The 103,182-nt window shown below is 41.8% G+C and carries 107 protein-coding genes and 2 pseudogenes (1 of these 109 running past the window's edge); 59 read left to right on the forward strand and 50 right to left on the reverse strand.

Annotated features, from left to right (window positions below):
* From NBH15_RS05185 to NBH15_RS05310, 27 genes are all read right to left on the reverse strand, one after another.
* Window positions 1–605: the 5' portion of a Helicase associated domain protein gene (locus NBH15_RS05185; protein ID WP_005636894.1), read on the reverse strand. The gene continues 1,657 nt to the left of window position 1, outside the view; 605 of the gene's 2,262 nt are visible here — the first part of the coding sequence; it begins with the start codon at window positions 603–605; its stop codon lies beyond the left edge, outside the window.
* Between the two features lie 24 nt (window positions 606–629).
* Complete coding sequence (locus tag NBH15_RS05190) at window positions 630–938, reverse strand: Arm DNA-binding domain-containing protein (protein WP_007219054.1); 309 nt, start codon at window positions 936–938, stop codon at window positions 630–632.
* Between the two features lie 895 nt (window positions 939–1,833).
* The gene (gene wecB, locus NBH15_RS05195; protein WP_007219053.1) at window positions 1,834–2,994 is read right to left on the reverse strand and encodes a non-hydrolyzing UDP-N-acetylglucosamine 2-epimerase; all 1,161 of its coding nucleotides are present in this window, start codon (window positions 2,992–2,994) and stop codon (window positions 1,834–1,836) included.
* 11 nt (window positions 2,995–3,005) lie between these two features.
* A complete protein-coding gene (locus tag NBH15_RS05200; protein ID WP_005656920.1) occupies window positions 3,006–3,704 on the reverse strand; it encodes a WecB/TagA/CpsF family glycosyltransferase in 699 nt (232 codons plus the stop codon).
* A 12-nt stretch (window positions 3,705–3,716) separates the two neighbouring features.
* Complete coding sequence (locus NBH15_RS05205; RefSeq protein ID WP_005636881.1) at window positions 3,717–4,910, reverse strand: glycoside hydrolase family 88 protein; 1,194 nt, start codon at window positions 4,908–4,910, stop codon at window positions 3,717–3,719.
* A 6-nt stretch (window positions 4,911–4,916) separates the two neighbouring features.
* Window positions 4,917–5,039, reverse strand: coding sequence for an LbetaH domain-containing protein (locus NBH15_RS29330; protein ID WP_005840881.1), 123 nt, complete (start codon window positions 5,037–5,039; stop codon window positions 4,917–4,919).
* Window positions 5,040–5,385: 346 nt separating this feature from the next.
* The gene (locus NBH15_RS05210) at window positions 5,386–5,883 is read right to left on the reverse strand and encodes a serine O-acetyltransferase (RefSeq protein WP_007219052.1); all 498 of its coding nucleotides are present in this window, start codon (window positions 5,881–5,883) and stop codon (window positions 5,386–5,388) included.
* A 4-nt stretch (window positions 5,884–5,887) separates the two neighbouring features.
* On the reverse strand, window positions 5,888–6,316 hold the full coding sequence (locus tag NBH15_RS05215) for an acyltransferase (RefSeq protein WP_032558319.1): 429 nt from the start codon (window positions 6,314–6,316) through the stop codon (window positions 5,888–5,890).
* Complete coding sequence (locus NBH15_RS05220) at window positions 6,313–7,371, reverse strand: glycosyltransferase family 4 protein (RefSeq protein WP_007219051.1); 1,059 nt, start codon at window positions 7,369–7,371, stop codon at window positions 6,313–6,315. Before NBH15_RS05220 ends, NBH15_RS05215 begins: the two co-directional genes overlap by 4 nt.
* 19 nt (window positions 7,372–7,390) lie before the next feature.
* On the reverse strand, window positions 7,391–7,921 hold the full coding sequence (locus NBH15_RS05225; RefSeq protein WP_007219050.1) for a TIR domain-containing protein: 531 nt from the start codon (window positions 7,919–7,921) through the stop codon (window positions 7,391–7,393).
* A 3-nt stretch (window positions 7,922–7,924) separates the two neighbouring features.
* Window positions 7,925–8,797, reverse strand: coding sequence for a macro domain-containing protein (locus tag NBH15_RS05230; RefSeq protein WP_034754614.1), 873 nt, complete (start codon window positions 8,795–8,797; stop codon window positions 7,925–7,927).
* Window positions 8,790–9,320 (reverse strand): TIR domain-containing protein, encoded by a 531-nt coding sequence (locus NBH15_RS05235; RefSeq protein ID WP_057256641.1) that lies wholly within the window; start codon window positions 9,318–9,320, stop codon window positions 8,790–8,792. The genes NBH15_RS05230 and NBH15_RS05235 overlap by 8 nt, the downstream gene beginning before the upstream one ends.
* Window positions 9,321–9,502: 182 nt before the next feature.
* Window positions 9,503–10,294: a polysaccharide deacetylase family protein gene (locus NBH15_RS05240; RefSeq protein WP_057256640.1), complete on the reverse strand. Its 792-nt coding sequence runs from the start codon at window positions 10,292–10,294 to the stop codon at window positions 9,503–9,505.
* Between the two features lie 12 nt (window positions 10,295–10,306).
* Window positions 10,307–11,461, reverse strand: a complete 1,155-nt coding sequence (locus tag NBH15_RS05245) for a glycosyltransferase family protein (protein WP_034754611.1) — start codon at window positions 11,459–11,461, stop codon at window positions 10,307–10,309.
* A gap of 2 nt (window positions 11,462–11,463) precedes the next feature.
* A complete protein-coding gene (locus NBH15_RS05250; protein WP_007219045.1) occupies window positions 11,464–12,765 on the reverse strand; it encodes an O-antigen ligase family protein in 1,302 nt (433 codons plus the stop codon).
* Window positions 12,766–12,781: 16 nt separating this feature from the next.
* Window positions 12,782–13,963 carry an acyltransferase family protein gene (locus NBH15_RS05255; RefSeq protein WP_250822141.1) on the reverse strand — a complete coding sequence of 394 codons (1,182 nt, stop codon included), beginning with the start codon at window positions 13,961–13,963 and terminating at the stop codon, window positions 12,782–12,784.
* Between the two features lie 2 nt (window positions 13,964–13,965).
* Window positions 13,966–14,910, reverse strand: coding sequence for a glycosyltransferase family 8 protein (locus NBH15_RS05260; protein WP_007219043.1), 945 nt, complete (start codon window positions 14,908–14,910; stop codon window positions 13,966–13,968).
* Window positions 14,907–16,334 (reverse strand): lipopolysaccharide biosynthesis protein, encoded by a 1,428-nt coding sequence (locus NBH15_RS05265; RefSeq protein ID WP_007219042.1) that lies wholly within the window; start codon window positions 16,332–16,334, stop codon window positions 14,907–14,909. Before NBH15_RS05265 ends, NBH15_RS05260 begins: the two co-directional genes overlap by 4 nt.
* Window positions 16,318–17,322 (reverse strand): glycosyltransferase family 2 protein, encoded by a 1,005-nt coding sequence (locus NBH15_RS05270; RefSeq protein ID WP_007219041.1) that lies wholly within the window; start codon window positions 17,320–17,322, stop codon window positions 16,318–16,320. Before NBH15_RS05270 ends, NBH15_RS05265 begins: the two co-directional genes overlap by 17 nt.
* Complete coding sequence (locus tag NBH15_RS05275; RefSeq protein ID WP_007219040.1) at window positions 17,304–18,434, reverse strand: glycosyltransferase; 1,131 nt, start codon at window positions 18,432–18,434, stop codon at window positions 17,304–17,306. The genes NBH15_RS05270 and NBH15_RS05275 overlap by 19 nt, the downstream gene beginning before the upstream one ends.
* Window positions 18,435–18,486: 52 nt before the next feature.
* A complete protein-coding gene (wecC, locus tag NBH15_RS05280; protein ID WP_007219039.1) occupies window positions 18,487–19,695 on the reverse strand; it encodes a UDP-N-acetyl-D-mannosamine dehydrogenase in 1,209 nt (402 codons plus the stop codon).
* Between the two features lie 78 nt (window positions 19,696–19,773).
* Window positions 19,774–20,478 (reverse strand): tyrosine-protein phosphatase, encoded by a 705-nt coding sequence (locus NBH15_RS05285; protein WP_007219038.1) that lies wholly within the window; start codon window positions 20,476–20,478, stop codon window positions 19,774–19,776.
* Window positions 20,479–20,537: 59 nt separating this feature from the next.
* Entirely contained in the window at window positions 20,538–22,904 is a 2,367-nt protein-coding gene (locus tag NBH15_RS05290; protein ID WP_057256635.1) for a GumC family protein, read from the reverse strand.
* 41 nt (window positions 22,905–22,945) lie between these two features.
* Window positions 22,946–23,740 carry a polysaccharide biosynthesis/export family protein gene (locus NBH15_RS05295; protein ID WP_007219036.1) on the reverse strand — a complete coding sequence of 265 codons (795 nt, stop codon included), beginning with the start codon at window positions 23,738–23,740 and terminating at the stop codon, window positions 22,946–22,948.
* Window positions 23,741–23,764: 24 nt separating this feature from the next.
* Window positions 23,765–24,871, reverse strand: coding sequence for an MraY family glycosyltransferase (locus tag NBH15_RS05300; protein WP_250822142.1), 1,107 nt, complete (start codon window positions 24,869–24,871; stop codon window positions 23,765–23,767).
* Window positions 24,872–24,895: 24 nt separating this feature from the next.
* Window positions 24,896–25,444 (reverse strand): UpxY family transcription antiterminator, encoded by a 549-nt coding sequence (locus NBH15_RS05305; protein WP_034754716.1) that lies wholly within the window; start codon window positions 25,442–25,444, stop codon window positions 24,896–24,898.
* A 492-nt stretch (window positions 25,445–25,936) separates the two neighbouring features.
* Window positions 25,937–27,160, reverse strand: a complete 1,224-nt coding sequence (locus NBH15_RS05310; RefSeq protein WP_007219033.1) for a tyrosine-type recombinase/integrase — start codon at window positions 27,158–27,160, stop codon at window positions 25,937–25,939.
* 854 nt (window positions 27,161–28,014) lie between these two features.
* Here NBH15_RS05310 and NBH15_RS05315 point away from each other — a divergent pair.
* The 10 genes from NBH15_RS05315 (at window position 28,015) to NBH15_RS05360 (ending at window position 36,761) form a co-directional block, all read left to right on the forward strand.
* Window positions 28,015–29,850 carry a DUF3945 domain-containing protein gene (locus NBH15_RS05315; RefSeq protein WP_005656944.1) on the forward strand — a complete coding sequence of 612 codons (1,836 nt, stop codon included), beginning with the start codon at window positions 28,015–28,017 and terminating at the stop codon, window positions 29,848–29,850.
* Between the two features lie 54 nt (window positions 29,851–29,904).
* Window positions 29,905–30,180, forward strand: a complete 276-nt coding sequence (locus tag NBH15_RS05320; RefSeq protein WP_007219032.1) for a DUF4099 domain-containing protein — start codon at window positions 29,905–29,907, stop codon at window positions 30,178–30,180.
* Between the two features lie 74 nt (window positions 30,181–30,254).
* Window positions 30,255–32,027, forward strand: a complete 1,773-nt coding sequence (locus NBH15_RS05325; RefSeq protein WP_250822143.1) for a DNA topoisomerase — start codon at window positions 30,255–30,257, stop codon at window positions 32,025–32,027.
* Window positions 32,028–32,322: 295 nt separating this feature from the next.
* Window positions 32,323–32,535 (forward strand): hypothetical protein, encoded by a 213-nt coding sequence (locus NBH15_RS05330; RefSeq protein ID WP_005656948.1) that lies wholly within the window; start codon window positions 32,323–32,325, stop codon window positions 32,533–32,535.
* Between the two features lie 18 nt (window positions 32,536–32,553).
* Window positions 32,554–32,763 (forward strand): hypothetical protein, encoded by a 210-nt coding sequence (locus NBH15_RS05335; protein WP_032598763.1) that lies wholly within the window; start codon window positions 32,554–32,556, stop codon window positions 32,761–32,763.
* 19 nt (window positions 32,764–32,782) lie between these two features.
* Entirely contained in the window at window positions 32,783–33,871 is a 1,089-nt protein-coding gene (locus tag NBH15_RS05340; RefSeq protein WP_057256647.1) for a PRTRC system protein E, read from the forward strand.
* Between the two features lie 22 nt (window positions 33,872–33,893).
* On the forward strand, window positions 33,894–34,115 hold the full coding sequence (locus NBH15_RS05345; protein WP_005656951.1) for a PRTRC system protein C: 222 nt from the start codon (window positions 33,894–33,896) through the stop codon (window positions 34,113–34,115).
* Window positions 34,116–34,151: 36 nt separating this feature from the next.
* Window positions 34,152–35,261: a hypothetical protein gene (locus NBH15_RS05350; protein WP_057256634.1), complete on the forward strand. Its 1,110-nt coding sequence runs from the start codon at window positions 34,152–34,154 to the stop codon at window positions 35,259–35,261.
* 10 nt (window positions 35,262–35,271) lie between these two features.
* Entirely contained in the window at window positions 35,272–35,973 is a 702-nt protein-coding gene (locus tag NBH15_RS05355; RefSeq protein ID WP_033572556.1) for a prokaryotic E2 ligase family D protein, read from the forward strand.
* Window positions 35,970–36,761 (forward strand): PRTRC system ThiF family protein, encoded by a 792-nt coding sequence (locus NBH15_RS05360; RefSeq protein WP_033572551.1) that lies wholly within the window; start codon window positions 35,970–35,972, stop codon window positions 36,759–36,761. The genes NBH15_RS05355 and NBH15_RS05360 overlap by 4 nt, the downstream gene beginning before the upstream one ends.
* Before the next feature lie 83 nt (window positions 36,762–36,844).
* Here the strand turns inward: NBH15_RS05360 and NBH15_RS05365 are convergent, their stop codons facing one another.
* Complete coding sequence (locus NBH15_RS05365; RefSeq protein WP_005656955.1) at window positions 36,845–37,549, reverse strand: NYN domain-containing protein; 705 nt, start codon at window positions 37,547–37,549, stop codon at window positions 36,845–36,847.
* 56 nt (window positions 37,550–37,605) lie between these two features.
* Complete coding sequence (locus NBH15_RS05370) at window positions 37,606–37,899, reverse strand: helix-turn-helix domain-containing protein (protein WP_005636803.1); 294 nt, start codon at window positions 37,897–37,899, stop codon at window positions 37,606–37,608.
* A 470-nt stretch (window positions 37,900–38,369) separates the two neighbouring features.
* Here NBH15_RS05370 and NBH15_RS05375 point away from each other — a divergent pair, with 470 nt between their 5' ends.
* From NBH15_RS05375 to NBH15_RS05385, 3 genes are all read left to right on the forward strand, one after another.
* Window positions 38,370–38,654 (forward strand): helix-turn-helix domain-containing protein, encoded by a 285-nt coding sequence (locus NBH15_RS05375; protein WP_032598767.1) that lies wholly within the window; start codon window positions 38,370–38,372, stop codon window positions 38,652–38,654.
* 7 nt (window positions 38,655–38,661) lie between these two features.
* Window positions 38,662–38,964, forward strand: coding sequence for a helix-turn-helix domain-containing protein (locus tag NBH15_RS05380; protein WP_008675094.1), 303 nt, complete (start codon window positions 38,662–38,664; stop codon window positions 38,962–38,964).
* 384 nt (window positions 38,965–39,348) lie between these two features.
* Window positions 39,349–40,128: a DUF4121 family protein gene (locus NBH15_RS05385; RefSeq protein ID WP_057256645.1), complete on the forward strand. Its 780-nt coding sequence runs from the start codon at window positions 39,349–39,351 to the stop codon at window positions 40,126–40,128.
* 71 nt (window positions 40,129–40,199) lie between these two features.
* Here NBH15_RS05385 and NBH15_RS05390 read toward each other — a convergent pair whose 3' ends face one another.
* Complete coding sequence (locus tag NBH15_RS05390; RefSeq protein WP_005656963.1) at window positions 40,200–41,087, reverse strand: DUF8464 domain-containing protein; 888 nt, start codon at window positions 41,085–41,087, stop codon at window positions 40,200–40,202.
* Window positions 41,088–41,333: 246 nt separating this feature from the next.
* On the opposite strand from NBH15_RS05390, the gene NBH15_RS05395 reads away from it, so the two are divergent.
* The 8 genes and pseudogenes from NBH15_RS05395 to NBH15_RS05425 form a co-directional block, all read left to right on the forward strand.
* Window positions 41,334–41,915, forward strand: coding sequence for a type IV toxin-antitoxin system AbiEi family antitoxin domain-containing protein (locus NBH15_RS05395; RefSeq protein ID WP_057256633.1), 582 nt, complete (start codon window positions 41,334–41,336; stop codon window positions 41,913–41,915).
* 4 nt (window positions 41,916–41,919) lie between these two features.
* Window positions 41,920–42,795 (forward strand): nucleotidyl transferase AbiEii/AbiGii toxin family protein, encoded by an 876-nt coding sequence (locus NBH15_RS05400; RefSeq protein ID WP_250822144.1) that lies wholly within the window; start codon window positions 41,920–41,922, stop codon window positions 42,793–42,795.
* 528 nt (window positions 42,796–43,323) lie between these two features.
* Complete coding sequence (locus NBH15_RS05405; protein ID WP_233567600.1) at window positions 43,324–43,803, forward strand: Arm DNA-binding domain-containing protein; 480 nt, start codon at window positions 43,324–43,326, stop codon at window positions 43,801–43,803.
* Window positions 43,770–44,540: a site-specific integrase gene (locus NBH15_RS05410; protein ID WP_233567601.1), complete on the forward strand. Its 771-nt coding sequence runs from the start codon at window positions 43,770–43,772 to the stop codon at window positions 44,538–44,540. Before NBH15_RS05405 ends, NBH15_RS05410 begins: the two co-directional genes overlap by 34 nt.
* Before the next feature lie 250 nt (window positions 44,541–44,790).
* Window positions 44,791–44,922, forward strand: coding sequence for a hypothetical protein (locus NBH15_RS29205; RefSeq protein ID WP_255420006.1), 132 nt, complete (start codon window positions 44,791–44,793; stop codon window positions 44,920–44,922).
* Between the two features lie 454 nt (window positions 44,923–45,376).
* Complete coding sequence (locus NBH15_RS05415; protein ID WP_250822145.1) at window positions 45,377–47,083, forward strand: tetratricopeptide repeat protein; 1,707 nt, start codon at window positions 45,377–45,379, stop codon at window positions 47,081–47,083.
* 167 nt (window positions 47,084–47,250) lie between these two features.
* Window positions 47,251–47,619 (forward strand): DUF3244 domain-containing protein, encoded by a 369-nt coding sequence (locus tag NBH15_RS05420; protein ID WP_244050161.1) that lies wholly within the window; start codon window positions 47,251–47,253, stop codon window positions 47,617–47,619.
* Between the two features lie 118 nt (window positions 47,620–47,737).
* A pseudogene (locus tag NBH15_RS05425) lies at window positions 47,738–48,267 on the forward strand (transposase); the annotation flags it as partial.
* Between the two features lie 286 nt (window positions 48,268–48,553).
* Here the strand turns inward: NBH15_RS05425 and NBH15_RS05435 are convergent.
* Together NBH15_RS05435 and NBH15_RS05440 are read right to left on the reverse strand one after the other, a co-directional pair.
* Window positions 48,554–49,045 (reverse strand): hypothetical protein, encoded by a 492-nt coding sequence (locus NBH15_RS05435; RefSeq protein WP_244050160.1) that lies wholly within the window; start codon window positions 49,043–49,045, stop codon window positions 48,554–48,556.
* A gap of 144 nt (window positions 49,046–49,189) precedes the next feature.
* Window positions 49,190–49,801, reverse strand: coding sequence for a hypothetical protein (locus NBH15_RS05440; protein WP_128135841.1), 612 nt, complete (start codon window positions 49,799–49,801; stop codon window positions 49,190–49,192).
* A 337-nt stretch (window positions 49,802–50,138) separates the two neighbouring features.
* On the opposite strand from NBH15_RS05440, the pseudogene NBH15_RS05445 reads away from it, so the two are divergent.
* A pseudogene (locus NBH15_RS05445) lies at window positions 50,139–50,237 on the forward strand (Arm DNA-binding domain-containing protein); the annotation flags it as partial.
* Window positions 50,238–50,303: 66 nt separating this feature from the next.
* The gene (locus tag NBH15_RS05450) at window positions 50,304–51,266 is read left to right on the forward strand and encodes an alpha/beta hydrolase (RefSeq protein WP_128133631.1); all 963 of its coding nucleotides are present in this window, start codon (window positions 50,304–50,306) and stop codon (window positions 51,264–51,266) included.
* 201 nt (window positions 51,267–51,467) lie between these two features.
* Here the strand turns inward: NBH15_RS05450 and NBH15_RS05455 are convergent, their stop codons facing one another.
* From NBH15_RS05455 to NBH15_RS05475, 5 genes are all read right to left on the reverse strand, one after another.
* A complete protein-coding gene (locus NBH15_RS05455) occupies window positions 51,468–52,469 on the reverse strand; it encodes an aldo/keto reductase (RefSeq protein ID WP_128133632.1) in 1,002 nt (333 codons plus the stop codon).
* 80 nt (window positions 52,470–52,549) lie between these two features.
* On the reverse strand, window positions 52,550–53,455 hold the full coding sequence (locus NBH15_RS05460) for a helix-turn-helix domain-containing protein (RefSeq protein WP_250822147.1): 906 nt from the start codon (window positions 53,453–53,455) through the stop codon (window positions 52,550–52,552).
* Window positions 53,456–53,504: 49 nt separating this feature from the next.
* Window positions 53,505–53,906 (reverse strand): cupin domain-containing protein, encoded by a 402-nt coding sequence (locus NBH15_RS05465; RefSeq protein WP_233566966.1) that lies wholly within the window; start codon window positions 53,904–53,906, stop codon window positions 53,505–53,507.
* Window positions 53,907–53,951: 45 nt separating this feature from the next.
* A complete protein-coding gene (locus NBH15_RS05470) occupies window positions 53,952–54,521 on the reverse strand; it encodes a Crp/Fnr family transcriptional regulator (RefSeq protein WP_128133634.1) in 570 nt (189 codons plus the stop codon).
* A gap of 28 nt (window positions 54,522–54,549) precedes the next feature.
* On the reverse strand, window positions 54,550–55,059 hold the full coding sequence (locus NBH15_RS05475) for a nitroreductase family protein (protein WP_186958159.1): 510 nt from the start codon (window positions 55,057–55,059) through the stop codon (window positions 54,550–54,552).
* A 133-nt stretch (window positions 55,060–55,192) separates the two neighbouring features.
* Between NBH15_RS05475 and NBH15_RS05480 the strand changes: the two genes are divergently transcribed.
* Together NBH15_RS05480 and NBH15_RS05485 are read left to right on the forward strand one after the other, a co-directional pair.
* Window positions 55,193–55,687 (forward strand): cupin domain-containing protein, encoded by a 495-nt coding sequence (locus tag NBH15_RS05480; protein WP_250822148.1) that lies wholly within the window; start codon window positions 55,193–55,195, stop codon window positions 55,685–55,687.
* A complete protein-coding gene (locus NBH15_RS05485; protein ID WP_250822168.1) occupies window positions 55,684–56,481 on the forward strand; it encodes a LuxR C-terminal-related transcriptional regulator in 798 nt (265 codons plus the stop codon). The genes NBH15_RS05480 and NBH15_RS05485 overlap by 4 nt, the downstream gene beginning before the upstream one ends.
* Here the strand turns inward: NBH15_RS05485 and NBH15_RS05490 are convergent.
* Window positions 56,453–57,037: a phosphoglycerate mutase family protein gene (locus NBH15_RS05490; RefSeq protein ID WP_128133638.1), complete on the reverse strand. Its 585-nt coding sequence runs from the start codon at window positions 57,035–57,037 to the stop codon at window positions 56,453–56,455. The two genes, NBH15_RS05485 and NBH15_RS05490, sit on opposite strands and share 29 nt — an antisense overlap.
* A gap of 136 nt (window positions 57,038–57,173) precedes the next feature.
* Here NBH15_RS05490 and NBH15_RS05495 point away from each other — a divergent pair, with 136 nt between their 5' ends.
* Window positions 57,174–59,249: a HelD family protein gene (locus NBH15_RS05495; RefSeq protein ID WP_250822149.1), complete on the forward strand. Its 2,076-nt coding sequence runs from the start codon at window positions 57,174–57,176 to the stop codon at window positions 59,247–59,249.
* Here the strand turns inward: NBH15_RS05495 and NBH15_RS05500 are convergent.
* The 3 genes from NBH15_RS05500 to NBH15_RS05510 form a co-directional block, all read right to left on the reverse strand.
* A complete protein-coding gene (locus NBH15_RS05500; protein ID WP_250822150.1) occupies window positions 59,236–59,655 on the reverse strand; it encodes a pyridoxamine 5'-phosphate oxidase family protein in 420 nt (139 codons plus the stop codon). The genes NBH15_RS05495 and NBH15_RS05500 overlap by 14 nt on opposite strands.
* 90 nt (window positions 59,656–59,745) lie before the next feature.
* Entirely contained in the window at window positions 59,746–60,618 is an 873-nt protein-coding gene (locus tag NBH15_RS05505; RefSeq protein ID WP_199676258.1) for an AraC family transcriptional regulator, read from the reverse strand.
* Between the two features lie 10 nt (window positions 60,619–60,628).
* The gene (locus NBH15_RS05510; RefSeq protein ID WP_128133642.1) at window positions 60,629–61,150 is read right to left on the reverse strand and encodes a GNAT family N-acetyltransferase; all 522 of its coding nucleotides are present in this window, start codon (window positions 61,148–61,150) and stop codon (window positions 60,629–60,631) included.
* 191 nt (window positions 61,151–61,341) lie between these two features.
* Between NBH15_RS05510 and NBH15_RS05515 the strand changes: the two genes are divergently transcribed.
* Entirely contained in the window at window positions 61,342–62,355 is a 1,014-nt protein-coding gene (locus NBH15_RS05515) for a PDDEXK nuclease domain-containing protein (protein WP_128133643.1), read from the forward strand.
* A gap of 33 nt (window positions 62,356–62,388) precedes the next feature.
* Here NBH15_RS05515 and NBH15_RS05520 read toward each other — a convergent pair whose 3' ends face one another.
* Both NBH15_RS05520 and NBH15_RS05525 read right to left on the reverse strand, forming a co-directional pair.
* On the reverse strand, window positions 62,389–63,015 hold the full coding sequence (locus NBH15_RS05520; protein ID WP_250822151.1) for a YMGG-like glycine zipper-containing protein: 627 nt from the start codon (window positions 63,013–63,015) through the stop codon (window positions 62,389–62,391).
* 116 nt (window positions 63,016–63,131) lie between these two features.
* Window positions 63,132–64,961, reverse strand: a complete 1,830-nt coding sequence (locus NBH15_RS05525; protein ID WP_250822152.1) for a DNA polymerase III subunit gamma/tau — start codon at window positions 64,959–64,961, stop codon at window positions 63,132–63,134.
* 70 nt (window positions 64,962–65,031) lie between these two features.
* Between NBH15_RS05525 and NBH15_RS05530 the strand changes: the two genes are divergently transcribed.
* Complete coding sequence (locus NBH15_RS05530; RefSeq protein WP_007653878.1) at window positions 65,032–65,337, forward strand: FtsB family cell division protein; 306 nt, start codon at window positions 65,032–65,034, stop codon at window positions 65,335–65,337.
* Window positions 65,337–65,666 (forward strand): hypothetical protein, encoded by a 330-nt coding sequence (locus NBH15_RS05535; protein ID WP_128133645.1) that lies wholly within the window; start codon window positions 65,337–65,339, stop codon window positions 65,664–65,666. Before NBH15_RS05530 ends, NBH15_RS05535 begins: the two co-directional genes overlap by 1 nt.
* A gap of 221 nt (window positions 65,667–65,887) precedes the next feature.
* On the opposite strand, the gene NBH15_RS05540 is transcribed toward NBH15_RS05535, so the two are convergent.
* Window positions 65,888–66,493 carry an OmpH/Skp family outer membrane protein gene (locus NBH15_RS05540; protein ID WP_186958166.1) on the reverse strand — a complete coding sequence of 202 codons (606 nt, stop codon included), beginning with the start codon at window positions 66,491–66,493 and terminating at the stop codon, window positions 65,888–65,890.
* A gap of 23 nt (window positions 66,494–66,516) precedes the next feature.
* A complete protein-coding gene (locus NBH15_RS05545; RefSeq protein WP_010800383.1) occupies window positions 66,517–66,735 on the reverse strand; it encodes a hypothetical protein in 219 nt (72 codons plus the stop codon).
* Between the two features lie 147 nt (window positions 66,736–66,882).
* Between NBH15_RS05545 and NBH15_RS05550 the strand changes: the two genes are divergently transcribed.
* The 5 genes from NBH15_RS05550 to NBH15_RS05570 all read left to right on the forward strand — a co-directional run bounded on the left by NBH15_RS05550 (window position 66,883) and on the right by NBH15_RS05570 (window position 74,652).
* Entirely contained in the window at window positions 66,883–68,355 is a 1,473-nt protein-coding gene (locus NBH15_RS05550) for an aminoacyl-histidine dipeptidase (RefSeq protein ID WP_186958167.1), read from the forward strand.
* Between the two features lie 150 nt (window positions 68,356–68,505).
* Entirely contained in the window at window positions 68,506–70,029 is a 1,524-nt protein-coding gene (locus tag NBH15_RS05555) for a NosD domain-containing protein (protein ID WP_186958168.1), read from the forward strand.
* 12 nt (window positions 70,030–70,041) lie between these two features.
* A complete protein-coding gene (locus NBH15_RS05560) occupies window positions 70,042–71,082 on the forward strand; it encodes an endonuclease/exonuclease/phosphatase family protein (protein WP_250822153.1) in 1,041 nt (346 codons plus the stop codon).
* 12 nt (window positions 71,083–71,094) lie between these two features.
* Window positions 71,095–72,780, forward strand: coding sequence for a M23 family metallopeptidase (locus NBH15_RS05565; RefSeq protein WP_250822154.1), 1,686 nt, complete (start codon window positions 71,095–71,097; stop codon window positions 72,778–72,780).
* A gap of 123 nt (window positions 72,781–72,903) precedes the next feature.
* Window positions 72,904–74,652: a phospho-sugar mutase gene (locus NBH15_RS05570; RefSeq protein WP_250822155.1), complete on the forward strand. Its 1,749-nt coding sequence runs from the start codon at window positions 72,904–72,906 to the stop codon at window positions 74,650–74,652.
* An 85-nt stretch (window positions 74,653–74,737) separates the two neighbouring features.
* Here NBH15_RS05570 and NBH15_RS05575 read toward each other — a convergent pair whose 3' ends face one another.
* Window positions 74,738–75,220, reverse strand: a complete 483-nt coding sequence (locus tag NBH15_RS05575; protein WP_250822156.1) for a cytidine deaminase — start codon at window positions 75,218–75,220, stop codon at window positions 74,738–74,740.
* Between the two features lie 77 nt (window positions 75,221–75,297).
* Between NBH15_RS05575 and NBH15_RS05580 the strand changes: the two genes are divergently transcribed.
* From NBH15_RS05580 to miaA, 10 genes are all read left to right on the forward strand, one after another.
* A complete protein-coding gene (locus NBH15_RS05580; RefSeq protein WP_250822157.1) occupies window positions 75,298–76,029 on the forward strand; it encodes a class I SAM-dependent methyltransferase in 732 nt (243 codons plus the stop codon).
* 84 nt (window positions 76,030–76,113) lie between these two features.
* Complete coding sequence (locus NBH15_RS05585; protein ID WP_186958173.1) at window positions 76,114–77,019, forward strand: glucosaminidase domain-containing protein; 906 nt, start codon at window positions 76,114–76,116, stop codon at window positions 77,017–77,019.
* Window positions 77,020–77,063: 44 nt separating this feature from the next.
* A complete protein-coding gene (locus NBH15_RS05590; protein ID WP_250822158.1) occupies window positions 77,064–78,230 on the forward strand; it encodes an AIR synthase related protein in 1,167 nt (388 codons plus the stop codon).
* 8 nt (window positions 78,231–78,238) lie between these two features.
* Window positions 78,239–79,348, forward strand: coding sequence for a peptide chain release factor 1 (gene prfA, locus NBH15_RS05595; protein ID WP_007653895.1), 1,110 nt, complete (start codon window positions 78,239–78,241; stop codon window positions 79,346–79,348).
* Between the two features lie 27 nt (window positions 79,349–79,375).
* The gene (gene pyrF, locus NBH15_RS05600) at window positions 79,376–80,218 is read left to right on the forward strand and encodes an orotidine-5'-phosphate decarboxylase (protein ID WP_128133668.1); all 843 of its coding nucleotides are present in this window, start codon (window positions 79,376–79,378) and stop codon (window positions 80,216–80,218) included.
* 89 nt (window positions 80,219–80,307) lie between these two features.
* Window positions 80,308–81,348 carry a UDP-3-O-(3-hydroxymyristoyl)glucosamine N-acyltransferase gene (gene lpxD / locus NBH15_RS05605; protein WP_250822159.1) on the forward strand — a complete coding sequence of 347 codons (1,041 nt, stop codon included), beginning with the start codon at window positions 80,308–80,310 and terminating at the stop codon, window positions 81,346–81,348.
* An 11-nt stretch (window positions 81,349–81,359) separates the two neighbouring features.
* A complete protein-coding gene (locus NBH15_RS05610) occupies window positions 81,360–82,745 on the forward strand; it encodes a bifunctional UDP-3-O-[3-hydroxymyristoyl] N-acetylglucosamine deacetylase/3-hydroxyacyl-ACP dehydratase (protein WP_046147734.1) in 1,386 nt (461 codons plus the stop codon).
* 18 nt (window positions 82,746–82,763) lie between these two features.
* A complete protein-coding gene (gene lpxA, locus NBH15_RS05615; RefSeq protein WP_007653902.1) occupies window positions 82,764–83,549 on the forward strand; it encodes an acyl-ACP--UDP-N-acetylglucosamine O-acyltransferase in 786 nt (261 codons plus the stop codon).
* Window positions 83,550–83,690: 141 nt separating this feature from the next.
* On the forward strand, window positions 83,691–84,251 hold the full coding sequence (locus NBH15_RS05620; protein WP_128133654.1) for an IS1096 element passenger TnpR family protein: 561 nt from the start codon (window positions 83,691–83,693) through the stop codon (window positions 84,249–84,251).
* A gap of 3 nt (window positions 84,252–84,254) precedes the next feature.
* Complete coding sequence (gene miaA, locus NBH15_RS05625; RefSeq protein WP_250822160.1) at window positions 84,255–85,160, forward strand: tRNA (adenosine(37)-N6)-dimethylallyltransferase MiaA; 906 nt, start codon at window positions 84,255–84,257, stop codon at window positions 85,158–85,160.
* 513 nt (window positions 85,161–85,673) lie between these two features.
* On the opposite strand, the gene NBH15_RS05630 is transcribed toward miaA, so the two are convergent.
* Together NBH15_RS05630 and NBH15_RS05635 are read right to left on the reverse strand one after the other, a co-directional pair.
* Entirely contained in the window at window positions 85,674–86,045 is a 372-nt protein-coding gene (locus NBH15_RS05630; RefSeq protein WP_007653908.1) for a DMT family protein, read from the reverse strand.
* A 3-nt stretch (window positions 86,046–86,048) separates the two neighbouring features.
* Window positions 86,049–86,795, reverse strand: a complete 747-nt coding sequence (locus tag NBH15_RS05635; protein WP_128133656.1) for a tRNA 2-thiocytidine biosynthesis TtcA family protein — start codon at window positions 86,793–86,795, stop codon at window positions 86,049–86,051.
* Window positions 86,796–86,903: 108 nt separating this feature from the next.
* On the opposite strand from NBH15_RS05635, the gene NBH15_RS05640 reads away from it, so the two are divergent.
* Genes NBH15_RS05640 through rpiA form a run of 5 tightly spaced genes read left to right on the forward strand, consistent with a single transcriptional unit; the run spans window position 86,904 to window position 91,434 of the window.
* A complete protein-coding gene (locus NBH15_RS05640) occupies window positions 86,904–88,343 on the forward strand; it encodes a tetratricopeptide repeat protein (protein WP_250822161.1) in 1,440 nt (479 codons plus the stop codon).
* Between the two features lie 16 nt (window positions 88,344–88,359).
* A complete protein-coding gene (locus NBH15_RS05645; protein ID WP_007653913.1) occupies window positions 88,360–88,848 on the forward strand; it encodes an NfeD family protein in 489 nt (162 codons plus the stop codon).
* A gap of 10 nt (window positions 88,849–88,858) precedes the next feature.
* Complete coding sequence (gene floA, locus NBH15_RS05650) at window positions 88,859–89,854, forward strand: flotillin-like protein FloA (RefSeq protein WP_250822162.1); 996 nt, start codon at window positions 88,859–88,861, stop codon at window positions 89,852–89,854.
* Between the two features lie 4 nt (window positions 89,855–89,858).
* A complete protein-coding gene (locus NBH15_RS05655; RefSeq protein ID WP_250822163.1) occupies window positions 89,859–90,728 on the forward strand; it encodes a nucleoside phosphorylase in 870 nt (289 codons plus the stop codon).
* A gap of 10 nt (window positions 90,729–90,738) precedes the next feature.
* On the forward strand, window positions 90,739–91,434 hold the full coding sequence (rpiA, locus tag NBH15_RS05660; RefSeq protein WP_250822164.1) for a ribose 5-phosphate isomerase A: 696 nt from the start codon (window positions 90,739–90,741) through the stop codon (window positions 91,432–91,434).
* Here rpiA and NBH15_RS05665 read toward each other — a convergent pair.
* Both NBH15_RS05665 and NBH15_RS05670 read right to left on the reverse strand, forming a co-directional pair.
* Window positions 91,424–92,170 (reverse strand): nitroreductase family protein, encoded by a 747-nt coding sequence (locus tag NBH15_RS05665; protein ID WP_250822165.1) that lies wholly within the window; start codon window positions 92,168–92,170, stop codon window positions 91,424–91,426. The genes rpiA and NBH15_RS05665 overlap by 11 nt on opposite strands.
* A gap of 26 nt (window positions 92,171–92,196) precedes the next feature.
* The gene (locus NBH15_RS05670; RefSeq protein WP_128133662.1) at window positions 92,197–93,381 is read right to left on the reverse strand and encodes an AAA family ATPase; all 1,185 of its coding nucleotides are present in this window, start codon (window positions 93,379–93,381) and stop codon (window positions 92,197–92,199) included.
* Window positions 93,382–93,460: 79 nt separating this feature from the next.
* On the opposite strand from NBH15_RS05670, the gene NBH15_RS05675 reads away from it, so the two are divergent.
* From NBH15_RS05675 to NBH15_RS05720, 10 genes are all read left to right on the forward strand, one after another.
* Window positions 93,461–94,582 (forward strand): DUF362 domain-containing protein, encoded by a 1,122-nt coding sequence (locus NBH15_RS05675; RefSeq protein ID WP_007654032.1) that lies wholly within the window; start codon window positions 93,461–93,463, stop codon window positions 94,580–94,582.
* Window positions 94,583–94,656: 74 nt separating this feature from the next.
* On the forward strand, window positions 94,657–96,048 hold the full coding sequence (gene mnmE / locus NBH15_RS05680) for a tRNA uridine-5-carboxymethylaminomethyl(34) synthesis GTPase MnmE (protein ID WP_250822169.1): 1,392 nt from the start codon (window positions 94,657–94,659) through the stop codon (window positions 96,046–96,048).
* 270 nt (window positions 96,049–96,318) lie between these two features.
* The gene (locus NBH15_RS05685) at window positions 96,319–97,197 is read left to right on the forward strand and encodes a helix-turn-helix domain-containing protein (RefSeq protein ID WP_120137100.1); all 879 of its coding nucleotides are present in this window, start codon (window positions 96,319–96,321) and stop codon (window positions 97,195–97,197) included.
* A gap of 117 nt (window positions 97,198–97,314) precedes the next feature.
* Window positions 97,315–98,430 carry a tyrosine-type recombinase/integrase gene (locus NBH15_RS05690; protein ID WP_039848331.1) on the forward strand — a complete coding sequence of 372 codons (1,116 nt, stop codon included), beginning with the start codon at window positions 97,315–97,317 and terminating at the stop codon, window positions 98,428–98,430.
* 169 nt (window positions 98,431–98,599) lie between these two features.
* Window positions 98,600–99,445, forward strand: coding sequence for a hypothetical protein (locus NBH15_RS05695; RefSeq protein WP_250822166.1), 846 nt, complete (start codon window positions 98,600–98,602; stop codon window positions 99,443–99,445).
* A 99-nt stretch (window positions 99,446–99,544) separates the two neighbouring features.
* Window positions 99,545–99,919, forward strand: coding sequence for a helix-turn-helix domain-containing protein (locus tag NBH15_RS05700; protein WP_250822167.1), 375 nt, complete (start codon window positions 99,545–99,547; stop codon window positions 99,917–99,919).
* A 2-nt stretch (window positions 99,920–99,921) separates the two neighbouring features.
* Window positions 99,922–100,992, forward strand: a complete 1,071-nt coding sequence (locus tag NBH15_RS05705) for an AAA family ATPase (RefSeq protein ID WP_087375736.1) — start codon at window positions 99,922–99,924, stop codon at window positions 100,990–100,992.
* A gap of 313 nt (window positions 100,993–101,305) precedes the next feature.
* Complete coding sequence (locus NBH15_RS05710; protein ID WP_120137103.1) at window positions 101,306–101,725, forward strand: plasmid mobilization protein; 420 nt, start codon at window positions 101,306–101,308, stop codon at window positions 101,723–101,725.
* On the forward strand, window positions 101,722–102,933 hold the full coding sequence (locus NBH15_RS05715; protein ID WP_120137104.1) for a relaxase: 1,212 nt from the start codon (window positions 101,722–101,724) through the stop codon (window positions 102,931–102,933). Before NBH15_RS05710 ends, NBH15_RS05715 begins: the two co-directional genes overlap by 4 nt.
* A 4-nt stretch (window positions 102,934–102,937) precedes the next feature.
* Window positions 102,938–103,129: a hypothetical protein gene (locus NBH15_RS05720; protein ID WP_250822170.1), complete on the forward strand. Its 192-nt coding sequence runs from the start codon at window positions 102,938–102,940 to the stop codon at window positions 103,127–103,129.
* Window positions 103,130–103,182 lie beyond the last annotated feature (53 nt).

The raw sequence follows: 103,182 nt of genomic DNA on the forward strand, positions 1-103,182 counted from the left end.
ATATGATCTGCCCGTAACAACCCATTGTCCTCCCGGTTACGAATCAGTGACTGGAATGTCCGGTACGTCACTTGCGGAATGGAGAATCCGACGGCTTTCCGGATCTCATCCAGAATCGTGATGTTCGGAGCAAAGACCAATATATTTTCCTTTGCATGATCTGCGATATAGCGTGCCAGCAAATAGGATTTCCCTGTTCCGGTAGCCTGCACGACCGTACCGATACGGTGTTGTTTGAATCCCCGCATGATCGCCCTGTAAGCCGCTTCGTTATGCGGATAAAGCTCCACATGTCTTCCGGACAAGAGGCTTTCAATATAGCTTTCATCCGAAACGGTCAGCCCGTGCAGTTCAAAGTCCAATGCCTCCGGCAGGAATCCACCGTGCGCCACGATCCTGAAATAGAGATTTCGATATCCTTTGTTCAGTGAAGAAAGCTTTTCATAAAACCTTTCAACATCCGAACGGGTCAAAGGCTGCTCGTTCCAAATCTCCTTCACGATAGCATGTGCCATTCCCGGTTTGAAGCCTATCCGTAATCCATCTTCGGATTCTGTTACCTGAAAACCTAGACGGTGATAGCAATCTGTCAAAGACGGTACCATCCTATTGACTTACAAGTCAAAAGTTCATTTGATTATTGTCCTTTGATGTTTAAAGAGGGCTATCATATCGCCCATTGTCAGTCGACCGGTAACATCTTCCGTTATAATCCGGTTCAAAAGCCGAAGATCCGCTTCCATCTGAGCACGAAAGAGACAGGCTTTGGGATGCTCTCCCCGGATTGTCTTTGTGGTTTCATCCCAAGAAGAAGTTGGTAGGTGAAGGTGGGAAGAAAATTCCATACGTCGGTTATGTCCTTTGTAGATACGGTAATAAACCGTACCGTACCCTATGGCTTTCTTACAAGTCTCAAAACGGACAACGACTGTAGGCATCCTTATTATTTTCTTGATTAGTATTTTACAGTAGGTTGATGTAAAAGCATATACCTTCCGAAGAATATTTCCCGTTTTGCAAAGAGGACTGATAAGTCATACAGTCTGCCACTCCATTCCATTTAATTGTAATCACGTTTTCATTTTCGGTAGGTGACATAGAAACCTATGATATGTTTTTTTTCGTATATTTAGTGGCAGCAACATAATAGTTCCCCAATATGGTTCTTCTATTATCCGGCCAATCATCTCTTTTCACCTTGTCACTCGTCGTAATGTGATCATTACTTCCAATAGCAATACATGATCATCATTCGTTTTCTTTGATAGGCCTGATTCTTTTAGATAAATATCAATTCTTGTGATCAAAATCCATATTATCTATATTGCTGTCTTTTAATTTTTTCTGTATAGTACAAATAATTCCAGCTCAATCTATGAAAAAGGAATGATGCTCAAAAAATGATTGCCTGTATGATACATCCACTTTCCTAACGAATTCAAGCTGACATCGGGCAGGAACTCTTTTCTGAAAAAGTGACCACCTATGCGAGTTTTTCCTCCATCATCTATGTCCGTGCTCGGCACATAAATCAATCCACTCATTCTTGTATTTACTGCGTAAAAACAGGAAAAGTCACAAACAACAAAAGTCCTCCGAGGAATATCCACCGAAAAATTTCCTTTTTTCGTTTATCATTCTTCATTTTATACCCGATGTTAGTTTTTGCAACAATTCGTATATCTTACCATGAAACAAGTCCCGATAATGAAGTTCAACTCCAGAAAAAACTTTCACTTTAAGTTTATTAGCTCTTGGTAATGCAAACCATAAGTAATAACAAGTATTTCGATTTGTAAAAATATTTTTTCAGTATCAGCTTCATAGCTCAGCTTATATCCTATATAACAATGCATTTACAATACGTCCGCAGGCTAATCCGTCACCGTACGGATTTACAGCCTTACTCATTTTTTCATAAGCTGCTTTATCATCAATCAAAGATGATACTTCGTTTACAATCTTATTATAGTCCGTACCTACCAGTTTCACCGTTCCGGCATCTAATGCTTCTGGTCGCTCCGTGGTATCACGCATCACCAATACCGGTTTACCCAGTCCCGGAGCTTCCTCTTGAATGCCACCGCTATCTGTCAATACGATGCTGCTCTTCTCCATTAGATACACAAAACTCAAATACTCCAATGGTTCAATGAAGAACATATTTTTTAAGCCGGACAGATTCTCCCCGAACACCTCATGAATCGGCTTGCGTACATTAGGATTCAAGTGCATAGGATAAACAAAATCCAAATCTGGATATTTAACCGTCAAATCTTTAATAGCTGTACACATATTGATAAATCCGTCACCAAAATTCTCACGACGATGCCCCGTAATCAATACCAGCTTCTTGCCATTGTTCAAGCGGTTTACATCATAACCCGCTTTGCTCAATATATCTTCCAATTCATTATCTAGCTCCTTGTTGTTCTTGATTTTATCCACTACCCAATAAAGTGCATCAATCACTGTGTTACCAGTTATAATGATATTGCGGTCATCAACGCTCTCTTTAATCAGATTATTACGACTTAACGGAGTGGGAGAAAAATGATAGGTCGCCAGACGCCCCGTCAACAACCGATTCATCTCCTCCGGCCATGGGCTATAAATATTATGTGTACGCAAACCAGCTTCCACATGTCCCACCGGTATCTGTTGATAAAAAGCAGCCAAAGCTGCAGCTGTAGAAGTGGTAGTATCCCCATGTACCAATACCACATCGGGCTTTACCTCTTTCAGTACATCACGCATACCGGTCAGCACACGAGCGGTCACATCATACAGATCCTGTCCCTGCTTCATGATATTCAAATCATAATCCGGTTTGATGTCGAATATCTTCAACACCTGATCCAGCATTTCCCGATGCTGTCCGGTTACGCACACCACAGTCTCTACCCGTTTTGGCTGTTTCTGGAATTCTTTCACCAGCGGAGCCATCTTGATTGCCTCCGGACGGGTGCCGAAGACCAACATCACTTTCTTCATATATCCTCTGTTTATAATTTTTTCTTCATCAGCCACCAAGCATATTTCACCAAGTGGATCTGACGTTTAATTCTTTTGGGTTCTTTTATCAAGCGATAAGCAAATTCCAGGTTATGCTCCACCCACCATTTCGGTGCGCGCTGCACATGACCTGTATAGACATCGAAACTGCCACCCAAGCCTTGGAAGATAGCGCGATGCCGTTGCTGTATCTCCTCCATCAGCAATTCCTGCTTTGGCGACCCCATAGCCACGAATACCACATCCGGTTTCTTCTCCACAATATCGTCTATCAATCGTCGTTTCTCTTCATCCGTCTTGATATAGCCGTTACGATAACCCACTATTCGGATATCCTGATATTCAGAACACAGTTTCTCTACGGTCTCATTTACGATTTGCGGTTTTCCACCAACCAGATAGAATGTCTTTTCCTTGTAAAAGCGAGTAATAATCTTTAGCCATAGTTCACATCCGGGAATCTTACAGGCATCTTTATAACCTTTCTGCTTTAAAGCCATTTGTGCACCGGCTCCATCACAATACCCAATATTTCGATTGATAATGGCACGTGTCTGTTCCGTGGCATGCAATATCTTTTCTGCATTGATCGCTACCAATATGCCCTTATGCGTGTCCACATAATGCAATAGTTGCTGTTCGGAGTCGAAAGGGAATATTTCGACCCCGTTTAATGAAACTTTATCCATAAGATTAAAATATTATTCGGCAAGTAAATAATGGCTCATAGCATTAAATATAAACGCATTGCTCCAACGCATATATGATATTTTTGAACTTATCCCCGGCTTTAACTGGTAGTAGAAATAGCCTTTCCGGTCTTGCATATTGCGGATAGTCCAATCAATGACCTTTTCTGCAATTTCCTTGTATTCTTCGATCTTGTGCAACCTTGCGAGCGTTACGAGCAACTGCCCCGGGCAGTGAATGTCGATGGGATAAGTGCGGTTGTCGTAGTATTTTGGCATTCCGTTGGCTTCAAAGAAGTTTTGAATATAATATTCAAAGCCCTTCTCAATATATTTGCGATACTTATTGTCGCCTGTCAGCTCCTGATATGCAATAAGCGCATCAAGGTTATAGCCTGTATGAAAACTGTCAACCCAACTCTGAACGGGTAGCATGCCATATACCCATGCACCGTTTGGCTTTTGACCTGAGCAGCATGCCTTTATGCTTTGCTCTGCAAGTTCGCAGTATTCCTCGTTGCCTGTGTACTTGTAGCAAAAACTAAGCAGCCTTGAGCCGAGCAGTGAGGCGTTAAAGACAGTGTCGTTTCCCTGCAACGGGCTGTAAGAGAATAGGAATCCGTCCTTATATTCCGTGCGGTGAAGGTCGTTGATAACGAAATGTGCCGCACTGAGAGCGATTTCAAGAAACCTTTTCTCTCTGGTAATTTCGTATGCTTCCATAAGAGCGGTTGCACAGAAATTGCTCGCAACAACGGTTGGAGTAAACTTTGGGAAAAGGAAAAGTCTGCGAGCCTGCCAGTCAAAGTTATATCCCCAGCAAGCACCGCTGTAACCTTTTGATTGTAGAGAGATCAACAGTTCAGCCAGTTCGTTAATCCGTGATTTCAGGGAATCGGGAGAGCCGAGGCTTTCCGCAAGTTTGGGGTTTGCCTTAACTGCATTATATAGGTTGCAGTAACCGGAAAGGAAAAGCCCGATGCCCTTGGCATTATATTCCTTGGGGACAAGCGCAAGCCTGCGGAGATTGACTGGGCAGCGCTTAAATCCTTGGATAACAACCAGGCGGCAGATTGCCGACTTCTTCAGGAACGGCAACGCCTGAAAAACCTTCGAGTTAAGTCCGTCATAGGGATCCCAACCCTTGAACCCCTCATTCTCGCAATACTCCTTCAGCAAGCGAAAAGAGTTGATAACTTTATGCATATTATGTTATTCTTTAGTCCTTAGAATTTTGGTGGGTACGCCTGCAACGATAGCATTATCGGGAATTGGTTTGGTTACGACTGCGTTTGCTCCTATTGTAACATTGTTTCCGATTGTTATACCACCCATAACGATAGAACCTTTCGCAATATAAACATTATTACCTATCACTGGTACTTCTGGAAATCTTGAATTACCCCCCTATGGAAACTTGCTGACATATAGTGCAGTTTACCCCTATAATTGATTTAGAATGGATAACAACACCCATACCTCCGTATCCAAAAGTTGACCCTCTGCCAATCTTTGCCTGGTATGGAATCTTGCTGTTGTAAATTAGGAAAATAAGCAATGTTATCAATTTTGGCAGTACAGGAATGTGGTGCAAGTACAGCCACCTTGATACCCGATAAAAAGAGATTGCATTCAACATAGTTTTATCCTTTTAAAACTATATCCGATTGCAACTTTTGATTTACTCTTTTGGTTGCAGATATGGTGCTATTCCATCTAAATCTTTTTGATTTGAAGAAATATTATAGTTTAAGTCTTTAGTATATCCGATTATTTTAGCAGGAGAGCCTGCAACAATTACCCCCCCCCTTAATGATTTATCAACAAACGAATTAGCTGCAACAATACAGTTATCACCAATTTCTACTGGTCCACAGATTACAACGTTTGGACCGATAAAAACGTTATTGCCAATTTTAGGAACGTTTTTATATGGAAATTTTCTTACTGTTGAGAATCGTAAACCTAATACGCAGTTTTCTCCAATTTCCGTTCCTGGGATTAGTACAGTGCTAATTCCTTTACAAACAAAATAAGATCCTTTACCGATTTTTGAATCAGCAGTAATTTTAGTGTTGTAAATCAGAAAAATTAATAGTTGAATTAATTTAGGTAAAAATGGAATGTGGTGTAAGTATAACCACCTCTGTATTCTGTAAAAAAATATTGCGTTTGGCATAATTTTATCGTTTTCTGATAAAGCGGGCGGGGTTTCCTGCCCATACTTCGTTTGACGGTATATCTTTCGTCACTATTGCCCCGGCGCCTACGATTGCCCCTTCTCCGATTGTGACCGGCTTGACAACCATTGTTCCCATGCCAATGTAGGCTCCTTTGCCAACATGCACTTGACCGCGGTCATAACTGCCTGTCTTCGGGTTCATGAAATGCGTTACAATCCGGACGCCGACAGTCAGGCGCACGCCCTCTTCAATGACAATATCTTCGGGATAATTTGTGTCGAAAATAACGTCCTCTCCGATGAAGGTCTTTTTAGGGCATTTGATGTTTACCCCCCCCCATTTACAAAGCGTTGGTCTCCACCCCCTTGACTTCATTGGCAAATGCTGCAAATGAAGGAAGATAAGTTTCTTAATTCTTGACAGTTTCATAGTCTTATAGTTTCTTTTATTGTGTTTTCAATTTGCCTTGCAACGCTTGACGCCATAAAATGTTCTTTGGCGTATTGTGCATTATATGCGCCGACCTTTCGTGCCAACTCCTTGTCCTTTATGTACGGAACCATTGCATCGGCAAAATCTTTCGGTTCAAGGGAGTCCGTTATAAATCCCATTTTGTCGTTTTGGAAAAAGTCAACAAGACCGCCGACATTCCTTGTCAAGATCGGCAAGCCGAAAGCCATTGCTTCAAGAACTACCGTTGGCATTCCTTCTCCATGAGTCGTTAATAATAATAATAATGCGTTTTTATACTCATTCTTAAGGGCTTCACCAGCCAGTCTGCCCGTAAATATTACATCAGACAAATCTTTGTCAGCAACATATTTTTTCAGAGGTTTAAGTTCCGATCCATCACCAACGAAAGTCAGAGTCAAGTCGCTGTACTTTTGTTTTAAAATGGCAAAGGCATCTACAGCTTCATAAACTCCTTTTGCTTTTTCTATTCTTGACAAGAACAAGATGTTTTTGCTGCTGAAAGTCTTATCCTTCATAGGGTTGAAATTTTCGAGCAAGGCATCATCAACTTTAGTTGTTGTAAGACTTATTGGCGAAGTAACCCCCCATGACATCATTTCCTCTTTAAAGGCATTTGCCAACACAAAAATCAGTGAGGCTTTATTAAAATGACGTACCACCCATTTCTTATTGATAGTCTTCGCATAATCCCAATTAAAACCATGAATAAACACGACTACCTTAAAGCCAAGAGCATGAGCAACATTTAAGAAAAAAAAATCACGTTTTAATGCAGAAGTTCCTAAAGATGGATTAACTAATACGACATCCGGACGAAATGTCAACAACCGGAATATAAATTTCAAACAGTCCCAAAGTAACCAATATTTTCCACTGCCACATTTTGTTGCATTACGTTTTCCGATGGTATTATACATTACATTTTCCGTCCAAAAAGCACGCAATCCTTTGTAATGACTCGCAACTCCGCCCATTAATTTTAAGGAGGATGTATTTATTAGAATTTTCATGACAAACAGAATGTTTATATCAATATATCTCCATACTATTTATAGGCATCGTTGGAGTTACTACAGAATAGTAATTAATTGCTCCTCCAATCTTGAATTGTGTAAAGAGGGTATGTGCTACTTTTGCAGTGTTGCTATTAACGTACTCACGCAACTTAGAAGGTAACCAGTTATAGTAAAGGTTTAGACTAAAACTATTTAAAGACTGTAAACCTACATACGCCACGATAATCGGTAATTTATAAACTTCAACAGCTTGCTGTATCTCCCAATTCAACAACCCTCTGTTTTTATTTGTTTGAGAAGAAACTATAACCAACATATTCTTAGAATTAGCCATTCGTTCTTTCAATCTCGCTTTCAATGTTTCCAAACTACTTGAGTCTCTCACACTATAAGTTTTCTCATGACTATTTACAAAATTAAAACGAACATTGTCATTTGCTTGCCATGCTTTTAGCAATTCAAAATTATGCAAGTCGCTATTGACAGGATTTACTTCTCCCTGTCCATCAAAGGCCACGTATGTGCCATTTCTATAAGTTCCCATATTTTATGTTCCTAAATTGTTAAACTCATACTTTACCTTATTTAAGGATATAAATTTCGTATCACTTTTATGAACTACAATGGTAGTTCCACCCATAGTTACATAATGGTCCACCAAACTGAAACATTGCAAAATATGACATAATGTTTTTTGTTTGGAAAGATTTAGCCCGGTCTGTCCGGAACCAATAATAGGCATATAGATAGGATGACCGCTATTATAGGTGTTTATCTTCTCCATCATAGTAAGCAGCATATAAGTATATTTCTCTGGCTGATAAATCACATGGTTGTTTTCATCAAACTCTGTCGCCACCACAAGATAGTACTGTTTGTCTTCCTCAAACAAACGGACAACTGTTCCTAACGGATATTTATTAAGTTTGCCACTTACATTTCTACGAGACGCAACGCTTCCCGATGAGAGGATACCATCTCTTGATATTGCATTGGTTATTTCATCATCTAAATTCTTTCTCGGATATTTATCACGATAATGCTGTATAAACAGTCCATGAACAGTACGCGGACCTATCACATCATGTTGCAACTGAGTGTCTAAATAGTTATTCACCGGAATGACCACGATACTTCCACATTCTGTATCAAATAGATCACCCACCTTCACACGAATTCTACGTCTGCGAATAAAATCTATCCTGATTTCTTTTCCTGGTATTATTGAACTGAAGCCCCAAGCAATAGAAGCAAATAGGCAGCACCCCCACATACAACTACAATTAAATCGCGGCCATATACCGATAAAGATTGTCAGGATACAAGAAATGGTACCCATTGCCAACGCTACTTGCTTAAGAAAGAAATTGTAGTTACTCAGCATAAATATTTTTACATTATTAAGCATATCATTAATCATTGATTGCAGATTTCACAGTCTGATAATCCCACTCCACATTCCAAGTATTAAAGTTAAATTTCTTCATAGGCTTATAGATTCCTTTGTTCCGTAGCATTTCTGGACATTTGTTTCGGTCTACAATGATAGAATTATAAAGTATCACAATCTTAGCATTTTCTTTAATCGCCATATCGCACTCATAGTCCACATAACTACGATTATCTACAGAATGTCTCAACAAACAAGAATTTTCCCTATACCATTTACATAAATAACAAGCACCACTCCTCAGAGATTTAGTATGTTCACCAATAATAAGAACGAAAGTCTTTGAAATTCCCATTCTCATTCTCAGTGAAGTTTTTATATTGCAGTTGTTACTGTTATCTCTAGATTGTGTCAAGTTGTGTACATCAATGAAATGAAGACTCCAACGATTTCCCTCATTCCATTCGTGCAATTTATCAATGGCAGCCTTATCACCAGACCAGTCTCCGGCAAGATAAGTTTTAGTCTTGTTTTTTAAAGCCCGTATATTCATTAGTGTCCAATTTTGACGTATAGTTCAAAACCCGTCACTAGGCGGTTCCCTATAGTATTGTATATTACATTTTCCGTCCAAAAAGCACGCAATCCTTTGTAATGATTCGCAATTCCTCCCATTAATTTCAAACTGGGAGTATTGACTAAAATTTTCATTGCTTGGTATGTATATGTTATAATTTAAGCTTTGAAAGTTCTTGTGATTTTTTCACAACATCCCTTTATATATTTCCAGATGCCATACATCTTAAGCAAATCACGCATATAATCACCTGTCAGTGCATAGCGTGGTAAGGTATACAAATCTGCACTTGCCGAGATATTATTCGGCTTTGTTGAAAATGCAATTTTATAATATTTTTTTGCAGCGTTGATTTCTCTATGAGAAATGGACCCGTTGGGATAGCTAAAAGCGAAAATGCTCTTACCCGTGATTTTTTCTAATTGTTTTTGAGATTCACTAAGTTCAAAATCCAACAGATCATCTGGCAATTTGGTAAGAATCGGATGATTTATAGTATGTGACTGAATTGATATCAAAGGGTGTTTTGTAATCGTCTCAAGCTCATCAATCGTCATTGTTGATCGTTGTAAATCAGCAACTTCTGTTTTTATTTTTTTAAGTTGACTTTCAAACTCATCGTGGGGAAGATTTTTAAAATTTTGCATTTGTGTATAACCAACTTTTTTTGCAACGAATTCCCACCAAAAGTTGCCTGACATTATCGGATTAACGGCAATAAATATTGTTATATGAACATTGTACTTCTCTATAATTGGAATCAACTTTAAATTACCTTGCCAGCCATCATCGAATGATATATATGCCAATTTTCCTTTGGTATCATTCTTTTCCAATCGGCTATAAAGTTCTTCAATACTGATGAATTTATAGTTCTTTGAATGTAAATGTTTAATAATTGCCTCAAACCCTTCCTGATTTGGATTGTGAAAATATAATGGACGAATCATTATTCTTGATTTTTAAAAAGTTTTATAAAGGTTGATGTATGAGTTTCCTATAGCATTTACACCAAACATATTTTGCCCTGATATTGCATTTTTGATTCTGTTTTGCTGTTTGATCAGTTCTATTTGATTGGTATTTAAATTACTCATATCTTCTATAATCACCCCTGCGCCATATTTTTCAATATATTCTTCTGCAATATTGACACTGCCGTTATGGATTATAAATAATCCGGAAGCAGCGAATTCACTTAATTTAGATGGTGAGGCAGAATAATTTATAAATGTTCTATCTCTCCAAAGTATTCCTATGTCAGCTGCGGAAAGATATTTTGGAACGTCTTGGAATGGCACGAAAAGGCTAATGCACTTCTCATTGTCAAAAACCTTTTTAGATAAGGAGATAACCCTAATGCCTTTAGATATTAGGGTGTCGATGTTACTTTTATCTTGTTGCCAAAGCGAATCTCCTCCACTTAGGCAAATTGCAAGCAATTCATTATCTTTAATATCATATCTGTTCCTTATTTCATTTCTATAGGAAACAGAGAATTCCATCACTTTTCCTGCAATATTGGGGTGAACACATAATCTGTATTTACAATTTGAATAGTTTTTCCGGATATACTCATTGATTGGTGTTGAAACTGAAGAAATGACAATTTGGCTAACGATTCTACTGTCAAACAGTCTTTTGTAGAAAAATTGATAATAATTAGCTTGAACTTTCAGCAATAACTTGCGAATACCGGAACACCGCATATACTTAAATTCGATTTCCCGATAAACTACCCCCCTGATATCGATTAAAATTCGATTATTAAGTCTTTGATCTATAACCATTTTTTTTATAAGGTAGCCAAGATGCTCGCTTCTTACATGAAAAAATGAATTTTCCCAATCTTTTACTTTCTTTACAGCCGAAAAAATATTTCGGATAGTCAGAAATTCGAATATTTGATATGTAGGATATGATTTAAACCATACGACATCCAAAAATGAATAATTGGATAGTTTCTTTTCAATTTCCCCTTTTTCATTGGTATTACGATATCCCATTATCAATGCCAAAGGAATACCTTTGATGTGATAAAACTTAAGCAGTTCCAATACTTGGGACTCCAAAACAGAAACATTTCCACCTGCTATATAGATTAGCTTTTTCATCATAATTAGTTTGTTTGAGTTTTTGATATTACTATAATCGCTGTAATGAGAGTGATACTGTCAATTAGATCAGAACTCATCATCGACCTAATAAATATGGCTACTATTAAAGGAAGAGCATAAAAGTTGGATATAGTCAATAAACGAAATCGATCTGGTTTTACCACTAATGGCACAAATACAATCATAACAATCAAAAGAGTTCCAACCATACCCAATTCGCAAAATAATTCCAGAAACAGATTATGTGGATATGCTCTGGCTCCGTTTGTACTAAAGCCACCCAACCCTTTTCCTAAAATGAAGTCTGTCTCTAATATCTTGAAAGCATTATCATAGTCTCTATTAAGACTTTGGCTAAGCGTAGTTGCATTCATAGAACCCTCAATAGCTTTAGACTTTAGATTTGTAAGAATAAGTAAAGAAGCAAAAGCCAATATTACAGAAAACCAAATTTTTTTATCAAGTGATATTCTGGTATCTATAATCAAGCGGATAAACAAGATTATGAAAGTTCCAAATATTGCCTGCCGTGCTTGTGCTATCAATAATAAAATTATAAGAGGTAGCAATAGTGTTACAACATTCCTTTTTCGTAGTTTAGATAGTTCAAAAGAACTTAAAATCAAAGCAATCCCCATCATTGCAGGTATTCCAACAGAATGGTAAGTCAAAACCATATCTGTGCTTTTCTTTATAAAAGAAAATGAACTCCTAAAGAAATCCAAATCAAAAATATGTGCAGGATGTTTAAACGGATAAAAGTCAAAAGCAATATATATAAACAGTAAACTTATCAGGCATAAAAACTGAGCAAGTACTAAAGATTGTAGTTTTGGTGATTGGCAATAAACTTTCCAGTATATAATAGAACAAAATCCAATCGAAATGATATAAATCAGTTTAAAATTGCTGTAAGAATGCTGTGGTCCATATAGGTATGCAATTAGGAAAATAATCACTAGTAATCCAAAATAGATAAACTCTTCATTTATATTCAGGCTGGATTTTATATAATTCCTTAGAAATACCAATCCTAAGAATAAACATATAAAATAAGCCGTTAAAGGAATATGCAAAACAAAGAATAAAGCACCTAACACAGGGGCAGCAAAACACATAAGAGCAAAACCTCTAGTTTCATTATTCATTGAGTATAATGAAAGTATAAATAGCGTAAATGTAATAAGCGTACCAGGAACTGCAGGAATAGGTATATAAATTAGGGTTATCATTAACCATATACCGTATGTTATCCAGCGGTTGAGCGGATTACTTAATGTATTTGTTGTATTTAAATCTGTCATATTATTAGAGGAAATTTTATCTTCCACCTATAAGTGCTTCCATTGTTTTAGGTATAAAACGCTTCAATATATTATACATTATTATGCATACGAAAAGACATACAAACGGAGTTAAGAAGTAACTTATCCCCCCTGAGTGCTTATATAAATCACTAATATATAGAGTTTTATCAATTAATAAACTTGTAAAACCCCGAGGAGATGCGACAACTATGGGAATAGTATGTACAACGTAGATAAAAAAGGAAGCATTCGAGTGTTTAAAAATAAATTGATTTATATACTTGAGTTTTTTTATCATTGTATTGGCTAAAAGGAAAACAGCAATGATGCCAGTTACTTGATATATATGCCGTATACTCGTAGATATAGGCATGTTGTCGGCAGGGACAAGCATTATTAGTAATGCTATAGATAATGGAATAAGCCACTTGTAACTTTTGAAAGTATCCAGAATATCAAGTTTATTAACAGCCAGATAGCTTCCAAACACAAAAAAGAAAAGTCCTTTGACATGTATACCTGGTAGGGTTTCTATATTTAAGATAAAAGCAGCCAATAATATAGCAATACCCCATTTTTTTAAATATTTTATACCTTTATATAGCAACGGAGAAATTGCAGTTAAAATAATCAGGTCTCTTAAAAACCATAATGGGATATTGATAGGAGCTGCTAAATAAGATGAAAGCCCTAATGGATTTAAAGTATTATTTTCGTTGATTATGAAATAGTTCCAAAAAAAACTTAGAATGTTTGAAAGTGTTGTTATTTCATCTATTGTTAAACAATCAGATGGAAGTTCTGAAATAGATAGTTTAAGTACGTACATTTTGTACAGACCGTACAAGATGCGCAGAATGATTGTTATAATAATCCATAACACATAAGGAACTAATAGCGTTTTTATCCGTTTTTTTATTTTTGATTTATATGTATCTTTATCAAATTTTTCTGTGTTAAAGAAAAAGTAATATACTGCCGTAAAAAAGAAGAAAGGGACAGCAACAGTGCATAGATTATTGAAAAATATTCCGATAATTGAGTATATGTTATCTGGTGATAAAGATTGCCAGTCTATGCTATAAACAGGGGTGAAATGTGGATTTAAATGGGGTGTCATGTGAATAAAGATTACCAACAAAGCCATTGGTAATCTCAACCACTTAACAATCAAAGATGTATTTATATTGTCCATTTCTAATGTTGATAAAATTTATAAAATTCTTCTCTAAGCATAGTTGGTGGATTAAGTTTTCTTATTCCGCATTTGTTTAGAAACTCTTTAATGAGAATCTTCATATATCCCTTTTTAGAATATACCCTTAATTTATTCTTTCCCCATTCAGTTTTCTTATAGTATTCAAACCAGATATCTTTATAAGGGTGTATACACTCTCTATGCCAAGGTTTGATTTTATTTGTGTAATGTATGATTACCGGGTGTTCCGCTGCCTCGTACATATCTTGCCAGCGTGATTTGTCAATATATGGATTTTTGTATAGGAATGAGAATTGCGAATTATATTTCATAGGAAGATAATAGGTATCGTCATATAGAACCGCATTCAATGCATCCTGGTCATGGAATTGCAAATTGCCTTTATGCGAATCGATATATTCAAGTACCTTATTGGGTAATTCTTTTTCTCTCCATACTTCCAAATCCATTAAAAGCAGTCCAGAGTTAAAATAACCTTTTTCTCTACTATAACCCAATCTGTTAAAGTGTCTTATGTCATCACCGGATTGGTCAATTACAACTCCTACTGCCGCATTATCCATATTGACATTATATAAATCTCTTACATTTCTGGTTACAATCATATCTGCATCCAGATAAAGGCATCTTTTCATATCTGGGGGTAGAATGTTTGCTGCAAGAATCCTGTTGTATGCCGCTGCGCTTATATACGTGTTTGTGGGACAATCTTTAAAAACAACTTCATCAACAACTACAAACGAAAGCCTTTGGTTATAGTTGTCTGCAATCTTTTGCAAGCTGTTGGTACTTTCGTTTTTCAGTCCTGCCGTAATAACATGAAATTCAATTTGCTCATTCTTGTTATTTTCAAAAACGGAAGACATAAGAACTCCACATGGCATTACAAATTTGTCGTCAATTCCACATACTATATGAATCATAATTTTTTAGATATGTGTTTAAGTTCAGGACAATTAAATAGTCTACAAATAATGGCATACGTTACCAAGCCTACTAATAGACCGACAATAAATGATATATATACATTACTGATAAGACAAATTGTTAAATATATCAACAAACACATTAGGAGTCCCCCAATATAAAAAGGCTTTAATTGCCTAATTTCTTCCTTGTAGCTGATATCTGTTATTTGTCTCACAAAATATATAATGATAATTACATCACAAACCGAATATATCAATAAAGACAGTGCGACATAAATCGCATCAAATTGAATAGCTATTAGCAGAAGAGATATACTGATTATTTTTTTTACTACTTCAGACTTAAGAGACAAGTCAGAACGACCATGAACATTCAACAATTGCCAATTAAATTTCTGAACAGGTTCCAATATGTAAGCCAAACTTAGAACTTGTAGAAAAATTATCATTGCTTCCCATTTAGTACCTAACAGTATAATAACCAAAGGTCTTGCCAGGCAGCATAAAAGAATCATTATTGGGGTTATAATAAATGATGATAGGCGTAAATATTTAAAAAACATTGTTTTAAGTTGAACACTATCGTTTTGTAATCCGCATAATACAGGATATGAAACCTGATCGATAATGGTTGCAATTTGTAAAGAAGGTGTTTTACTTAAATTATTTGCCTTTGTGTAAAGCCCCAATGCTGCGCTATTGTATATTTTTCCGATTATAAGAGAATAAATGTTAGTATATACACTGTGCAACAATCCTCCTATCATAATTTTGGAACTGAATTTGAATAACGTTCTAAATGAACTTAAGGAGAATACCAGCATCGGTTTCCATGGTTTCATTATCCATATCCCAATCGTTGTAATAGCATTCATTATTATAATCTGCCAAACCAACGCATATGGTCCGAAATCATTATAAGCCATTATTATGCCGCATATTCCACTGATAATAACCGCAACAAGGGATATTTTAGCTTTATCTTTAAATCTAAGTTCTATTATCAATTGGGTCTGTTGTATGATAGATAATCCTTGAATTATAAGATTGAAAGCAAATAGTCTAAGAACCGGTATCAGTTCAGAAGAATCGTAGAATTTTGAAATTGGAATTGAACCAAAATATAAAACAATATAGAGAAATAATGATGCAAAATTATTAAAATGGAATATTGTTGAGAAGTCAACTTCCGTACGATTTTGTTTTTGTATAAGAGCATTCGAGAAACCACTATCTATCAGAGTTTGCGCTATTGCCATAAAAATTGACACCATAGCAACCAAGCCATAATCTGAAGGATTTAATAGACGTGCTATGATTATACTTAATATTAAATGAATAGCTTGAGTTGAAAATCTTTCAACTGCATTCCATATTAATGCGCTTTTTTGTTTTTTTGAACTAACGCTTGATGCCATGAATTATGCCTACACTTAATTTAAAGAATTGGAAACCAAATGAAAACATTATTTTTTTCATCAAAGGATAGCGTGCATTTAAGTCTATGTGATGAAAAGCCATCCTAAACATCTGATTTATTTCTTCCTGTTGAGTCTTATTAAATTGATGTTTTTCTTTCAAATATTTAATTCTTCTTGCAAACAGAGTTTGAAGAAAACGAGCATTTCCCAAACGAATAATTGAATTGTCAGTATATTCTCTTTTTATTAATTGGTTATATTTAATTTCCGTCAGTAACTTATCATAAGTTTTGACTCGGGGAGTATGGGTTACACTATTGTCATTTTTAAAATATGTATATTTTGCGTCACTGAACGCAACACGATTGGCTCTGAGTAATATAAAAAAAAAATCCACTTCATCTTGATATACATAGGAAGATGAGGTTACATCTTTTAGAAGTTCATCATACAATTCCTTTCTGCAAAGCATTCCATTGCATGCAATCATAGAACCAGAACCTTGTTTAAAGGTTAGAAAAGCAGCATCTTTTCCTGTCAGAACTTGATTGAAGTCAAACCCTTTATCTGGTACTTGGTTAAAGACTTCACCTTCAAAAGTTGTGTAATGCATGGTTGGAGAAACTATATCTGAATTTGTCTTCTTTGCCTGTATTACTAATTTTTCCAAATAAGTTGATTCAATAATGTCATCTGAATCAATGTTGCAGATCCATTCGCTATTACTCAAACTTGCTGCTTTTAATCTTGGAATCCTTGCCGATCCTGTATTTTTGATTGTAATATATTCAATGTTTTTATATTTGGAAGAATATTCATCTAATATATCCGCAGTTTTATCTGTGGAGCCGTCATTCACTACTATTAAATGCCAGTTTTTATAAGTTTGCAACAAAATGCTATCCAAAGTTGCAGGAAGCAATCTTTCAGCATTATATGCCGGCATTATAACAGTTATTTCATCTGTCACAAGATCTTTTCCCATTTTTCGTAAATGTTGTTTAGTAAAAATCTCCTACTGTCATTTAGAGCATTTAGAGAAAAATCTTTCCGCTTAGTTACCGATGACAAAAGCATTTTCAACTTGTTTGTAAAGTCTTCCTCGTCAAATCCATTGTTTGGCTTGGATATCATACCTGAATAGTTGTCAGATATAATGTCGTATGCGGCACTATAACTACCATAGACAATAGGAATAACACCAAAGTTCATACTCTCTGTTATCGTAAGTGGGAAACCTTCATAATCTGATGTCAGTAACAAAATTGAGGCTTTCTCATAAAAGCTTTTTGGGTTTTGAAAACCTACAAACTTAACAGACTGAATATTTTTATTTTCAGTAATATTTTTTAGTCTTAGTATGTCAGGACCATCTCCGACTATGGTTAATTCCCAGTCTTTATATTCAGATTGTATTTTGCCCCAGACATTTAAAATTCTTTCGATTCTTTTTTGTGTATACTCTAATCTTCCTACAAAAATTATCTGCTTTTCTTTTCGCTCGAAATTATATATAAAATCCTCATTGGCTATTGTAATAGGATTTGATATCAGTCTAATTTTTTTAAGATTCTTTAATCTAGATATCTTTTCGAATTCCGAGATAAAGGATTCTGATAAGAGAATATATAAATCGCTATTTTTATACACCTTCCGATAAGAGTATGCCAGTTTTAGAATATTCTTATAATACTTTAACTTGCCAGTAATATTATGTTTATATCTGAACTTCAATCCAAAACTTGGAGTATTGTGCAGTACTGATATAATCTTAATATTTAAATCTTTTGACGCATTTTTTATCAAAGCTGTTGTTCTGAATAAATGTCCACTTTGATTAATAATAACATCAACATTTTTGTCAATCAGAAAGTTCCTTAATTGAATTATCGCTTCTTTTGTACTTAATGTATGAGAATCTATTACTGAAACACCAATTCTGGAGTTTAATATAGGGTGTATTTCTTCTCCTTTTGATGGTGTAAGAGTTAAAACATTGCAATTATGTCCTTCTTGCACGAATTTATTTGACAATACATGAGTAACGGTTTGAACGCCACCTATTTTATAGTATTGTAATATAAATAGTATATTCATAATTGAGGAATAGTGCTGAATTAAAATTTTAATTCAGCACTTGATTAGGGCTTTAGTTATTTTTGAAAATTCCACAGAAATCCAATATCACCTTATCCTCCCGCCATTCCAGCTCTTTGAACGGTGTGTGTGCGGTCAAGAATACCACTATATCTGCTTTGTCGTAAGCCTCTTTATAATCAGTCAGTTTAAACACGTTATGCTCTTTTACATTCGGTTCTACAACCAAAATGTCGGCATTATTACAGCTCTGCATCACTTTCGTGGTAATATATTTCGCCGGACTTTCACGCAAATCGTCAATGTTTGGTTTGAATGCCAATCCCATCATAGCTACAACTGGCTTACGGTGATTCTTCAACTCAAACTCCAACATGGCGTTCTTCACTTTTTCGGCACACCAGAAACTCTTGTAGTTGTTTATATCACGAGCATCGCTGATTAACTTGCTTTCTGCCGGGAAATCAGCGGTGATAAAGTATGGATCTACCGCAATACAATGACCGCCTACACCGCAACCGGGTTGCAGGATATTTACACGCGGATGCTTGTTGGCAAGGTTGATAAGTTCCCAAACATTGATACCCGCCTTATCGCAAATCAAGGAAAGTTCATTAGCAAAGGCAATCTGTACATCACGACTGGAGTTCTCCGTCAGTTTACACATCTCCGCTGTGCGACAGTTGGTCTTGTGAAGTGTGCCCTGTACAAATTGCGAATAGAACCCAATGGCCTTGTCAGTAGATTCAGGATTCAAGCCACCGATAACACGATCGTTATGCACCAATTCATATATGACATTGCCTGGTAGTACACGTTCCGGACAATAGGCTATGAAAATCTTACCTTCCAATTCCGGACGTTCACCAAAAATGATGCGTGCCATAGCCTCTGTAGTTCCTACAGGTGAAGTGGATTCTATTACATAAAGATCCCCTTTTTTCAACAACGGCAATACGGCACGGGTAGCAGCTTCCACATAGCTCACATCCGGTTCATGGTTTCCCTTGAAAGGGGTAGGCACTACTATAAAATAAGCATCGCTTACCTCCGGTGTAACAGAAGCCTTCAACATACCAACTTTCACTACTTCCTGTAACATTTCCTCCATACCGGGTTCAATAATGTGCAGATGTCCCGCATTAGTCATTTCCACGACATGGGGATTGATATCAACTCCTGTTATTTGAATACCGTGCTTTGCGGCAATAATGGCTGTGGGTAGTCCGATGTAACCCAAGCCCATGAAACATGCTTTCATTTATCTTTGTATTAAATATTAAATCATTCATTTACATAAAAAACATATCAGGTCAAAGTCTTCCTGAATATAAATACGCTATATTTTACACACATTCTTCAAGAAAGACAGATTGTCTATTTTGTGCTTACAAGCTGTCACATAAAAAATAAGGGAGTGAACATCATTTCCTCCTAAATCATACATTCCTGCTTTTAATAATATTTTTGCTTTCTTTTCTATGTGCTTACCATACATTCCGACCAATGACGGTATATTTAGTTGAAAAGAAATTTGGTTATCTTTCAATATTTTATAATCCTTCATCCGCATATACTCATATCGTTCCGGATGGGCCAACAAAGGATAATAACCTTTCCTTTGGATGCGTTGCAAAATAGACAGTAACTCCATTGGTGGATTGAAATAAGAGGTTTCCACTAACAGATAATGTTTTCCTTCCTCAAAGGGTAACAAGTCATCCTTTTCCAACCGTTCCTCAAAAAGGTTATCCATCATATATTCCGCTGCCAAAGCCAATTCGATCTTTCCATGATACATTTGCTTTAATTCTTGGAACTTCTGTTGCAGATCCACTGTTTCATTGGGTATGTCTTCCATTATATGGGGGGTAAGCCAAACCTTACGAACGCCTAAACGTTCCATTTCTTCCAATATCGCCAACGACTCTTCCAACGTTTTCACCCCATCATCTACCCCGGGAAGAAGATGGCTGTGGCAATCAGTGAAACCACGGAAAAAACCGCTTTCCGCTAATACTTTTTTCTGTCGGAAAAAACACATTTCTGTTGACTGTTGGGAATAATAGCAAACAGTTTCCTTGTTTATTTTGGAATACCCCTCTATTTTGTGTTGCCGTAATAAGAGTCATACCCATTGTGGTAACCATAGCGGTAACCATAGCGTCCACCTGTACTTTCCGTACCATTCAATATCACCGAAAGGTTTTTGAACCGCTTTTCTTGATAAATACTTTCCAATTCAGGTAACAGTGAGCGGTCCAATAATCCCGCCCGTACCACAAAGAGTGTCCGGTCGGCATATTGCTCGATTATTTGTGTATCTGCCACAATATCAATCGGCGGGCAATCAATAAAGATATAGTCATACTCATCGCGTAAGTCTTGCATCAAGGTTGCCAGACTTCCATCCTCCAACAATTCCGTCGGATTAGGAGGAATGGTTCCTACTGGAATTATATGCAGATTAGGATACTTTTTGTCTATCACAAGCAACTCGTTCCAAACGACTTCCTTGTTTCCCAAGTAGTCACTTAAACCTTTCTTAGGCGACCCTACATAAGCCGAAACCGTTCCATGTCGCAAGTCCCCGTCTATCACCAATACTTTTTTTCCCTTAATGGCAAAACTCATGGCGATGTTCATGGACAGAAAACTTTTTCCACTACCCGGATTAAAAGAGGTTTCTATAAATACTTTCTGCTCGGTATTCTTGCTTTTCATAAAGTCCACGTTGGAGCGAAGCACACGAAAAGCTTCGTTGATAATATTCCGGTTACCCTCTTCCACCACAATTGCATATTCCGAAAATTTATTCTTCTTTTTTTTGTTTCGGAAATATAACGGTATTTCACCCAAATAGGGCACACTCAAATTCTCCAAATCTTTCTTACCCCGAACCTTGGTGTTCATGTTTTCTTGCATAAAGATAATAACTGCCGGTACTAAAAGCCCGAGAGCAAGAGCCACCAATAAAATGTTTTTCTTATTCGGTGCCGTTGGTAAAGCACTGCCACGTGGAGCTGTAATCATTCGCGTATTATAAGCGGTAAACGCTTGTGACAGTTCGTTCTCTTCACGCTTCTGGAGCAAATATAGGTATAACTCTTCCTTTACTTTTTGTTGACGTTCTACCGATAACAAGTATTTGGCCTGACTCGGATTAGAAGCCAACTGTTGAGTTGTTGTTGCTTCCTGTTGGCGAATACTGCGTATCTGAGTATTTAACGATACGATCAAATTATCAACCGATTGAAGAATCGTACGTTTCATACTCTGCATTGAGTTCCCTAAATCTTTCACCAACGGGTTTTTCTCGCTACTGTTGGCTATCAGCCGGTTGCGATCCAACACCATCTTGTTGTATTCTCCGATTTGACTTTCGATATTTACGTTGGCTATACCGGAGTTGGTTGGCAAAGGCTGGTTCATCTCTTTCCCCCCCAATTCGCGGCGAATAAATTGAGCCGTCGCAAGCTGGTTGGTGAGTGTCTGAATTTCTTTTTTATTCTCAGCAGACTGGCTCATATACAGACTGGAAGCGGCTTGTACGTCCGGCAACAGATGTTCACTCTTGTAGTTGGAGATATTCTCATCCACATGACCCAATTCGTTTTCAATCACGCCCAAACGTTCACCGATAAACCGTGAGGTACTTACTGCTATCTGGTTCTTGTCCTGGATCCATTTCTCGTTATAAACCTCAATCAGTGTATTCAAAATATCTTCTGCCTTTTGCACAGAAGCATCATCAATGCTCAAATTGATAATGGTGGCATCTTCGTTGCCTAATTCAGCCCGCAATTTCTGTGTATAGCTGTCAGCCATCATATCAGCCGATTCTTTACTATATCGAATAGTGCTGCCTGTAAAAGAATTCTCATATTGAGAAGTTAAGCTGATGGCCAATGTTCCTGCTGATGTTTGAATGGAATCTCCTATAATCCCTTCTAACCGTTCCTCTGTTTCTTCTCCGGCAACAATAAAGTTTGAAAGATAAAACTTGTTTTGTGCACCAACTTCTATATCAAAACTTACACTTTTTTTATCATCAAAAAGATAAGTCACCAATATCGGGCTTGATTTATACAACTCTATTCTTTTTAAGCCCCTACGAACAGTATATATCTCATTTAGCCCCAAACGCTTCACCACCTCTGTCATCAGCGTAGGAGATTTCAAAGTGAGCAGTTCGTTGTTGATATTGGTGTTTGATTTAAAAATACCCATATCTGCAAACTCATTCATTGCACTTGCCGAAGAATTGTTCTTGGAGTCATCTTTAACCAAAATGGCTGCTGTCCGGGTATAGACATTAGGAGTACTCAACAAATATAATGATGCCGTTGCCAATGCAACGAATAATGAAAGGGCAAACCAATACCATTTCTGGAAAAACATACCCCATAAATCTTGTAACCGTATAAAGTCTTCGGCAGATTTGCCTACACTCGTTCTATTTTCTATCATTTTGGCTCTCTTTTATAGCTTATGAAATAATATTAACGACATTACTTGAACAGTAAAACTCCCAACGAGGAAAGGAACGAACCGATACTGATCCACAACGATACCGATTTCACGCTGTTCTCATTAATGGTGCTTTGTCCGGCACGCACCTTGTTGGGCTGTACATACACCACATCATTCTGTTTCAGATAATATACCGGTGAATTAAACAGATCTTTCGAGCGGATATCCACCCAATGGGTTACACGCTCGCCGTTTTCTTCACGGATGACAAATATCGCATCCCGCTTTCCGTAGATGCTTAGGTCACCCGCCACGCTGATGGCTTCCAAAAGAGTAATCTGGTCTTTTGTTATGGCATATTTACCCGGAGTTTTCACCTCGCCCAACACAGAGAAATAAAGGTTCATAAACTCAACCGTGACCACCGGGTCGTTTACCAGATTCTCTTCCATCAGCCTTTTCTTTACCAGGGCGGCAATCTGGCTCTTGGTCATACCGGCAATATGCAGTGTCCCGATAACAGGAAAATCAATGTCTCCCTTATCATCCAACGTATAACCGGATATTTCACCACTGTTACTTCCGGTACGCAAATCGGTAGATCCGGCACGGTATTGTACCCGTGTAAGATTAAACAGGGCCGCCAATTGCGGATCCTTGCTGGACACCATAATGGAAATCTGGTCTTTGGGTTGCACGGTAATATCCCGTGCCCCGATAATCGCTTCGGGCTGATTAACTACGATATCTTGAAAATAGACAATTTCTTTGGAGGTATTGCAGGACACCAACAACACGCATAAGAAGCACAATTTAATTAAATGAAATTTCATACCTTATTTTTTCTGTACAGTTAATTATTCTACTTTATGTTTTCGGTTGATTTTCATAGTTATGTAACAATGAATCACCGTCCAAACAGCCACATCCAACAGAAACAAGTTTGTTACGGAAAGGCAATGAATCAAAAAACAATTTCCCAATGCAAAAAGAGCTGCCATAATAACAATGCTTACCATCGCTTTACGTTGGGACATTCCTAAGGCTATAAATTTATGGTGGATATGATTCTGGTCTGGAAGAAATGGATTTTTACCGTTACGCAACCGGTGAATAACCACACGTATCACATCAAGCATTGGTACAATCAAAAAAGAAAAAGCTATCACAATGCTACCGGGAAAGGCACTCTCTTTCACTGGATCGGACATACTCAGACGGATGACCATCACTGCCAGCAGCATCCCGATAGTGAGCGAACCGGTATCACCCATAAAGATCTTGCGTCCCCGATATATCTTACCGTATACGTTATAATAAAAGAACGGCAATAACACACTGAAAGCAGCTAGACTGATAAAGGCATACATCCACCATTGCAAATGGATGAACATGCAGCTGAAAGCGAGGAATGAGATAATACTCAACCCAGAGGCAAGTCCGTCAATGCCGTCTATCAAATTGATGGCGTTCAGGATATAGACGATGACGAATACTGTGAACGGCACTCCTATGTAATAAGGTATGACATAAATACCGAACAACCCGTATAGGTTGTCGAAGCATAACCCGGAAATCACCAACAGTATGCCACAAAGTATTTGCACTACAAATTTGGAACGGTAACGTACACCGATAAGGTCATCCATCATACCTATAAGATAAAGTATGAACAGACAACAGAGCATGGAAAGCAGACGGTTCGTCAAGTCCATGTCGAGTATGTTATAGCCCTGCCAAAGGTTGTAACCGATAATGGCAAGCGAAACCGTAACTGTGATACAAGGGAAAAAGGCGATACCGCCTAACCTTGGTATATGGGCAGTATGCAACTTACGTTCGTCCACTGAGTCGAACAGGCGACGTCGGAAAGAGACCAACGAAATGCGAGGCAGGACCATCGCACTCAATGTCCAGCCGACTATGACTATAAAGGCAAATTCGATAAAATGAAGAATGTCCACTATATGATTCTTTTGATGATTTTCTTAATCTTGCCCTATCCGTTGTAGAAAGGCTTGTGGAATATAGGAAGTAGCCACGGCGCATACGCCTTGGACGGTGACCACCAAACGGCGATTCTTCCTAATCCGGCAGATAACCCCTTCCGCTCCCTTGAACTTTCCGTCAATGACCCGTACACGTTCTCCCTGGTGAAACTTGGAATTGTCCTCCCCGAAATATTCCATTCCCTGCTCGCCGGACGAGGTGACCAGCATGAAAATGTTCATTTCCCGATCAGGAATGGCAAGGGGAAGTCTTTTCAATCCCTTCTGTCTTGTATATAGGATTACCTTATTGGTGAATTGTCGCTGTACTTCCAAAGCACGACAAACGGTTGAACGGAAGAACATAAGCGAATTAATGACCGGACGACGGAGTTTCTTCTTTATGCCGTTACGTTCCATCAAGGTTTCCTCACAAGGAATGTAAGTCTCGATCTTGTCTTTTTTCAATATATCCTCAATCTCGAAAACTTTGTTATAAAATACTTTTAGGGCGAACCAATGTTCGTGTGTGTGTGTTTCTATGTTCAACAAAAAGTAATGTTGCTGGGTTAATAAAAAGGATATAATTTCCATTCCTGCACCTTCTGTTTTTTCAAATAAGGAAGATACAGCAATCAAGGTTAATCTGGCTTTTTCCTTCATAGGACTTCCAGAATGCGGGCCGCTCCTGACTACAGTGAGCGGATACCGTAACCCCGTATTCGTACCGTTTCTATGTAAGAAACGGTACAAACATCTTTATTGTTGATAATCAATTGCGTATGTTTGTATAAGAATCCATTTTTACTCGGTCTGCTCAGTTCTCAACTCAAAAATACGCTCGAAAGAGAAATAGACAGTCTCCTTTCATTTTACATCCTTATTACAATATTATTTTAATTTGTTTTAAATAATAACCATAAATAGTTGATAATCATTTATTTACAAATGGGGGGGGGTAAAATAAAAGGAATTAAATGGCTGTTTTATTTTTCTTTTTTGCTGAAAATGATTACATTTGCGGTGTATTTCTACCCTCTCTTACATAGAGACGGTACTGTTCAAATTCTTCAAAATCTTCTCGTTCGCATTATCTATCACGGCATTGTCCAAAGAATCCAAGTAAATAAGCGTAGTCCTTTCGCTGCTGTGTCCCATCCCCGCACTGATGACGGCAATCGGTACGTCGTGGTTGCGTGCGGCGGTAGCCCAGCTGTGGCGTGGCGTATATGAGGACAAAGGTAATGGTTCGCCAAGCAATTTACCCAACCGTTTCAATTTTCGGTTATGGTAGTTCAACCCGGTCCGATATTGCCGGTAAGCCTGATCTGGCTGTTCATCGGTAAGGATGGGGAAAAGATATGGACTTTCCGGACAAACCTGCCCATATCGTTCCAATATCACCGCCATACACGGTTCGATATGTAATGTTAAGTATTGGCCTGTCTTATGGCGACAATAGGTAATTCGCACGCTGTCCACATTCTCTTTTTTCAGATATGCCATGTCCACAAACGCCATGCCACGGGCACAATAGCTGAACACGAACATGTCTCTGGAAAGTGCCAAAGCCGGTGAATCCGATAGGTCAATCCTTTGAAGTTTCAGGATGGTTTCCTCATCCACGGCACGCTTCGATGTGCGAGCCACTCCTGTATAAACCTCACGAAACGGAAAAGTCTGCACCGCAATACCTTGCTTTACGGCCTTGTTATAAACGGCACGCAGAATCCGCATATAGAACGAGCTGCTGTTTCTCGCTACCCTTTGTTGCCACAACCATGCCTCATACCGACACGCCAGGGCGGAATCTAACGACGAAAAAGGAATGTCGTTACCATCCAGGAAAGTGGAAAAACTGTTCAGTGCACGCCGGTAATTACGAGAGGTACCGTATTGGCCGTTCTCCCAAAGCGTTTCCATCTCTTTTTTCATGTGGTACAGGAAACCGGACTCGGAAGGCAGGGAGCGATAGCGGTTGAGTATTTCCGACAAGGTGTATGTTTCTCCGCTACAGTCCAGCTCACGGATAATCTCACGGATGTCCCGCATCTCCTTTTCCGCCCGTTTCCGGTAGACGGTCAGGACTCTCTCATTGCCGGGGACAGTGACAAGTTCACGTTTCGTCTCATTCCACCACTCGGGAAATATCCTCATGTCGGTGGTAATCTGCCTGTTCTCCTGACGGTGGCAAAGCTGGTAACAGAGTGTGCCAGCCTTACCCTGTACCGTCGATGGACGGAATTTTAATTTAATGGTAGCCATATATAGTCTGTTTTATGATGAATAATAGGTACATAGATACAACCCGTGGGCTATATTGTTGAAGGAAGAAAATATTTAGTCCTAGATTCCGCTTCTCCGCTTGGAACACCGAATATCACTTGCTGCCGATGCCAAACTCTGTAAATCATCTTGAAAGACAGTCCGAATAGCCTCGTAAAGAATCAAAGTCCGAAAATAAAAAGCGACATTTTTTCCGTGGGACAAGTCTAGAAATATTTTTTTCGTATAAACAACAAGACTGTATATGTTTTCTGGGAAATTCGTGAAAAACAGACGGATACCAGCGAGTTCCCTATAATCAAAGATAAATCAAAACCGTATTGTCACGGGCGTTCCGGCTTCGCTTTCCATGAGTATTTTCCTTGCGACAAGTCGCGGAAAATACACATGGAAACAAACGCCCGGACAATGGTTTTGATTTCGGGAAAGATTATAGGGACTCACTGCGACCGACGCGACGCATGACCGTGTCATTGATGAAAAAAGGAGGGCCTCCTTTATATCCCTAATAAATCCGGCAGGAAGTACGGGATATATGGGCAGACCTGGCAATGTCTTATGAAAAAAACGCCGCCCCATGAGAAGACAGGGACTTCAGCTCCCTCTGCTCTGCATAATCCTCCCTTTGCGCCCGTGCCGGCTTTTTCGCCCTTCCCCTGCATACCATATCCTTGTTTTCACGGCATGTTTCTCTCACGGAAAACCAGTCTTTCGGACATTTGATGACATCTGATGACACCTGATGACACCTTTTTGAAAATCAGTGTTTTATTCGGATTTAGCCCATATTTTTGAAGTGTCAAAGCAATTTATTAACCCCAAAAAGAAAAGGTATGGCACAAGAAAAGAGCCCGAACGAAAAGCCTAGACAGCCCCGGAAACCGAAGGTCATGAACGATGCCCCTTTGGTGGAACAGATCACCGAGCTGATGATGATTCATAACAAGAGCGATCCGAAAGCCGGTGTACAAGTGGTCAGCGAGATCGACAAGGACGGGAAGGTCAAGACGGTTCCAGCGGACGAGAAGAATGAAAACTCATTCCTGAAATTCGACAAGAACTCGAGCATACTCGAAAACTTCATCAAGAATTTCTGGAGCCAGTTCAAGGAACCGACCCATTTCCGCCTGCTCCGCATGACCTTCCACGACTACAAGGTGAACAAGCAGGCGATCAAGGACCTGGCGGAAGGGAAAAAGACGGACGTGGTGAAGGAGTTCCTCAAACGCTACGAGATCCGTCCGAGAGAGAACAAAGAGGAACAAAACATGAATAAACAAGAGACAGCCATGGCAAAAAAAGAAACGCAACCGCAGGAACCCCTGCAACAGAGTGAGGTACAACAAGCATCCCAGCAACAACAGCAACCGCAGGCACAGCAGGTGCCACAAGAGCCGCAAGGCCCGCGCTATCGTTACAATGAGAACATGATCGACTGGGAGGGATTGGACAAGATCGGTATCTCAAAGGCGACACTCGAACAGCAAGGACTTCTTGACTCCATGCTGAGAGGTTACAAGACCAACAAGCTGGTGCCGCTGACACTTAACATTCCCGGCGTGCTGACAGCCAAACTGGATGCGAGGCTCTCGCTCATACCGCAAGAGAACGGGCAGGTGGGGCTGGCCGTTCACGGTATACGCAAGGAACCGCAACTGGAACGCCCTTATTTCGGGTTTAACTTTAGCGAGGAAGACAAGAAGAACCTGCGTGAGACCGGCAACATGGGACGTGCGGTGGAACTCAACCTGCGTGGCAGCGAGTACACCCCCTGCCTGATCTCCATCGACAAAAACACCAACGAGCTGGTCGCCGTCCGGCAGGAACATGTCTACATCCCGCAGGAAGTGAGCGGGGTAAGACTTACGGACGAGGAGATCAGACTGCTGAAGGAGGGACAACCCGTCAAGGTGGAGGGGATGACCTCCAAGGCGGGGAAGGAGTTTGATGCCACGCTTCAATACAGTGCCGAGCGCAGGGGGTTGGAGTTCATCTTCCCGAAGAACCAGGTATTCAACGAGAAGTCCATCGGAGGCGTGCCACTCTCGCCCACCCAGATAAAGATGCTCAGCGAGGGACATACCATCCTGGTCGAGGACATGAAGTTCAAGAACAGGGACGGAGCTTTCTCCGCGTTTGTCACGATAGACCAGACGACGGGACGGCCGAATTACACCCGTCATAATCCGGAAACCGGAGAAATCTATATTCCAAAGGAAATCTGCAACGTGCAGCTGACAGCCGAGGACAAGGAGGTCCTGCGCAAGGGGCAGGCCGTCTATCTGGAAAACATGATCAACCGTAAGGGAGAGGAATTCTCCGCATTTGTCAAGCTGGACATGAATACCGGCAGGACGATGTACTCACGCACGCCGGATGGGTTCAACGAGCAGCAGGCACCACGTATCCCGGCGGAGGTTTACGGCCATGTATTCACGGCGCAGGAAAAGGCGAACCTCCAGGACGGGAAGACCCTCCTGGTCGAAGGACTGAAAAACAACGGGCAAACGTTCAGTTCCTACCTGAAAGTAAACCCTTATTCCGGACAGTTGCAGTATTTCCAAGAGAACCCTGATATTCGCAGGGATACTTCCCGTCGTGCAGCACAGGCGGATACCGCCCAAGGCCAGCAGCAGGAACAAAAGAAGGGCGCAAAACAAGCGGTATAACCCCAATCAGAGAGAAACAAAATGAATTTTACAAACATCAAATCCCCAAACCGTATGAATACGAATCGGAACATCCCTTATAATTATAATGTAAAAGATATTGATTGGCCCGGTCTGAAGGCCGTGGGTATCAGCAAGGAGCAACTGGAAGCGGACGGCAACCTTGACCTGTTGTTGCAAGGCAAGGAGTCGGAAATCATCCCGTTGAAACTCTGTACCCCGGTAATCAGCCTGACCATGGACGCTACACTCAAACTGGTACCCGGTGACAACAACAGGACAATCATGGAAATCAACGGTATCCGTCAGGAGGAATCTCCAAAGAAATAACAAAAAAAATAAAATAAGTTTAACCTGTCCCTGTACTGCCCAATCCGGTACGGGGCATCAAAAAGAAAAAGAATATGATCGCAATAGTGACTGACAGGCCCAACGTGGGCAGAGAGATAGCAAGAGTGTTGGGAGCCGGCAGAAAAGAGAACGGTTATATGACCGGGAACGGCTACATGGTGACATGGACATACGGCAATATGCTTTCCCTTGCAATGCCGAAGGATTCAGGGACAGCCCATGTGGAGTGGAAGGACTTTCCCCTCCTGCCGCCTTCCTTCCTGACAGTAAGGCACGTGAAGACGGATACCGGGTGGAATCCCGACATCAATGCGGTGCTCCAGTTGAAAGTGATTGCCAAGGTGCTCAACGCATGCGACACCATTATCGCGGCAACCGATGCCTCCCGAGAGGGAGAGATGCTGTTCCGCCATCTTTACGGTTTTCTGGGATGTAAACAACCCTGCCTCCGCCTCTGGATCTCGTCTCTGACGGACGAGGCCATCACGGAAGGTATGGCGAACCTCCTTCCATGTGATCGGTTCGACAACCTGTTCCTTGCGGCGGACAGCCGTAACCGGGCGGACTGGCTCCTGGGGGTCAATTCAAGCTATGCCATCTGTAAGGCGGTAGGCTTCGGGAACAATTCGCTGGGCAGGGTACAGACCCCCGTACTGGCGGAGATATGCAGACGGTACCGGGAAAGGGAGAACCACATGCCGGCTGACAGCTGGCCCGTATTCATCAGCTTGTGCAAGAATGACCGTATCTTAAAGATGCGCCACGTGGACGACCTTGTGGTCCGCCGGGAGGCACTGGCATTGTACGAGGATTGCAAGGCGGCAAAAAGTGTCCGCATCACAGCGGTAGGGAAACAGATGGAGGAAATCGGGGCACCGGCACTTTACAACCTGGCCGAACTGCAGAAAGATGCGAACCGTTACCACAGCCTGACGGCCATACAGGTGCAGGAGATTGCACAAAGCCTGTACGAGAAGAAGCTGATTTCCTATCCGCGCACCTCCAGTCGCCTGTTGCCAAAGGATGTATATGACATGCTGCCGCCTGTCGTGGAAAAGATGCTGTCCTGCAAGGAGTTCCGACAATATGCCGGTACGGTTGACCTCGCCGCGCCACGGGACAGTATTGAGGCACAAGACCCCATGGAGCATCATGCCATCATCATCACAGGCACACAGCCCGGTAAATTGAACCGGGAGGAAATGCTGATTTACACGCTCATTGTCGGCAGGGTGCTTGAAACGTTCATGCCGCCTTGCAAGGTGGAATACACAACCGTCGATGCGGTGTGTGCCGCACGTAAATTCCGCATCCGTACATACCGCATCTTGGAAAAAGGATGGCTCGGAATTTTCGAGAGGGAACATCTTGTCGCAAAAGGCTGTATGCCTTACCAGGTGGTACCGGATCTTTTTCAGGAAGAGATCCTGCCGGTGGCAGGGTGCAGCCTTATACATAAGAAATCGTTACCGGTCTCCCCTTATACGGACGAGGAACTGGTGAATTATATGGACAAGGCCGGACTGGGCACCGTCTCCACCCGCACGAATATTCTCCGTACGCTGTTGGAACGTAAATACATCCGTTATTCGGGTAAATATGTCGTCCCGACTCCTAAAGGGCTTTTCCTGTATGAAACGGTACGCGGTATGAAGGTAGCCGACGCCTCCCTCACTTCGGGATGGGAAACAGAACTGGCACGGATAGAACGGGGGGAACTCTCGCAGGGAAAGTTCCTGGACGGTGTGCTGGAAACGGTAAATGAGGTGACAGGCGAGATATTCCGGAACCATCCGGTGGAAAAGCGACCACAGGGAACCACATAAACAAATGTCAAAGCCAACAAGACAAGGGAAGTACAGACAGTCTGTCTGTACTTCTTTTTTATATGTGCAAGATACGTTTTTCCGCTTTTAAGCGGCAAAAGTCTTGGATTGCCTCGTTTTTGCCGCAAGGCGGCCCCCTTTGGGGGCTTGGTTGGCTAAAAGAAAATCATCCTCGCTTCGCTGCGGTATTTTCTTTTGCCAAGCCTTGCGCAAAAAGGCAATCCAAGGGCCGGAGGCCTATAAAATCGGGAAAACATATCCCGATGGGATTATTCATTCTTAAAAATTTAAAGACATGAAACTACAACTTATCGAAAACATCTGCAAGCAAACGGTCTCACTGGTTCTGCTTACGGGAATATGCCTGCTCTACAGCAAGGGGATCATTCCCGTGTATCTGCCCGTCCTGTTCCTTTTGTCGGGAACGCTCATCAGCCTCCTCTTCAGGACATTCACCCTCATTGTAAAAATAATTATTGCCCTGACCGTCATGGGCATGCTTGTATAATCCTTAAAGCGTAAAGACATGAGAACCGCTACATTCACCCCGTCGGCTCCGGTCATGCCGGCTGCATGGCCCGCCACAAACCGTGTGAGACCTGTTAAAAAACGGATTCCCGATACGACGGACGGACCGAAACGTATCGGCTACTATCTGGAGCCGTTGAGAGGCATAGCCTCAAATCCGGACAGACAGAGAATCCTGAAGAATTTTTTCAAGGAAACTTATGTATAACATTTTAAATTTTACCATTATGTTTTTTCAAGCAATCAACCAAATGATCACGACAGGCACAGACCTGAGTATCAACATCAGACGAGTAAACAACAACCTGACGGTGGCCGTTGTTCCCAGGCGGTCGGGGGTAAAGGACGGGGAGCGCATCGTTCCGCTCATCCTGAACGGCACGCCGGAAGAGCTGGATGCGGGCTTCCTGCAGGCTGTCGGCACACCTGTACAGAAAGCGCAGGGCATCCTTACCAACCTGGAAACGTTCGAGAAACAGGCGGAACAGGCGGTCTCACAAAGCAAAGCCGCCAGGTCTGCTGCGGAAAAAGAGTCCAAAGAGGTCCGCGAGAAACGGGAAAAGATGGAAAAACTGCTTAAGAAGGCTGAGGATGCCATGACCGGCAAACGCTATTCCGAAGCGTTGACATGGCTCAAGCAGGCAAAGGTGCTGGCACTTCCGGACAAGCAAAAGGAAATCGACGAAAAAATGGTGGAAGTACAGAAAAAGGCGTCAGAGGGAAGCCTGTTCGGCATGGAACAACCGTCAGTGTCCAAGCCGCAGCCAGCTCCACAACAGACGGCATCGCAACCGGCGGCAGCCCCGGCATCGCAATACCGGAGCGGAGAGCAAATCCCGATGTTTTTGCCCGAGCAGCCGGCTCCGGTTTCGCAACCCGTTTCACAACCACAACCGCCCCGGTCAGCTGTACATCCCGGACAGCAAACGCCATTTACCGGACAGCCGCAAACACAATCCGTACAATATACTATTTCCGTACCACAAGCGCAACCGGTTCCGCAACAGGCAGTTCCACAACCGCAAGGAATCCAGTTTCATCAACCAGTACAGATGCAACAGGCACGGATAGACGAAAAGCAATGGATGCAACCGGCTCCGCCACAGCCACGGTATGCACCGGTACAGGAGGCCGCAAGAACTTATGAGGAGCGTGAATACCTCCGGCAACCGCAAGAGGCTGCAATGTACAACTTCGACAAGGACTGCGAGGACGACCGGGAAATGCTCAGGGAAGACCCGTATGCGGAATATCCGGATTTTCCGAAGGAATGCCGCATGACGGACATGGCACAAATGGACATGGTATATTGTTAAACTTTATAAAAGAAGAGAAATTATGGCACTTGAAATCAAAGGATTGCAGAGAATTTTCAAATTCAGGAAGGACTCTAAAGAACTGGTATTGAGCGACCCGGACAGCAGCCTGTCCGTAAACGAGGTGATGGACTTCTACTCCATGACCTATCCCGAACTGACAACGGCGACCGTCCACGGACCGGAATGGGAGGAAGACAAGGCGGTCTACCGCTTCAAGACAACTATCGGAGTGAAAGGATAAGCGTATGGATAAGAGAAAGAAAAAGGAGGACAAACCATGCAGACAGCTCTCAGAATCAACCAAGGAGAACCTGGCGGGACTCATTATCCGCTCGGCCGACCCGTCAGACATCCGAAGAGGAACATCGGGACAAAAAAGGAGGATACTGCCGCCACCGGGAAGCGTCATGATTTTCTGACAGATAAAATTCCTCCCCTTGCACCGGATTTTTGGCATAAGGACGGATATGACGGTTCCCCGGTCAATCTCACGACACCGGAGAATTTTGACTATCTCTACCAATCGGCATCGAACTATGCCGGACTTATGGGTATAAAGCTCCCTTTCCGATACAGGAAAGGGGGCAGCCCCCGTCTGAAAACCACCGAACTGTACAAGGCGATGGAGGAGAGCGTGCCGGAATGTGTCAATCTGGAAGAGAAAGAAGGAAGGCTCCATTTCTGTCTGTTCCGCCATCACGACTGGCCGGAACCCACATTGTTCTGGATTCCCATCGACTTTACGGAACGGCTTCCCATACCATTGAGGAACATTGTCAGGGAGTTCATCCGGCAATTCGTCCGGCATCACGGAGTCTGCAATGTCACCGAGGCGTTTTGCTATGACTTCGCCATAGAGGAACTGGAAGACTGGGAAAACCGGGATTCCGACGCCTCCCCGAAAGAAATCAGGGCGAACAAGCGGCTGGCGGATTCCTACCAGTCAGGAAAACGGGCGAAAGCGCTCAAACGGATGTCGGGAAAACCGTTCTGCAACTCTCTAGAAGAGGCTGCACGGAATTACCGGACAAAAAAAGGGAAGGAACAAAAACTACTGGAATTGATAAGGGAGGGTATGGCACTGATCACCCCGGAAAGCCCGAACCTCACAAATTACCTGTACGATTGGGCGTATGAGGAGGAGCGTGATTTTTACCCGGTGGGAATGGAAAGCCAGGTCATGCTGGTCTACTCTACCCGTGACACGCTGGCTGAATGCATGGAAGGATTTATGAATTCGGACTATCAGGAGACTTATGCCCTTACCCCGGTCACATACAGGTTTCTGACACCGGAAACGGACTGTCTCTTCCAAATGGGCGACTACCCGGAAAAGCTTTCAAAATGGCTGGCACGTTTTACAAAACATATAGCTGACAACTTCTAAAATGAACGATATGAATGAACTGACCAATAAATTACAACAGGTGATGATGCCCAAGGCGGCACTGATCGCGTATGAATACCGTGAGAACCGCTATGGGAACGGAATGCATTACCTCGAACTGCATCCCATCAATGACAGGGGCAGGATGGAGGCTGCCATGCCTGTCACCTATGAGTTCATGGACTCCCTGGTGGAATCCTATACGGATGACAGGCGGAACGTGCCGCACGGGAAAATCCCCGCCAACATGCTGTGGTGTGATACGCGTAAGGGGCACGAGAGGTATATCTGGTACAATCCTCCGGGAAAACGGCAGATGTTCTTTGCCGGAAGCCTGAATATTCCTGACGGGATATTCCATGTGCCCGGCGTGATCTACAAGGTTTCCGGTGGCAGGCTGGACATTTTCTCCTACAAGGGGGAAAAACCGGTGGAAAACAGCCCGCTTTTCCTCGCCCCTTTCTTCAATGTCACGGGCAGCAGTGTTTGTCTGGGAAACGCCGCGTTGCCCCCCCCGGAAGACATGACTTTCTCAAAACTCCTCGAGTATTGGGAAAAACGTTTCTGGCTCAGCGAATTCTCCCATCTGGGAGGAAACAGGAATCCGACCGGAAGCAACCTGGTCTCGGTAACGGAAAAGGCACGCGCCAATCCGTTTGACGAGAACGAACTGAACCCCATGAACAAACAACTTAAAGACTTACTGGCATGAAAAAGATTCATTATACAGACAGATACCTGCTCAATCCCTACCATCCCGTGACCGTCTTCGTAATCGGTGCGGGCGGAACAGGCTCACAGGTGGCCACCGGCCTGGCGCGGATAAGCGTGGCATTACAGGCGCTAGGACATCCGGGACTGCACGTGACGGTCTTCGACCCCGATACCGTCACGGAAGCGAACATCGGACGCCAGCTGTTCAGCGGATCGGAACTCGGATTGAACAAGGCTGCGGCACTTGTGACCCGCATCAACCGTTTTTTCGGCTTCTCGTGGGAGGCAAAAGGGCAGCGTTATCCGCTGAAAGCCTCCGCAGACCGGGAAGAGCCCGCCCTGGCGAACATTATCGTCACCTGCACCGACAACATCCGCTCCCGGATGAACCTCTGGCGGTTCCTAAAGAAACACCGGGAACACACTTCCAACAACGAGCGGTCGCCCATATATTGGATGGACTTCGGCAATGCCCGGACCACCGGACAGGTCCTGATAGGGAACATCCGTGGCAAGATTCTCCAGCCCGTCTCCAACGAATACCTGCCCGTTCCCCGCATGAATGTCATTACCGAAGAAGTACGCTACTCCACCATCAAGGAAAAGGATTCGGGGCCGAGCTGCTCGCTGGCGGAAGCCTTGCAGAAGCAGGACCTTTTCATCAATTCCATACTGGCACAAACCGGCTGCGACATCCTGTGGCGTATGCTCAGGGAAGGAAGGACATTCTACCGGGGAGCCTATCTCAATCTCGATACACTACGGATAAATCCCATTCCGATATAGACAATAAACGTCAGTTTTCTTTTATGCATGGTAAGGATGCATAAAAGAAAACTGACGATTCCTGATTGTTCCCGCCGTGCGGTTCAGCCTTTCAGCCGCACGGCACTTGCCACTCCCTTTTCCGTCATGACCAGCTCATACCGGTCCAGCCTTTCATAGAGTTTGCCCAATGTCTTGCATCCATATCTCCTGACCTTGAATTTGGGCATCATTTTTTTCAATGCGCCGCCGATCAGCGAAAGGGACACCTCCCCTTTGCCGTCAGCCGCTTGCTCAAAAGCCTTGTCAAAATACTCCATGTCCCTTCGGATAAAGAATTCGGGAGTATTGTCCGAAACCTTGTTTTCCTTCCGGTCGGCATACAGGAACACGGAACAGGACCGTACCAGCGATACGGGAGTCTTGCCCTCCCCATATCCCAGCACCTTCAATCCGGCTTCCCGTATCCGTTGGGCAAGCAGGCTGTAGTCACCGTCACTGGCTACCAGACAGAAACAGTCCGCCCGCCCGTCACGAAGGATATCCATCGCGTCTATGACCAGTGCAATATCCGTCGTGTTCTTTCCAGGAGCATGGGAGGAAGCCTGTACAAGCCTGAATCCATGCTCCCGGGCAGTTTCCTTCCACGCGGAAAGCGCTTTCTTCGTCCAGTCTCCATAAATTCGTCTCACGATGGCATCCCCATAACGGGAAACAAAGCCCATTATATCCTCCATCTTCTCAAAGGAAGCGTTATCCCCGTCAATAAGGACCGCAACGGCATATCTGGAATTGGTATTTGTCTTCATAACAACTGTTTATGAAACAAAGTTAGCATAACTTCCGCATATTGATACCCCCACGTTCATTTTTTCTTTCCGCGTTTCAGCAAGAATTCCTGTATTTCCGAGCTTCTGTAGAAGTTCTTTCCGTTATCGTCCGTCTGGTAATAGCGGATCAGCCCCTTTTCCCGGTAACGGGCGACTGTCCGCAGCGACACGTTGAGCAGCCTGGCTATATCATAATTGTCCAGCAGCTCGTCCCCGTTCATGAAATCCTTCACACGCCCCATCCTGTCCAGCTTCTTTTCTATGCGGTCAAAACCTTCCACTATGGTCATTATCATCTTCTCAAGCACTTCATTGTCTATATACATCATGGCGTATCTCTCCTGTCTTTTAAAGGTTATTACTGAAATACCCTTTCTTGTGCGCACTTTCGAGAGTATATGCCATCTTTAGTGAAAAATCTATGCCGAAGTGCCGGTATTAACTTAGTTATATATTGCATTCTGTTGATAATCAATCAAATAATATTGCGTAATTTTTATCAGTGGATGGTATGTGTAAAATTTTGAAGTGTAAAATTGTAAAGTCCGTAATGTAAACTTTACAAGTTACAGATACCACCCCGCCTATATTCTTAAAACCGGATAAATTGATGACGCTTCCACACAAGGTATTCAACATATATGGTTGATAATATTTATTTCAGAGCATTTTCCTGAAGTTTGCCCCTGCAGCCCTCTGTTACATATGACGTTTAATGACATCTGATGTCATTTAACGACATCCTTTTGGACATGAATGTTCCCTTTCATATTTTCGTATCCGACAAAAAATGAAGTTTATGGAGTTTGTATGTATCGAGGCTAAAACATTCATGGAAATGAATGAGGCTCTGGAAGCCGTTGTAAAAAAAATGTGTGAAACATGCGGAAGTTGCGTATCCGGTATGGACGACTGGATTGACAACCAGGAGGCTTGCATGCTCATGGACGTCTCTCCAAGAAAGATGTTGCAGCTTCGCAGAAGCAGGGCCATCCCTTACAGTTATATAGACCGTAAGGTGTATTACAAGCGTCAGGATATTATCTGTTTTATGGAAAACAACATTCACCGTATAACCCCTTAAAAGCAAGATGATCCAATCCCTGTTGACCAAAGAAACCCCGGAAATCATTCGTTTTTTCCGGAGCATAGACAGCCTGTCCGAAATGCTGGACAAGCAGGAGGAGAAATTACGTCCGGTTCTGAACGGAGAACGTTACATTACGGATTGTGAGCTTGCCGAACAGTTGAAACTGACACGCAGGACGCTGGCAGAGTACAGGATAAACGGCAAACTGCCTTACTACAAGATAGGAGGCAAATTACTATATAAGGAGAAGGACATCCTTGCTTTGTTGGAAAGAAACAGGGTGGAGGCGTTTGATGACCGGTAATGTCCGTTTGGGAAATATCCGGACTTCAAGTGCTTCCTTATACTGTTCAATGTAAGACATATGAACCAAGGAATCTTTTAAAAACAGATTTTCCTTGCCGGATTTTATTGGGGGTGTAGATCAGGTTGCGAGGCAAAGGTTTTTCACCTTGGAATCAAGCAGTGTTCCGCATTTCTGTTTCTTACCTGCAAAGGTAGCCTTTTGCCCCTGATCGAGCAAGGCGGTCCTTTGGACCGGTTGGCTGAAAAAATCATCCTCGCTTCGCTGCGGTATTTTTTCGCCAAGCCTTGCACAATCAGGGCAAAAGACAAACGGATGCATATAAGAAAAGAAATACCGGCTTTACCAAAGCCGGGCATGTTTAACCATAAAATAAAAAAGACCATGATCCAAACAAAAAACAAGTATTGCAAGGAAACGTTCATCCGCTTGAACTACTGGTATGACCGGATGCACGGGCTTGTCCGGGAAGACATAGAGAAAGCGAACGCAATGGTGGAACACATCGAAAAGACACGTTCCGACCGGTATCCCCGTACAGGTGACAGCCTGTTCTTTATTTCCGGATACGGTGAACGTTCCCGGCCGTTCTTCGTCGATGCCGTGTATGGAGATAACATCGTGCTCCGGAATTTCTCCCGTGTCCCGTTCGTGTCCCAGGATAAAAAGGGCATCAAATGCGATATGCATGGCGGTGAGTGCGTGTTGGTAAAGGCAGGCGATGTAAGGTTCAATACATGGACTACCGGCCGTTTCAAGCATTGGGGGCATTACGGGGCATGTGAAAACGGGGAGGTTTACTACGATGCGAAAATAGCCCTGTGGGAGTGTGACGCACCTGAACATCCGGAAAGCCGGGAATGGTTCAAAATCCATATCCGCAAAAACACCCGGCCGGGCGGGGATATGTACACCGGAGAAATATCCTGCAAGGATGAGGATGGACTCAGGCAGTTTGTCGACGACCATGAAGGTTTCATATTCGCAGAAGAGGGTTCTCCGGAAATGGTCATGCTATGTTTCAGGCATTCCGACATGAGGATTTCCCCGGAAGAATGGGAAAAGATGGACTGTCCGGTATCCGTGCGTGAGATATACGGACAGATGCAGGAAGTAAAGATTGTAAAAGACCATAAAACACATCTGACCACATTCTACTATTAACACAGTATCGCCGCATTAAAAATCAACCCGCTTCCTGCCACGTGCGGCAGGAAGGAAACGAGGGTACACCATCAGACTGTCTTTTCAATTCCTCTATTATTATGGAGCCGGTTGTTTTTCCCGCACAGATATTCATTCAGGTCCTTATATCCGGAATATTCATGCGAGAGATCGCATATACGGATTCCGTATTTCTCCTTTAATGCCTGCACCGCATTTTTTCCGGCCGTATCATTGTCCAGACAGCAACAGATGCCATCATATCGTGAAAGGAAAGAAAAAGCTTTCTGTAAGTTACTGACAGAATTCAACACTATATAATCCCCCTCTTCCAAGGATGGAAAAGCCGCCCTGAAAGACAGAAAATCCATAAACCCCTCAAAAATATAGCAAATCCCGCTCTCCGGTGAGCTGATGATACAACTGATGTCCTTGGGAGCGATACAAGCCTTGAAATACCTGTTCCGTATCTCGTACCCTCCGGAAATATTAGGGAAAGCGATGGCAAAATAATTTTTCCCGTTCCGCTTAAAATGAGCCTCCTTGCATGCTTTTCGGGCCGTTTCCGTATCAATGCACCGTTCCTCCAGATAGGCAAGCAGTATCCGGTTGGCAAGAGGCGTGATTTTCAAGTCCTGAAAGGCGGGATACGCTTTTTCAAAAGGGCAGGAGACAGTAGCCGGCTTCAAAACCGTCCTTTTATCCTCAATACACCGTAACACACGGCTTACATCCTGTGTCCGATAAATCTCCTTGGCTAATGTTATAATATCCCCTCCTTTCCCCAGACCGAAGTCATACCATAGTTCCTTATGGAGGTCTACCTTGAAAGAGGCCTCCTTTTCCGTCCTGAAGGGCGATTTGTACCATACGCTGTTCCCACGCTGTATTACCGGTTCATGTCCGAATCCGGCTAAAAAATCAACAAGCCTGATGTTCTTTGCTTCCTGTATGTTCATGACATCTCATTTTCATGGATTTAGGCAAAGAACCGCTTTATCTCTGAAACATGAAAAGCAATGTCATCAGATGTCGTCAGAAATCATCAGATGGCACAGGGCTTCTTCTATAGATATGATTTATATGAAAAACGGATACTGATAGTATTCTACGGCGTTTTTGTAAATTAACCGTAGAATATTACCTGTCATTCGGAAAATAATCGTATTTTTGCGAATGGAAAAAGAACTTCTAAGGTGGATTATATGAATGATATAGTTAATAAAGTTGCGTCTCTCGGAGGGACTATATCCACAACGGATATATCTCACCTGTCGGAATATAAACAGGTGTTGCGGGCTAAAGAACGTGGCGATTTGATAAGATTGCGTCATGGAGTATATGCCGCTCCCGAGGCATTGCTAAACACGATGATAGACGTGGAGAGGATAATACCGAATGGTGTTGTATGCCTATACAATGCCTGGACATATCATCAACTGTCTACGACAGTCCCGCCTGCTTTTTGCATAGCCATTGCCAATAAAAGGAAAGTAGTACTTCCACACGTCCTGCCTATAGAACTTTATTATTGGAAAAAAGAGAACTTGGAGTTTGGGATTATGGATGCGGATATATCGGGATATAAAGTTCATATTACTGATATGGAACGAAGTGTTTGTGACGCGGTGAAGTACCGGAACAAGATTGGCCTGGACGTTTGCGCGGAAGTAATACGTACTTATCTGAAAAAGCCGAACCGTAATCTCGCCCGTTTGCAGGATTACGCCAAGCGCCTAAGAGTGTTTAACACGTTGAAAAATTACCTCGAAATCGCAATAGAATAAGATAATGGGAAAGAAAAACTATGGCAAGTCTGTAAAGACACGCTTGCTCAACCTCATGAATGAGACAGGCTATAAATACATGTATCTTCTGGCAAGGTACTTCAACGAGAGACTGCTTTACAGGGTTTCTGTAAGCCAGTACAAGGACAATTTCTTGTTGAAAGGCGGCTCTTTGCTTTATGCCATGAACGGACTTGAGGCTCGTCCTACGGTTGATGTGGATTTTATGGCGGACAGGATCAGTCGTGACAGGGATTTCCTGGCTCGTGTCTTCCAAGAAATCCTGGGTATCGTATGCGATGAAGATGGGGTATCATTTGACGCGGGAAGTATCAAAATAGAACCGATCACGGTCGAAAAGAAATATCCTGGTACAAGATTCTATTTTACCGCCCATATGGATACCATAGCTTATAATATGTCTGTAGATATTGGCTTTGGCGATGTCGTCATTCCACATCCAACAACAATAGACTTTCCTCTGCTTTTACCGGATATCCCTTCTGTGAATATACAGGCATATTCTTTAGAAACCGTTATTGCCGAGAAGTTCCATACGATGATAGACCGTGATGTTCTCAACAGTCGCATGAAAGATTTCTTTGACTGTTATCAGCTCCTGACGAAGAGAAGTTTGAATGACGACGCTTTGTATGACACTATCGAAGCGACGTTTGACAATCGAGGGCTTGCATACAACCCCGATTTGCAACTGTTTACGGATAGTTTTGTTACAGACGAGGCACGCATAAGCCGTTGGAAGGCTTTTCTTAGAAAAATTCAATGGAAAGAGGCACTTGATTTCGATACTGTGATGAAGGCAATAAGAGACAGGCTACAGCCTATGGCTGAAAGATACTGGATGAAACTCTCAAAATAGAATTGAGTAAGATTTAGACAGGCTCTTAGCCATCTTTTAGGAACATTATCAGGTTTGAGCAAAAAATATTTCATAAAAATCCTATTGACATTTGCGGAAATCGAACTTTTTATCTACCTTTACATTGTCAAAGAGATGACGATTGCAAAGACAATTACGAAAAGCGATGAATTTAGTGTGATGCTAATTCAATGGCTTTCATAAAAGATAAAGTAATAAGTGTACAGTCACTCAAGGAGTTAGAATAAACCGAAGCAAAAGGTTCGATTCCTGGTGGCACCACTTATTAAAGAGGAAAAATGAAGCAAACCCCTGAATTCAAAGCGAGTTCAGGGGTTTTCCTTTTATATCCAATAGGAAAAATACACCGAATCCTGCGGTTTCAAGGTGTGTAATTCGGGGAGGATTTTTTTAAGGCTCAATTCCCTCCCGAATTTACCCCTAACTCACAACATTTCACCATTTTACCACCTATTCTTCTTTGTGGCTCAGAAACAAGTTATTAATTAATCAAAGGAGGAAGAAAAAATGGCAAAGCAAACATTTTCGTTATTGTTCATGATCAGAAGAGTTAGTCTATTAAAAACTGGGGAATCTCCTATTTATATGAGAATGACTCTTGCAGGACAAAGAATCGAGTTACAACTAAAAAGAAGAGTGCTACCAAAATTATGGAACCAGAAAAAAGAAAGAGCCATCGGAAAAGATAGCGTTTCCATTGAGATCAATATGTATCTTGAGTCGATCCGCTCTCAGGTATATGAGATATTACGTAATTTAGAAGATGAAGGGTTACCTATTACACTCTCAGAAATCAAAGACAGATTCATCGGTAAAAAAAGCAAAGCAAATCAATGCAAAATGTTTTTTGCCGTATTCCAGGAAGAAATTGACCGAATGGAATCTTTAATCGGCATTGATCTTGCTAAGATCACTGTAGGCCGATACAAACTTTGTTTGCTATATTTCAAGAAATGTATGCTCGTCAATCAAAAGCTTCGGATATAGCTTTAAAAGACATAAACAAAGCTCTGATAATACAATTTGAGACATTCATGAAAGTGGACAAAAATCTCTGTCAAAATACTGTCATACGTTACATGAAATGCTTCAAGAAGATTATCAACATAGGACTAGGTAACGGATGGATAAAAATCAACCCATTTCTTGGAATCAAATTCAGAGAAGAAAAGGTTAAAAAAGACGTTCTCACAATGGATGAAGTAATGAGAATTTACAATAAAGAGTTTTCTATTCCTCGCTTAGAACGGACAAGGGATATATTTGTATTCTGTTGTTGGACAGGATTGGCTTTTATTGATGTTCATGATTTACACGAAAGTGATTTCTTTGTAGATTCAAATGGGAACAAATGGATTATTAGAAACAGAATCAAAACAGGTGTAGAAGCAATTATTCCTGTATCAAAAATACCTTGTGAAATTCTTGAAAAATACAAAAATGACAAAATCAGTATAGCAAAAGAAAAAGTATTACCAGTAGATACGAATCAACGGATGAACAGTTATTTGAAAGAAATAGCGGATGTTTGTGGTATAAACAAAAAGCTTACCACACATACAGCCCGGCATACTTTTGCGACTCTTCTCATAGCAGATCATGCATCAATTAAAAATGTAGCTGCAATGATGGGGCATTCTAGTGTAAAAATGACAGAGCGCTACGCAAGAGTACAAGATTATTCAATATTATATGATATGGAGAAATTTTCTAAGAACATATAATCAAACTAAAGAGCGAGTAAAATAATAACTCGCTCTTTTTTCTAATTCCCTTTATGAACTTTTTATACACAAAACCACTATATATATTAAAACGAAGAGATATCGCTTTATTAGTTATCTATTCAAATTCATCCCTATATATATTATTCGCCACGAGCCTATTTAAACAATAAAAATAAAGAGCGATATTTTGTTATAGAACTCAATATATTTATATATTTGCGAAATAATAAACTAAAAATAGAATCTTATGGCAAACAAGAAAGGCATTAATATCGCCAAACGTATCAATGGTATCAAGAAAGAATTAGATGATATTGCAGCAGGTTATGAGAACCTTAAAAACAGCAATAGTAATCCCGTTGAAAAAAAATCAAGTTAAGTGATATCGATTTTGAAAGCTACGAAAATGAGTTCTTACAAAAATTGCAGATCAAAATAGGAAAAGTCCTTCTGGCAGAATGAAAGTTAAGGAATAAGTACACTATCCAAAGGGTTCCCCAAGGAGCCCTTGATTATACTTAACCATTAATATGTCTGTAAATTTGTAAATTTTCACCAATAAAGACATGTATTTCAAAGCCGTCTACCCATAAACCAGGATAATAACCTAATTACAAATACCTTACTTCTAAACCACTCATTTTTTTAGAATACACACCTTCACATATACAACTGATTATCAGCCAATATATGAATACAACTTTTTGAGGAAAAATCATATTAAACACAATTTGATATACAAACAAATCAATATATTTGCAAAGTACGCCTAACTAATTTGAAGTTTACAGTATCTTACAATATATCAACTAATAACCTAATTTCACAACGTAATGAAATCAAACACTAGAATTAATATTTATTTGTTGGCCTTAGCATCAACATTAATGATTTGGATGATTAGTTGTTCATCCAAACATATCAAGGATATTGATCTTGCCGAAACTATGATCAAAACTTCTCCATATACAGCTGACTCTATATTGGCTAGTATAAATGACAGTTCAAAACTTAATAAAGAGCTTCTTGCCAAATGGTGTCTTTTGAAATGCATTATTTCAGACTCAATTAATACACCAATGCCACAGGTCTCAATAATAGAAGAAACATATGATTTTTATAAAGCTAAAAAAGATTGGACTCAGATGGTAAAATCTGGATTCTATTTAGGACTATCATATAAAGAGTCAGAAGATTATGATAAAGCAATAGATGTGTTTCTATTTTCATTAACCAAAGCTAAAGAACTAAAAGATTACACTTTAGTGGGTTATATATATAGCTGTATAGCAAATATTCATGAATTAAACAAAGACATTCAGAATGCTGAAAAGGATTATGAGTTCGCTAAAAATGCTTTTCTTCAAGCAAATAATACCAAAAGTTATATTCTTGCACTAAAGAACATAGCTAGACAAAAAGCATATCAAAACAGCTTAGATGAAGCACTAAATATTCTACATCAGGGAGATTCTATTGCTCGAACATTAAATGATACAAGTGTATTTGTTAGCATATATAATACTTTGGGGAATATATATTGCCTAATGGGGGATTATGAAAAAGCAGAAGATAATCTTCTAAAATCAGCATCTTTAGATACGAATAGTCTAAACAATAACTATCTAGCATTGACACAAATGTATTTAAATGTAGCTAATTTAGACAAGGCTAATTATTATCTAAATAAAGTCGATTCCAATGATAATAAATACAAAGGTACAATTGCATATTACAAATATCTATATGAAAAAGAGAGAAAGAATTACATGTCTGCACTAGAGAATTACGAGATATGGAATGATACATATATTGACGAAACTATGAAAAAAGAGGAAGAGAACATTCTTGAACTCGAAAAGAAATATGATCAAGCCATAAATGAAACAAAATTACAAGAGTTGAAAATATCTCGTCTTGTGTATATTGTAATACTATGTCTTTCGCTCATTTGTTTATTTATCCTTCATACCCTTTTCCGAAATCATAAAAAAAAGATGAATAATAAAATTATTTCTTTAGAAGAAAAAATCAATTCCATTAACAAAGAATTAGATGTAAAGAAAAAAGAACTAGATATAAAGAAAAATGAAATTGAGGCAAATAAAAAAGATTTAGAGAAATTAGATGAATTAGAACATGAGATTGATGGTCTCAGTACTGAACTAAAACAAATTAAGTATACTTTACTTAAAAATTCTAGTAGTGGGAAAAAGATAGCCGATTTAGCTCAAAAATTCATCCCCAACAATAAAGAGGCTCTTATCGATGAAAAGCTTTACAAGGCAATGGAAAAAGACATAAGAAGTATTTACCCTAAATATAAAGCTCTGATTCTTGAGTTTTATCCCGAAATATCAATATCAGAATGGCAATATTGTTGTTTGCTCATATTTGGCTTGGACAATAAATCTGAGTCAAGATTACTATGTGTCGCCCCCCAATCAGTAAGGACCAGACGACTTCGATTAAGAAAAAAGCTTGGTATAGAACTAGAGGATATGTCAATATACGAATACCTCATTGATAAGATAATTTAATACATTTAGATCTGTAATTGTTATCATTAACTATGCCGCATACATCATGCGCGATAAAACGCTGATATTCAGGAAGCAAATGCATACTGGTTTTAGATTAAAAAACGCTAAGATTTTTGATTGATAGTTTACCTTTGCACAATAACAATCAATTAAATTAAGAGTTTATGAAAAGTTTCAAATTAGGGTCAATCATTGTTTTGACATTACTGTTTTCAATTCCTTCATTCGCTAGACACAGAATACATTTCCCACATTGTTGGGATCAGAGCTACAAAAGTATTATTAAAGAACCTATTCCTTTTGAAGCTATTTTTGAAGACAGCGATAATAGTATTCAACTATGTTTCAATAAAAAAGCTGAAGGGTTAACTGTTCAAATATCTGATAACAAAGGAATTAAAATATTCAATGAAACCTTCAATGCTTCTCAAAATGAAATTAAGACTATTTCATTAAACGATCTTGAGGTTGGAGAATATACGATAGTTGTAACTGAGGGTAATAAGTACGCCGTAGGTAAGTTTGTACTGTAATGGAAAAGGGACTTCTTTTGGAGAAGTCAACACTGTCCATAAAATTGTGTAAATGAAAAACTACAGGTATTGTTACTTGTAGTTTTTTTATTTACTAAATTTGAAAAATGTAAATTTTATGGAGATTCCCAAAGAATTATTGAGCAAGGAGTTCTTAAGTCAATTTAAAAGTGAAGAAGACGTAAGTAAGTTTCTAACGACTCTTCACAGTCAAGTACTTGAACAAATGCCTGAAGGTGAGATGGATGCTTATTTAGGATATGAAAAACATTCAGTCTCAGGTATAAATACCGGCAACTCCCGCAACGGCAAATACTCTAAAAGATTCAAACCGAGCATGGTGAATCCAGTATAGAAATTCCTCGTGACCGTCAGGGAGAGTTTGAACCGGTGATAATTCCCAAACATCAGTCCCATGGTCTTTCGATAGAAAAGCTGTCATGTCGTTGTATGCCAAAGGTATGAGTGTTTCAGATACTGAAGAGGAGATGAAAGAAATCTATGGAATAACCCTGTCTACATCGGCTATATCCATCATAACGGGCAAAGTCACCCTAGCTGCTGTAAAATGGCAGAATCAGCCGTTAGAGAGTCTTTATTTGATGGTGTGGAGATGGTGGTATAGTCTTTAAGGTTCGGGAGAATGGCTAGGTGGTTAACAAGATCGTTTACCTATTTGTGAGTATTTTAAGATTTATAGGAACTTCTATTGAATCACAATTCGGAAATCCTTCAGAATTAACATCTATTGGTTAGGCTAGTTCTATTTCATACTCCTCCTTATGATTTGAAGACAACATATCTTCTACTTCTTCTTTATTACATGATATAAAGGGAATGTCAATATTGTATAAACATATTTTACAATCATTTTTATTTATTAATAAATTATAATGCAAATCTTATGACTAACACAACAATATTATATTATAATTCATTGTGTATACATATAATAAATGCTATTTTGTTCTAATGCACCATATATATATTCGCATGATGCAAATATCAAATGAGTATTACATTTAATTAACTGTCCATCAACAAATATTTTTACAGATATAGAACCGGGCTCTATTGCTGAAATATTTTCTTTAGAAATAACACCAGCTGCGATATAAAGTATTGATCCTTTTTTCATTGTTGTCTCATATGACCAAAATGACAAATCCAGATCCGATTCACTTTTTAGAAGTTCGTTATTAACATACCCCTGTAAAATAAAATCAAAATATGTTTCGCCATATGTATAGCTAATATCCAAATTATATAATTCGGAATGATCAACTTCGACCTCATATCGCACATTTACCAACTGAGGAAGATTTGTATCTATTTGTAAACCATCTTTCAATTGATCAGATTTATTACATGCAAAAAATGTTAGAACTATGGTGATACTTAATAATATAAAAATTACTTTTCTCATAATTCCCTAATTAACAATTAATAAACAGTGAAACAAAAAATCAGTTACAATATAATCACAATTTATAATTATTCCCTTTTTAATTGTGGTAAAATTATCAATAATCAAAAAGGGATATAATTAAACATTAATTTCTAACCTAAATTAATTCCCTCCATCAATCCATGTATAATAAAGTTTCATTTCATTATGAGAAAAAGGATATTCAACATTGCATCCTGGCATAACCTGACCTCCATAACTAGATAATGGTTTGTATACTGCAGTACTAAAACTCCAGGATCCAGAACCATCTTCATTCCTTGTCCATACCTCACTCTGTGTTATTTTACTATCTACAGATCCTGATGGTTTATATGCAGTCTTAGGTCCTTTATGGCCCATTACAGCTTGACCATATTTATAATCTACTTTTACAGATAATGTCCAAACTTCGCATAGCATAGTACCCCAAAAAGTATGAAAATAACACGACACGGGTCCTTTTCTATATGTCAAAACGGCATTGGTAGGAATAACTTCTTCTGTTACAGCTTTTGTCTGAATACCCTCCCTGGATATCTCTTTTACATTAATAGGAACAATTAGTGAATCATTCTCTGCTAAATCAATTGATACTAAATCAAGAGGAGAAGCTATCTCGACTTCGTAAGTAACTTTACTTTGGGATGAACCAGAAATAATCCCATCATCATCCTTATTACATGATGTAAATAGGACAATACCAAACAATAATAAAAACATTAGATTTCTCATGACTTCGTTTAATTAAATTAAAAAATAAATATTTATATAATTCTCTAAATATATCATTTAAACACAGCATATCTCCATTCGATTTCCTTTGTGCAAGATGGTGTAAACAATACTAGTATAAACAAATAATTTTTTTTCATATATAGATTATTAATAAACATTACAACGTCAATATTTCGATGACAAAATTACTAATAAGCGATATAATCTCCTATGATTTCAATGATTTACATATAGACAAACAAGCACTGACTTTCAATATATTACAAACAAATACGTAGACATAATCATAAAAGTATAGTAATATTAGAAATTAGATGTACAAAACAAATCTAAAGTTTTGAAAAACGACGAATCACCTTTAATGATTAGAATCTGTAAAGATAGAAAAATGAAGTATGAAAGCATTGGAATCTCACTTGAACCTAGATATTAGTTTATAATGTATGATTTTAATATAATTCTTATATCTTTGTTGTTGAATATTTGAAACTAATCTACCATGAAAAAATGTATTTTATTTTTATTCGTTGCCACCCTTCTATTCTCGTGTTCCAAACCTAAAACACCCTTAAAGAAAGGAGAGATAGAGAAGCAAAGCTATATCTTTTCTATCAAAGGGACAGATACCTTGCGGCTTGACAAATATGATATTCCTTCCCAAAGGATAGATAAACCCTGTGTACTTTTCGTCTTTGGCGGAGGTTTTGTAGGAGGTTCCCGGACGTATGAAGCAAATATTGATTATTTTGAGAAGTTGGCCGAAAAAGGATATGTTGTCATCGGCATCGATTATCGTTTAGGATTGAAAGATGTTAAGAACAAAGATATATCCGGGCCCGATGAGATTACCGGATTATTGATACATGCGATTCATATAGCTGTCGAAGATTTGTTCGACGCCACCAATTTTGTATACAATCATGCTGCCGAATGGGGAATTGATAAGAATAAGATTATAGCCAATGGGTCGAGTGCCGGGGCCGTAACCGTATTACAGGGAGAATATATGATAAGCCATAAAGCCGAACTGACAAAACGATTGCCAGAGGGCTTTCGCTATGGAGGCATTATTGCTTTCGCCGGCGCTATTGCTAGTGAAAACGGCGACTTGACCTGGCCGGTAAAACCGGCTCCTATCCAGCTTTTCCATGGAGATGCCGATAAGAATGTCCCTTTTGATAAGGCTGTATATGGAAATGCGGGATTGTATGGTTCGAAATATATTGCTAAACAATTAGACGAGATGCAGGCGCCCTATTTCTTTTTTGAAGTAGAAAATGTGGCACATGAAATGGCCGAGTCGCCTATGAAAAATAATCTGGACGAGATTACGACCTTTATAGAGAAGTATGTCGTAAAGCAAAAGCAATTTATCATCAACACCAAAGAAGAGATGATAGGGAGTCCTGAATTGAAGAAGGACTTCGACTTTATGGATTACATCCAAACCAACTATCAGTAATAGGTTATGCTCCTCCGCGAGCAGTTCCTTTATAATTGGTTTGTTCCTAAGAGAAGTTCTCTTTCTTGAATCAGCTCGTGCCCTTGTAATGAGATTATCAAATACAATTTCCGAGAGATTTCATCTTTGAGGAGTTTGGAAATTACGTTTTGTCGGTATCCGAAGAAGGCATCCTTTTCAGACACCTTCTAAACGTACAGGCTATTTATTTACAAATTCAAAATCATACTTATTGTATCTATCTCCAATATTAGGGTATTTCTGTACAAGTTGCTTTATCTCTGTCATATCCTCTTCCGACAACTCGATATTAGCAGCCTGTACATTTTTTTCTAAATATTTCATACGTTTCGTACCTGGTATGGGTACAATATTTTCACCTTGCGCTAATAACCAAGCCAAAGCAAGCTGAGCAGGAGTAATGTTTTTACTTTTCGCAATAGTTGCCAGTCCGGTAGCTAAATTGCGGTTATTCTCCCAATGTTCACTATTATAACGAGGTAAATGCTTTCGAAAATCATTTTCTCCTAAAGCATTAACATCAATGGTATTAGTGACCAATCCTCTGCCTAGTGGAGAAAACGGAACTAGAGTTATTCCCAATTCTTTAGTTAAGGGTAGCATCTCTTTTTCCACATCACGGGTTAATAAGGAATACTCACTTTCAACGGCTGATATAGGATGAACAGCATAAGCTCTCCGCAATGATTCGGATGAACATTCGCTTAATCCTAAATAACGCACTTTCCCCTCTCTCACCAGTTCAGCCATAGCACCAACGGTTTCTTCAACTGGTATTGCCGGGTCTATCCGATGTGCATAGTATAAGTCTATGGCTTCAATATTCAACCTTTTCAAACTGCTTTCTACTGCTTGTCTCATATATTTAGGAGAAGCATCCACATAACTCTCGCCACCGGTAAACACACTGCCTTGATTATTACGTAAACGGAAACCGAATTTCGTTGCAATAAAAATCTGATTTCTTCTTTCAGCCAATACCTTAGATAGTAATCGCTCATTAGCACCATTGCCATACACATCAGCTGTATCCCAAAAGTTGACACCAAGCTCCAATGCACGGTACAATGTTTTGATGCTTTCTTTTTCATCGGCTACTCCATACGCAGCACTCATCCCCATGCAACCTAATCCGATAGCGGACAGATTCTCTCCTGTTTTACCTAATTTTCTGTACTTCATAATTCATATTTCTAGTCGGTACAAAATTAGGGAGAGGCATTCTGATTGAATGATACAATTCAAAGCATCATTTGCACAAATCAAATAATTGCCTGTTCTCTGATTTCACTAGGGGATTTACCGGTATGCTTACGATAAAATTTACTGAAATAAGAGACCGTTTCGAATCCCAAACTATACGCTATTTCTGATATAGAAAGATTACTGTGTAACAAATATTGCGTACATTCTTTGGTAATTCTTTCCGCAATCATCTCAGAGGTTGTTTTTCCTGTCGTATCTTTAACTACTTTATTTAAATGATTAATATGCACAGACAGGCGGTTTGCATAATCGGCAGGAGTACGTAAATTTAATATCGCGTGCGGATAATCAACCGGGAATTGCCTGTCTAACAATTCTATGAATAATTCAGTAATACGCTGTGAAGCATTCGGGAACGACTCATACTGATTGAAATCTTGCATTTTCAAGGCTGTATGTATCAACAAATGAAGGTAGCATCGCAACACATCAGACTTATTTACATAGTCGGATTGGTTTTCTTCCTGCATCTGCATGTATATATCCAGTACTTTATCAACTTGTGTATCATCCAAAAAGAAAACTTTATCTCCTGTTATTTTAAACAATGGAGTATTGGCTAACGAACCGTTTTTTTCTTCCGACTGCACAAACTGTTCATTGAAAATGCAAAACATTCCTTTCTGTTCTTCGCTGATTGATTCCCAAGCATAAGAAACCAAAGGATTGGAAAACAACAATGCAGGCCGGTTTACCAAAATCCATTTATCTGCATAATATAGTTTTCCCACACCTATAATCAATGTAATTTTATAAAACTCCCTATAACTGAATTGCACTGTTCCAAAATTACATTGCCGGGAGAAAATATTAAAATAGGGTTTCTCCTTAGAATAGGTAGCATCCGGTTGAGAGGTACGAAGCTGTATCCTTTTATAGAATTGCGAAATACTTTCAGGCATAATAACGAGTATTTATTGCAAAATAAACAATTATTATTCAATGGACAGCTTACTTTGCAGGTAATAACACTATTAAATCCTCACACTCTTCGATTAAATAGTATGCAATGAAAACTAAAGATTCAGAATCTGATGCATTATCAAAATGCAGTATCGGCTTATTCTTAGGTTCGTAAAATGCTTCCCCACCTGTTAGCAATTGAGGTTTTTCTCCTTCAACCTGGAACAATAAAGTACCTGAAACAACATGCCCCACAACTGAGCAAGGATGTAAATGATACTCAGCCTTTCCACTTTGCGGAATAACGACTCTTTTAATTTCGACTTTTGATAAACCTTGCTTTTCCTTCAATTGAATAGAAAGAAGATTGGTTCTTGCTACGTTATTCTTTTCCATACTTGTGCAACAATTTAAAATGATTAATACAATGAATACTGCTATCTTATTCATGATAGATTTGTTTGCTGCAAAGATAGGACAGAGCAAGAGCTTATTTCATTGACCTATGTTAAGAGATTTAAGACGGCTCAAGGATTCAGGTTTTATTCCAAGATATGATGCTATATGATATTGTGATACATGTTGTTCTATATTAGGATAAGTTTGTAGAAGTAATTTATATCTGTCTAAAGCGTTATCCATAAACAATGATGTCTCTTTCCTGCATTTTTTAATAAAGAGAGTGTCTGCTATATATTTTCCCAATTTATACCACTCATTCGAGGCTTGTAGTAATTGGTCATAATTAGTTTTAGATAAACAATATATAACCGAGTCTTCCAATGCCTGTATGCTTCCTACACTTGCCTCTTTAGTTAGAAAACTTCTATAAGATGTGATAAATGAACCTTCAAAATAAAAGTCACTGATATAATCGTCTCCTTCCTTTTCTATGTAAGAGCGTAAAACTCCCGATTCCACAAAGCCTATAAATCTACAGATTTGTCCCTGATGCAATAAATAGTCTTTCCGCTTCAAAAAAACTTTATCGCATGTATCTATCAGCCTTCCATATAAATCGGACGATAGACCAACTTCGTTGATTAGAAAGTTCTCTAATATCATATTTTATCTATGCCGCAACGCCCCCCATTTAATACACCGTTACTATTTCCCCCCTCTCCTTTCGAGTTGAGAAACGTTCGGGTTGTTCTGCGATATATCCCAATGGTATAATCGCTACCGGATATTTTTCAGCAGGCAATTGAAAGTTCGTTCTAAGTAAGTCCAAATCAAAGTTACAAACCCAGCAACTACCTAACCCCATTTCTGTAGCAGCAAGACAAATATGTTCTGTTGCAATGGCGGCGTCGATGTCTGCATGATTTTTATTATCAGACTTCCGTACCCAGGCTTCTGATTTATCAGCACATACCACGATATAGACTGGCGCTTTTGCAAACCATTCCCTATTATAACATTGCTGTACCTTCTTTTTCTGTTCTTCACTGATTACGACCATGAAATGCCACGGTTGATAATTTACCGCAGAAGGAGCTAAGCGGGCACATTCAATAATATAATCTATCTTATCCTGCTCGACCTTATCCGACTTATAATTTCTTGCTGAAAAGCGTTTCTTTGTTAGTTCTAAAAAGTCCATACCTTCGCTGTTTTTAATATTTGGAGTAAAATATCTGTAAAATTACGCTTTACAAACTATATTTGCTACATGAATAGAGAAAATTTGTAATAACTTCACCCTTTTAAAAACAAAATCACTAAAAGACAAAATCATGGCTACAATTTTAAAATCAAACGACAGAAACTTTCAGGAAAATCCGAACAGGATTGAGCCTTTCAAATTATTCACAGACATCTCCAGAATCCAAAAAGGAGTGAAACCGGAAAATTTAAATTTCGACTTGCGGCAACTGAATCCCGGACAATACTGCTCTGCGTACCATTTCCACCGATATGCAGAAGAATTATTCTTAATAATCTCCGGTTCTGCCACCCTAAGAACACCCAAAGGGTTAGAAGCCGTAAGCAGCGGCGATTTGATTTTTTTTGAAAAAGGTGAAACCGGAGCACATCAATTATACAATCACACGACAGAACCCTGTGTATACCTTGATATAAGGACATTTATCGGATACGACATTTGCGAATATCCGGATTCCGATAAAATATATCTTGTTCCGTCAGGTGAGATATTCAATAAATCCGCCCAATCCGCTTATTTTGACGGAGAAGAAAATCCCCAGGAGAAATGGAGGGAACTTCAATGAAGCCAGACAATATCACCCGCGAAGAATTATGGGCCAGACAAAACCTATCAGCTACCGGCATCGATTACGCCGTTTGGGAACGCGATAAAACCATGCTCCTGCAAATGGCGAAAATAAATCGTACCTGTACCTTCGTTGTCGATGTCTACAAATGCAGATATGCTTTCGCATCTTCTAACTTTTCCGACTTGCTGGGATATGACAACCATAAAATTGCCACTCTCGAAAAACAGGGCGACTATCTGGAATCACGTATCCATCCGGACGACCGCCAGCAACTGGAGGCTTTCCAAATCCGGTTGGGAGAATTTATTTACAGCCTCCCTGCCGCAGAACGCAACAACTATTGTAATATTTACAGTTTCCGTGTCCGCAACATCCGTCAACAATACGTACGTGTCATCAGTAAACATCAGGTAATGGAGCAGGACGCAACAGGAAAAGCATGGCTTATATTAGGGAATCTGGACATTTCACCCAACCAGGAAGAAACAAACGGAGTAGATTGTACCGTCCTCAACCTCAGAAACGGAGAGATGTTCTCCCCTTCCCTCCCGCCCCGTCAGCAACCGATTCTCACTCCGCGGGAAACGGAGATATTACATCTTATTCAGGAAGGACTGCTAAGTAAGGAAATCGCTCATAAACTATGCATCAGTATCCACACGGTGAATATCCACCGTCAGAACCTGTTACACAAATTAGGGGTCCAAAACTCTATCGAAGCTATAAATGCCGGATTGGAATCTGGACTGTTAAACCGGCTTACGGCATCCACTCCACCACACCGGTAACCGGATATTGTTTTCTCCACTCCTCAAATTCGGCATAACTCCGCACACCGTCACGGATAACAGCCTGATAATACTCCACTCCCATGACCTTTTCCGTTTCGGGTGTTTCAAATTTCAGTTGCAGGATAGTCCGTCTTGTTTCATCCGTCAGAACAGCAGCGATTCGCTTGGCTACCTTTTCAAAATAACCGTCATATCGGGAACCTTTCCGGATATGAATCATATCTATCTGCCAAAGTTCGCCCTCCGGTTCCTGAAACCAGGCATGCCACTCCACGCACTCCTCAACCGTATGTAACAAGTTCGCACACTCTATTTTTTTGACAGACGGATTCTCCGCAATTTTTGCCATCGCCCGGAAACTGTCTGATAATTCCAATGGAGAGGTGTAAATATGAAAATCAATATCCCGGTGCGTCATCAGTAACCCCATACTTAAAGAACCAACCAGATTGATTTCAGCCCCTACGCTTTCCCAGGCGGGGATAACGCCGCTGTCCTCCACTATTTTCCAGGCCCGCTGCTGATTCAGCCGTGCTATATCGAGAATATCCATTTTTGTATTTTTAATGTGCACGCAAAAGTATGAAAAAGGCCGGAGATATAGTTATAAATCACTATTTAATAGCCGGGCCGGTTCATGTAACTTTGCCCGTCCTTTTCAATCATTTTAATATAACAACAAGGCAGCTATGGCATTCAACGAAACAGAAAAACAGGAAAAAGAATATTTACAAAAGATACTCAGTATCATACACGCTACGATTAACAATACCGACAAATCAGTTAAAGACCATGTAGACACCCTGCAAGAATACAAGGATTATTTATGGTCTAACAAAGACATAGACCCGCACGAGATTCGTTCCATGCGCGAAAGTATCCTGAACCATTTCGCATTGGGAGAAAACGTCATCGATAAACGCAAACGGTTAGCCCGGATTCTCGAAATTCCCTATTTCGGACGGATAGATTTCAAAGAAAAGAAAGATGGCAGCCAAACCACACCTGTTTATATTGGAATACACACATTCTACGACTCCATAAGCAGGACCAATCTGATATACGACTGGAGAGCCCCGGTCTCAAGCATGTTTTACGACCATGAACTGGGTGAAGCCTCCTACACCTCCCCGACCGGCGAAATCTACGGCAAAATATCTCTCAAACGCCAGTACCGCATCCGTAAAGGCCGGATGGAACATATGATTGAAAGTTCCCTCACCGTCCATGACGACATTCTACAGAAAGAACTCAGTGCCAATGCCGACGACAAAATGAAGAATATCGTAACGACTATCCAGCGTGAGCAGAACCAAATTATCCGTAACGAAGAAGCTCCCGTACTTATCATACAGGGAGTAGCCGGTTCTGGTAAAACCTCCATTGCCTTGCATCGTATCGCTTATCTGCTTTACACCCTGAAAGGAAATATTTCTTCCAGGGATATTCTGATTATATCCCCCAATAAAGTCTTTGCCGATTACATATCCAACGTACTACCCGAGCTCGGAGAAGAGACAGTTCCTGAAACCAGCATGGAACAAATCCTTTCGGAATTACTCAAAAATAAATATAAATACCGGAATTTCTTCGACCAGGTAACCGAATTGCTGGAAAAACCATCCCGGGATTTTATCGAACGAATACAATACAAGGCATCGTTCGATTTCATTTCCCTGTTGGACAAATTCATCCTCCACATGGAAAACAATTATTTCAAGGCTACAGATGTCCAGTTCACCAGACATATCACCATCCCCGCCGGCTTCATCGAGGAACAGTTCAAACGATTCAACCGTTATCCGATGCGACAACGGTTTGAGACAATGACCGATTACATACTGGATATGATGAAAATCCAATACAACATATCCGTAACCACGTCAGAAAAGAACCTACTGAAAAAAGAGATAAAAAAGATGTTCGGCGGAAACAACGATCTCCAGGTATATAAAGACTTTTTCAAATGGACCGGGAAACCTGAAATGTTTAAACTGCGCAAAGGCCATATCCTTGAATATGCAGACCTTGCCCCGTTGGCCTACCTGCACATGTCGTTGGACGGAAACACGACATATTCCCATATCAAACATCTCCTGATAGACGAAATGCAGGACTATTCGCCCATTCAATTTAAAGTAATTCAAAAACTTTATCCCTGCCGGAAAACTATTCTCGGCGATGCATGCCAATCGGTAAACCCCTACGGTTCATCGACAGCCGAAATGATTCGCAAAGCATTTGCAGCAGGAGAGGTCATGAAATTATGCAAAAGTTATCGTTCGACCATCGAAATAACCAGCTTTGCCCAAAAGATACGCTCTAATGACGAACTGATACCGGTTGTACGTCATGGCAAAAAGCCGGAAATTCTCCGGTTCGGAAATGCTGAAGAAGAAATATCCGCCATCGTTCATTTGGTTTCTGTATTCAGAGAATCAAAATACAATTCATTGGGAATCGTATGCAAAACTGAATTACAGGCAAAAGAAATGGCAGAAAAACTTCAAAAACAAATCGAAGACATATATTTCCTGTCCAGTCAAAGTTCCGCTTTCATAAACGGTACCATCGTCACTTCTTCCCATATGGCTAAAGGGCTGGAGTTTGATGAAGTAATCGTCCCCCAAACCAATAAGACAAATTACTATTCGGAAATCGATAAAAGCATGCTTTATGTGGCAGTAACCCGAGCGATGCATCAATTGACAGTGACATATTCAGGGGAACAAAGTGAATTTATCCGTACGGCTACTCAACACTAAAATCCTCGGATTTGAACCCACTATAATATCTTCCCGAAAAAGCGGTGAATTTCAACACACAATAATCCGGGTCGGTAACACCTTCTTTATAATACATTGTATCTCCCGGCAACCAGATTAATTCTTTGCTTGCCGGGTCAGTCAGGACTTCGATTGTTCCTTTCAGCATCACGCCTTTGAAAAAGCGCCGGTCGCAAAAGTAAATACAGGAACGGTCATTCTCCCTGAACTGAGCCACACGCATGGAAGATGTATTGGTAGTAAAATAAAATGTACGGATTCCTTCCCGTTTACGAGGTTGAAGCATTGCTTTGATATTAGGGAAACCTTCCTCATCAACCGAACCAAGGAATGAAACTGTCTGTTTGTCAACGATATTACCTCTCGTCTTTTCCGGATCTCTCATAATTAAACTGTTATTCGTTTATAATAAGGGCAAAAATAGAGTATGAAGCTATCCCGGAAGCAACAGTAAACAGGGAGAAAATGTCACTTTTTACGGTTTGTGCATTTTTCTGTATGCCAATGGAGTTTGTCCGGCATGTTGACGGAATGAACGGATAAAATAAGATACAGTATCATAGGTCAGCCGGGCAGCTATTTCCGAGACGGGTAAATCAGTATAGGTCAGCATCCTTTTGGCCTCTCCCATCACTTTGTTTTGAATATATTGTTTGGCACTGACCTGCATGGAGGCCGTAATCATTTCATTCAGGTAATTCGGCGTAATACATAATTGATCAGCATAATAGCTGACTGCACGATGTTCTTTAAAAGACTTGTCGACCCAACGGATAAAGTTAGTAAGATGAAGGCTACGCCCCTTCACTATATCCGTTTTCCCTTCTTCCTCTTTGTATCCCCTGTCAAGGAGCATAAGAACCTCATAAAGCAGTGCCCTCAACACATGGTCACCATTCCTGGAGGACAGACCGATCTCATCCCTAATATTACATATCTGTTGGAAGATACGATCGGAAACTGATTCCGAAAGATGTATTTTTGCCGCAGTTTTATCAGGTTCAAAATAACTGAGATGCTGAACGAACCGCTCATCTTTGAAAAAAGAGGAAAGAAACTCTTCCTCGAAAATAAGTGCATACCCATTTATAATATGGTCTTTATCCCAATTACGTATCTCCCCCGGCTTTGAAAAAATCACATCACCAGGACAGACGTCATACTGTTGGTTATCAATCGAAAAAGAGCCTGACCCTTCGGTGACAAAAGTAATGTCATAGTAAGTCAGCGTATGCACCGGATTGATATCCAGAAACTTCTTGATGTTTTTCAGTTCGACAACATCCACCAGTAACTCACTACCATACTTGTGCTTATAAAATGTATAGCGGGGTATTGACTTTTTCATCAGACAACCGTTATAAAACCAATTCATAAAGTTGGAACCATTTCAAATGCTCATAAGGCAGTCCCAGATCAACAGTCCCCATGTATTGATAACCGAGTTTTTTATAAAGGCAAATGGCTGGTGTATTATCGACAGACACATCCAACCGGATCGATTTCATCCGGTGACTAACCGCATATTGTTTAGCAAACTCCATCAATCGGGTCGCCACATCCTGTTTCAAAAATGAAGGATGTACAACCAACGTCCGGATCACCAGAATGTCAGCATAATCCGCCTCAACCAGCCAGCAAACCTGGTTGTAAGCCTCTTCCGGCTCATGACTCAAAATAATACTCCCGGCAATAGCTCCATTTTCAATGGCAACAAACAGGCTTTTCTCATCAATCCCCTGCATGGCCGTCTCCCTGACAGGATATATATGTTTTATCCATCCCGGATAGTTTACCGTGGAAGACAGATAGTCATTTAACCCGTCATAAAGAGCCTCCAGTTCATCAAGATGACGCGTTGAGCCTTGTTCTATAATCATTATCTGATGTTTTCTTATAAAATGATACTTATTCTTATCATAATTCTTTTTTGCAAATATACTTATTAATTAAATTGATATGAAAATACTAAAAGAGTTTGCTTTATTGATTTTTAAATCGGACATTTGTATTATACCTAAAATTTGGGAATCGCCTATAAACAAGACTAACAACCAAAAAATTACGTAACATGGAAAAGAATCATCTAGCACCTTCTTCCGGTAATGAAGAATTATATATCCTCATCAGGAAAGTCCTTAATGAGGCCAAACAGAATATATCACGCACAGTAAATTCTACAATGGTACATGCATATTGGCAAGTCGGTAAATATATTGTAGAATATGAACAACAAGGAAAAGAACGAGCTGAATACGGCAAAGGTGTTATTAATGAACTTTCAAACAAGTTGGTAGATGAATTTGGGAATGGGTTTACTATCACTAATTTAAAGTATATGCGCCAACTATACTTAATATTTCCAATTGGTCACGCAGTGCGTGACCAATTGAGTTGGACCCACTATCGTTCACTACTTAAAGTAGCAAATAAAGAAGCTCGAAATTTTTATATTGAAGAATGCATTAAAGAAAATTGGAGTTCAAGACAACTTGACCGACAAATCAACACTCTATTTTATGAACGCCTTTTATCCAGTCATGATAAAAGGACAGTCAAAGAAGAAATAAAAAAGACTTCCTCCAAAACATTAGAGCCAAAAGAGATAATCAGAGATCCTTATATATTGGAATTTCTGGGTATTCCGCAAGGTGAACATTTTTTAGAAAGCGATCTTGAACAGATGCTAATAAGCAAGTTACAATTATTCCTATTGGAAATGGGTAAAGGATTTTCCTTTGTTGCCCGACAAAAAAGAATCAGTTTCGACAACAAGCATTTTTACATCGATCTGGTTTTCTATAATTACCTGGCCCGATGCTTCGTCCTTATTGATTTGAAAACTGACGAACTAACTCATCAAGATTTAGGACAGATGCAAATGTACGTCAATTACTACACAAGAGAAATGATGAACCCGGATGACAATCCTCCCATCGGAATCGTTCTCTGTGCAGATAAAAATGATACTGTTGTAAAATACACTTTACCGGAAAATAATTCGCAAATATTTGCTTCTAAATACATGACTTATCTGCCGACCGAAGAAGAACTACGAAAAGAGTTCATAAAGCTAAATCAGTAAAACAAACTTAATAAAAATCACTTAAAAGCATACCTAATATCTTCCGGCAGGCAATGTAAAAGTCTCTTTATCCGTCAGATAACCGTCTGAAGATTTCAGGCGGACAGACAGCACTATTTCTCCGGCTTTCAATTTGGGAGAAGCATGCAAGGTGACAGTATAACTGACTCTTTTATGCGGCGGTAATTGACGGATAACAAGAGGTTTTGAAAGTTTCACATATTTGCCTCCCTGTTCAACCTTGATAACAGGCTCAATATTGTAGGCCGTTTGCCTGCCTTCATTCGATAAGATAAACGAGATACGGCAACTTTCTCCTGCATCTACGATCTGATTGTTATTCCGGTCTTCCAGATAAATATCCTCAATAACCAGATAGGGGACCTGATACTCTCTGGCACTCGCAGTATTCCTGTCACGTTGGTTTTGAGAGGAAGCGGCAGCCGCACCCAGAACTGTTCCTCCGACCGATCCCACAAACGAACCGATCGCTTCTCCGCGATATCCTCCGGCCGCATGACCGATCACTGCACCGGTAACCGTACCTGCCAACATGCCGACCTGCGAACCCACTATCGTACGCGATGTCGGATCCATTGTCGCACAACCTGTGCCAATCACAGGTATCATCAGAAACAGGAGCCACTTCTTCATTCTCATATCAACATTTTTTATTTATCCGCTAAAATACAAATATTTAGCGGATAAAGGCTGATCAAAAACGTTATAATATTCGTCCAAACAAAAAACCGTCCTTGTTTCATCCATTGAAAGAATTAATCCAGTGTCAGATTGAACTCATCTTTCAATTTTCCCAAGACAGGATTTACGGTCAATAAATGTTCGAACTTCTCGGTTGCCGTATAGGCTAAATGCTTTTCGTTCGTTTCGATAATCCGGACACGCATCTGAATACGGGTATTTCGTAGTTGCGTACGCAAATAATTCAATAAATCCACACAACCATTACTCAGTTCATCCTGCTGACCGGGATTATGCACACCTACTTCAAAGAAATAGTTTTCCTGCAAAACAGGCTTGCAGTTGATCATCGTATTCTTCAGATAAACTTTCTTATCGATAACTCCGCTTGTCGCATAAGCATCCCAACAACGTACCAGGTCTTCTTCTGTGAAATGGTTGACCATCTCCTGTACTGTCCGGTTTTCCTGCTGCCCCATCTGGTTCTTCGGTTTTTCCACACCGATTTCCTTCAGTGACGTACCCAAATGTTGCGGACGGGAAGGACGTTTAGGAGGAGTTGCAGCAGGAGGCTGCGGAATAACTGTTGCCGAAGAAGGCATATTTGAAGTCACTACACGACCATTGTTATTACCCGTATCAGCCGGTTGCTGTGAAGCCGGCGAACCGGGATAATTGGATGGTTGAACTGGCTGACGGACAGGTTGCCCCTGCGGCGAAGCCTGTGTGCCCTGAGAAACAGGCTGTCCAGGAGCACCGGATGCGATCGGTTCAATTACTCCTTTTTTTTTATCGTCGGCCGTCTGCCCTGCATTACTCAGCTGGCAAAGCTGGATAAGCGTCAGTTCCAACAGCAAACGTTTGTTACGGCTGGCACGATAATTCAGATCACAGGTATTAGCCAGTTCGATCGCCTTAAAAAGCAACTGATCCGGACAGCGTTTTGCCATCTCTTTATATCTTTCGCGGATCGAGGCTCCGACTTCAAACAAAATCAGAGTTGCCTCATCCTTACAAACCAGCAAATCACGGAAATGGGCGGCCAACCCGGTAATGATATTCTGCCCGTCAAATCCTTTGCTCAATATTTCATTCAGGATCAGGATAGACGAACGTACATTTCCTGCCAGGATTGCGTCCGTAAGACGGAAATAATATTCGTAATCGAGTACATTCAGATTGTCGATGACAGCCTGATAAGTAATATTGCCATTGGTAAAACTAACTACCTGGTCGAAAATAGACAGAGCATCACGCATACCGCCATCAGCTTTCTGGGCAATTACGTTCAATGCTTCCGGCTCAGCAGTCACATTTTCCTGAGAGGCGACATATTCCAGATGTTCCACCATATCGGCAATCGAGATGCGGGAGAAATCATATATCTGGCAACGCGACAGAATAGTCGGAAGTACTTTATGCTTCTCGGTAGTCGCTAAAATAAACAGAGCATGATGCGGCGGCTCCTCCAACGTTTTCAGGAAGGCGTTGAATGCAGCCGAACTCAGCATATGAACCTCATCGATGATGAATACCTTATATTTTCCGATTGCAGGCGGGATACGCACCTGGTCAATCAACGAACGGATATCGTCGACCGAGTTGTTGGATGCAGCATCCAGTTCATGAATATTATAGGAACGCTGTTCATTGAAAGCCTGGCATGATTCACACTCGTTACAAGCCTCGCCGTCTGCTGCCGGATTCAGGCAGTTTATTGTCTTCGCAAAGATTCGTGCACACGAAGTCTTCCCGACACCACGCGGTCCGCAGAAAAGGTAGGCATGTGCAAGTTTGTTACTTTGTATTGCATTTTTTAGTGTAGTGGTAAGAGACTTCTGCCCTACAACACTACGGAAGGTAGACGGGCGATATTTTCTTGCCGATACAATATAATTGTCCATTCTTTGCTTTTTTATTAACAACACAAAGATATACAAAATAATTCATTTACCTTTGCAAAAACGAAGTTCCATGTCACGCATAAAAGACTTTTACAACAAGTATCTATCCAGGATAAATGCCTATTGGCTGGTTATCATCGGATTTCTGATCCTCACTTTTACGGTGGGCGACAGCAATTTGTATAAGCGGTATACGTACGACGAAAAGATCCGCAGCCTGGAAAGAGAGATCAAACATTATCAGAAAGAGATCGAGATAAACAGTAAGAAACTGAACGATCTTCGTACCGACAAAGAAGGTTTGGAACGCTTCGCCCGTGAAGAATATTTCATGAAGAAGCCGAACGAAGACGTCTATATCATCAAAAAGAAATAATGAATCAAAAAGCAAGAACAATCATTTTCAGTATGGCCGGTTTACTGATACTGGCCGGGGCAGTCCTTTTCCTTACCAAATGGTTTCTGGCACCTTACCTGTTTGCCGTCGGAGCTGCCGGAATGGCTGTATGTTTCCTGACGCTGCCTACTAAAGATATGGAGTTTCGCGAACGCAGGTTACACCGTTTTAACATAATAGCCTCTGTCCTGATGATCTGTGCCTCCGGGTTGATGTTCAAAGATATGAAAGAGTGGATTATCTGCCTGACAATTGCAGCCGTACTATTACTCTACTCATCATTCGTTTCCGGAAAGCAACAAAAATAATCCTATCAATTTTCCCCACCCTATTTTATTATGTGGGGACTTTTCCCCTTCTATATGGGGAAATACCCCCATTGCAGTGGGGAAACACCCCCATTAGAGTGGGGAAATACTCCCATTGCAATGGGGTTTATTCTCTGCATAACAATAAATAAAACGGTATGATACAAAAAAAAGCTGTTACATTTAATGCAACAGCTTTTTGTATATCGTTTTGATACTACTTATTTTCCGCTGGAATAACTCTTATTCAACAAGTCGATCAATTCGTTTGTGATATCGTAAGCATCGCCGGCTAACAAAATATTATCATCTGCGGTGTTACTGAAAATTACCTGATATCCTTTTTCTTTATTATATACTTTCAATTTTGAAACCACTGTATCACGAAGTTGTTCGTTCAGCTTCTGGCGTTCCTGTAGCAGTTCCTGTGACAGTTTATTGTCCAATGACTGTATTTCCTGTTCTTTCTTCATCAGACGTTCCTGTTCCTGTTGAGCTCTTTCGCGAGTAAGGAAAGCGTTGTTTTCCACTTTACGATAGAATTCCTGAACTTCATTCTGCAATGCACGTGCCTGCTGTGTTACATTAGCACGCGAATTTTCTTCTTTTTTCAGGAGCTGTTCATTCAGATCCTTGAAATAATTATAATTAAGTAAAAGCGAATCTACATTGACATAGGCTATAGGAAGCAGGTTTGTTGTATCACCTTCTCCGGATGCAAATGTTTTTGTTACTGTCGATTCTTTCTTGTCGGAAAATTGCATTATGAACAATATCACGACAGCCACCGCGAGCACACCATTAATTACGTAGTTAATGTTCTTCATAAAGTGTAAATTAAATCCTTATTTTATTCTTCTATTTCTTTTACTCTATCATATAGATTCTTTTGCTTCTTCTGTTCGCGGTCTTGCGTCTTGGCACAATGGATGCCTTTTTTACTCAGTGCTCTGTTACCTCCGACATGCGTATTCGGGAACCTTCCCCCCTTCTTGAATATCACTTTTACAGCAAGTAACACAACACAAATAACAAGAATTATGACCGTTAATAATATCGTTGTAAGCATTTTCTCTATATTTGTGGACGCAAATATAAGAGTTTAAGTGATTATAAAGTATCTTTTTGGTATTTAATTCTACTTTTTTTCATACATAACTCCTGAAACGATCGCATTATTAACTATATAGTAACAACTATAATATATTGTAACATTATGAAGATTACTGACTTAAAGCCTGAAATCGTCTGGAAGTTTTTCCACCAGGTAACACAAGTGCCCCGCCCTTCAAAGAAGGAAGGCAAAATGATCCAGTATCTGGAATCGTTCGCAAAAGAGTATAAAATCGCCATAAAGAAAGATGCAGCCGGAAACATCCTGATGTCGAAACCTGCAACACCCGGATATGAAAAGCTGCCGGTTGTTATCCTTCAGTCGCACATGGATATGGTTTGCGAGAAAAACAACGGAACAGTTCACGATTTCGACAACGACCCGATCGAAACAATTGTAGACGGAGACTGGCTGCGTGCTAACGGAACAACTCTGGGAGCCGACAATGGTATCGGTGTTGCCGCCGAACTGGCTATCCTGGCTTCCAACGATATCGAACACGGACCAATCGAATGCTTGTTTACTGTTGACGAAGAAACTGGCCTGACCGGAGCAAAAGCTCTTGAAAAAGGTTTCATGACCGGAGATATCCTGTTGAACCTCGACAGCGAAGACGAAGGCGAAATCTTTATGGGTTGTGCCGGAGGAAAAGATACACAGGCCGTGTTCCATTGCAAACAACGCCCGACCAACCCCAATATGCTATATTTCAAAATTGATGTAAAAGGATTGAACGGCGGACATTCCGGCGGTGAAATACATAAGGGGCTGGGTAATGCAAACAAAATACTGGTTCGTTTCCTGTATTTATTGAACAATGAAGCTGACTTCACTTTGTGTTCGATTGAAGGTGGTAATCTGCGCAATGCGATAGCCCGTGAAGCGCATGCAGTCATCGGACTTTATTCGGAAGATAAAGAACAGGTTCGCGTACTGCTCAATAACTATACGGCGGATATCGAAAACGAACTGAAACATATTGATCCTAACGTACAGATCACCATGGAATCGACCGACCGTCCGGAATTATGCCTGTCTAATTTCGATATGGAAAAGGTAATCTGGGCTTTGCATGCTTGTCCTCATGGCGTTATCGGCATGAGCCATGACATCGAAGGATTGGTTGAAACTTCTACCAACCTGGCTTCCGTAAAAATGAGACATGAAGCCGAAACAGAACAATTGATAATCACTGTCGGAACCAGCCAGCGCAGCTCCATCGAATCATGCAAAAACATGATTGCCAACCAGGTAGCCTCCGTATTTAAACTGGCCGGAGCGATTGTTACCCACGGTGACGGTTATCCGGGATGGGCTCCTAATCCGGATTCCAAAATCCTGAAAGTCGCACAGGATACATATAAACGTTTATTCAATAAGGACGCCAAGATCATGGCTATCCATGCCGGACTGGAATGCGGACTGTTCCTCGAAAAATATCCTAATCTGGATATGATTTCTTTCGGACCGACTTTAAGAGATGTTCACTCTCCGAACGAACGGATCGAAATTAAGACCGTCGGTTTGTGGTGGACTCATCTTTTAGAATTATTAAAAAGCGTACCGGCAAAATAAAATTAAATATTCTGCGTTATAAAAAGAGGATTAACACTTTAATCGTGTTTTTCCTCTTTTTTTATGTTAATGCCTGAAAACATTCTTTATAAATCGTTTGTTTATAAAGAAACAAGAACACAAAGGCATACATTTTAACATTTAGAGAAAATGAAAAGAATTACAGCGCCGTTGCTTATAATATGTACACTTTTACTCAACCTGTTGGCTGGATGCGACGGGCTGGACGAAAATTATTCGACCAATCCGAATCACCGGTTGAGTTTCTCGACAGATACCTTATCATTCGATACTGTCTTTACCACGATAGGCTCAGCCACTAAACAATTCATGGTTTACAACAAAAACAGTGAACCGCTGAATATAGAGAGAATCATACAAGCTTCGCCTGCTACCAGCGGATTCCGTATCAACGTGGACGGACGAAAAGGTGACAATTTCGACAATATCAGAATTGCAGCCAAAGACAGCATGTATATATTTGTGGAAGTCACTGTCAATCCGAATGGAAAAGACCAACCGTTATTAATCCAGGATTCAATAGTGTTCACCTACAACAGCGTGAAACAAACAGTTTTACTGGAGGCATGCGGACAGGATGTCAAGCTGATAAAAGGCGGACAGACATTGAGTGAAGACACCAAGCTGACAGCCGAACGTCCTTATCTGATATACGACAGCCTGATGATAGACAAAGGTGTGACAGTTAATATCGAAGAAGGCACCACTTTCTATATGCACGACAAAGCAAAGATCATCGTTGACGGAACAATCGTTGCGAACGGAACCATGGATAAACCGATAGTCTTCCGCGGTGACCGTCTCGATTTCATTTTGAACGACGTGCTCCCGTACGACCGTACACCGGGACAATGGGAAGGAATTGTATTCAACAGTGAAAGTTTTGACAACGTATTTAATAATGTAATAGTAAAAAACGGAAACAATGGTATAACCTGTAAAGCATCCGACCCGGAAAAGTCGAAATTGAAGATCAGCAATTCGCAGATCACTAATATGGACGGAAGCGGATTAAGAGCTGTCAACTGTAACATAGAAGCAGCAAACAGTGAATTTACAAATGCAACAGCAGATGTTATGGTCTTAGCCGGAGGAAAATACAACTTCACACATTGTACAATAGTGAACTACATGTCATTAAAATCGCGCCATTCACTATCACAGGACGGCGAGAGCAGTCAGACATTACGCATATTGGATAATTTCAAAGTTAATGACATAGGCCCATATCCCTTGCTAGAAGCTAATTTTGACAATTGCATAATCGACGGAAGCTATAAAGCCAGCAACAATCTGAAAGAAGGAGAATTGCAAATCGTATCCGATGAGAAATACATTTTACGTAGTAGCAGTTCCAATTATCTGTTCAATCATTGTGTCATAAAATTACAGAAGATTTCAAATGATAATTTCAAAAATGTTATTTTCATTACTGAAAACGATGAAAATAAAATGGAGTACCGGATGACCGGCGGAGAAAAGAACAAATATATGTACGATTTCCGTCCGGATAAAGAAACAACTCCCGGCGTAGGTAAAGCCGATTTGTTTGTTTCCCAGAAATATCCGGTCGATCGTAACGGCGTCAACCGACTGACAAACAACGGGCCGGATATAGGTGCTTATGAATTTGTTCCTAAAGAAGAAGAATAAAAACAATTAAATATGACCAGAACCTTAGCTATATTAATTTGCGTTCTCGCCTTTCTCTCCCATCCGATAAACGCCCAGCCCGGATTCAGGGTTATGAGTTACAATGTAGAGAACCTGTTCGACACCGAAGACAATCCGGACAAGAACGATAATGACTTCCTCCCATCAGGTAATCATCATTGGACACGCGGACGATATTACCATAAACTTCAGCAAATAGCCAAAGTGATCAGCGCCGCAGGTGAATGGGATACTCCCGCCCTAATCGGCCTCTGTGAAGTGGAAAACGATTCCGTCCTGATCCATTTGCTGAACCGGACACCTTTGAAACAGCAACAATACCGGTACTGTATGACACACGGTGCAGATACAAGGGGAATAAATTCCGCCCTTCTTTATCAACGAACTCAATTCGGATACATCGGCCATGAAGAGCACCCGGTACTCTTCACCCATAAAACACATAAACAGACACGTAACATTCTCCATGTATGGGGAAAAATAATAACCTCCGACACATTAGATGTATTCGTCTGTCATCTTCCTTCGCGCTACGGAGGAGAAAAGGAAAGCGAAGCCGACCGTTTCGATGCTGCCCGTACATTAAGGTATCTGTGCGACTCCTTGCTACAAATCCGGAAAACGCCTCAACTCCTGATCATGGGAGATTTTAACGACACACCGGAAAACGCCAGTATCACACAAATACTGTCTGCCGGAAAAATCTCCGAAAATCCGGAATCCGACAAACTCTACAACCTTTTTGCCGATCCCCATGTCCTGAACAATCCCGGAACCCACAAGTATCAGGGAGAATGGAATCAGCTGGATCATATCATCGTATCCGGCAATCTGATCGATAAAAACTCCCTCATGCATGTTGTTCCCGGAAGCAATCGAATATTCATGCCTCCCTTCCTGCTTACGGATGATAAGACCTGGCACGGCAAACGACCTTTCCGCACCTATTATGGTTTTAAATATGAGGGTGGTTACAGCGATCATCTACCTCTCATTACCGACTTTTTACTATCTTTGCCTAACAAAGATTGAATTAAAACAGACATGCAGATACACCATATACTGGCAGGGATTATCCTCCTCGCCGGAACTACAAGTAACATAGCCGAAGCCCAGCAACTTCGCAAACCGATGGATATTCCGGTCTTGCTAAGCGGGAATTTCGGAGAACTGAGAAGCAATCATTTCCACTCGGGAATAGATTTCAAAACACAAGGTGTCGAAGGGAAACCGATCCACTCCGTGCAGGACGGCTATGTCTCACGCATTTCGGTAAGTCCCTGGGGATATGGCAACGGCCTGTATATCACACATCCGGACGGCACGACTACGGTTTACGGTCATCTTCAGAAATTCTCTCAAAAGATCACCGCTTATCTCAAAGAAAAACAATACGAACAGGAAAGTTTCAATGTAAACCTGAGCCTCGCTCCGGATGAACTTCCTGTTAAAGAAGGCGAACTCGTCGCGCTGAGCGGAAACACGGGAAGCTCTGGCGGTCCGCACCTCCATTTCGAAGTGCGCGACACAGAGACGGAAGAGCCGATGGACCCGATAGAATACTACAAAGATTTAATAAAAGATACGCAGGCTCCCAAGATACAGGGAATCATGGTCTATTCAATGCCAGGAAAGGGCGTTGTGAACGGAAGCCGCCGGAAACTGGAACTAAAACCGGTCACAGCCAAGAACGGAAAACAAACACTGACCGGAAAGATTGAAGCCTGGGGAGAAATCGGGCTGGCTGTAAAAGGATACGATTACATGGATAACACCTCCAATATTTATGGTATCAAAGACATCACACTGACGGCAGACAGCCAGGTTATTTTTCATAGCAACCTGGATCGTTTCGCTTTCGATGAGACACGCTATTTGAATAGTTTCACTGACTTTGAAGAATGGAAAGAACACCGTTCGTTCTATATCAAAAGTTTTGTCGACCCGGGAAACCGGCTTCGTTTCATCGAAAGCCTTAACCGCGGGATCCTGACTATCAACGAACCCCGCACCTATCACCTGACTTACAAACTGGCAGACGCTTTCGGCAACACGACCCAGCTTTCTATCCGGATCGAAGGTAAAGAACAACCGATCCCGGAAATCGACACGGAAAACGCCGAATTATTCCATTGGTGGAGCGACAACCGTTTCGGAGCCAAAGGAATCCGCCTGACAATCCCGAAAGGAAATCTTTACGACGACTTATATTTCCGCTATTCCGTCAAAGAAGACAGCGCTGCGCTGGGTGCCACACATATATTACACAACAAACCGGTCGCTTTCCACAAATCAGCCAAATTATCCCTCCGGTTGCAAACAGACACACTGGATAACAAACAGCAATACGGTATTGTCCGACTGCAAAACGGACGCCGGTCATGGACCGGAGGTGTCTACCGCAACGGCTGGGTCGATGCCGATATAAAAGAAATGGGAAGCTACACGCTTGGTCAAGACCTTGTCCCGCCGACCATTACACCTCTCAATCCGGCAACATGGGTTAGCCAGCAAGCCATCACACTCAGACTGTCGGACAACCTGAGCGGCGTACAAACATACCGGGGTGAAATCGACGGTCAATATGTTTTATTTGAAATGAATAGTAAGTCCGTCATTACCTACCACTTCGATAAAGAGCGGCTGGCAAGAGGGAAACACACACTGAAACTGGTCGTAACAGATGCCTGTGGAAATCAATCCACTTATACTTATCCGTTTACGTGGTAAAAAATAACTTTTTCTTTTTTCTTGAAAATAAGGCTGCGAGCCATTGTTTACAACAATTAATTTGTATCTTTGTTTTCTCATAAATTAGGAAATAACACATATATAAATGCAAGATATTTGGGTATGGAAAACAACGAACTGCTAGAAATGGTAAGAAGTAAAGCGCAAAGCTGGCTTACCAAAAGTTATGATGCCGAAACAAAAGCAAAAGTTCAGGAATTATTAGACAGCGAAGATCCGACCGAACTGATCGAATCTTTCTACAAAGACCTTGAATTTGGTACAGGAGGTTTAAGAGGTATCATGGGTGTAGGAACCAACCGTATGAATATTTATACTGTCGGTGCTGCTACACAGGGTTTGTCAAATTATCTGAAAAAGGAATTTGCCAATCTGGATCAGATCAAAGTTGTTATCGGCCATGATTGCCGTAACAATAGCCGCAAGTTTGCCGAAATCTCGGCAGATATCTTCTCTGCTAACGGTATAAAAGTGTACCTGTTCGAAGACCTTCGCCCGACACCGGAAATGTCTTTTGCTATCCGTAAACTGGGATGCCAGAGCGGTATCATCCTGACAGCTTCACATAACCCGAAAGAATACAACGGTTACAAGGCTTACTGGGACGACGGTGCACAGATGATCGCTCCGCACGACCGTAACACGATCGCCGAAGTAAACAAGATCCGCAATGCCAGCGAGATCAAGTTCAAAGGCAATAAAGACCTGATTGAAATCATCGGTTCTGAAATCGACAATTTGTATATCGACGCTTTGACAACTATTTCCCTTTCTCCGGAAGCAATCAAACGTCACCATGACATGAAGATCGTTTACACTCCGATCCACGGAACCGGTGTAAAGATCGTTCCGGATACATTGAAAGCATTCGGATTCACTAATATCATCCATGTTCCGGAACAGGATGTTGTAAGCGGCGACTTCCCGACGGTTATCTCTCCGAATCCGGAAGAACCGGCAGCGTTGGCTATGGCTGTTGAGAAAGCGAAAGAAACAGATGCCGAACTGGTAATGGCTTCCGACCCGGATGCTGACCGTGTTGGTGCAGCTGTTAAGAACAATGAAGGCGAATGGGTATTGCTGAACGGTAACCAGACAGCTTTGATGTTCGTTTATTACCTGATTACCCGCTGGAAAGAATTAGGCAAGGTAAACGGCAAAGAATATATCGTAAAAACAATCGTTACAACCGAGTTGATCCGTACGATCGCTGAACGCAACGGTGTTGAAATATACGACGTTTACACCGGTTTTAAATGGATCGCCGATGTAATGAAGAAAAACGAAGGAAAGAAAAACTACATCGGTGGCGGTGAAGAAAGCTACGGATTCCTTTGCGAAGACTTCGTTCGCGATAAAGATGCTGTTTCCGCATGTGCTATCCTGGCAGAAATCGCAGCATGGGCAAAAGATCAGGGTATCACCATGTATCAGTTGTTGCAGAACATCTATGTACAATATGGTTTCTCTAAAGAAAAAGGTATCTCTGTTGTGAAAAAAGGCAAGAGTGGTGCAGAAGAAATCGAAGCGATGATGAAGAACTTCCGCGAAAACCCGTTACAGGAAATCGCCGGTTCCAAAGTTTCGTTATTCTATGATTACGCTTCACTGAAAGGTTACAGCTACAACGATAACGAAACGATCACACTGGATATGCCGACAACTTCCAACGTACTGCAATACTTTACTGAAGACAATACGAAAATATCTATCCGTCCTTCAGGAACAGAGCCGAAGATTAAATTCTACTGCGAAGTTCATTCAAAAGTAAAAAGCCTGGAAGATTTACCGGAAGCAAACAAAGCAGCCGAAGAAAAGATCAACCAGATCAAAGCATCTTTGGGTATCTGATCAGATAGTTAAATAAAAAAAGCGGGACAAGAGGTTTGACTTCTTGTCCCGCTTTTTTTACTACGTACATTCAGAACTTATTGTATTATTCCGATTTCAAATCTTCTTTCCCAAAACAAAGCGGTAAAAGCGATACCGCACTTGGAGCAACCATCACATCTTTTGTTCCGCAAAGCAACACTTTCACAGGCTTACCATATCGTTGTTCTGTTTCCAACAGTACCTGCCGGCAAGCACCGCAAGGCGAAATACTTTCCACCTGCTTCCCTCCTGTTGCCGCAGCAATCGCCAGGGCAACTACCGGAATATCGGGATACTGATGTCCGGCTTGGAACAAAGTAACCCGCTCCGCACATAAACCGGATGGGTAAGCCGCATTCTCCTGGTTACTTCCCGTCACAATTGTCCCGTCAGCCAGTAACGCTGCCGCCCCGACATGGAATTTTGAATAAGGGGCATACGATTGTTCCGTTGCCTTCAAAGCCGCATGAACCAAAGGCTGTTCCTCATCCGGAACTTCATTCAGCGAATAAACCGTTATTTTTGTTTCCAGTTTGATTTCTTTCATAAGATTGAGATTAGATAAACAAAGATAGTAAATTTGTATCTTTGTCCGATAAAATACGAATAATTCCAAATCAGGATATGCAAATACCCCTACTCACACCCCAAAAAGACCCGATGGGCGCCGCTATCGCAGACTATTTCGCGAACGGTAAAGCTAGTAAACTCCGCGTTTTTTCTTCCATGTTCGATGAAGATGAAATCCCGGTTAAACAGTTATTCCGCAATTTTACGGAAATGCCGGCACTAGAACAGGATGCACTCCGCATGAGTGAAGGCAGAATACTCGATGTCGGTGCCGGAAGCGGCTGCCATTCGCTGGCATTGCAGGAAATGGGAAAAACGGTAAAAGCCATCGACATCTCACCTTTGTCTGTAGAGGTCATGCAGAAAAGAGGCGTAAAGGATGCCTGCCTGGAAAATTTCTTCAACAAACAGTTCAGCGGCAGCTTCGATACGATCCTGATGCTGATGAACGGCTCGGGGATTGTCGGAAAGATAGCCAATCTCCCGATTTTCTTCAATACCTTAAAACGCCTGCTTGCTCCGGGAGGTTGTGTATGGATGGACTCTTCCGACCTCCGTTACCTGTTTGAAGATGAAGATGGCAATCTCGACATAGATATTGATGATGACTATTACGGAGAAGTGGATTTCCGCATGCAATATAAAAACACCAGGGGCAACCGGTTCGACTGGTTATACTTAGATTTTCAGACGCTCAGCCTACATGCCGCAAACAACGGGTTCAAAGCGGAGAAGATACGGGAAGGAGAACATTATGATTATCTGGCTAAAATTAGCAGGATATAAACCAGTATTTTATAGATTATTTAGAAGAATAATATATCCAGCTTCATTATCTTTGCGAAAATAAATACTTTAGGAACTCGTTTTATGAAACTGACAATACGGATTTTTTGCCTCTTATTTTTTATAGCGACATTAGCGGAGGCAGCCACCCAGCGCAAAATACCTTCATACGAAAAGTATATAAAAACATACAGCGCTCTGGCTATAGAACAACAAAAGAAGTACAAAATTCCCGCCAGTATCACTCTGGCACAGGGTTTACTGGAGTCTGGAGCCGGACAAAGCGACCTGGCACGCCGCTCAAACAACCACTTCGGCATCAAATGTCATTCCGACTGGCGCGGCGGACGAGTTTACCATGACGACGACCTGCGCGGAGAGTGTTTCCGTAAATACAAACGGGTAGAAGATTCATATGAAGATCATTCCAAATTTCTGAAACGTTCGCGTTACGACCAACTGTTCCGGCTAAAAATAACCGACTATAAAGGCTGGGCCAGAGGTTTGCAGAAATGTGGGTATGCAACCGACCGCGCTTACGCCAATAAACTAATTAAAGTGGTTGAAGATTATGAGCTTTACCGCTTCGATTCGGGCAAAGAACATAAACCGACACGCGAAGAAAGGAAACAGCAAAAATATCCTGCCGTAAAATATACGATATACCGGACGTATGGTTTGCTATATGTATATGCCAAAGACAATGACAGCTTCGACCAGATTGCACGAAATCTCGATTTCAGCGTCAGGGATCTGAAAAAATTCAACGAAGTGCCCGAAGACTTCCCCTTGCAGAAAGGCGACATCGTCTATCTGGAAAAGAAGAAGAAAAAGGCAGACAAGCCTAATTACGACCATGTTGTACAAATCGGAGAATCCATGCACAGCATTGCACAGAAATACGGAATACAGATCAAGAGCCTGTATAAGATGAATAAAAAAGACAAAGATTACATTCCTGAAGAAGGAGATGTGCTTAAACTTAGATAAGTAACATAAAAAAATAGTATCTTTGCAGCCAAATATGTAAAACAATGAGTGACCAACGTTACAACCTGCGCGGTGTATCCGCTTCAAAAGAAGATGTTCACAATGCAATAAAGAACATCGACAAGGGAATATTCCCTAAAGCATTTTGTAAGATCATCCCTGATATATTAGGTGGTGACCCTGAATACTGTAACATTATGCACGCTGACGGAGCCGGAACAAAATCATCTCTGGCTTACATGTACTGGAAAGAAACCGGTGACTTGTCAGTGTGGAAAGGTATTGCCCAGGATGCACTGATCATGAACATCGACGACCTGCTGTGTGTAGGTGCGGTCGACAATATACTTGTTTCTTCCACTATCGGACGTAACAAACTGCTGATCCCCGGCGAAGTAATCTCCGCCATTATTAACGGAACGGACGAACTGCTGGCCGAACTGCGCGAAATGGGCGTAGGCTGCTATGCCACCGGAGGCGAAACGGCCGATGTGGGCGACCTGGTTCGCACGATCATCGTCGACAGCACCGTGACTTGCCGTATGAAACGTACAGACGTGGTTGATAACAGTCATATACAGGGCGGCGACGTAATTGTCGGAATGGCATCTTACGGACAGGCTACCTACGAAAAAGAATATAACGGCGGAACAGGCAGCAACGGTCTGACCTCTGCCCGTCACGACGTATTTGCCAAATATCTGGCAACCCAATATCCCGAAAGCTACGATGCAGCAGTTCCCGATGAACTGGTTTATTCAGGCGGACTGAAACTGACTGACAAAATCGAAGAACTAGGTATCGACGCCGGTAAACTGGTGCTTTCCCCTACCCGTACCTATGCTCCGGTAATCAAAGTATTGCTGGATAAACTGCGTTCGCAGATACACGGAATGGTACACTGTTCAGGCGGAGCACAAACAAAAGTAATGCACTTCGTAGAAAACAAGCGTGTAACAAAGAACAACCTGTTCCCTATCCCTCCTCTTTTCCGCATTATTCAGGAACAGAGCGGAACCGACTGGAGCGAAATGTACAAAGTGTTCAATATGGGCCACCGCATGGAGATCTATCTGTCGCCCGAACATGCTGAAGAAGTGATCAGTATTGCCAAGAGCTTCAACATTGATGCACAAATCGTAGGCTTCGTGGAAGAGGCGGATAAGAATGAATTGATTATTGAAAGCGAAAAAGGTCGCTTCGTATATTAATCTGATAAATGGCTGATAATAATTTATTAGGAAGACTGGACGGATTAGTAAGCCGTTTTGAAGAAGTCGGAACACTGATTACCGACCCGGCAGTGATAGCCGATATGAAACGGTTTGTAAAACTCAATAAAGAGTATCGCGATCTGGAGAAGATCGTGACTACCCGAAATGAATATGTCAATACATTAAATGGTATAAACGAAGCGCGGCAGATGCTTGATACCGAGCAAGATCCTGAAATGAGGGAAATTGCTCGCGAAGAGTTAGATGCCTGCAATGCCCGCATTCCGGAACTGGAAGAAGAGATCAAGCTGTTGCTTGTTCCGAGCGATCCGGAAGACGATAAGAATGCTATCGTTGAAATTCGTGGCGGAACGGGAGGCGACGAAGCAGCCCTTTTTGCCGGCGACCTTTATCGTATGTATATCAAATACTGCGAAGCCAAAGGTTGGAAAGTCGCCCTGTCAAGTTGCAGCGAAGGTTCGTCGGGCGGATATAAAGAAATTATTTTCACCGTTAGCGGTGAGAAAGCATATGGTACGCTCAAATATGAATCGGGCGTACATCGTGTTCAGCGTGTACCTAGTACCGAAACTCAGGGACGTGTACACACCTCAGCAGCTACCGTGGCTGTGCTCCCCGAAGCAGACGAGTTTGATGTTGAAATTAATGAAGGTGAAATTAAGTGGGATACTTTCCGTTCGGGAGGTGCCGGCGGCCAGAATGTGAACAAGGTCGAATCGGGCGTACGTTTGAGATACGTCTGGAAGAACCCGAACACCGGTGTGAGCGAAGAGATCCTGATCGAATGTACGGAGACGCGTGACCAACCGAAGAACAAGGAACGCGCACTTACCCGCCTGCGTTCTTTCATTTATGACAAAGAACATCAGAAATACCTGGACGATATTGCCAACAAACGCAAGACAATGGTATCGTCGGGCGACCGATCCGCGAAGATCCGGACATACAACTATCCGCAAGGACGTATCACCGATCATCGTATCAACTACACGATCTATAATTTATCTGCTTTCATGGACGGCGATATACAAGCCTGCATCGACCAACTGACCGTTGCCGAAAATGCAGAACGCCTGAAAGAAGCTGAACTATAACAATTTCACTATTTGACACAAGACAAGATGAACAAGCAACAATTATTCGAAAACATTAAAAAGAAACAATCTTTCCTTTGCGTAGGATTGGATACAGATATAAAAAAAATCCCGCAGCATTTACTCTCTGAAGAAGATCCGATCTTCGCTTTCAACAAGGCAATCATCGATGCTACAGCCGATTACTGTGTAGCTTACAAACCGAACCTGGCTTTCTACGAAAGTCTGGGCGTGAAAGGTATGCTTGCCTTTGAAAAGACTGTTACTTACCTGCGTGAAAACTATCCGGACCAGTTCATTATCGCCGATGCGAAACGTGGCGATATCGGTAACACATCCGAAATGTATGCCCGCTCTTTCTTCGACCATATCAAGGTGGATGCCGTTACAGTGGCTCCTTACATGGGTGAAGACAGCGTAAAACCGTTCCTGATCTATCCCGAAGCATGGGTAATCCTGCTGGCGTTGACTTCAAACAAAGGCTCACAGGATTTCCAGATGACGGAAGATGCCAACGGCGAACGTCTGTTTGAAAAAGTATTGAAGAAATCGCAGGACTGGGCTACCGACGAACAGATGATGTACGTTGTCGGTGCAACTCAGGGAAAAATGTTTTTGGACATCCGTAAGTATGCTCCCAACCATTTCCTGTTGGTTCCGGGTGTCGGAGCACAGGGTGGCAGCTTGCAAGAAGTGGCTCAATACGGAATGAACGATCAGTGCGGTTTGCTTGTTAACTCTTCACGTGCGATCATTTACGTAGATAAATCCGAGAATTTTGCATCATTTGCCCGCGAAGCAGCACAAGCTGTGCAGCGTGAAATGGCAGGATATCTGCATGATAAGGGAATTATTCCCTGCAAAGCATAGGCTATCCCAATATTTTTCACCATTTTTGCAAACTGCTTTATTCTTAGTGGAGCAGTCTCAATTCAAAATACAATATAACAAAATAAGTAATGGAGTTATCAGCCCAACAAATAGCGGACTTTCTTGGTGGAACCGTTGATGGCAACCCGGAAGTGAAAGTTAGCAACTTCTCAAAAATAGAGGAAGGACAACCCGGAACACTGACGTTCCTGGCTAATCCCAAGTACGAACATTATATCTATAATACAGAAGCAAGCATTGTTCTGGTGAATAACGACTTTTCTCCGGCTGAACAGATCACCGCAACTTTAGTGAAAGTTGAAAATGCATATTCTGCTCTTGCCATGTTACTCAACCTGGTAGAACAGTCAAAACCTAGAAAGGCCGGTATTTCTTCGGCTGCTTTCATCGCAGCCTCTGCGACAATGGGAGAAGATTGCTTTGTCGGCAACTTTGCCTATATCGGAGAACATGTAAAGCTGGGTAAGAACTGCCAGATATATCCCAACGCATACATCGGTGATGGCGTGACTATCGGAGATAACTGCATTCTTTATCCGCATACAACCATCTATAACGGATGTAAAATCGGAAATAATTGTATCCTCCATGCCGGTTCTGTGATCGGTTCGGACGGTTTCGGTTTTGCTCCCGAAGGAGAGAATTATAAAAAGATCCCGCAACTGGGGAATGTTGTATTGGAAGACAATGTCGAGATCGGGGCCAATACCACGATCGACCGTGCCGTAATGGGATCAACCATCATCCGTCGCGGTGTGAAACTGGATAACCTGGTGCAGATCGCCCATAACGTAGAAGTCGGAGAAAACACTGTAATGGCAGCCCAGGTAGGTATCGCCGGTTCAGTCAAGATCGGCAGCCATTGTATGTTTGGCGGACAGGTAGGACTAGCCGGGCATATCCATATTGCCGACGGCGTCGTATTCGGTGCACAATCCGGTGTGATCAGCGACATTAAGGAAGCTAAAACAGTGCTGGGCGCTCCGGCAATCGATGCGAAGAACTTCATGCGTTCAAGTGCCGTATTCAACCGCTTGCCCGATATGTACCGTACACTGGGACAGTTGCAGCGCGAGATCGAACAATTAAAAAAGGAAATCAATAAATAATTAATATACGTATGCAGAAACAAAAGACGCTAGCCAAGAGTTTCTCGATGCAAGGTAAAGGCTTGCATACCGGACTGGACATACAGATCACGTTCAATCCGGCACCGGAAAACCACGGATACAAAATTAAACGTGTTGACCTGGAAGGACAACCTGTTATTGATGCGTTAGCAGAAAACGTAGCCAGTACACAAAGAGGTACCGTTTTATCAAAGAACGGCATCCAGATCAGCACTGTAGAACACGCAATGGCAGCATTATATGCCTACGAAATCGACAACTGCCTGATTGAAGTGAACGCTCCCGAGTTTCCGATTCTGGACGGTAGCTCACGTTTCTTCTCCGAAGAGATCCGGAAAGCAGGAATCGTTGAACAGAACGCTCCGAAAGATTTTTACATCGTAAAACATAAGATCGAAGTAAAAGACGAAGAAACAGGCTCTTCACTGATCATCCTCCCTGACGAGAAGTTCAGTGTGAATGTGCTGATCTCCTTCGATTCGCCCGTTTTATCCAATCAGTTCGCCACCATGAACGATCTGAGCGAGTTTCCCGAAGAAATTGCCGCTTCCCGTACATTTGTATTCGTTCGCGAAGTGGAAATGCTCCGCCAGAACAATCTGATCAAAGGCGGTGACCTTGACAATGCAATTGTTATCTACGACCAGAAAATGCCGCAGGAAACCCTTGACAAACTGGCAGACGAAGTCGGCATACCCCACAAAGACGTATGCGACCTGGGTTATATCAACAACAAACCGCTGGTATTCGACAACGAACCGGCACGCCATAAACTGATTGACGTACTGGGCGACCTGGCACTGATCGGTAAGCCTATCCGCGGACGCATCATCGCAACCCGCCCCGGACATAAGATCAACAACCAGCTGGCCCGCATGATCCGCAAGGATATCAAATTAAACGAAGTACAAGCTCCGATTTACGATCCGAACGTAGCTCCGATCATGGACATCAACCGTATCCGCGAGTTGCTTCCCCACCGTTACCCCTTCCTGCTGGTCGACAAGATCATTGAAATAGGCGGTAACTATATCGTCGGAATAAAAAATATCACGACAAACGAACCGTTCTTTACCGGACACTTCCCGCAGGAACCTGTTACACCGGGTGTATTGCTGGTTGAAGCGATGGCACAGACCGGCGGTTTGCTCGTTCTGAATTCAGTAGACGAACCGGAACGCTATTCCACTTATTTCATGAAGATCGATGGCGTTAAATTCCGTCAGAAAGTAGTACCGGGAGATACACTGATCCTGCGTCTGGAACTGCTGGCTCCTATCCGCCGTGGTATTTCCACGATGAAAGGTTATATCTTCGTTGGCGATAAGCTGGTTTGCGAAGCTGAATTTATGGCTCAGATCATTAAAAACAAATAATAATAACAGAAGAAGGCAATGAATCAATCCCCTTTAGCAGTCGTTCATCCCGAAGCAAAGATCGGCCAGAATGTAACGATAGATCCTTTTGCAGTGATTGAAAAGGATGTAGTAATAGGCGACAATTGTCATATTTATTCACATGCAGTCATTCTCGACGGGGCAAGGATCGGAGACAACTGTTCCATCTTCCCGGGAGCTGTAATTGCCGGTATTCCACAAGATCTCAAGTTCAAAGGAGAGCAGACCACCGCTGAAATCGGAAAAAATACGACGATCCGCGAGTGTGTCACTATCAACCGGGGAACAGCATCAAAGGGAAAGACCATAGTCGGAAGCGATTGCCTGATTATGGCATATTCCCATATCGCACACGATTGCGTACTGAAAGATCATATTATCCTCGGGAACGCATCCCAGATAGCCGGAGAAGTGGAGATTGACGATTTTGCTATTGTCAGCGGCGGCAGCCTGGTCCACCAGTTTACCCGCATATCGAAACACGTGATGGTACAGGGCGGTTCCCGTATCGGTAAAGATATTCCGCCTTATACGTTGATCGGCCGCGACCCGATTGTTTACTGTGGCATCAATATCGTAGGATTACGCCGCCGTGGGTTCACCAACCAGCAGGTATTCCTGATACAGGATATCTACCGTACGTTATATACCCGTGGTCTGAATAATACGGAAGCCATCAAGGCTATCGAAACCGAATACGAAGCCAGCGAAGAAAGAGACCTGATACTCAACTTTATCAAGACTTCCGAACGCGGTATCGTAAGAGGTTCGATCGACGAATAATAATCTGCCAATCAGGCAATATGCCAATACGCCAATGAAAATATCAACAGATAGTATTTTTCTTGGCATATTGGCATATTATTTTATTGGCACATTATTTTTATTTTACTACTTTTGAACCAACAAAAAACTAAAAAGACTATGGTATTTAGATTCCTCATTCTATCAGATGAAGTAGATGACTTCAAACGCGAAATCAAGATTGATGCGGAAGCAACTTTCCTTGATCTGCACGACGCCATCCTTGAGTCGGTTGGCTACACGAAAGATCAGATGTGCTCTTTCTTTATTTGTGACGACGATTGGAGCAAAAATACGGAAATTACATTAGTAGAAATGGACACCACTTCGGAAGTGGATAACTATATAATGGCTGAAACTCGTCTGGAAGAATTGCTTGAAGACGAACACCAGAAACTTATGTTCGTTTTCGACTATATGACCGAACGTGCTTTCTTCATGGAACTCCGCGAAATAGAGCCGGGCAAAGATCTCGACAAAGCAATCGTCAGCAAATCTATTGGTATTGCACCTGCTCAAACAGTAGACTTTGAACAGTTCGAAACCAAAAACGGAAGCACAGAGATCGGCGAAGACTTTTACGGTGACTCGGAATACGACATCGACGAACTGGACAAAGGCGGTTTCGAAGGCTTAGGCGACGTACCGATGGAAAACCCGTACGACGACGAGCGTTTTTAATTGATGAATTCTCTTGTCATATTACTCGGGCCGACAGGAGTCGGAAAGACCGAACTGAGTTTGCGCGTAGCAGAACATTTCGGTTCGCCTATTATTTCCTCCGACTCCCGTCAGCTCTATAAAGACCTTCCTATCGGAACGGCAGCCCCCACCGCCGAACAAATGGCAAGAGTAAAACATTATATGGTCGGGACACTGGACCTGACCGATTATTACAGTGCCAGTAACTTTGAAGAAGACGTAATCTCCCTCCTGGAAACACTCCACCGCACAACTCCAACCGTTGTAATGACAGGCGGTTCCATGATGTACATCGATGCTGTATGTAAAGGCATTGATGATATTCCAACCGTCACCCCCGATATACGTAAGGCTATTTACGCTCAGTTCGAGCGTGAAGGACTGGAAAATATCCTACAGGAGTTAAAAGAATCCGACCCTGTCCATTATGAAGAAGTAGACCGGATGAACTACAAACGGGTAATCCATGCCGTCGAGATATGCCGGATGACGGGAAAGCCTTATTCTTCTTTCCGCACCAATATAAAGAAAGAACGCCCTTTCAAAATCATTAAAGTGGGACTGACACGCGACCGCGAAGAATTATGCGACCGTATCAACCGCCGTGTCGACCAGATGATGGTTGACGGCCTGCTGGAAGAAGCGCGTAAAGTCTACCCTTTCCGCCACCTGAACTCCCTCAATACGGTCGGCTATAAAGAACTGTTCAACTATTTCGACGGAGAATGGCCGCTCGACCTGGCCGTAGAGAAAATACGGCGCAACTCCCGTGTCTATGCCCGCAAACAAATGACCTGGTTTAAGCGGGATGAAGAGATCAAATGGTTTCATCCGGACGAAGAAACAGAAATATTACGGTATCTGGATGGAATAATAAAAAACCAATAGCATGTTGAGGATGGAATGCCCTCTTCAAACGATTTATCAAACCAACTATCATACTATCATTTAAAATCATAAGACACTAACTGCAAGACTATTACCCTATGACAGTTGTTATTATTAACTATCATATAACTATCAGGCAACTATCATAGCCTTATCCAAAAGCCCAGTGTAAGCTTCTTTTTTTGTTGAAGTATATTGTTTATTTTCAAGGAAGTAATTACTTATGTTGTTCGAGACCCGGGTCTCAAGGTTGCCAACACCCGGGTCTGAGCATCGTCAACATCCGGGTGTCAAACAGGATAAAACGGGCATCCTGACAACAATAAATAGTTGTTTCGATGAAATAAGTCTATATATTTCGGCAAAAAAGACTTTAAGGTAGAGGCTTTTTAATAGATATAGGAACGATAGTTTAGTTAAAACAATGTAAATATGATCGTTGCATGATAGATAAAGATAATTAACAGCAACAACCATCATAGACTAAAAACGAACGCCCTTCACTGATGCCAATTATTTCTTAAACACCAAATAGACAGCAGCAACCAACAGTAAGCAAGCCAGCGCATGATTCCATTTAAACGATTCTCCTTTAAAGGCGATCGCACTGAAAGCCACGAATACAACAAGCGTAATAACCTCCTGTATTACTTTCAATTGTATCAGATTGAACGGTCCGCCATTCTCCCTGAATCCCATACGGTTTGCCGGTACCTGAAAACAATACTCGAAGAAAGCGAGAAACCAACTGAATAAGATTACACCGATCAACGGCAAATGTTCGAACCAACTGAACTGCTGTTTCATCTTCAGGTGGCCGTACCAGGCACATGTCATAAAAATATTTGATACGACCAATAACAGAATAGTATAAAAACCCTGCATAACTTATCTATTTTTTTGAGGAAGATAATCCTGTTGTACATTCGACATACTGTTCCAGATGCTGTAACGTGCTTCCGGATTTATAGCTTCGAGCCGGGCCAGGACTTCTTTCATATCCGAACGGCTGGAACCGGACTCATACGGACAGTTCTTTATTTGTTTACGATACCCTTTCCATTCGGCAATACGGACCAGTTCTTTTTCTTCAACCAGGCACATCGGACGGATGATCTCCATATCGAACTTATCCATCTTCAACCGCGGAGGCATAGTCCCGAAAGCTCCCTGATGGGTTATATTCATCAGTAATGTTTCGATAATATCATCCTGATGATGCCCCAGGGCGATCTTATTGCAATTATGCTTCTTGGCTATATCAAACAAGGCCTTTCGCCGTGTCCAGGAACAAAGAAAACAAGGAGACTTACGTGTATCGGTAGAAGCGTCGAAACTCGTTTCATGAATAATAAACGGCAATCCGTGTTCATCGGCACAGCTTTTCAGATACTCCGCATCCGAGCAATAAGGAATATTCGTCATCACCACATGCGCCACGACCACTTCAAAGCGGGGATTATAGATTTTTGAACGGCGTCCCAGCAGGTCGACAAGGGCAAGCGAATCCTTTCCGCCCGACAATCCGATCAGGATGCGGTCGCCATTTGCGATCAGGCTATATTCGAAAATTGCCCTCTTCACTTTCTCTTCTATTTTCCGGAACAGGAGTTCTTCTGCTGTCAGCTTTGCCATATCTACTCTAAATCGGGCACAAAAATAGATATTTATCCAATGAATTGTACGCTTAACTAAAAATATTATTATCTTTGAATCAGTATAATTATATCATAACAAGAGACAATGAGCCGGTTATCTAAAAAACTGTTTTACACAATTGGAATTACATTTCTTTGCTGCAGCCTGCAGGCACAAAGCCTGGACCAGGCCAAAAAACTATACAACGAAGGGCAATACGCTGAAGCTAAACCTGCTTTCGAAAAACTGGTGAAACAAGCTCCTAGTAACTCGTCCTATAATCATTGGTATGGTGTGTGTTGTTACGAGACTGGAGATCTGGCCGGTGCCGAGAAACATCTGAAAGTGGCAGTCAAGCGCAAAGTTCAGGACGCTTATCGCTATCTGTCGGATGTTTATTATCAGACCTACCGTTTTGATGAAGCGGCGGAAATGATGGAAGAGTACATCGACCTGCTGACTAAAAAGAAACAGGACACACAAGCATTCGAAGAAAAACTCAGCCTGGCTGAGAACGCCCACCGGATGATGGAAAAAACGGAAGATGTACAGATTATAGACAGCATCGTTGTCGACAAAGATGATTTTCTGGCAGCTTATACACTGAGCGAAGAAAGCGGCACATTGACATCTTTCAAAGATTTCTTCCAGACAAATGAACCTGTATCCTCAACGGTTTATATGAACCAGAAAGGCGACAAGATTTATTATGCCCATGCAACAGACAACGACCGATACTGTCTTTTCACCCAGTCCAGATTGATGGATAAATGGGGGGATGAAAAACAGTTGCCGATGAATATCAACAGCAATAACGACGATAATTATCCTTTCGTTTTGTCTGACGGAGTCACCATCTACTATGCCTCCAAAGGAAACGGTTCATTAGGTGGATACGACCTGTTCGTTACACGCTACAACATCAATTCCGATACTTATCTGGCACCGGAGCAGTTAAGCATGCCTTTCAACTCACCGTTCAATGATTATATGATGGTGTATGATGAGACCAAGGAGTTGGGGTGGTTCGTTTCAGACCGCTTCCAGCCCGAAGATAAAGTATGCGTTTACCTGTTCATCCCGAACAATGAACACAGCCGCGTGGAAAGTGAAGATATCGAAATGAAACGTGCCCGTGCCGCCATCACTTCCATTCAGGACTCATGGAAACCGGGAAGCGACTACAGCAATCTGGTCGAACTGGCCCATAAAGAAATACCTTACGGGGAAGCGAAAATCGAAAAAGATTTCGAGTTCGTGATAAACAACAGCCTGGTTTACTATAAACTGGACGATATCAAAAGTCCGGAAGCAAAGAGTTACTATGGAAAAGTTGTTTCACTGAACAAACAGATAAAAGAACTGAATGATAAACTGGCCGACCTCAGAGCCTCCTATTCTTCCGGGAACAGTGCAAAGAAGGAACAGTTGAAACCGGCAATTCTTGAAGCGGAAGAGCAATTGAACAGTCTGCTCGACCAGCCTGAAGAGTTGGAGAAGAAAGCTCGTAATACGGAGATAAACTATTTAAAAAGTAACAGATAATTCAACCGCGACTATTATGATTTGGGAAATAACCATTATTGTCTTTTTAATGCTGGTAGCCATCGTGCTTATCCTGCTGGAAATATTCCTTTTGCCGGGAATAACAATTGCCGGTGTCGGAGGATTTCTTTTCGCGGCATCAGGCGTCATTTATGCCTATACGGTAGGTGAAACGGCCGGACATATCACATTGTTCCTGTCGTTAACAGCCTTTGCCGCCTCATTTGTATGGTTATTACGTGCCCGGTCATTCAACAAGGTCGCCCTGAAAACGGATGTCGACTCCAAACTGACTTCAAGCCGTGACCTGGGCATCGAACCGGGTGACGAAGGTATCACCCTTTCACGCCTTGCCCCCATCGGCAAAGCACGTATCAAGGGCATCACCGTCGAGGCGAAGTCGATGGATGAATTGATAGACGAAAACACGCCGGTCGAAGTACTGCGTGTCGACGGTTATAACGTATTGGTTAAGAGAAAAGAACAAACAGATATTCACGCTTAATTAAATTTATATGGAAGAATTGAACTATTTGCCTTTTATCCTACTGGGTGCAGCGGTATTGCTGCTGGCAATTTTCTTTTACTATGTGCCGTTCCTGCTATGGATCTCGGCCAAAGTATCGGGTGTAAACATCTCGCTGATACAGCTGTTTTTGATGCGTATCCGTAATGTACCTCCTTATGTTATCGCCCGTGCCATGATCGAAGCACACAAAGCCGGTCTGAAGTCGCTGACCCGTGATGAACTGGAAGCACACTATCTGGCAGGCGGACATGTTGAGAAAGTGGTTCATGCACTGGTATCTGCCTCCAAAGCAAATATAGACCTGCCTTTCCAGATGGCAACCGCTATCGACCTGGCAGGCCGTGACGTGTTCGAAGCCGTTCAGATGTCGGTTAACCCAAAAGTGATCGATACTCCTCCTGTAACTGCCGTTGCGAAAGATGGTATCCAGCTGATTGCCAAAGCCCGTGTAACCGTTCGTGCCAGCATCAAACAGTTGGTCGGTGGTGCCGGTGAAGAGACCATCCTTGCCCGTGTCGGTGAAGGTATCGTATCATCCATCGGTTCGTCCGAAAGCCATAAAACAGTATTGGAAAACCCGGATTCAATCTCCAAGCTGGTACTCCGCAAGGGCCTTGATGCCGGTACGGCTTTTGAAATCCTGTCCATCGATATTGCGGATATCGACATAGGTAAGAACATCGGTGCATTCCTTCAGATGGACCAGGCACAGGCCGATAAGAACATCGCCCAGGCTAAAGCCGAAGAACGCCGTGCAATGGCTGTTGCCTTAGAACAGGAAATGAAAGCAAAAGCTCAGGAAGCCCGCGCCAAAGTGATCGAAGCAGAGGCAGAAGTTCCGAAAGCAATGGCAGAAGCCTTCCGCTCCGGAAACATGGGTATCATGGATTATTATAAGATGAAGAACATTGATGCCGATACATCTATGCGTGAAGCAATAGCCAAACCGACCAGTGCTCCTTCAAAACCGCTTAAAGACTAATCAGATGAGAGTAATTCCCGAATCCGAATTAATTATAAATGCAGATGGAAGCGTATTCCATCTGCATCTTAAGCCGGAGCAGCTGGCAGACAGAGTAGTCCTGGTAGGCGACCCCGACCGGGTATCAACCGTTGCCTCTTACTTCGACACACAAGAATGCGAAGTATCCAGCCGGGAGTTTCACTCCATAACAGGTACCTATAAAGGAAAGCGTATCACAGTTGTATCCCACGGCATCGGAACGGACAATATAGATATTGTACTGAACGAACTGGATGCACTGGCTAATATCGACTTCTCCACCCGTACCGTAAAACCGGCATTCAAACAATTGACTTTGGTTCGTGTCGGGACATCGGGAGGTCTGCAACCGTTTGTACCTGTCGGCACGTATGTTGCTGCTGAAAAATCTATCGGTTTCGACGGTGTCATTTACTTCTATGCAAATACCGAACGTGTCAGGGATATAGCTTTTGAGACTGCCTTGAAGGAACAATTGGACTGGAAACTGTCCGGCCTTTCTCCTTATGTTGTACCTGCCGATCATTCCCTGATCGAACAAATCACCGGAAACGATATTATCCGTGGCGTGACAATAGCTGCAAACGGATTTTATGGACCGCAGGGCCGTGAACTCCGTCTGCCTCTCGCCGACCCCAAATTGAATGAAAAGATTGAAGCATTCAATTATAATGGAAGGCAAATCACGAACTTCGAGATGGAAAGTTCTTCGCTTGCCGGTCTTGCCGCCCTGATGGGACATCGCGCCATGACAGTTTGCTGCATCATTGCCGGCCGGGTAGACAAGAACATGAACACCAATTATAAAGGTTCATTAACCGGATTGATTGAAACAGTATTGGAACGCATCTGATCAACACATTATGGACTGGGAGAAAACAATCATCGATTCGTTGGAATGGGGTAAAGAGATTTCCAACCGGGAAGAAAAACAAAAAATAGCCGACAAGATCGCCTCTATGGTAAAAGACGGCGACATTATCGGCGTAGGTTCAGGCTCAACGGCTTATCTGGCATTATTGAAAATAGCCGACCGTATCTGGACCGAACAGTTACATATCCATGCCATTCCTACTTCCCAGGAGATAAAGATGGCTTGCGCCAAACTCGGTATTCCCCTGACAAGCCTGCTTGAACACAAACCGAACTGGACTTTTGACGGGGCGGACGAAATCGATCCCAATCATAATATGATCAAAGGACGTGGCGGTGCCATGTTCAAAGAAAAACTATTAATTAGTTCCAGCCCACAAACCTTCATTATAGCTGATCCTTCCAAAATGGTTTCGAAGCTGGGTTCACGTTTTCCCGTTCCGGTAGAAATCTTTCCGGATGCATTGATACATGCAGACCAGGCTCTCCGGTCATTAAGTCCGCTCGACATAAAACTCCGGATGGCACAAGGCAAGGACGGTCCGATAATCACCGAAAACGGGAATCTGATACTCGATGTATGGTTCAACAATATACCCGACAATCTGGAGAATGCAATCAAGTCCATCACTGGTGTGATAGAAAGCGGACTTTTTATGCATTATGAGGTAAAGATCATTTCATAAATCCCTGATCTTTTAAAACCTTCAACAGTACTTCGGAGAAATACTCATTATTCTTTTTCGTATAACGAACATCGGTAAACACCTGTGCCAATGTTTCCTTATTGTTCTCCTTCACAAACTGTTTATTGACTTCCAGTGCTTCCTTTTCACCATATAATTCGTCTATCATATCCGGAGTATAATCTACATAAGTCTCCTGATGAACCACGGCAGCCAAAGGGAGTCGTTCCACCTGTTCCGGCAACGGCATAGCCGGATAACCGACAGTTACAGTAACGATAGGTACAACGAGGCGGGGTAAAGACAACGCTTCGATAATTTTATCGGCATTATAGGCAGTCGTTCCCAAATAGCAGATACCCAAACCTTTCTCTTCAGCTGCATCACAGAAAGCCTGTGCAAACAGCATCGCATCAATTGTAGAAGCAATGAAAGTCTGCAAATTATCAAACCCAGCTTCCGCTTTCCGTTGTTCCGCCCATTTCACAAAACGGTTGGCATCGGCACAGAAAGTCAACACAACCGGAGCCATCGTAATCATTGGCTGATTAAAATGAGCCGGAGCCAGTTTCCCCTTATTGGACTGGTCACGGGTAACAACCACACTGTATAACTGCATATTACCGGTATTGGAAGCACGGGCTGCCACTTCCAGCAATTCATTCAACAACTCTTCGGGAATATCCTGCTCTGTATATTTACGGATAGTCCTACGATTTTTCATTATATCTGTCATATCTATACTTTATTATAAGAAGTCCATCAATAACAAAGTCCCAACAACCAGATCGGGAGTTTGTTGTTCTGACTTTTGGGTTGACCGTAGATAGCAGCAAAAGCATTATCCAACTCTTTGATCCGATCATAATCCATCAACGGATCGCCAACCATGAAAATATATTTGTCGTTTATCAGAAAGTCATTATTCTCAAACAACTCAACCGTTGCAAAATTCGATAACTGGTCGACAAAGAAAGTCTCTCCCAATACCACACGGTCATTCACATCCTCTTCGAAAGCCATCAATAAATTGGTATTACCTATATAAGTTTTTTGAAGACGACTCTGAGTCTGCTTTTTAGACTGGTAATATCTTATGCAAACCGCATCCGTCAGATAATCAAAATACCGCTTGACATCTGTCCGCTCCAACTTCAACTGAGTAGCCAAGTCGGCAACGTCAGCCACATCGGGTATCTGGCCGGAAATAGACATCATTAACCTTTTAATATCCTTCAATTCTCGATATTCCAACGGATAAAGAGGCGGCAGATCAACATCGACCATCTCTCTCACCCGATCTTGCAAACGAAATGGAAAAGCATCCGGATCATCCCAATAAAACGGATAACAACCATGTTCCAGATAGTTACGGAAGATAGGGGCTACGACAATCTGGTCGTTCACATTCCTCGATATTTCCACATGGTTTTCCAGCAAATCATCCAGAGAAACCGGAGGCAAATCCAAGACACATTCATACGAAAGGTATTCCCTGAACGACATGGTAGCCAATGTATAACAAGACACTTGGTTCTTAAATCCTTTCTTCACCTTTGAAACCGGAAGTAACGAAGAAGAAGCAAAAACAATATTCAGATTCGGACAACGATCCAACAACTTCCTGGTCTCAGTCATCCAATCGGCATAACGATGCACGCTGTCCAAAAACAGGTGTGTACCTCCCTCCTTATAGAACTGCATAGCCACGTTGACCATTTTCTCCCGTTGAAAAAGAATGCTGTCCAGATTCAAATACAAGGCTTTATCCGAATCATCGAAAGCCTGTTTTATCCGTTGCAGCAGCAAGGTTGTTTTCCCGACACCTTGCGAGCCAAAAATTCCAATCAGACGATCATCCCACTGTATCTGTTTATAAAGATATCGCTGAAAATTGCATCTTATCCCCTTCAGTAATTGCTGATGGTTTACTTGGTATATGTCCATAAACTAAACTATTTGATACAAATGTAATACATTATGATAAATAAACATGTAAATTTGCATGACAAAAACCAATAAGAGAATGGACAAATCAAAAGTTTACTTTACCAATCTTCGCACAACTCCATCCAGTAACTTGCTGGATAAAATGGAGCGTCTTGTTAAGCGCGCCGGTATTACAAACATTGATTTTAAGAATCAGTTTGTAGCAATTAAGATTCATTTCGGAGAACCGGGGAACCTGGCTTACATCCGCCCCAATTATGCTGCCCGCATGGCGACTTTGCTTCGTTCATTAGGAGCAAAACCCTTTCTTACAGATTGTAACACATTATATTCCGGCCGCCGCTCGAATGCCGTAGATCATCTGGAGAGCGCCATGGAAAATGGTTTCAACCCTATCTCAGCCAAATGTGAAGTGATTATCGCAGACGGACTGAAAGGAACGGATTACCGCGAAATAGAAATAAACGGTGAATATTGCAAAGCTCCAAAGATCGGAGCTGCCATTGTCGATGCAGATATTGTACTGACCATGAACCACTTCAAAGGACATGAACAGACTGGCTTCGGCGGTGCTTTGAAAAACCTGGGCATGGGTTGCGCCAGTGTCGGAGGTAAGCTGGAATTACATTCAGCCTCCCAACCGATCGTAGCCCGCGAAAACTGTAAAAGTTGTAATATCTGTGTAAAACACTGCGCTCATGACGCCATTCACCTGGATGGCAGCAAAATAGCAACAATCGACTATGAGAAATGTGTCGGTTGCGGCCAGTGTGTTGCCCTTTGCCAATATGACGCAGCGGTCATGGGTGATGGAGATACATCGGAGCGACTCAACTATAAAATTGCCGAATATTCAAAAGCGGTACTACTCGATAAACCGAATTTCCATATCAGTTTTATCATGAATGTCTCTCCCGAATGCGATTGCTGGAATCATAATGATGCCGCTATCGTTCCCGACTTGGGTATCGCCGCATCATTCGACCCGGTTGCTTTGGATAAAGCCTGTGCCGATATAGTCATCAACGCTCCGATCCTGGAGACTGGTAACCGCCTTTCGGACTCGCCTCATCACGACCATTTGGAAGGATGCGACAAATTCCACATCATGCACCCGGAAACCAACTGGCAGGCCGGACTGGAACATGCCGAAAAAATCGGACTGGGAACTCAGGAATATGAACTAATAACCGTATAACTTAGCTGACAGTTGACAGTTTTGTCACTGGTATCTCTGTCAACTGTCAACTGTCAACTGTCAACTAATATATGATTAATCAAGAAACAATCTGTGCCATATCGACAGCCCCCGGAGCCGGAGGCGTAGCTGTTATCCGTGTATCCGGCACTGAGGCTATAACAATTTGTGACACAATCTTCACTCCTAAGATAGAGGGAAAGAATCTTCAGAACCAAAAAGCCTATACCTTACGCTACGGTAGTATCCGCCGCGGGGAAGAGTTGATCGACGATGTACTTATCGCCCTTTTCCGCGCCCCTCATTCATTTACAGGAGAAGACACTGTCGAGATTACTTGTCACGGTTCGGTTTATATCCAGCAACAGATCCTTCAGCTACTGATTGAAAAGGGATGCCGCTCTGCACTTCCCGGAGAATATACACAACGTGCTTTCCTGAACGGAAAGATGGACCTGAGCCAGGCAGAAGCTGTAGCCGACCTGATCGCATCCACATCAGCCGGTATGCACAAACTGGCTATAAACCAGATGCGCGGCGGTTTCAGTAATGAATTGACCAAACTACGCAGTCAACTACTCGATTTCACTTCATTGATCGAGCTGGAGCTTGATTTCAGCGAAGAAGACGTCGAGTTCGCCGACCGCATCAATCTGAAGCAACTGGCAACTGGCATCGAACAACTGATCCGCAAACTGGCTGATTCATTCAGTGTCGGAAACGCCATCAAAAACGGTATTCCGGTTGCTATTATCGGAGAGACAAACGCAGGTAAATCAACCTTGCTCAATTTACTCGTCGGTGAGGAACGTGCCATCGTTTCCGATATCCACGGAACAACCCGCGATGTGATAGAAGATACAATCAATCTCTCGGGAGTGACTTTCCGCTTTATCGACACGGCCGGAATCCGCGAAACCAACGATACCATTGAAAGCCTTGGTATCGAACGTACTTTTCAAAAGCTCCGCCAGGCATCCATTGTTCTTTGGGTGATCGACCTGAACACTCCGGCGGAACAGATTGAAGAACTGGCTAAAGTGATTATCCCTAAAGCAGAAGACAAAAAGGTGATCCTTGTTTTCAACAAATCCGACTTGCTTTCGTCTGACGAGCTAAAGATCAAGCAGCAATTGCTCTGCAATATACTTGCTGACCGTATATATATTTCCGCCAAACGACAGGAAAATACCGAAGTACTCAAGCAGCATCTGATCCAGGCCGCCGCTTTACCCGAAGTATCCCAAAACGACGTCATCGTCACAAACATTCGCCACTACGAAGCCCTAACAAAAGCCCACGAAGCCATCCTCCGTGTAATCAACGGACTAGAAATGAATATCTCCGGAGACTTCCTAAGCCAGGATATCAGGGAATGCATGCATTATCTGGGGGAGATTACGGGACAGATTAGTAATGATGAGATATTGGGGAATATTTTCGGGAAGTTTTGCATCGGAAAGTGATGGCTTGGAAATAGCCATAAGCAACCATAACCATTTAGAATAAAGTCGCTGTATTTCAGCGACTTTTCTATTTTAACGGTTTCCAATCCGTATTTGGAGATAACGGTTTTTATCCATATTTTTCTATCATATTTCTACCACGACAGAAATTCACGGTTAACCCGAATGTCACAGTGACGCATTAGTTGACGTGTGTTGACAGTGGTTTACATGTGTTGACAAAAATCGGGAGAAATAAGGCGAAATTACCGCCAATATAAACGAGAAAATATGGAAGTAAGAAAGATTTGTCAATGGTGCGGAAAGCCATTCATAGCTCAAAAAACAACGACCTGTTATTGTAGCCATCAGTGTTCCAATCTTGGCTACAAGGAGCGCATCCGGGAACGTAAGCGACAGTTGAAACGGTCGCAAGAATTATTGCAACCTCGACAAGCCGCCGAGGGGCAGGATTTCTTCTCTTTTGCCCAAGCAGCAAAGTTAATGGGCGTAACCAGACAGTACATATATAAATTGGTAAAGGAATCCAAACTTCGGGCTTCACGCATCAGCGGCAAGAAGTCACTCATCCGCCGTGCTGACATTGAACTGATGATGAAAACCAAACCTTACGAGCGTGTCGTGCCCAAAGAGGACTTCGACATCTCTGAGTATTACACAGCCGAAGAGATTGCAGAAAAATACAAAGTCAACGCTAAATGGGTGTGGACTTACACAAGGCAACATAAAGTGCCGAAAGTGAGAATCCGCCAGTTCAACTATTACAGCAAGAAACATATCGATGCCGCCTTTGCCAAATACGAGGTGGATTCCGACCTTACTGAATGGTACACACCGGAAGAGATTCAAGAGAAGTACGGCATGACACGTGTCGCCATCCGTTCGCAGGTGTATCGGAACAACATTCCATCCAAGAAGGAGCATGGGCAGATATTCTACTCCAAGCTCCACTTCGACCTCTCGAAGAGTTCCGAACAGGAGAGCAAGGCGGAATACTATACCGTCAAGGAGGCAATGGAGAAATTCAAGCTCTCTCGTGATTCGGTTTACGGTATTCTGCAATTCCATCAGATCAACCGTGAGAAGAACGGACGGTTCGTCAGATTCCTGAAAGTGGAGTTTGACCGGGTAATGGGTGTCCGCAAATAGTCTAATTTATGACTATCCGTAAATTATTCAAAAATTAATCCCTGCTGTAGGTAATCTGCATGATTACATTATAGAGTTTCGCCGACGAATTAATAATAACCATAAAAATATAACATTATGCATGAATGCAAGACCGTGACATTAAGGACACGTCCGCTAAAAGGCAGGATGATGTCTTTCTATCTGGATTATTATCCGGGGTATCGAGACAAAGAGACAATGAAAGTTATCCGTCATGAATCGCTTGGTATTTATATCTATGCCAATCCGAGAAACAAACGTGAACAGAATTTCAACGAGGTAATGACCGAGAAAGCCGAAGCCATCCGTTGCCGCAGGTTCGAGTCGGTAGTCAATGAACGGTATGACTTCTTTGACAAGTACAAACTCAAGGCAGACTTTCTGGAGTATTATCGCAAGCAGCTCCGTAAGCATGACCAGAAATGGGAGTTTGTCTATCTGCATTTCAGTAACTTCGTACATGGTAAATGCACCTTTGAAGAGATTGACATCGACCTCTGTAACAAGTTTCGGGAATATCTGCTGAGTGCCAAGAAGCTAAGGCGTAACGGACGTATCACACGGAACTCCGCATCAGGATACTGGTCTACTTTCAGAGGTTTCCTGAAAATACTCTATCGTAATGGGATGATAAAGACCAATGTCAATGATTTCTTGGAAAAGATAGAGACAGAAGATGTAATGAAAGAGGCCCTGTCAGTTGAGGAATTGTACAAATTGGCTGAGACACCTTGCAAGAAACCTATTCTGAAAACGGCATCGCTGTTTTCCTGTATGACCAGCTTGCGCATCAGTGACATTCTCTCACTATGTTGGGAAGACATCGTGGACTATTCTGCCGGTGGGAAATGCGTACACATCATTACACAAAAGAACAAGGCGGAAGACATCATTCCCATTAGTGAAGAAGCTTTGGGATTGATTGGCTATAATTCTGAAAAGAAAGGTTTTGTATTCAAGGGGCTTATGCGCAGTTGGACGCAAATACCGATGAAAGAATGGATTCGTTCTGCCGGAATTACCAAGAACATAACATTTCACTCGTATCGTAGAACATTTGCGACGCTACAAGCAGCTGCCGGGACGGACATCCGCACCATACAGAGCATTATGGCGCACAAGAGTATCACCACCACTCAAAGGTATATCAAAGTCGTGGATGCCAACAAACGTGAAGCCAGCAAGAAAATTACCCTGACACGGCAAGACTGACAGCTGCTTTGTCCTCGATTTCTGCGGTCAGAGTATGATTTTTCACCTAAAATCATACTCTGACCGTGATATTTAGCATGATACGTGGTAACTATCAGTCTCTTTATTGCAACTATCTGGAATATCGATTATATCTTTAGCGCAAAACGATTCCAAATACTTGCAGACCATGACGAATAAAAAACAAATTCAGACTAAAAAGATAAGTTTTATCCTCGCACTGTCCGTTATCATTTATGCGGCCATAGATACTTATCTTTTCCTTTGCCATGACATCAATATCATGCGTATAACGACTCCAGTCATCCTTGGACTGGTAATAGCTATCATATTGTGCGGACTCCTGCACAAATTTTTCTATAACTGGCTGACAAAAAATCCTATCAACTTCTCTTTGGGCGAACCATATACCCCTATTGTAAAATCAGAGAACGCCATAGAATCTACGGATGCTACTAAAACACTGCCCATCGAGCAACCGATGGATTTGCTTGAACAGAAATGTCCTCCGTCCCAACAGTCGAATCAAGATACTGTAAACTCTGATTGTCCGCAAGATTCTCATTTGAATAAATATGATTCCATATTGGTGGAACTCAAAAAGAAAGAGATTGAAAGGCAAGCGGAAATTATGGATGCGATTCGGGAATATGTAACCGTCAAGACTGCCCCCTATCTCTCCAAAGAGGATATTGCCACCCTCATTTCCAATATAGAGTATATGGCTTACGACCAACCTGAGTCATATAAACCGATTCGTTCCAATATAGACAATCCGCTGAGGTCACCGGGACTTCGCCATTTAGCATGGAATGTCGGTGAACGCTTGGGAGTGCCCTTAGCGAAAAGAGCCGTTTTTATCAAGAAATCATTTCCATACGAACTTGCAAACGCAACCCTTGAATATCTTAAACTTAATTTACGGGATAATGTCTCAAGCCAGATTCCCATTGATATACCAGATAAAGGCGACTATCGCTTCCATTTAGATGCAGATAATGATGACTCGCAATAAAAAAAGTTTGCAGACGAAATAATTAATCCGGTCTGTATTGTTCTGCAAGGTTTCATTGAGTTGGTTCGCAGCATGTTGAACGATTAAAAGAGTTACAATATGGAAAAAGACCAACTGACATTCAACGACCTGCCGACTGTGGTAGGCGAACTATGCGACAGAATCGCAAGTATGGAAAACCTGCTTACGGAGAAACTTTACAAGCAGTACGAAACCAAAGAGAACACGCACGTCCCCATGACCGTACAGGAGGCTTGCAACTATCTTAAAATGCCGTTGTCGACCTTTTATTACAAGGTCAAGAATGACGATATTCCGGTTATAAAACAAGGAAAGCATCTCTACATCTACCGAGACGAACTGGATAGATGGCTGGAATCTTCCCGGAAAAATCCGGCTCCGCAAAGTTTCGAGGACGAGAATGAGTCCATGCTCTCCTCTCATCGCCGTAAACCAAACCCTAAAAGCTGGTAGTGATGGAAAAGACAGACACTATTATTCTTTCTCCGGAAGAATTGGCCGCTTACATGGCGGAGTCTACAATAAGCGTAACAAGTACATACGAACACTCCCCGGTGGTTCTGATGGTGGACGATACTGTTATCGGAACATTGGGAAACTTCAGTGCTTCCATCGGGAAAGCCAAAAGCAAGAAAACGTTCAACGTTTCAGCCATTGTCGCATCGGCATTGAGTGGCAGCACCGTTCTTCATTATCGGTCTACATTTCCCGAAAATAAGCGGAAGATTCTATACATAGACACAGAGCAGGGGCGGTATCATTGCCAGCAGGTATTGAAGCGCATCTTACGTTTGGCCGACTTGCCGGAATACAAGAATCCGGATAATCTGATTATGCTGGCTCTGCGCAAGTTTTCCCCTAAACTACGTCTGGCGATAGTCGAACAGGCCATTGGCATAATACCGGATTTGGGATTGGTCATCATAGATGGCATTCGTGATTTCCTTTACGACATCAATTCCTCCAGCGAATCCACCGACATCATCTCCAAATTCATGCAGTGGACGGATGACAGGCAAATCCATATCCATACCGTCTTGCATCAGAACAAGAATGATGAACATGCCCGTGGTCACATCGGCACGGAACTCAACAACAAAGCAGAAACCATCATGCAGGTCGAAGTGGACAAAGAGGACAAGACTGTAAGCGTGGTCGAAGCCGTCCATATCCGTGACCGTGAGTTTGAGCCTTTCGCCTTCCGCATAAACGAGGAAGCCATGCCCGAACCAGTAGAGTCCTATCTGCCAAAAGAGAAGAAGACCGGACGACCAACCAAAGGACCGTTCGATCCGGACAAGGAGATTCCAAAGAATGTACATCGTCCAGCATTGGATGCCGTTTTTGCCAATGGCAACATCAACAATTACGATGATTATATAGAACGCTTGAAAGAGGGTTACGGATTACAGGGTATAAAACTCGGTTATAACAAGGCGGTAAAGGTCGCAACATTGCTCAGCGACAAACAAATGGTTATAAAAGAAGGGAAAGATTATGCCTTCAATCCAGAATACCATTATTGAGTTCAACTTTACTTTATTGTTGGGGCGTATATATAAGAATAAAGCAAAGTCGGAGGAAGACATCATGTGAGATATTCATATTCTCCCCTCTTTTAGAGGCTAGTATCATCCTATGTTTCCTATCCGAGTGCCAGTTCACTATACGCAACCGATATGGCTTGCCGTGAAGCATCAACAGGTAACTGTTGCGAGATATGCCAAGGTATAACCTCACTGCGTTACGGTTGTACATTGGCGCTCTCGCCTGCTCAGTTCCCTCGCCGGTGCGGTACTCGCAAGCTCGCACCTATTCAACCATTATAAAACGATTCAAATGAAAGAAGATATTGAAAATACATCGGACTCCTCGAAAGAAACCAGAAGTGTCTTTATCGGAGCTAAAGTCACTCTTACTCAGAAGGAGCATATAAAATCACTGGCCGGACAATGCGGCATGACTGTAAGTGACTACATATTATCACGTGCGTATAACTTCAAGCCAAAAGCAAGGCTCACGAAAGAAGAAGCGGTACTGTTACAGAATCTGGACGATTGTCGGTCAGACCTCGTAAAATACACCTCCGCCCTACACGGAATGTCCACAAAGCAGCGCATGGCAATGTTCAATCAGATTCCGTTTATGGTGGGCTGGCTGAAAGAATTAGGCAATGTGGCTGAAAATATCTGCCAGTTCCTAAATGCTGTAAAAGAGAAGAACAAAATTCCGTCCAACCCTAAATCCGAAGAAGAATGATTGCGAAAGCCAAAGCCATATCGCACGGCATAAACGACCTCCGTTACATTACCGGCGAATCACAGCATAAGAAGCATCCGGAAAAAATCTATCGGGTATTGGACAATCTGTTGACCTCAGAACCGGACGCTATGGGGATATGGAACTCCATGCAGTTGACCCTATCCCAATATCGGCCTATAAAGAATTCTGTAATCAGAATCGAATTGAGCCCATCGCCCGAACATACCCAATTCTATGACATCGAAGATTGGCAAAAACTTTGGCAGGAATTCGCCGAGGAATTCGACAAACAAGTGATTATCGGCAAGAACGGAAAAGTCCGTTCCTGTCCGACCAATTTGGCGGGTAGCAAATACTCAGTTTGGCTTCATACAGAGTCCAAAGGCGAAGTCCCCCACCTTCATGCTGCGGTTTGCCGTTTGGATGAAGACGGCAATATCAACAACGACCACAACATTCATCTTCGTGCGCAACGTGCTGCCGAGCGAGTGGCAAAGAAACGAGGGTGGACAACTGCGGCGCAAATCCGAAATCGCAACATTCCACAAGTGAACCGGGACTGTATGGAGGTGTTGAAAGCAATGCTATCGTGGTCATGGGATGAATACAAGAATGCTCTTATACGGAAAGGTTATACCGTCCATGAAAGAGAGGACAAGAAAGGTATTCTTCGTGGATATGCCCTCATGAATGGAAACACCAAATACAAGGCTTCAGAATTGGGAGTCGGCAGGAACCTGATGGTCTCGAAACTTCCTGCAACATGGAAGAAACTGCACCATCAGCCAACTTCCGTCATTAGAAATAATACTTCCCAAACCGTTCAACAGGTAGCGACACATAAGGTTGATCCTATTGACTATACCCAATATCGCCCAGACCATCAGAATATCATTCCTTATGTCTTTACTTATGAAGGCAAGGAACATCGATTCTATATTCCGGAAAAAGTACTTGACTGTTTCAATGACGAATTTGATTACAGGTTTATTGCCAACTGTCAGGAACTTACCGATATGGCTGTAGCTATATTTGTCGGACTGATAGATACCCCCAACGTAACAACCGGTGGAGGTGGTGGAGGCTCACAAAGCGACCTTCCGTGGAGAGACAAGGACGAAGACGATTTGCAATGGGCTCACAGATGCGCTCGTGTTGCCGGTCGTTCGTTAGGGAAGAAACCGAAAACAGGATTAAAACGATAAGCCCATGAAAAAGAAATTTGATTTTTCCGCAGAAATGAGTGAAACAGAAACCATAAAAGCTACTCCAAAGAATGAATATCTGGAGGAAGAAAACCGCTTACTCGATATCAATGTGCAAGAACTTGCTGGAAAAACCGGAGGTGACTGGGACAGTGCGCCGGAGGAGGCTGGGACACTTTTGATGCGACAAAGTTAATGATTTTTTCTGAGACTGTCTCCTTTGAGTTCAAAACGGATTGCCGAGTGTAC

It is taken from the genome of Parabacteroides caeci (genome assembly GCF_023656795.1).
GTDB classification, from domain to species: Bacteria; Bacteroidota; Bacteroidia; order Bacteroidales; family Tannerellaceae; genus Parabacteroides; species Parabacteroides segnis.

Bases quoted from the DNA above. Each gene is read 5' to 3' on its own strand.
- NBH15_RS05190 (WP_007219054.1), bottom strand. From the start codon at position 938: ATGCCTACAGTCGTTGTCCGTTTTGAGACTTGTAAGAAAGCCATAGGG.
- wecB (WP_007219053.1), bottom strand. From the start codon at position 2,994: ATGAAGAAAGTGATGTTGGTCTTCGGCACCCGTCCGGAGGCAATCAAG.
- NBH15_RS05200 (WP_005656920.1), bottom strand. From the start codon at position 3,704: ATGGATAAAGTTTCATTAAACGGGGTCGAAATATTCCCTTTCGACTCC.
- NBH15_RS05205 (WP_005636881.1), bottom strand. From the start codon at position 4,910: ATGCATAAAGTTATCAACTCTTTTCGCTTGCTGAAGGAGTATTGCGAG.
- NBH15_RS29330 (WP_005840881.1), bottom strand. From the start codon at position 5,039: ATGGGTGGTATAACAATCGGAAACAATGTTACAATAGGAGCAAACGCA.
- NBH15_RS05210 (WP_007219052.1), bottom strand. From the start codon at position 5,883: ATGCCAAACGCAATATTTTTTTACAGAATACAGAGGTGGTTATACTTA.
- NBH15_RS05215 (WP_032558319.1), bottom strand. From the start codon at position 6,316: ATGAAACTGTCAAGAATTAAGAAACTTATCTTCCTTCATTTGCAGCAT.
- NBH15_RS05220 (WP_007219051.1), bottom strand. From the start codon at position 7,371: ATGAAAATTCTAATAAATACATCCTCCTTAAAATTAATGGGCGGAGTT.
- NBH15_RS05225 (WP_007219050.1), bottom strand. From the start codon at position 7,921: ATGGGAACTTATAGAAATGGCACATACGTGGCCTTTGATGGACAGGGA.
- NBH15_RS05230 (WP_034754614.1), bottom strand. From the start codon at position 8,797: ATGATTAATGATATGCTTAATAATGTAAAAATATTTATGCTGAGTAAC.
- NBH15_RS05235 (WP_057256641.1), bottom strand. From the start codon at position 9,320: ATGAATATACGGGCTTTAAAAAACAAGACTAAAACTTATCTTGCCGGA.
- NBH15_RS05240 (WP_057256640.1), bottom strand. From the start codon at position 10,294: ATGATTCGTCCATTATATTTTCACAATCCAAATCAGGAAGGGTTTGAG.
- NBH15_RS05245 (WP_034754611.1), bottom strand. From the start codon at position 11,461: ATGATGAAAAAGCTAATCTATATAGCAGGTGGAAATGTTTCTGTTTTG.
- NBH15_RS05250 (WP_007219045.1), bottom strand. From the start codon at position 12,765: ATGACAGATTTAAATACAACAAATACATTAAGTAATCCGCTCAACCGC.
- NBH15_RS05255 (WP_250822141.1), bottom strand. From the start codon at position 13,963: ATGGACAATATAAATACATCTTTGATTGTTAAGTGGTTGAGATTACCA.
- NBH15_RS05260 (WP_007219043.1), bottom strand. From the start codon at position 14,910: ATGATTCATATAGTATGTGGAATTGACGACAAATTTGTAATGCCATGT.
- NBH15_RS05265 (WP_007219042.1), bottom strand. From the start codon at position 16,334: ATGGCATCAAGCGTTAGTTCAAAAAAACAAAAAAGCGCATTAATATGG.
- NBH15_RS05270 (WP_007219041.1), bottom strand. From the start codon at position 17,322: ATGGGAAAAGATCTTGTGACAGATGAAATAACTGTTATAATGCCGGCA.
- NBH15_RS05275 (WP_007219040.1), bottom strand. From the start codon at position 18,434: ATGAATATACTATTTATATTACAATACTATAAAATAGGTGGCGTTCAA.
- wecC (WP_007219039.1), bottom strand. From the start codon at position 19,695: ATGAAAGCATGTTTCATGGGCTTGGGTTACATCGGACTACCCACAGCC.
- NBH15_RS05285 (WP_007219038.1), bottom strand. From the start codon at position 20,478: ATGTGTTTTTTCCGACAGAAAAAAGTATTAGCGGAAAGCGGTTTTTTC.
- NBH15_RS05290 (WP_057256635.1), bottom strand. From the start codon at position 22,904: ATGATAGAAAATAGAACGAGTGTAGGCAAATCTGCCGAAGACTTTATA.
- NBH15_RS05295 (WP_007219036.1), bottom strand. From the start codon at position 23,740: ATGAAATTTCATTTAATTAAATTGTGCTTCTTATGCGTGTTGTTGGTG.
- NBH15_RS05310 (WP_007219033.1), bottom strand. From the start codon at position 27,160: ATGGCTACCATTAAATTAAAATTCCGTCCATCGACGGTACAGGGTAAG.
- NBH15_RS05315 (WP_005656944.1), top strand. From the start codon at position 28,015: ATGGCACAAGAAAAGAGCCCGAACGAAAAGCCTAGACAGCCCCGGAAA.
- NBH15_RS05320 (WP_007219032.1), top strand. From the start codon at position 29,905: ATGAATACGAATCGGAACATCCCTTATAATTATAATGTAAAAGATATT.
- NBH15_RS05325 (WP_250822143.1), top strand. From the start codon at position 30,255: ATGATCGCAATAGTGACTGACAGGCCCAACGTGGGCAGAGAGATAGCA.
- NBH15_RS05330 (WP_005656948.1), top strand. From the start codon at position 32,323: ATGAAACTACAACTTATCGAAAACATCTGCAAGCAAACGGTCTCACTG.
- NBH15_RS05335 (WP_032598763.1), top strand. From the start codon at position 32,554: ATGAGAACCGCTACATTCACCCCGTCGGCTCCGGTCATGCCGGCTGCA.
- NBH15_RS05340 (WP_057256647.1), top strand. From the start codon at position 32,783: ATGTTTTTTCAAGCAATCAACCAAATGATCACGACAGGCACAGACCTG.
- NBH15_RS05345 (WP_005656951.1), top strand. From the start codon at position 33,894: ATGGCACTTGAAATCAAAGGATTGCAGAGAATTTTCAAATTCAGGAAG.
- NBH15_RS05350 (WP_057256634.1), top strand. From the start codon at position 34,152: ATGCAGACAGCTCTCAGAATCAACCAAGGAGAACCTGGCGGGACTCAT.
- NBH15_RS05355 (WP_033572556.1), top strand. From the start codon at position 35,272: ATGAATGAACTGACCAATAAATTACAACAGGTGATGATGCCCAAGGCG.
- NBH15_RS05360 (WP_033572551.1), top strand. From the start codon at position 35,970: ATGAAAAAGATTCATTATACAGACAGATACCTGCTCAATCCCTACCAT.
- NBH15_RS05365 (WP_005656955.1), bottom strand. From the start codon at position 37,549: ATGAAGACAAATACCAATTCCAGATATGCCGTTGCGGTCCTTATTGAC.
- NBH15_RS05370 (WP_005636803.1), bottom strand. From the start codon at position 37,899: ATGATGTATATAGACAATGAAGTGCTTGAGAAGATGATAATGACCATA.
- NBH15_RS05375 (WP_032598767.1), top strand. From the start codon at position 38,370: ATGGAGTTTGTATGTATCGAGGCTAAAACATTCATGGAAATGAATGAG.
- NBH15_RS05380 (WP_008675094.1), top strand. From the start codon at position 38,662: ATGATCCAATCCCTGTTGACCAAAGAAACCCCGGAAATCATTCGTTTT.
- NBH15_RS05385 (WP_057256645.1), top strand. From the start codon at position 39,349: ATGATCCAAACAAAAAACAAGTATTGCAAGGAAACGTTCATCCGCTTG.
- NBH15_RS05390 (WP_005656963.1), bottom strand. From the start codon at position 41,087: ATGAACATACAGGAAGCAAAGAACATCAGGCTTGTTGATTTTTTAGCC.
- NBH15_RS05395 (WP_057256633.1), top strand. From the start codon at position 41,334: ATGAATGATATAGTTAATAAAGTTGCGTCTCTCGGAGGGACTATATCC.
- NBH15_RS05400 (WP_250822144.1), top strand. From the start codon at position 41,920: ATGGGAAAGAAAAACTATGGCAAGTCTGTAAAGACACGCTTGCTCAAC.
- NBH15_RS05405 (WP_233567600.1), top strand. From the start codon at position 43,324: ATGGCAAAGCAAACATTTTCGTTATTGTTCATGATCAGAAGAGTTAGT.
- NBH15_RS05410 (WP_233567601.1), top strand. From the start codon at position 43,770: ATGTATGCTCGTCAATCAAAAGCTTCGGATATAGCTTTAAAAGACATA.
- NBH15_RS29205 (WP_255420006.1), top strand. From the start codon at position 44,791: ATGGCAAACAAGAAAGGCATTAATATCGCCAAACGTATCAATGGTATC.
- NBH15_RS05415 (WP_250822145.1), top strand. From the start codon at position 45,377: ATGAAATCAAACACTAGAATTAATATTTATTTGTTGGCCTTAGCATCA.
- NBH15_RS05420 (WP_244050161.1), top strand. From the start codon at position 47,251: ATGAAAAGTTTCAAATTAGGGTCAATCATTGTTTTGACATTACTGTTT.
- NBH15_RS05435 (WP_244050160.1), bottom strand. From the start codon at position 49,045: ATGAGAAAAGTAATTTTTATATTATTAAGTATCACCATAGTTCTAACA.
- NBH15_RS05440 (WP_128135841.1), bottom strand. From the start codon at position 49,801: ATGAGAAATCTAATGTTTTTATTATTGTTTGGTATTGTCCTATTTACA.
- NBH15_RS05450 (WP_128133631.1), top strand. From the start codon at position 50,304: ATGAAAAAATGTATTTTATTTTTATTCGTTGCCACCCTTCTATTCTCG.
- NBH15_RS05455 (WP_128133632.1), bottom strand. From the start codon at position 52,469: ATGAAGTACAGAAAATTAGGTAAAACAGGAGAGAATCTGTCCGCTATC.
- NBH15_RS05460 (WP_250822147.1), bottom strand. From the start codon at position 53,455: ATGCCTGAAAGTATTTCGCAATTCTATAAAAGGATACAGCTTCGTACC.
- NBH15_RS05465 (WP_233566966.1), bottom strand. From the start codon at position 53,906: ATGAATAAGATAGCAGTATTCATTGTATTAATCATTTTAAATTGTTGC.
- NBH15_RS05470 (WP_128133634.1), bottom strand. From the start codon at position 54,521: ATGATATTAGAGAACTTTCTAATCAACGAAGTTGGTCTATCGTCCGAT.
- NBH15_RS05475 (WP_186958159.1), bottom strand. From the start codon at position 55,059: ATGGACTTTTTAGAACTAACAAAGAAACGCTTTTCAGCAAGAAATTAT.
- NBH15_RS05480 (WP_250822148.1), top strand. From the start codon at position 55,193: ATGGCTACAATTTTAAAATCAAACGACAGAAACTTTCAGGAAAATCCG.
- NBH15_RS05485 (WP_250822168.1), top strand. From the start codon at position 55,684: ATGAAGCCAGACAATATCACCCGCGAAGAATTATGGGCCAGACAAAAC.
- NBH15_RS05490 (WP_128133638.1), bottom strand. From the start codon at position 57,037: ATGGATATTCTCGATATAGCACGGCTGAATCAGCAGCGGGCCTGGAAA.
- NBH15_RS05495 (WP_250822149.1), top strand. From the start codon at position 57,174: ATGGCATTCAACGAAACAGAAAAACAGGAAAAAGAATATTTACAAAAG.
- NBH15_RS05500 (WP_250822150.1), bottom strand. From the start codon at position 59,655: ATGAGAGATCCGGAAAAGACGAGAGGTAATATCGTTGACAAACAGACA.
- NBH15_RS05505 (WP_199676258.1), bottom strand. From the start codon at position 60,618: ATGAAAAAGTCAATACCCCGCTATACATTTTATAAGCACAAGTATGGT.
- NBH15_RS05510 (WP_128133642.1), bottom strand. From the start codon at position 61,150: ATGATTATAGAACAAGGCTCAACGCGTCATCTTGATGAACTGGAGGCT.
- NBH15_RS05515 (WP_128133643.1), top strand. From the start codon at position 61,342: ATGGAAAAGAATCATCTAGCACCTTCTTCCGGTAATGAAGAATTATAT.
- NBH15_RS05520 (WP_250822151.1), bottom strand. From the start codon at position 63,015: ATGAGAATGAAGAAGTGGCTCCTGTTTCTGATGATACCTGTGATTGGC.
- NBH15_RS05525 (WP_250822152.1), bottom strand. From the start codon at position 64,961: ATGGACAATTATATTGTATCGGCAAGAAAATATCGCCCGTCTACCTTC.
- NBH15_RS05530 (WP_007653878.1), top strand. From the start codon at position 65,032: ATGTCACGCATAAAAGACTTTTACAACAAGTATCTATCCAGGATAAAT.
- NBH15_RS05535 (WP_128133645.1), top strand. From the start codon at position 65,337: ATGAATCAAAAAGCAAGAACAATCATTTTCAGTATGGCCGGTTTACTG.
- NBH15_RS05540 (WP_186958166.1), bottom strand. From the start codon at position 66,493: ATGAAGAACATTAACTACGTAATTAATGGTGTGCTCGCGGTGGCTGTC.
- NBH15_RS05545 (WP_010800383.1), bottom strand. From the start codon at position 66,735: ATGCTTACAACGATATTATTAACGGTCATAATTCTTGTTATTTGTGTT.
- NBH15_RS05550 (WP_186958167.1), top strand. From the start codon at position 66,883: ATGAAGATTACTGACTTAAAGCCTGAAATCGTCTGGAAGTTTTTCCAC.
- NBH15_RS05555 (WP_186958168.1), top strand. From the start codon at position 68,506: ATGAAAAGAATTACAGCGCCGTTGCTTATAATATGTACACTTTTACTC.
- NBH15_RS05560 (WP_250822153.1), top strand. From the start codon at position 70,042: ATGACCAGAACCTTAGCTATATTAATTTGCGTTCTCGCCTTTCTCTCC.
- NBH15_RS05565 (WP_250822154.1), top strand. From the start codon at position 71,095: ATGCAGATACACCATATACTGGCAGGGATTATCCTCCTCGCCGGAACT.
- NBH15_RS05570 (WP_250822155.1), top strand. From the start codon at position 72,904: ATGGAAAACAACGAACTGCTAGAAATGGTAAGAAGTAAAGCGCAAAGC.
- NBH15_RS05575 (WP_250822156.1), bottom strand. From the start codon at position 75,220: ATGAAAGAAATCAAACTGGAAACAAAAATAACGGTTTATTCGCTGAAT.
- NBH15_RS05580 (WP_250822157.1), top strand. From the start codon at position 75,298: ATGCAAATACCCCTACTCACACCCCAAAAAGACCCGATGGGCGCCGCT.
- NBH15_RS05585 (WP_186958173.1), top strand. From the start codon at position 76,114: ATGAAACTGACAATACGGATTTTTTGCCTCTTATTTTTTATAGCGACA.
- NBH15_RS05590 (WP_250822158.1), top strand. From the start codon at position 77,064: ATGAGTGACCAACGTTACAACCTGCGCGGTGTATCCGCTTCAAAAGAA.
- prfA (WP_007653895.1), top strand. From the start codon at position 78,239: ATGGCTGATAATAATTTATTAGGAAGACTGGACGGATTAGTAAGCCGT.
- pyrF (WP_128133668.1), top strand. From the start codon at position 79,376: ATGAACAAGCAACAATTATTCGAAAACATTAAAAAGAAACAATCTTTC.
- lpxD (WP_250822159.1), top strand. From the start codon at position 80,308: ATGGAGTTATCAGCCCAACAAATAGCGGACTTTCTTGGTGGAACCGTT.
- NBH15_RS05610 (WP_046147734.1), top strand. From the start codon at position 81,360: ATGCAGAAACAAAAGACGCTAGCCAAGAGTTTCTCGATGCAAGGTAAA.
- lpxA (WP_007653902.1), top strand. From the start codon at position 82,764: ATGAATCAATCCCCTTTAGCAGTCGTTCATCCCGAAGCAAAGATCGGC.
- NBH15_RS05620 (WP_128133654.1), top strand. From the start codon at position 83,691: ATGGTATTTAGATTCCTCATTCTATCAGATGAAGTAGATGACTTCAAA.
- miaA (WP_250822160.1), top strand. From the start codon at position 84,255: ATGAATTCTCTTGTCATATTACTCGGGCCGACAGGAGTCGGAAAGACC.
- NBH15_RS05630 (WP_007653908.1), bottom strand. From the start codon at position 86,045: ATGCAGGGTTTTTATACTATTCTGTTATTGGTCGTATCAAATATTTTT.
- NBH15_RS05635 (WP_128133656.1), bottom strand. From the start codon at position 86,795: ATGGCAAAGCTGACAGCAGAAGAACTCCTGTTCCGGAAAATAGAAGAG.
- NBH15_RS05640 (WP_250822161.1), top strand. From the start codon at position 86,904: ATGAGCCGGTTATCTAAAAAACTGTTTTACACAATTGGAATTACATTT.
- NBH15_RS05645 (WP_007653913.1), top strand. From the start codon at position 88,360: ATGATTTGGGAAATAACCATTATTGTCTTTTTAATGCTGGTAGCCATC.
- floA (WP_250822162.1), top strand. From the start codon at position 88,859: ATGGAAGAATTGAACTATTTGCCTTTTATCCTACTGGGTGCAGCGGTA.
- NBH15_RS05655 (WP_250822163.1), top strand. From the start codon at position 89,859: ATGAGAGTAATTCCCGAATCCGAATTAATTATAAATGCAGATGGAAGC.
- rpiA (WP_250822164.1), top strand. From the start codon at position 90,739: ATGGACTGGGAGAAAACAATCATCGATTCGTTGGAATGGGGTAAAGAG.
- NBH15_RS05665 (WP_250822165.1), bottom strand. From the start codon at position 92,170: ATGACAGATATAATGAAAAATCGTAGGACTATCCGTAAATATACAGAG.
- NBH15_RS05670 (WP_128133662.1), bottom strand. From the start codon at position 93,381: ATGGACATATACCAAGTAAACCATCAGCAATTACTGAAGGGGATAAGA.
- NBH15_RS05675 (WP_007654032.1), top strand. From the start codon at position 93,461: ATGGACAAATCAAAAGTTTACTTTACCAATCTTCGCACAACTCCATCC.
- NBH15_RS05685 (WP_120137100.1), top strand. From the start codon at position 96,319: ATGGAAGTAAGAAAGATTTGTCAATGGTGCGGAAAGCCATTCATAGCT.
- NBH15_RS05690 (WP_039848331.1), top strand. From the start codon at position 97,315: ATGCATGAATGCAAGACCGTGACATTAAGGACACGTCCGCTAAAAGGC.
- NBH15_RS05695 (WP_250822166.1), top strand. From the start codon at position 98,600: ATGACGAATAAAAAACAAATTCAGACTAAAAAGATAAGTTTTATCCTC.
- NBH15_RS05700 (WP_250822167.1), top strand. From the start codon at position 99,545: ATGGAAAAAGACCAACTGACATTCAACGACCTGCCGACTGTGGTAGGC.
- NBH15_RS05705 (WP_087375736.1), top strand. From the start codon at position 99,922: ATGGAAAAGACAGACACTATTATTCTTTCTCCGGAAGAATTGGCCGCT.
- NBH15_RS05710 (WP_120137103.1), top strand. From the start codon at position 101,306: ATGAAAGAAGATATTGAAAATACATCGGACTCCTCGAAAGAAACCAGA.
- NBH15_RS05715 (WP_120137104.1), top strand. From the start codon at position 101,722: ATGATTGCGAAAGCCAAAGCCATATCGCACGGCATAAACGACCTCCGT.
- NBH15_RS05720 (WP_250822170.1), top strand. From the start codon at position 102,938: ATGAAAAAGAAATTTGATTTTTCCGCAGAAATGAGTGAAACAGAAACC.